We start from the raw sequence: 113,012 nt of genomic DNA, 5'->3' as shown, positions 1-113,012 counted from the left end.
CGATCCGCGTCTTCCAGCGCTTTTCGACGGTGGATGCGCTCTCGAACGGGCGCGCCGAGGTCATTCTGGGTCGCGGCTCCTTCACCGAATCCTTCCCGCTCTTCGGCTTCGACCTGCGCGACTATGAAAAGCTCTTCGAGGAGAAGCTCGATCTCTTCGCCGCGCTGCTGCCGCAGCAGCCGGTGAGCTGGCAGGGCTCGATCCGCCCGCCGCTCAAGGACCAGCTCGTCTACCCGCCGGTCGAGAATGGACCGCTCAAGACCTGGATCGGCGTCGGCGGTAGTCCGGAATCGGTGGTGCGCGCGGCGCGCTACGATCTGCCGATGATGCTTGCCATCATCGGCGGCGATCCGCTGCGCTTCAAACCCTATGTCGATCTCTACCACCGCGCCTATACCCAGATCGGCAAGCCGGTGAAGCCGATCGGCGTGCATTCCCCGGGTTATGTTGCGGCGACCGACGAGCAGGCCAAGGAGGAGTTCTTCCCGGCCTTCAAGGCGAACCGTGACCGCATCGGCGCCGAGCGCGGCTGGCCGCCGATGACCCGCGAGGACTTCGAGCAGGAGGTTGCACGCGGTTCGCTCTATCTCGGCTCGCCCGAGACGGTGGCGCGCAAGATCACTGCCACCGCCAAGGGGCTCGGCATCGCCCGCTTCCAGCTCAAATACAGCGCCGGCCCGCTGGCGCATGAGAAGGCGATGGAGTGCATCCGGCTCTATGGCGAGAAGGTCGTGCCGCTGGTCCGGGAGATGCTGGGGTAGGGTCAACCTCGACCGCGTCGTCATGGTCGGGCTTGTCCCGACCATCCACGTCTTCGCTGGTCTAAGGACGTGTTCGAGACGTGGATGCTCGCCACAAGGGCGAGCATGACGGGGAAGGCCGTCATTCTCGGGCGAAGCGAAGCGCAGACCCGAGAATCTCAGGCAGGATGAGGCTAAAGTAGCTCGTTCCGGCAAGAGATGCTCGGGTCAGGCCCGAGCATGACGGCGCATCACCCGGCCACCTTCAGCGGATCGACCGACAGCGTCCGCTTCAGCGCCCTCAAGCCGAAGGTCGTCCGCGTCTGGCGCACGCCCGGAATGCGATAGATCGTTCCGCGCAGGAAGCGCTCGTAATGGTCGGTACCGCTGACCACGACCTTGGCGAGGTAGTCGTACTCGCCCGTCACGAGATGCGCCTCGACCACCTCCGGCGCCCGGCTCAGCGCCTCGCCGCACTGGTCGAGCACCTGATCGTCATGCTTGTCGAGCGTGATCTCGACGAAGACGATGTTGTTGTAGCCGAGCGCCTTGTGGTCGAGCAGGGCGACATATCTCTCGATCGCGCCCGACTCCTCCAGCCGCTTCACCCGCGTCCAGCAGGGGGAGGGTGACAGTCCCACCTTTTCGGCGAGCGCCTGCGTGGTCAGCCGCCCGTCATCCCGCAGTGCAGCGAGAATCTTGCGATCGATGAGATCGAGAGCAGGACCGTTCTGGCTCTTTTTGTTCATCGGGAGATCATTCCGAGGTTTATCGATTGGGCAGAAGTATCTTCTGTCTGATTTCGCGCGCGCCGGCAAATTCGGAATGAACCTCCGCGGCTGCAACGCTAGCGTTGGTTGCAAGGGGAACGATCGCCTCCCGGCTGTGCGTCCTGCCGCATCACGGAAGAGCGCCACAGGCGCTTGCGGGATGCGTGCGAAGGCGGAATGCTGGAGCGACAGGGATGGAGGCGCTCATGAGCAGCGACAAGGCCGGCAGCGCGCCGGCAGCGACCCAGCCACTGCAGTTTCATGTCCCCAGGCCGGCGAGTCGTCCTGGCGAGAAGCCCGATTTCTCCCATGTCGTGATCCCGAAGGCGGGCTCGGTCGCGCGGCCGCCTGTCGATGTCGACCCGAAGGATATCCGCGACCTCGCCTATTCGATCATCCGCGTGCTCGATCGCGAGGGCGAGGCGGTCGGCCCCTGGGTGCCCGATCTCTCGCATGAGGACCTGATCCGGGGCCTTCGCCACATGATGACGCTGCGCACCTTCGACGGGCGCATGCAGATGGCGCAGCGACAGGGCAAGACCTCGTTCTACATGCAGCACACCGGTGAGGAGGCTGTGAGCTGCGCCTTCCGCATCGCGCTCCAGCCCGGCGACATGAACTTCCCGACCTATCGCCAGGCCGGCCTGCTGATCGCGCACGACTATCCGCTCGTCGACATGATGTGCCAGATCTACTCGAACGAGCGCGACCCGATGAAGGGCCGGCAATTGCCGGTGATGTACTCCTCCAAGGAGCACGGCTTCTTCTCGATCTCGGGCAACCTCGCGACGCAATATGTCCAGGCGGTCGGCTGGGCGATGGCCTCGGCGATCAAGAACGATACCCGCATCGCTGCCGCCTGGATCGGCGATGGCTCGACGGCGGAATCGGATTTCCACGCCGCGCTGGTCTTCGCCTCGACCTACAAGGCCCCCGTCGTCCTCAACGTCGTCAACAACCAGTGGGCGATCTCGACCTTTCAGGGCATCGCCCGTGGCGGCTCCGGGACCTTCGCGGCGAGGGGCCTCGGCTTCGGCATTCCGGCGCTGCGCGTCGACGGCAACGATTACCTTGCGGTCTACGCCGTGGCGCAATGGGCGGTCGAGCGTGCCCGCCGCAATCTCGGGCCGACGCTTGTCGAATACGTCACCTATCGCGCCGGCGCCCATTCCACCTCGGACGACCCCTCCGCCTATCGCCCCAAGCACGAATCCGACGACTGGCCGCTGGGCGATCCGCTGATCCGGCTGAAGCAGCACCTGATCGCGGTCGGCGCCTGGTCGGAGGAGCGCCACAAGCAGGCGGAGGCGGAAATTCTCGCGACGGTCATCGCCGCGCAGAAGGAGGCCGAGAGCTTCGGCACGCTGCATTCCGGCGGCAAGCCCTCGGCGCGCGACATCTTCGAGGATGTCTATGCGGAGCTGCCGCCGCATCTGCGCCGCCAGCGCCAGCAGATCGGAGTCTGACGCGATGGCACGCATGACGATGATCGAGGCGATCCGCTCCGCCATGGACGTCTCCATGGGGCGCGACGACGATGTCGTGGTCTTCGGCGAGGATGTCGGCTTCTTCGGCGGCGTCTTCCGCTGCACCCACGGGCTGCAGCAGAAATACGGCGTCTCGCGCTGCTTCGACGCGCCGATCAGCGAGGCCGGCATCGTTGGCACCGCGATCGGCATGGCGGCCTATGGCCTTCGCCCTTGCGTCGAGATCCAGTTCGCCGACTACATGTATCCGGCCTACGATCAGATCGTCTCGGAAGCCGCGCGCCTGCGCTACCGTTCCGCCGGCGATTTCACCTGCCCGATGGTGATCCGCATGCCGACCGGCGGGGGCATCTTCGGCGGCCAGACCCATAGCCAGAGCCCGGAAGCGCTCTTCACCCATGTCTCCGGCCTGAAGACGATCGTCCCGTCCAACCCCTATGACGCCAAGGGCCTGCTGATCGCGGCGATCGAGGACCCTGACCCGGTGATCTTCCTGGAGCCGAAGCGGCTCTATAACGGCCCCTTCGACGGCCACCACGACCGCCCGGTCACGGCCTGGTCGAAGCATGAGCTCTCCGAGGTGCCGGAAGGCCATTACACCGTGCCGCTCGGCAAGGCGGTGACACGGCGCGAGGGCAGCGCCGTCACGATTATCGCCTACGGGACGATGGTGCATGTCGCGCTGGCGGCAGCCGAGGAGACCGGCATCGATGCTGAGGTCATCGACCTGCGCACGCTGGTCCCGCTCGATCTGGAGGCGATCGTTGCCTCGGTCGGGAAGACCGGCCGCTGCATCGTGCTGCACGAGGCGACGCTGACCTCGGGCTTCGGCGGCGAACTCGTCGCGCTGGTGCAGGAGCATTGCTTCTACCATCTGGAGGCGCCCGTGATGCGCGTCACCGGCTGGGACACGCCTTATCCGCATGCGCAGGAATGGGACTACTTCCCCGGCCCCGCCCGCCTCGGACAGGCGCTGCGCGACATCATGGAGGCACGCTGATGGGCGAGCGCATCATCAAGCTGCCGGATGTCGGCGAAGGCATCGCCGAGGCGGAACTCGTCGAGTGGCACGTCAAGGTCGGCGACATCGTTCGCGAGGACGACCTGCTCGCCGCCGTGATGACCGACAAGGCGACGGTCGAGATTCCCTCGCCGGTCGAGGGCGAGGTGACCTGGGTCGGCGCCGAGGTCGGCGACACCGTCGCGATCGGCTCGGCCATCGTGAAGCTGAAGGTGGCGGGCGCTGAAGGCGCGGTGGCTGAAGAGCCTGCCGAAAACGCGCCTGCCGAGAAGCCGGCCGCCGCGCCGCCGCCCAAGGCCGAAAAGCCTGCGGCGCCTGCCGCTCCCGCCAAGCTGGCTGTGCCGCCCCCGCCGCCACCGAAGCTCGCACATGCCAGCGCCGCTCCCGCTCAGCGCCGGGCACCGGGCGAGAAGCCGCTGGCTTCGCCGGCAGTGCGCCTCAAGGCGCGCGAGGCCGGGGTTGATCTGCGCCAGGTCCAGGGCACCGGCCCGGCCGGCCGCGTCACCCATGAGGACATCGACGCCTTCCTGCTGCGCGGGCCGGAGCCGGTCCGTGGCGGCGGGCTCGTCGAGCAGAATGCCGTCACCGACGTCAAGGTCGTCGGCCTGCGCCGCCGCATCGCCGAGAAGATGGCGCTGTCGAAGTCGCGCATTCCGCACATCACCATCGTCGAGGAGGTCAACGTCTCGCCGCTGGAGGACCTGCGCGCGACCCTGAACAGGAAGCCGACGCCGGAGCGGCCGAAGCTGACGATGCTGCCCTTCCTGATGCGCGCCATGGTCAAGGCGCTGGCCGAGCAGCCCGCGCTGAACGCGCTCTATGACGACGATGCCGGGATCGTGCGCCAGCATGCGGCGATCAATATCGGCATCGCGACGCAGACCCCCACAGGCCTCGTCGTTCCGGTGGTGAAGCATGCCGAGGCGCGCGACCTCTGGGGTTGCGGCATCGAGCTCAACCGCCTGGCCGAGCGCGCCCGCGACGGAACCGCGACGCGCGACGAACTCACCGGCTCGACCATCACCATCACCTCGCTCGGCGCGCTCGGCGGCATCGCCACGACGCCGGTGATCAATTACCCGGAGGTCGCCATCGTGGGCGTCAACAAGATGGTCGTGCGCCCGGTCTGGGACGGCACCACCTTCGTGCCGCGCAAGATGATGAACCTCTCCTCCAGCTTCGACCACCGCGTGATCGACGGCTGGGACGCCGCCGTTTTCGTGCAGCGGCTGAAGGAGCTGCTGGAGAACCCGGCCACGCTCTTCGTGGATCTGTGACGTGATGAGGATCGCCATCGAGCGCGACGCGGTTACCCGTCATTGCGAGGAGCGAAGCGACGAAGCAATCCAGGGGGGCTTGGCGGAACGCTTCAGCCCAATCCCCCTGGATTGCTTCGCTTCGCTCGCAATGACGGGCGCTAGTTGGGACGACCGTGAAAGCCTGGGCCACGGAGGCCGCGCATGACCGAGATCACCTGCAAGCTCCTCGTCATCGGCGCCGGGCCCGGCGGCTATGTCTGCGCCACCCGCGCCGGCCAGCTCGGCATCGACACCGTCATCGTCGAGAGCACCAAGCTCGGCGGCAGCTGCCTCAACGTCGGCTGCATCCCCTCCAAGGCGATGATCCATGTCGCCGAGGAGTTCGAGAAGCTGGCGGAGGCCGCTGCCGGCAAGACGCCCTTCGGCCTGACCGCCGCGGAGCCGAGGCTCGACCTGAAGCAGGCGGTGGCCTGGAAGGACGGCATCGTCCAGCGCCTCAACAACGGCGTCGCTGCCCTGTTGCGCAAGGCCAAGGTCAAGATCGTCCATGGCAAGGCCCGCTTCCGCGACGGCAAGACGGTCGTGGTCGAGACCGAGACCGGCCCGAAGACGATCCAGGCCGAGGCGATCGTCATTGCCACGGGTTCCGCCCCGGTCGAACTGCCGTTTCTGTCCTTCGGCGGCAACGTCATCTCCTCGACCGGCGCGCTGGCGCTGACGGAGGTTCCCAAGCGCCTCGTCGTGGTCGGCGGCGGCTATATCGGGCTGGAGCTCGGCACCGCCTTCGCCCGGATGGGCAGCAGGGTCACTGTGGTGGAGGCTCAGGAGCGCATCCTGCCGCTCTACGACACCGACCTCACCGGCCCGGTCTCGAAGCGCCTGACCGCGCTCGGCGTCGAGGTGCTGACGGGTGCCAAGGCGCTCGGGCTCACGGCGCAAGGCGACGGCCTGCGTATCGAGACCGCCGATGGCACCGAGCGCAGCCTGCCGGCCGACAAGATCCTGGTGACGGTCGGCCGCAAGCCGGTCACCGACGATCTCGGCCTCGAAAACCTCGTCCTCGACATGGACGGCCGCTTCATCCGCATCGGCGAGCGCTGCGAGACGGCGATGCGAGGCATCTACGCCATCGGCGATGTCACCGGCGAACCGATGCTGGCGCATCGCGCGATGGCGCAGGGCGAGATGGTGGCGGAGATCGTCGCCGGCCTGCCGCGCGCCTGGGACAAGCGCTGCATCCCGGCGATCTGCTTCACCGACCCCGAAATCGTCTCGGTAGGCCTTTCGCCCGAGGAGGCGAAGCGCGCCGGCCATGAGCTGAAGATTGGGCAGTTTCCGTTCCAGGCGAACGGTCGGGCGATGACCCGCCATGGCGAGGCCGGCTTCGTGCGCGTCGTCGCGCAGGCCGGCAGCGATCTCGTGCTCGGCATCCAGGCGGTGGGGCAGGGCGTCTCGGAGCTTTCGGCCGCCTTCGGGCTCGCCATAGAGATGGGCGCCACGCTGCAGGACATCGCCGGCACGATCCACGCCCATCCGACGCTTGGCGAGGCCTTCCCGGAGGCCGCGATGAAGGCGCTCGGCCACGCGCTGCATATTTGAGACTGGTTGGCGCAGCGCTCTCCCAATAGGCACAAGTCATCACCGCCGGAGCGCCTCCGCCGTCATGCTCGGGCTTGACCCGAGCATCTCCTGCCGGAGGAGGCTCCTGTGTCTCATTTGCCAGGGATTCTCGGGTCAAGCCCGAGAATGACGCTCTTTATTGGCCTCGGCCTCCGGAACTCTGCATTGACGCGAAGAGCCGGGATGACCCGCATTTGGTTGGACAGGAAGCCCCACTGCTCCCGCGACTGATCCGCGCAGGCAGTCAGCTATGACGCATACAATCTTGACATTGTCTTTGTCTGGAATGATCTGAGGGGCGATGCCGATCGAACGGCGCCGCCCCGAGGAGAACTTTCATGTCCGGCGAGCACTGGCCGCCACTCTCTCCGCTCCAGACCGGCTTGCGCGGCCGCTGCCCGCGCTGCGGGCAGGGCAAGATGTTCGAAAGCTTTCTGAAGCTGAAGCCGAAATGCGAGGTCTGCGGGCTGGATTACTCCTTCGCCGACCCGGCCGACGGCCCGGCCTTCTTCGTGATGATGTTCGTCTGCATCCCGGCCGCGGCTTTTCCGCTCTGGTTGGAGCTGACCTACAACCCGCCGACCTGGGTGCATCTCGTCACGACGCTGCCATTGATCCTGTTGACCTGCATTCCACCGCTTCAGCCATTGAAAGGCTGGCTCGTCGCCTCGCAGTTCTTCCACAAGGCCGAGGAAGGCCGGCTCGCCCGCCCGACGCCGCAGGACAAGCCCGCAGCTTCCAGCTGACGAGGCAGGCATGTTCGGCGCCCCGCTTACGCGTCTCCGCGGATCAGCCCGGCGAGGAGATTGAGCGCCTCGGCCAGTCGCGCCCGCTCGGGGATCGCGCCGAGTGCGATCCGGATCGCATCCGGCGCCGTGCCGCCCGTGCTGAACGCATCGGCAGCCATCACGCCGAGCCCGGCGAGGCGGGCGCGCTCGATCAGGCTGTTGCGTTCCCAGTGCGCGGGCAGGGGTTGCCAGACATGCAGCGCATGCGGATGGCCCTGCATCGTCTCCGGCAGGATCTCTCTCGCCAGCAGTTGCCGCTCGGCCGCCTCGCGCCGCACGCCATCCAGCAGATCCCTTGCCGCGCCGATCCTGATCCAATGGGCGGCGAGCGCCGTCATCAATGGCGCGGGCATCAGTGCCGTCGCGCGCAGGGCGGCGAGGAACGGCGCGCCGTCAGCTCCCTCCGGCATGATGATGAAGGCCGTGCGCAGGCCGGGCGTCAGCACCTTCGACAAGGTCGCGACATGCCAGGTCCGCTCCGGCGCCAGAGCCGCCAGCGGCGGCGGGGCATCTCCGGCGAGCGGGCTGTAGGGGTCGTCCTCGATCAGGATGAGGTCGCGCCGACGGGCGACGGCGACGAGATCAAGCCGGCGTTGCGCGGACAGGGTGATGCAGGTCGGATTCTGCAGCGTCGGCGTGAGGGCGAACAGCCGGGCCCCATGGCGGACAGCAGCCTCGTCGAGCGCGTCCGGCAGCGGGCCATCCGCGTCGCCAGCCACAGGCACCATGGAGAGAGCACGCTGCCGCGCCGCGCCAATCAGGCCGGGATAGGCGAGAGGTTCCGTCAGGATCGTGTCGCCGGGCCGGGCCAGCAGTGAGAGCAGCGCGTTGAGCCCGGCCTGGGCGCCCGGCACCACCGCGATGCGCTGCGGCGGAATTGCACCCATCAGCGGCGAGAGCCAGGCCGCTCCGGCAGCGCGCTCGGCCAGCGAGCCGGCCCCGCCATGATAGTTCATCAGCTGGTCGGCATCGCTGCGCGCCAGGATCTCGGTGATGCCGCGCTGCATCAACTCGCCCAGCCGCAAGCCTTTAGGCGCCGGCGGAATGGTCATGCTGAGGTCGAGCGGTGGCCCTTCCTGCTCCCGCCGCGCCGAGATGAAGGAGCCGCGCCCCGTCACGGCGTCGATCAGGCCGCGCTCGCGAGCCTCGCCGAAGGCACGCGTCACGGTGGTGAGATCGACCGCGAGATGTTCTGCGAGGCGGCGCTGCGGCGGCAGCCGGTCGCCCGGCCTGAGCAGCCCGTCGGCAACCGCCCGTTCGAGCTGCGCGACGATCTGGAGGTAGCGCGGCCCCGCCGCCGGGTCGAGCCGGCCGACCCAGTGGAGCGCTTCGTCACTATCGGCCATCGCCAAGTTGGTTTCCATACATTCGGTGGATTGTAGGCATCGCATAACGCGGTCGGGTCCTTCGCGCCAGTGGTATGCTGCTGGCGCCATCGGTTCTCGCCGAGATGCCAGTGGTGGCGGGTGGGCTCTCCTGTAAAAGGGCGATCTCAGCCGGGACCGGAGACAGGGAATGGCACGCCTGCGCCTCGATGCGCTCGACCGCAAGATCATCGCGGAATTGCAGATCAACTCGCGCCTTTCGGTGCAGGACCTCGCCCAGCGCATCGGGCTGTCGGCCTCGCCCTGCGCGCGCCGCATCCGCATGCTTGAGGAAGCCGGCGTCATCCAGGGCTACGCGGCGATCATCGACCAGACCAAGGTCGGGCTGCCGATCAGCGTCTTCGTCTCGATCAGGCTGGAGCGTCAGCGCGAGGATGAACTCGACCGCTTCTCGCAGGCCGTGGCGCGCTGGCCCGAGGTCGTCGACTGCTACCTGATGACCGGCCAGCGCGACTATCTCCTGCGCATCGTCGTGCGCGACCTGCCGGCCTATGAGCGCTTCCTGAAGGACAAGCTCACCCGCCTCGACGGCGTCGCCTCGATCGAGTCGAGCTTCGCGCTCGGGCAGGTGAAGCGCTCCAGCGCGCTGCCGATCGCGGCGGTGGCGGAGGAGGATTGAACCGTGCCGTCATTCTCGGGCGCCGCGCAGAGGCGACCCGAGAATCTCAGGACGGGAGGGCTCTGGTTGCTGCGAGTGCCGTCTTCGCCGTCATTGCGAGCGCAGCGAAGCAATCCAGGGGACGGGGTGAGGCGTTCGGCCCTGCCGCCCCTGGATTGCTTCGTCGCTTTGCTTCTCGCAACGACGATGGAGGGCGATCTACCGCTCCGCCGAAGCCGCCCAGATGTTGATGCCGCCATCGACGGCGTGGCTGTCGATGGCCGCCAGCTCCTCGGGCGTGAACTCCGGGTTCTTCAGCGCTGCGACGCAGTCCGTCACCTGCTCCGGCCGGCTTGCGCCGATCAGCGCCGAGGTGACGCGCCCGCCGCGCAGCACCCAGGCGATCGCCATCTGCGCGAGGCTCTGGCCGCGCGCTTGGGCGATCTCGTTCAGCGCCGCGATATGCCTGATGTTGTCGTCGCTGAGGAAGCCGTCGCGGAAGGAGGGCGCCTTCTTGTCGGCGCGGCTGCCGGCCGGCACGCCCTTGAGGTACTTGTCGGTCAGCATGCCCTGTGCCAGCGGCGAGAACACGATCGAGCCGATGCCCTCGGCATCGAGCGTGTCGAGCAGCCCGTCCTGCTCGATCCAGCGGTTGAGCATCGAATAGCTGGGCTGATGGATCAGGCAGGGTGTGCCGAGCCGGCGCAGGATCGCGACCGCCTCTTGCGTGCGCTTCGAGTTATAGGAGGAGAGGCCGACATAGAGCGCCTTGCCCTGGCGGACGATGGCGTCGAGCGCGCCCATCGTCTCCTCCAGCGGCGTGTTCGGGTCGAAGCGGTGCGAATAGAAGATATCGACATAGTCGAGCTTCATCCGCTTCAGGCTCTGGTCGAGGCTGGAGATCAGGTATTTGCGGCTGCCCCATTCGCCATAGGGACCGGGCCACATCCGGTAGCCGGCCTTGGTCGAGATCACCAACTCGTCGCGATAGCCCGCGAAGTCCTGGGCGAGGATCTCGCCGAAGGCGGTCTCGGCCGAGCCGGGCGGGGGGCCGTAATTATTGGCGAGGTCGAAATGGGTGATGCCGAGGTCGAAGGCGGTGCGGCAGATCTCGCGCATGTTCGCGTGGCTGCCGGTCTCGCCGAAATTCTGCCAGAGACCGAGCGAGAGCGCCGGCAGCTGCAATCCACTGCGGCCGCAGCGGTTGTAGCGCATCGCGTCATAGCGGTTCGGATTGACCATGGCTGAGGCCTCTCAATCGATTGAAATGGAGCATAAAATGAAGGCCCGGTGGCTTTGCGTCCACCGGGCCTCGTTGTCTATCGTATCGTTAGGCGATCAGGCCGCGGCGTAGCCGACCGTGCCCTTGATCTCGAGGAACTCCTCGAGGCCGAAATCGGCGTATTCGCGGCCGTTGCCGGACTGCTTGTAGCCGCCGAACGGAGCGCCTGCGTCCCAGGCCGGATAGTTGATATAGACATTGCCCGCGCGCATCTGCGAGGCGACCTTGCGGGCGCGATCCTGCGAGCCCGACTGGACATAGGCCGCAAGGCCATAGGGCGTGTCGTTGGCGCGCTCGACCACCTCGTCATCGCTCTTGTAGGGCAGGATCGAGAGCACCGGGCCGAAGATCTCCTCGCGGGCGATCGTCATCTCGTCGGTGACGCCGCCGAACACGGTCGGGCGGACATAGTAGCCGCGGTTCAGCCCCTCGGGCCGGCCAGGGCCGCCGGCGACGAGCGTCGCACCTTCCTTGATGCCGGCCTCGATCAGGCGCTGCACCTTCTCGTACTGCACCTCGCTGACGACGGGGCCGAGGAAGACGCCGTCCGCCGAGGGAGCACCGACCTTGAGCGGCTCGGCGACCTGCTTGGCGATGGCGAGCGCCTCCTCATGCAGCTTCTCCGGCACGAACATCCGGGTCGGCGCATTGCAGGACTGGCCGGAGTTGCGCATCACGCTCTCGACGCCGAGCTTCACCGACTTCTTCAAATCGGCATCGTCGAGGATGATGTTGGCCGACTTGCCGCCGAGCTCCTGATGCACGCGCTTCACCGTATCCGCCGCCGCCTTGGCGACGAGGATGCCGGCGCGGGTCGAGCCGGTGAAGGAGACCATGTCGACGCCCGGATGGCGCGAGATGGCTTCGCCGACCGTCGGGCCGTCGCCGTTGACGAGGTTGAACACGCCCTTCGGCACGCCGGCCTCGTCCATGGCTTCCGCGAAGATCAGCGCGTTGAGCGGTGCGATCTCGGAAGGCTTCAGCACCATGGTGCAGCCGGCCGCGAGCGCAGGCGCGACCTTGCACATGATCTGGTTGAGCGGCCAGTTCCACGGCGTGATCATGCCGACGACGCCGATCGGCTCCTTGGCGATCAGGGTCGAGCCGCGCAGCTCCTCGAACTCGAAGTTCTCGAGCGTCTCGATCATCTTGGCGAGATGCGCGGTGCCCATCGCGGCCTGTGCCCGGTGCGCCAGCTCCTTCGGCGCGCCCATCTCGCGCGACAGGATGTCGGCGATGGCGTCATAGCGCTTCTTGTAGGCCTCGGCGAGGCGGCGCATCAGCGCGAGGCGCTCGGCCTTGGAGGTCTTCGCGAAGGCGGGGAAGGCGGCGCGGGCGGCGGCGACGGCCTTGTCGACATCGGCCTGCTCGCCGAGCGCGATGGTGGCGAAGACTTCCTCGTTCGACGGGTCGACCACGCCCAGCGTGCGGCTGCCGGACGGCTTCACCCACTGGCCGTCGATGTAGAATTCGAGCTCATGCGCCATGTCTGGTCTCCTGCCTCGTCTGGCTCAAAGCAAGGACAACCGGCCGAAAAACGGCCGGCGGTCCATGCCCCGAGCGGGAACTGTCGATGTCCGACGCGAACGGGCGGCCTTGCGCGATCATGCATCGCCGGCCGCCCTCGACGCTGTATCTGACGGGGGATAACGTTAGGGGCGCGGCGCGCGCCTGTCACGGGGCACCGTGTCGCGTTTGCGGATGGCCGCCATGCGGCGGCGCTTCTTGCACGAGGATGCACCGGAGCTTTTTCACCAGAACCACTGCGTCATCCCGGACAAGCCGCGTAAGCGGCGCCGATCCGGGATCCATTCCGGAACATTCATTGGCCGCGTTCCGGAATGGATCCCGGGTCTTCGCTTCGCTGCGCCCGGGATGACGGGGGTGGTTCAGACGGATCGGTTCCTACAGCCGCGCCTTGACGCTGCGCGGCGTCGCCAGCAGCAGGCTGGTCTCGCTGTTGGTGACGCCGGGGATCAGGCGGATGCGTCTGAGAACCTGATCGAAAGCGATCAGGTCGGAGGTGCCGAGCTCGACCACGAGGTCCCAGTTGCCGTTGGTGGTGTGGATGCTGGAGACCTCGCTGAAGCCGCTCAGCGCGGCGATGACCGAATCCGCAGCCTGCCCGGCGATCTCGATCATGGTGATGCCGCGCACCGGCAGATCGATCGCATCCGAGCGCAGGATCACCGTGAAGCCGATGATCTCGCCCGACTGTTCCAGCTTCTCCAGCCGCGAGCGCACCGTCGCCCGCGTCAGTCCGAGATCGGCCGCGAGGTCCGAGATGCTGCGGCGTCCATCGTGACGAAGCAGGGTGATGAGCTTGTGATCGATATCGTCCATCGTCCGAAGTGGATAATGGATCTATTCATTTCGATCAATCTTGGCGTCGATCAGGTCAATCTGGCTTCTATCGCCTGCCGGTGAAGCCGGGCACTATAGGGCTCTCGCGAGAGCAACAGGGGATCCTATGGTTCAGCAACTGAATGTCGTGCCTTTCGTCAGCGTCGACCACATGATGAAATTGGTCCATGCGATCGGCATCGAGCGGATGCTGTCCGACATCGCAGGCTATATCGAGGATGATTTCCGGCGCTGGGAGATTTTCGACAAGACACCGCGCATCGCCTCCCACAGCCTCGAAGGCGTGATCGAGCTGATGCCGACCAGCGACGGCAAGCTCTACGGCTTCAAATACGTCAACGGCCACCCCAAGAACATGAAGGCCGGCCTGCAGACGGTCACCGCCTTCGGACTGCTCTCGGACGTCGCGACCGGCTATCCCGTCCTGCTCTCGGAGATGACTTTCCTGACGGCGCTGCGCACGGCGGCGATGTCGGCGGTGGCGGCGAAGCACCTCGCGCCGAAGCATGCCGCGACCATGGCGCTCATCGGCAACGGCGCCCAGTCCGAGTTCCAGGCATTCGCCTTCCGCGCGCTGCTCGGCATCGAGAACCTCCGGCTATATGACGTCGATCCCGCCGCAACCGAGAAATGCGCCCGTAACCTCGCGCGCCACGGCTTCAGGATCACGCGCTGCGCCACCGCGATGGAAGCGGTCGAGGGCGCCGAGATCGTCACCACTGTCACCGCCGACAAGCAGTACGCGACGATCCTGACCGACAACATGGTCGGCGCCGGCGTCCACATCAACGCGGTCGGTGGCGACTGCCCCGGCAAGACCGAGATCCACCGCGACGTGCTGCTGCGCTCCTCGATCTTCGTCGAGTATCCGCCGCAGACCCGCATCGAAGGCGATATCCAGCAGCTCGACCCCGACCACCCGGTCGAGGAACTCTGGAAGGTCATCGCCGGCACGGCGACGGGCCGCACCGATTCCAGTCAGATCACGCTGTTCGACTCGGTCGGCTTCGCGATCGAGGACTTCTCGGCGCTGCGCTATGTCCATGAGCGCATCCGCGAGGCCGGCACCTATGTCGATCTCGACCTGATCGCGGATCCCGACGATCCGCGCGATCTCTTCGGCATGCTGATGCGAGCAGCGCCGAGCGCCGTCGCGGCGGCCTGAGACGCGGACCCCTTCGTCACCTGCGAAGCCCTCATCCTGAGGAGCCATTCCGATGGAATGGCGTCTCGAAGGATGCCTCAGGAAATGCGCGAGTCTCCCGAGCCCACCGGAGCATCCTTCGAGACGCCGCTTTGCGGCTCCTCAGGATGAGGGCTCGATTGAGATGAGGCTCAAGCCGCGTCGCGGTCCCAGCGCGGGAAGGGGTCTTCCAATCCCAGCAGCGCCTGCGTCAGCCCGGTGGTCACGCTGCCGGTGAGGCAGGCGTCGAGTTCCGCGCGGATCGCAGCTTCGTCCATCTCCGGCCCGCCGATGAACACCATCTCCTGACGTCGGTCGCCCCATGTCGGTGACCAGTGCTTGCGCATCAGCGACTGGAACTCCTCCGAGCCCGGCCAGCGCTCCCTGGGCACTGCCGCCCACCAGCGCCCCATGCCTTCGGTGCGGGTGACGCGTCCGGCCAGCGAATATTCGCCGACCCAGTGCGGCCGGGTCGCCAACCAGAAATGGCCCTTGGCCCGGACGACCCCGGTCAGGTGCTTGCCCATGAAGCCGTGCAGCTTCAGCGGATGGAAAGGGCGCCGCGCCCGGTAGACGAAGGAGCGGATGCCGTATTCCTCGGTCTCCGGCACATGGTCGCGGAAGCCATAGAGCTCCTTGTGCCAGAGCGGATGTTCTTGCGCCTTCTCCTCACTGTAGAGCTTGGTATCGAGCACCTCATCGAGCGGCACGCGGCCGAAATCGGCCTCGACGATGCGCGCATCGGCATTGAGCCCGCGCACCACCTGCCTGACCTTCTCCAGTTCCTGCGGCGCGACTTCGCCCGCCTTGTTGATCACCACGACGTCGGCGAACTCGATCTGCTCGACGAGCAGGTCGACCAGTCTGCGCTCGTCGCCTTCGCCCGCCGTCTCGCCGCGATCGCCGAGGAAGTCGCGGCTGTCGTAGTCCCTCAGCAGGTTGAGCGCGTCGACCACCGTCGCCATCGTGTCGAGCCGGGCGACATCGTCGAGCGAGCGGTCCTCCTCGTCGCGGAAGGAGAAGGTCGCGGCGATCGGCAGGGGCTCGGCGATGCCGGTGCCCTCGATCAGCAGGTAGTCGAACTTCCGTGCCTCGGCGAGGCGGCGCACCTCGCTCAGCAAATCGTCGCGCAGCGTGCAGCAGATGCAGCCATTGCTCATCTCGACCAGGCTCTCCTCGGTCTTGGAGAGATTGGCGCCGCCTTCGCGCACGAGATCGGCGTCGATGTTCACCTCGCTCATGTCGTTGACGATGACGGCGACGCGCCGGCCTTCGCGGTTGTTCAGGATGTGGTTGAGCAGCGTGGTCTTGCCGGCGCCGAGGAAGCCGGAGAGGACCGTGACCGGCAGGCGCCGGTCGACGAGAAGCGGGGATGGAGGCATCGGAAAAAGTCCGGTTCGCTGAAGGATAATTTGTTACATTATAACATATCATCAATGTCAACCGCCTGATGTGGCCGAGACCGAGCCGTCATCAGCAGGGGTTCAGGGCGTGCGGGTCTCTGCCAGCGCCAGAAACGCCGCCGCCGCCTTGGCGAGGTAGCGTTCCTTGTGGCGCAGCGCGAGGAAACGGCGCTTGGGCAGCGGTAGCGCGACCGTGACGAGGCGTCCGGCCGCGATAGCATTGGCGGCGACGAGCCGCGAGATCGCGGTCGTGCCGGCGCCGGCGGCGACTGCGGCGCAGATCGCTTCGTTCGACGGCAGTTCGAGCGCGACGGCCAGATCGGAGGGCGCAAGCCCGAGCCCCGGCAGCGCCGCCTCGAACATGGCCCGCGTCCCCGAGCCCGGCTCGCGCAGCACCCAGGCGCCCTGCTTCAACTCGGCGGAGGACGGAGGCCTCTGCGCCCAGGGATGGCCGGCCGGCGCGACGATGACGAGTTCGTCTTCTGCGACGGCGGTCATGGCGAGGGCGGGGTCGTCGATCTCACCCTCGATGAAGCCGAGATCGGCGTCGCCGTTCTGGATGGCGGCGCTTACCGTCTCGGTGTTGCCGATGGCGAGCGTGACGGCGATGCCGGGGTGGTCGCGGCGAAAGCGCTGGATCAGCGGCGGCAGCCAGTAATTCGCCACCGTCTGGCTCGCCATCAGCACGAGCGAGCCGCGGGCAAGCCCCGAGAGATCGGAGAGCACGGCTTCCGCCGCCGCGGCGCGCGCCAGCACGGCGCGGGCCTCGGTCAGGAAGAGCCGGCCGGCCTCGGTCAGCGCGATGCGCCGGCCGATCCTGTCGAACAGTTTGGTGGCGTAGCGAGCCTCCAGCGTCGCGATCGCCGAACTCACCGCCGATTGGGTGAGATTGAGGGCACGTGCGCCCTGCGTCAGATGTTCCCGCTCCGCGACGGCGACGAAGATGCGGAGTTGTTCGAGCGTCATGCCCTGAGCTTACAGCCCGATCGTAAAAACTCAGCCCTCGGCATGCGCTTCCGCCAGGAAGGAGAGATAGGCCGGGTTATCGCTCTCGCTCCAATAGGGATAGCCGAGCGCATCGAGCCTCTTGGTCAGCTGGCTGCGCTGGGCCTGCGGGATCTGGATGCCGGCGAGGATGCGGCCGTAATCGGCACCATGGTTGCGGTAGTGGAACAGCGAGATGTTCCAGTCCGCCGAGAGGCTGTTGAGGAACTTCAGCAGCGCGCCCGGCCGCTCCGGGAACTGGAAGCGGAAGATCAGCTCGTCGCCGAGGCCCGACGCCTTCCCGCCGACCATGTAGCGGATATGCAGCTTGGCCAGCTCGTTGTCGCTCATGTCGAGAACCGGGTAGCCATGCTCGGCCAGCATCGCGATGATCTGGCGCTTCTCGGCCTCACCCTCGGAGAGCTGCACGCCGACGAAGATGCGCGCGGCCTTGGTGTCGGAATAGCGGTAGTTGAACTCGGTGATGGCGCGTCTGCCGAGCAGCTGGATGAAGGCGCGATAGCTGCCGGGCTTCTCGGGGATGGTCACTGCGAGCAGGGCCTCGCGATGCTCGCCGATCTCGGCCCGCTCGGCGATATGGCGCAGCCGGTCGAAATTCATGTTGGCGCCGCTGTTGATCGCGATCAGCGCGCCGGTCCGCTTGGCCCCGCGCGCCGCATAGGCCTTCAGGCCGGCGAGGCTGACGGCGCCGGACGGCTCGGCGATGGCGCGGGTATCCTCGAAAATGTCCTTCACCGCTGCGCAGATCTCGTCGGTCGAGACGGTGATGACCTCGTCGAGCCATTCGCGGCAGAGCCGGAACGTCTCCTCGCCAGCTTGCCGCACCGCGACACCGTCGGCGAAGAGGCCGACCTGATCGAGCACGATGCGTTTCCCCGCAGCAATCGCGCCGGCCATGGAGGCGGCGTCCTCAGGCTCGACGCCGATCACCTTGATCTCGGGCCGCAGGAATTTCGCGTAGACTGCGACACCGGCCGCAAGCCCGCCGCCGCCGATCGGCACGAAGATCGCCTCGATCGGATCGGAATGCTGGCGCAGGATTTCCATGCCGACCGTGCCCTGGCCGGCGATGACGTCCGGATCGTCATAGGGGTGGACGAAGGTCAGCCCCTTCTCGGCTTCGAGCTTGCGGGCATGGCCATAGGCTTCGTCGAAATTCTCGCCGTGGAGCACGACGCGCCCGCCGAGGCTGCGCACCGCCTGCACCTTGATGTCCGGCGTGGTGCGCGGCATCACGATGGTCGCCTTGATGCCGAGCTTGCGCGCCGCCAGCGCCACGCCCTGCGCGTGATTGCCGGCCGAGGCGCAGATCACGCCGCGCTCGGCCTCGACCGCGGTGAGCCCGGCGATCTTGTTGTAGGCGCCGCGCAGCTTGAACGAGAAGACGGGCTGCAGGTCCTCGCGCTTCAGCAGGGCGCTGCCGCCGAGTCTCGCCGACAGGCGCGGCAGCGGGTCGAGCGGGCTTTCGATCGCGACGTCGTAGACGCGCGCCCCGATGATCTTGCGGATGTACTCTTGCATGTCAGGCCCGTCCTTCCGGGTCGCGATAGCCCGCCATACCGCGATGTCAATCGCAACGGCTGCGCTGGCGCTGGTTCGGAAGGCGCTCCAGCTGTGCGAGCCCTCATCCTGAGGAGCCGCGCACGCGGCGTCTCGAAGGACGCTTCAGATGGTTCCGGAGCCTCCTTGAACATCCTTCGAGACGCGCCCGCGGCGCTCCTCAGGATGAAGGCTGCCCGTCTTTGGCGCGGTTATGTCGGCCATGCGCGATGCGGGATTGCCAGCGCTTCCCCCAGCGGTCAAAGCCTTGTGCGAAACAAGGCGCCGCGAAGCGACGGCGCTGCAGAGGCGGAGACGACGGATGAGCTGGGGCAATCGCGATTTCATGGTGCCGGGCCGGCCGGTGGCGGTGGGTGACCGCGGCATGGCTGCGACCTCGCATCCGGCTTCGACGCTGGCCGCGGTCGAGATCCTGCGGGCCGGTGGCAACGCCATCGATGCCGCCATCGCTGCCGTCGCCGTGCAGGCCGTGGTCGATCCGCACATGACCGGCATCGGCGGCGACTGCTTCGCGATCTATGCCCCGGCCAATGGCAAGATGGTCGCCATCAACGGTTCGGGCCGTTCGGCCGCCAAGGCCGAGCTCGGCTGGTTCCTCAGCCAGGGCATGACGGCGATCGCGGCGGATTCGCCCCATGCCGTCACGGTGCCCGGCGCGATCGACACCTGGTGCCGCCTCGTCGCCGACCATGGCAGCAAGAGCCTGGATGAGATCTTCGCCCCGGCGATCCGCGCCGCCGAGGAAGGCTTCGTGGTGACGCCGCGCGTCGCGCTCGACTGGGCCAAGGCCCGCGGCCGCATCGAGAAGCACGGCCTCGGCAACGCCGTCTATCTGCCGGGCGGCAATCCCCCGGCGGTCGGCGACAAGATGGTCCATCCCGCGCTCGGCAAGACGCTGCGCCGCATCGCGCGCGAGGGCCGCTCGGCCTTCTACGAGGGCGAGGCCGCCGAGGACATGGTCGCGGTGCTCAAGGCCGCCGGCAGCCTGATCGAGCTTGAAGACTTCGCCGCCTCGAAGCCGGATTATGTCGATCCGATCGGCGCCGATTACCGCGGCCATCGCCTCTGGGAATGCCCGCCGAATGGCCAGGGCATCGCGGCGCTCTTGATCGCGCGCATCCTCGAAGGCTTCGACATGAAGGACGGGAAGCTGAGCGAGGCCGATCGCATCCATCTCCTCGCCGAGGCCAGCAAGGCCGCCTATCGCCAGCGCGACGCCCTCGTGGCCGATCCCACTGTGAGCCCCTTCGATACGGAAGCCTTCCTGTCAGATCAGTTCGTCGGTCGCATTCGCAAGGAGATCAGCCTGGAGAAGGCGGCGGCGCCCGAAGCCTTCGACATGCCCTTGCACAAGGACACGATCTATCTCTGCGTCGTCGACGGCCAGGGCAATATGGTCTCCTTCATCAACTCGCTGTTCTCCGCCTTCGGCAGCGGCATCTACGCGCCGAAGGCCGGCGTCATGCTGCAGAACCGCGGCTCGGGCTTCCGCCTGATCGAGGGCCATCCCAACGCGATTGCGCCGCGCAAGCGCCCGTTCCACACGATCATTCCGGGCATGCTGGCCAAGGACGGCAAGCCGATCATGCCGTTCGGCGTGATGGGCGGCCAGTATCAGTCGACCGGCCATGTCCATTTCCTCTCCGGCATCCTCGACCGCGGCCTCGATCCGCAGCAGGCCTCGGACGCGCCGCGGAGCTTCGCCTATGACGGCAAGCTCTCGCTGGAGACGACGATCCCGGCCGCTGTCGCCGCCGATCTGAAGGCGCGCGGCCATGATGTGGTCTGGGCCGAGGAGCCGCTCGGCGGCTGCCAGGCGATCTGGGTCGACCATGCGCGCGGCGTCATGTTCGGCGCCTCCGACCACCGCAAGGACGGCTTCGCGCTGGCCGTGTGAAGCCGGTTCCCCGACCGGCTCGTCATTGCGAGCGTAGCGAAGCAATCCAGCATCGTAGAGCTCTACGTCTCCTGGATTGCTTCGTCGCTGTCGCTCCTCGCAATGACGCGAGGGCGGCTGGCGGATCTTGAAGGATGCTCAGGCCGCGCCGATGGCGTTCGACGGGGTCTGCCGGTCGGTGATCTGCTGGCCGAACAGGCTGCCGGCGAGCTCGACGGCGAGGCGGGCCGTCTGGCCGCGATCGTCGAGGAAGGGGTTGAGCTCGACGATGTCCATCGAGCGCACCAGCCCGGAATCGTGCAGCAGCTCCATCACCAGATGCGCCTCGCGATAGGTCGCGCCGCCCGGCACGGTGGTGCCGACGCCCGGCGCCAGCGGCGGGTCGAGGAAATCGACGTCGAAGCTGACATGCAGCACGCCGTTGGCGGCGCGCACCTTCTCGATGACCTGGCGGATCAGCACGCCGACGCCGTGCTCGTCGATGGCGCGCATGTCGGCGATGTCGATGCCGCGCGCCTTCACTGCAGCCTTCTCGAGCGGGTCGATCGAGCGAATGCCAAACAGGCTGAGCTGCTCCGGGGAGATCGAGGCACGCGGCTCCGAGCCGAGCAGGTCGTCGAGGCCGCCCTCGCCGCAGAGGAAGGCCGAGGACATGCCGTGCATGTTCCCGGAGGGCGAGATCGCCGGCATGTTGAAATCGGCATGGGCGTCGAGCCAGAGCACGAAGAGCTTGCGGCCCTGCTCCTGCCAGTGGCGGGCGACGCCGTTGACCGAGCCCATCGACAGGCTGTGGTCGCCGCCGAGGAAGATCGGCGTGTCGCCGGTGCGGGCGAGCTCGTAGGCGCGGGCGCTCAGCGCGCGCATCCAGGCGGCGATCTCGCTGTAGAAGCGGGCATTGTCGGGCGCCGGGCCGTCGACCGGCTTCAGGTCACGCGCGAGGATGTCGCCATGGTCCGCAACGGCGTAGCCGAGATCTTCGAGCACCCGCACCAGGCCGGCGGTGCGCAGGCCGGCCGGCCCCATGAGCGCGCCGCGGCGCGAGGCGCCGACCTCGATCGGGCAGCCCAGCAGGGCGATGCGACCCTGTACGGCCGGGTTCTTGGCGGAAATGTCGGTCATGAGAGCAGGCTGTCCGTGTCTGCGAAGGGGCGTTCGTCGCCGATGCGCCGTCCATGGCGCATCGGCTTCCGCCTGTCGAGTGCCGCGCTCGCGTGACCGTTCTGTGTCAGGTCGGCTTCCCGAACTGCGGAAGCCGCTTCCCTTGAAGGCCCGATGCCGACTTAGCCGAGCCCGAGCACGCCGCGCAGCTTGGAAAGGTCTTCCGCCAGCGTGGTGATCATCGCGGCGAGCGCCTTGCGGTCGGCCTCGCTCAGCTTGTCATAGGTCTCGAAGCCGCCATCGCCGAGCTTGTACTTCGCCAGCGTCTTGTCGACGGTCTCGAAGTTCGCGTCGATCTTGGCCGCGAGCGCCTTGTCCTCCTTCGCGACCAGCGGCCGCAGCAGGTCGACGATCTTCTTGGCGCCGTCGACATTGGCCTGGAAGTCCCAGAGGTCGGTGTGGCTGTAGCGGTCTTCCTCGCCGGAGATCTTGGTGGCCGCAACCTCCTCGATCAGCACGGCAGCACCGCCGACCATCTTGTCCGGCGGAACCGTCAGACCCTTGATACGGCCCTGCAACTCGGTGACGTCGGCAAGCAGCTTGTCAGCGAAGGGTGCGAGCCCTTCCGTGCTGTTCTTGGCGAAGAGCCCGTATTCGATGCGGTGGAAGCCGGTGAACTCCGGGTCCTCCTCCTTCTTCTCATGGTCGTCGGCGCGCGAGTCGATCTTGCCGTCGAGGTCGCTGAACAGCTCCGCGACCGGCTCGATCCTCTCGTAGGAAACGCGGGTCGGCGCATAGAGCGCCCTGGCCTTGGCGAGATCGCCGGCCTTGACCGCATCGGTGAAGGCCTTGGTGTCCTTCACCAGCTGGTCGACGCCCTGCGAGACGTAGAGCTTGTATTCGGAGACCGGCGCCACGAGGTCGAGCGGTGAGACGGCGAAGGCCGGCCCGGCCGTCACGGTGGCGAACAGGCCGGCCCCGGCCAGCCATGCGAAGCGCAAGCTCATATCAGTCTCCTGTCTTGCGGGGTGAAGTGTTGCTGAATGGGCTATTGGCCGCGGCGGGTGCGATGCCGCGCGCCGCCTTGATCAGCCCGGCGCCGAGATAGCTCCCGGCATCGGGCACGCCGGGCAGGGCGAAGAAATAGCCGCCGCCGACGGGCTTGATGTATTCCTCCAGCGGCTCGCCATCGAGGCGCTTCTGCACGGCGATGAAGCTGCGCTCGAGGTCCTGCTGGAAGCAGATGAAGAGCAGCCCCATGTCGAGCTGTCCGGCGCGGGTGACGCCGTTGGAATAGTTGAACGGCCGGCGCAGCATGCGGCTGCCTTCCGTCTCCGGCCGGCGCGGATTGGCGAGCCGGATATGGGCGTCGAGCCTGGTGCGCTTGCCCTCGGGATCGTCGGCATAGACCGGCTCGTCATATTCGCGCCGGCCGCCGATCGGCGCGCCGCTCGCCTTCTCGCGGCCCATGATCGCCTCCTGCTCGCCGAGCGGCGTGCGGTCCCAGCGTTCCACGAAGTTCCGGATGATCCGGACCACCTGATAGCTGCCATTGGCGGCCCATTCCGGCTCTTCCGAACCGGTCTGGACCCAGACGAGGTTGTCCATCAGCGTCTTGTCCGCGGCGTCGGGGTTCGCGGTGCCGTCGCGGAAGCCGAGCAGATTGCGGGCGCTTTCCGCTGGCTCGCTCGGCTTGGGCTTGAGCACCGGGACCGTGCCCTCCTGCTTCCAGCGCAGCAGGATGAGGTCCGGCGCGTTCTTCAGGATGTCGCGCAGTGCGTGGATGCTGGTGTCGGCCGTGTTGGCGCAGAACTGCAGCAGCAGGTCGCCGTGGCAGAGCGCGCCGTCGAGCGCGTCGTTGCGGAAGCGCTTCATCCGCTGCAGGCGCTTCGGCTTGAGCGGGCCGAGGCCGAAGCGCTCGTCGAAGAGCGAGGCGCCGAGCGCGACGGTGATAGTCAGGTTGTCGGGCGCGATGACGGGGCCGAGGATGCCGCTGTCCGGCGGCGGGAAGCCTGGATCGGCCGTTGGAGCCGGCCCGCCCTGCATCAGGAAGGTGATGCGCTCGCTGAGCAGCCGGAAGAGCCGTTCGAGCTCGTCGAGCGAAGTGGCGGTGACGTCGAAGGCCGCAACGAGGCCGGTCGCCGGGCGCGGCGTGACGATGCCGGATTGGTGAATGCCGTGGAAGGGCTGGCGTTGGGTGGTCGCGTCGCTCTCAGGTGCGGCTGCGGGGTTCCGTGCCGGCTCGCCTGCCGCCTGTGCCAGCGAGGCGCTGCCGAGAGCCGCTGCGCCGCCGATCAGGAGCGATCGCCGCGAGGCTGTGAAGGTCTTGCCCGGTCGGGTCATGATCTGCGCTCCGCTTCAGGCAGGGCGAGCGCCTTGCGCATGGCCGAGAGGTCTTCGGCCAGTGAGCGGAGCGTGCCGCCTGGCTTGGCGTCGTTCGGCAGGGCTACGAGAACGGCCTTGGTCCGCGCGGCCAGATCGGGGTCGATGCGCGCCGTCAGCGGCAGGAGGAGTTGCGCGATATGGCTCGCTGCCGCGACAGCCTCGGGTGAGACCGTCTCTCCGTCCGGGGAGGAGAGAAGCGCGATGGCGCCCGCCAGCATCGTGTCCGGCAGGACGGTGCGCTGGCCGAGCGCCGCACGGAGCTGATCGGCGGTCGGCCTGAGCTCGGCGCGAGGAGCGCTTTCGCTGCCGCCCAGGGCGGCCTCGAGCTTGCCGAACAGGCCTTCGAGTTCGGCATCGCCCGTTACCGCTGGGCGCAGTGCCGGCAGGAGGGTAGCGGCGTCACGGCGGGCCTTGTCCGCGGCCTCAGGATCATGCGCCGCTTGCGCCTGCGCCAAGGCGTCGAGCGCGGCTCCGAACGCAGTCGAGCGCTCGCTGAGGAGGGCGCGGTATTCGGCGGCCGGGCCGACCATATCCATCAGTGTCAGCGCGGGGCGCGGCTGGTTTGTCGAGGCCTGCACGATCAGCCGGCCGCGCGGCGCGCTCAGCAATCCGCAGGTGATGGCGTATTCGCCGGGATGGAGCTGCGTCGTCAGCCGCCGCGACTGGCCCGGCGCGATGTTCTCGCGCTCCTCCAGCACCATCACGCCGTCGAGGATTTCCCATTCCAGCACGCGCTCGCCGCGATTGGTCACGACGAAGCTCGCCTTGCCGGCGGGAATCGTCAGCGTCGCGGGCTCGCATGTCCGGTCGGTGATCGCGATGGCGATGTCGGTCGCGCTCGCCTCGGCGACGCGCCGGCCGCCGCTGCCCGCCGCATAGATGAAGGCGCCGACCCCGCCGCAAATGAGGAGCAGCGTGCCGGCGCCGGCCAGCCTCAGGCGCGGCGAGTGTCGTGCTTCGGAGCGGGGTGCGACTGCCGCCGTCTGTTCCTGCCGGCCACCAGCCAGGAACAGGGCGAGCATCGGGATCAGGAAGGCGAGATAGGCGATGACCTCGCCGAGCGCCGCCCGCTCCTGATAGCCGAAGAAGCCTGAAAGGATCGCGCCGAGAGCGCCATCGGCCGGAAGGGTCGTGCCGAGGTCGTAGACGGTCTGCTGGAGGTGGTTCCAGAGCCCGGCTTCGTGCAGGGACCGCACGGCATTCGCCACGAGTCCGGCCGCGACGAACAGGATCAGGATGCCGGTCCAGCGGAAGAAGACGCGCAGGTTGAGCTTTACGCCGAGCGCATAGATGGCGTAGCCGGCGGCTGCCGCGAGCAGGATGCCGAGCCCCGCGCCGAGCGCGGGAGCCCAGCCGCCATTCTGCTGGAAGATGGCGAGCAGGAAGAAGACCGACTCCAGCCCCTCGCGCACGACGGCGAGGAAGGCGAGGCCGACCAGCGCAAGCCCCTGATGCCCGCCGGCCAGCGCCGCGTCGACGCCGGCATGCAACTCGCCCTTGATCGAGCGTGCTGCCCTGCGCATCCAGAACACCATCGAGGTCAGCATCGCCGCGGCGATGAGGCCAATGACAGCCTCGAACAGTTCCTGCCCGCGCTGGGGCAGCTCTCCGGCAATGATGTCGAGCGCTGCACCCGCGGCGAGGCTCACGGCGCAGGCGAGTCCGACACCGACCCAGAGCGCCGGAAGCCATTCGCGCCGCCCCGTCCTGACCAGATAACTCGCGACGATGCCGACGATCAGCGCGGCCTCGATCCCTTCGCGGAGCATGATGAGAAACGGTACGATCACGGCGAATCTGACTCGATTGCGCGTCGCGATCAGATAATTGCGGCGCAGTCAGCTCGTGACTAGGCAGCCGCTGCAGAAGGGTCAACCAAATCCTGATAGTTTAGAATTGTCGTAAACTGACGATATCGCGTCGGATACTTGCTGAAAGTGTAGCTATCGTCGGTCTTTTTCTTTCGGGTCGCTCCGGATGCTGCCGGATCGGCCGGGCGCGGCGAAGCGTCACGCTCCGCCGCGCCCCGCACTCAACGCCGCTTCAGCAGGATCATCTTCTCCTGCGTCATGTCGCGCATGGTGTAGGGGATGCCGCCGGTGCCGTAGCCCGAGACGCGCCGGCCGGCGAAGGGCATCCAGTCGGTGCGGAAGGTCGTGGGGTCGTTGACCATCACGGCCGAGGCATCGAGCCGGTTCGCGGCGCGCAGCGCGACGTCTATGTCCTGCGCGAAGATGCTGGCCTGGAAGGCGACGGGCAGTGAGTTCGCCCGCGCGATGGCCTCGTCGAGCTTGCTGTAGCGATAGATCGCGACGGCCGGGCCGAACACCTCCTCGCTGGAGATGCGGGCTTCCGGCGCCGGGTCGATCAGCACGGCCGGTTCGAGCGTCGTCTCCGACAGGCGCTTGCCGCCGGTCGCGAGCCTAGCGCCGCCCTTCACCGCCTCGTCGATCCAGGCGGCGACGCGATCGGCCTCCTTGGGGATGATCAGCGGGCCGACTTCGGTGTCCTTCAGCGTCGGGTCGCCGGTGCGCAGCTTCTTGACGCGGGCGACGAGCCGCTCGGTGAAGTCATTGACGATGGCTTCATGGACATAGATGCGCTGCGTCGACACGCAGACCTGACCGGCATGGTAGTAGCCGCCCTTCACGATCGGCTCGATGATCGCATCGAGATCGGCGCTCTTGTCGACGATAGCGGGTGCGACGCCGCCATGCTCCAGCGCCGAGCGGGCGCCATGGGCGAGCTTGGAGTGCAGGTACCAGCCGACCTTGGCCGAGCCGATGAAGCTGAGGAACGCGATGCGCGGATCGGTCGCGAGCTTCTCGGCGAGCGCGGTCTCGGTGGGAACGAAGGTCTGGCACCAGGCCTCCGGCAGCCCGGCCTCATGCACCAGCTTGACGAAGTCGATACAGGAGAGCGGCGTCGTGCCAGCCGGCTTGACGATGACCGGGCAGCCCACGGCGATGGCCGGCGCGACCTGGTGGACGATCAGGTTGAGCGGGTGGTTGAAGGCCGAGATCGCCGCGACGATGCCGATCGGCTCCTTGGTGGTGAAGGCCCAGCGGTCGGCGGCGGCGGCCGACAACCCCATCGGGATCTCGCGCCCGGCGAAATTGCGCAGCTCGTCGGCGGCGTTGTGGACGCCGTCGACCGCCCGGTTCGCCTCGACGATCGCATCCGGCAGCGGCTTGCCGCCCTCGCGGGCGATCTGCATGGCGAAATGGTCGCGCTTCGCTTCGAGCAGGCTTGCGAGCTTGCGCAGGATCGCGATGCGCTGATGCGGCTTCAGCCAGTTGTCGCGGTCCTTGAACACATCCTGCGCCGCCTTGAGCTTGCGCTCGAGCGCGGCTTCGTCGTCGGTTTCGATCTCGGTGATCGGGGCGCGGTCATAGGCTTGAACAACCTGAAGCATGGCTCTCTCTTCCGAAAAAGGCGCGGGTCATCCCGGACGCAGCGGAGCGGAGATCCGGGATCCATGCCGGAACATATATCGGAATAGTTCCGGCATGGATCCCGGGTCTCCCTTCGGTCGCCCCGGATGACCCGGCGATGGGCGACGAAGCGGAAGTTCTCGAAGATCGGAGCATTGCTCAGGCCAGATCGACGTCCGGCACCTTGTTGCGTAACTCCTCGACGAGGACGCGGGTGTTCTCGGAATAGTCGATCGGGCAGTCGACGAGATGGACACCGCCGCCCTTGAAGGCGGCTTCCAGCGTCGGCACCAGCGCCTCGGCCGAGGTCACGCGGGAGCCCTTGGCGCCATAGGACTCGGCATAATGCACGAAGTCGGGGTTGCCGAAGGTCATGCCGTAATCGGGGAATTTGTCGACGGCCTGCTTCCAGCGGATCATGCCGTAGGCGCCGTCGTTCAGCACGAGCACGACAAGGTTGAGGCCGAGCCGAACCGCCGTCTCCATCTCCTGCGAGTTCATCATGAAGCCGCCGTCGCCGCAGACGGCCATGACGCGCCGCCGGGGATGCAGCATTGCCGCCATCATCGCCGAGGGCAGGCCGGCCCCCATCGTCGCCAGCGCATTGTCGAGCAGCAGCGTATTGGCGACGTGGGTGCGGTAATTCCGCGCGAACCAGATCTTGTACATGCCGTTGTCGAGGCAGACGATGCCGTCCTCCGGCATCACCGCCCGCACGTCATGGACGAGCCGCTGCGGCGTCACCGGGAAGCGGTCCTCCTCGGCGCGGGCATTGATCTTGGTCAGGACCTTCTGGCGCAGCTCCAGCATCTGCTTCTGCTCGGGCAGCTTGCCCTCGAGCCTGTCGGCCAGCCCGGTGACCGTGGCGCCGATATCGCCGATCACCTCCGCGTCGGGGTGATAGACCTGCTCCACATTGGCCGACTGGTAGCCGATGTGGATCACCTTCGGCCCGCCGGCATTGCGCATCAGGAAGGGCGGCTTCTCCACCGTGTCGTGGCCGACGGCGACGATCAGGTCTGCGAGCGCCACCGCCTCATGGACATAGTCGCCCTCGGAGAGCGCGGCCGTGCCGATATAGAGGTTCGAGCCGCCGGTGACGGCGCCCTTGCCCATCTGGGTGTTGAAGAAGGGCAGGCCGGTGCGGCGCACGAAGGCCGACAGCGGCTCGACCAGGCGCGGCCGGTTGCCCGCGGCGCCGATCATCACCAGCGGCCGCCTGGCGGCGAGGATCATCTCGGCCGCGCGGTCGAGCGGCGCGTCCGGTGCGATCGGCCGGTCGAGCGGGTGGACCGGGATCAGCGGAATGTCTTCGATCTCCTCGGCCGCGACGTCCTCGGGCAGTTCGAGGTGGACCGGGCCCGGCCGCTCCTCCATCGCGACGCGGAAGGCATCGCGCACCACCGAGGGGATGCTGCCGGGGCTGACGATCTGGCGCGTCATCTTGGTGAGCGGGCGCATCGAGGCGATGACGTCGACGATCTGGAAGCGCGCCTGCTTGGCGGTCATGATCGCCTTCTGCCCGGTGATCAGGATCATCGGCATGGCGCCGAGATGGGCATAGGCCGCGCCGGTCGAGAAATTGAGCGCGCCGGGGCCGAGTGTCGCGATGCAGACGCCGGGCTTGCCGGTGAGCCGGCCATGGGTCGCGGCCATGAAGGCGGCGGCCTGCTCGTGCCGCGTCAGAACCAGCTCGATCTTGGATTTGCGCAGGGACTCGACGACGTCGAGATTTTCCTCGCCCGGAACACCGAAGACGCGGTCGACACCTTCGTTCTCAAGCGCTTCGACCAGAAGATCGGAACCCTTCTTCATCGCCCGTCGCCTTTCAGTGGAAGCGGCCTCGCCAGACCGGCAAGGCTAGGCCTTCGACGTAGGAAGGCAACAGGGTATGCGTCAGGGCGCGTGGCGCATGGCGGCCGCGCCTTTGAGGATATTGCTGCTCCTTGCACGGCGGCGATTACTGAAGGGCGCATGTATCGGCTGCCTTCCCGAAATTCACGCGAAAGTGAGGCCAAGCAGGCAGGCAAGAAGATTGGCAATCGGTGCTTGATGATTAGCTAGACCTGACGGGCGACACAGTTCAGGAGGTTGCCATGCTTTCACGCAAGATCGTTGCCGTCGCTGCTGCGCTGCTTCTCCTGGGAGCCGGATCGATGGCCTACGCCGCCGAGCTCGGCGCCGCGAGCATCGTGCGCGAACAGAGCCAGAGCCAGCGGGCTGCTGCGGAGCAGGCCCAGTACATGGCCTATCACAACCACTTCAGGGCCCCGTCCGACCAATACAACCAGTCGGGCGACAACACCGGCGTGCTGCCGCATCACAACTGAGATCTGGCGGTACGCCCGGAGAGGGGCCGCACACAACGGCCCCTTTTTTGCCGCCGTGCCGGCGCCGCACTGGGGGTCAGGCTGCCTGCCGCAACCCGACCAGGAAGGGCGAAAAGGTGACGTTGCCGGCCTGCACCGTGGCCAGCGTGTTGCAGGGCAGGGCCTGCCAGCATTCGCGGGCGGCGTCGACTGGCTCTGAGGCGACGACGACGCTGTCGGGCCGCGGACAGACATAGAGGCTCGGCGGCCTGGCGTCTGAAGACCAGCGGATCGCATGGATCGTTTCGCCGTCGGCGAGCGCGGCGGCGCAGCGCAGCGGCTCGCGGACACCTGTCCGTTCCATCAGGGAGAGCGCGTCGGAGAGGGCGGCGGCAAGCGCTTCGCCCGGTGCCATGCCTTCGGCCATATGGGCAAGGGCGAGCAGGAAGAGGGCTTCGGAATCGGTGGTGCCGGCGCGGGCGCCGTAGAGCGAATCCGGGATCAACGCCTCCAGCTGCCTGCGGATCAGTCCGTAGCCGCCGATCTGGCCATTATGCATGAAGAGATAGCGGCCGTGGACGAAGGGGTGACAGTTGGCCCGCGTCGTCGCGGTGCCTGTCGCGGCCCGGACATGGGCGAAGAACAGATGCGAGCGCACCTGCCGGGCGATCGAGAGCAGGTTCTCGTCGGACCAGGCCGGGCGCACCTCGCGATAATGTCCCGGCTCGGCCCGCTCGCCATACCAGCCGATGCCGAAGCCGTCGCCGTTCGTGCCGGTCTTGGCCTCCTCGGCGTGAAGCGACTGGTGGATCAGCGAATGGCAGGGCGAGGCGACGAAATCCTCGAGAAAGACGGGGACGCCTGAATAGGCGAGGAAGCGACACATCTCGGCCTCGAATCAGCCGGTGGGGAATGATCACGGGGAATATTGTTCCCCGAAGATGAACGTGGACATAACGAATTTTCTCTGCGGGCGCATCCGGGCGGATGCTGCTCGCAATCTGCTGGCGCGAAATGCGAGGGCCGCGCACATCCATCTTTCGTCTAAGGGATGAGAACGACATAGTCTTGCGTGCGGCGCAACGCTCCTATACCGATCCAGCGCGTAAACGGCGCATAATCAATGCCCGGAAAAGCATATCCGGCGCGTAGCGCCTCGACGGGAGCGGGAATGTGAAGGGCCTCCTCGCCATCAGCCGGGTCATCGACGCGGTCAACGGCTTCATCGGCAGGAAAGTCGCCTGGCTTATCCTCGCGGCCGTCATCGTCGCGACAGTCAATGCGATCGTCCGCAAGATCTTCAACGTCTCGTCGAATGCTTGGCTCGAACTGCAATGGATGCTGTTCGGTGCGGTCTTCCTGATGTGCGCGTCATGGACGATGCAGGTGAAGGAGCACATCCGCATCGACATCGTGAACAGCATGCTGCCGAAGCGCGTCCGCCAGTGGATCGAGCTGCTCGGTCACGTGCTGTTCCTGATGCCGTTCTGCCTGCTGATCGTCTACCACTCCTGGCCGTTCTTCCTGCGTTCCTACGCCATCAACGAGCAGTCGCTCTCGGCCGGCGGCCTGCCGCAATGGCCCGCCAAGGGCCTCGTGGTGGTCGGCTTCGTGATGCTGAGTTTCCAGGGCGTCTCAGAGATCATCAAGCAGATCGCGATCATACGCGGAGACCTTGAGGATCAGGAGGCCGCCGCCGGCCATGCGGCCGCGGCCGAGGCGGAAGCCCAGCGCCTGCTCGACCAAGCCAAGGAACAGGGCCTCGCTTCGTGAGCGGCCCGCAAGAAGTCCGGAACGATCCCATGCACGCTCATCGCCTTCCGCGCGTCGCCGGCCTGCTGCTCGCGCTCACCGTCCTCGCCTTCTTCGGCCTCCACACTGGCGACGCCTTCGCGGCGGGCGGCGGCATCGGCGATTTCCTGCGCGTCAACATGGCGCCGGTGATGTTCGCGACGCTCGTCGTCTTCCTGCTGCTCGGCTATCCCGTCGCCTTCGCGCTCGCCGCCAACGGCCTGCTCTTCGCGCTGATCGGCATCGATCTGGGCATGTTCCAGGAGAACTTTCTCCAGGCCCTGCCGGAACGCATCTACGGCACGATGAACAACGACGTGCTGCTGGCGATCCCCTTCTTCACCTTCATGGGCTTGGTCCTCGAGCGCTCCGGCATGGCGGAGGACCTGCTCGACACCATCGGCCAGCTCTTCGGCCCCGTCCGCGGCGGCCTCGCCTATGCGGTGATCTTCGTCGGCGCGCTGCTGGCGGCAACCACCGGCGTCGTCGCGGCTTCCGTGATCTCGATGGGCCTGATCTCGCTGCCGATCATGCTGCGCTACGGCTATGACCGGCGCCTCGCCTCGGGCGTCATCGCGGCATCGGGCACACTGGCGCAGATCATCCCGCCCTCGCTCGTCCTGATCGTGCTCGCCGACCAGCTCGGCCGCTCGGTCGGCGATATGTATGAGGGCGCCTTCATCCCCGGCCTCGTCCTGGCCGGTCTCTACGCGCTCTATGTCTTCCTCGTCACCATCGTCTACCCGCAGCGCGCGCCGGGGCTGCCGCCGGAGGCACAGACGCTGCGCGATGCCGACGGCAAGACGCGGCGCTTCTCGCTGCTGGTCGTGACGATCATCGCCTTCGCCCTGTCCTATGCCTACATGAAGCTGTTCACGAAGGTGACGGCGGGTTCGGACTTCGTCGTGCTCACCATGTCGCTGATGGTGGGGGTCTCCTTCGTCATCGCGCTGATCAACAAGTTCCTGAAGCTCAACCTGCTGTCGCGGATGACCGAGCAGGTCATCTTCGTGATGGTGCCGCCGCTGGCGCTGATCTTCCTGGTGCTCGGCACGATCTTCATCGGCGTCGCCACGCCGACGGAAGGCGGCGCGATGGGTGCTGCCGGCGCGATCCTGCTCGCGTGGGGCAAGAAGCGGATGACCTTCGAGCTGCTCCGGCAGGCGACGGAATCGACCGCCAAGCTCTCGGCCTTCGTGCTCTTCATCCTGGTCGGCGCGCGGGTGTTCTCGCTGACCTTCTATGGCGTCAACGGCCATCTCTGGGTCGAGCACCTGCTGGTCGGCCTGCCCGGTGGCGCGACGGGCTTCCTGATCGTCGTCAACGTGATGGTCTTCCTGCTCGCCTTCTTCCTCGACTTCTTCGAGCTCGCCTTCATCATCGTGCCGTTGCTCGGACCGGCGGCGGACAAGCTCGGGATCGACCTGATCTGGTTCGGCGTCATCCTCGGCGTGAACATGCAGACCTCGTTCATGCACCCGCCCTTCGGCTTCGCGCTGTTCTTCCTGCGCTCGGTCGCGCCGAAGAACCCCTACAAGGATCGCGTCACCGGCAAGATGATGGCGCCCGTCACCACCGGCCAGATCTATTGGGGCGCGGTGCCCTTCGTGGTGATCCAGTGCATCATGGTCGCGCTCGTCGTGCTCTTCCCGCAGATGGTGATGCACTACAAGGCATCGGCCGTGCAGCTCGACCAGAAGGCGATCGACAAGCAGTTCGACTCGATCCAGATCCCGGGCCTGGGCGGGCCGGGCCTGCCCGGCGGATTCGACCTGAATGCGCCGCCGGTCATCGAGGCGCCGAAGCCCTGACGGCCGGTCTCTGAGATGATGCGGCGCGGGGGAGCATTGATCGCGGCGGTGCCGGCCATTCTGGCCGCTGGCCCGGCGCTGGCCGCCGGCGATATCGGCGGGGCAACGATGGGTGCCGGCTGGGCTTTGCCCTTCGCCGGCATGCTGCTCTCGATCGCGCTGGGTCCGGTGGTGTTCCCGCATCTCTGGGAGCGCCACTACGGCAAGTTCGCCGCCTTCTGGGCCGTGCTCACCTTGGCTCCGCTGGTGCTTCTCCGAGGGCTCGACCCGGCGCTCGCTGCGCTGCTTCACACGGCGCTGCTCGACTACATCCCTTTCATCATCCTGCTCTTCGCGCTCTTCACCATCGCCGGCGGCATCCTGATCAGCGGCAACCTGCGCGGTACGCCTCTGACCAACACCACCCTGCTGGCGATCGGCACGGTGCTCGCAAGCTTCGTCGGCACGACCGGCGCCTCGATCATCATGATCCGCCCGGTCCTGCGGGCGAATGACGACCGGCGCTTCAACGTCCATGTCGTCGTCTTCTTCATCTTCCTGGTCTCGAATATCGGCGGCTCGCTGACGCCGCTTGGCGACCCGCCGCTCTTCCTCGGCTTCCTGCGCGGCGTCGACTTCTTCTGGACCACGACGCATCTGCTGCCCGAGACAGGCTTTGCCGTCATCGCCCTGCTGGCGCTGTTCTATGCATTCGACAGCCTCCTCTTCCGCAAGGAGAAGGGCTACCCGACGCTCAAGGACCCGACGCCGGACCGCGCCATCAAGCTCTGGGGCAAGGTCAACATCCTGCTGCTGGCGGGCGTGATCGGCGCGATCCTGATGTCGGCGAACTGGAAGCCGGGCACCGCCTTCACCGTGCACGGCGTCGCCGTCGAAGGGCAGAACCTGCTGCGCGACCTCATTCTGCTCGCCCTCGCCGGGCTCTCGCTCAAGCTCACGCCTGGCCCCGTCCGTGCCGGCAACGAATTCTCCTGGGGGCCGATCAAGGAGGTCGCCAAACTCTTCGCCGGTATCTTCATCTGCATCATCCCGGTTCTGGCGATGCTGCAGGCGGGGCGGGAGGGCGCCTTCGCGCCGCTGGTCGCGCTGGTCTCCAACACCGACGGCAGCGCCAACACGACCGCCTATTTCTGGCTGACCGGCGCGCTCTCCTCCTTCCTCGACAACGCGCCGACCTATCTCGTCTTCTTCGAGCTCGCGGGCGGTGACCCCAAGGCACTGATGACGAACGGCGCGTCGGCGCTGGCCGCGATCTCGGCGGGCGCGGTCTTCATGGGGGCGAACAGCTATATCGGCAACGCACCGAACTTCATGGTCTATGCCATCGCCAAGGACCGGAAGGTCGCGATGCCCAGCTTCTTCGGCTACATGCTCTGGTCGGGCGCGATCTTGATCCCGCTCTTCGTGGTGCTGACCTTCCTGTTCTTCAGGTAGGAGCGCCGAGCCGATCCGTCATGGTCGGCCCTGTGCCGACCGTCCACGTCTTCGTCGATACAGAGCGGTGTTCAAGACGTGGATGCTCGCCACAAGGGCGAGCATGACGCTGAGAGCTTCAGGGCAGGGGGGAGGCCGGCCCGCGGCCTCGTGCCCGGCGATGACGCGCAGCCTCACGGCCGTCCGGTCGGAACGCCTTCCCTGATCTTTGCGGAGAAATCCGGGTCGTCGAGCGAGAGCGTGCGAGCGCGGTCGCCGATGCGGGCGAGCCGGACCAGTTCGTCCAGCGGGATGTCCTGCCGGATCGCGCCGATCTGCTGCAGATAGCCCGGCAGATAGCCGGAGAGCAGCACGCGCGGATCGAGCGGCAGTGAGAACTTCCAGCCCGGCGCGACGCTGCCGACGAGGTGGTAGACCACCGTGGTGCAGTTGGTCGTCAGCGTGTTGTACCAGCGCGGCCTGGCGGCGAGATCGTTGACGTCGGCGATATAGGCGAGCAGCAGGTCGCGGGCCTGGCTGGCGGAGGCGCTGAGGCGGAAGAGCCTGGCATCCTCGCGCCGCGCATGGGTGCGCAGTCCGACGATGTCGCGCTCGTCGGCGGCGACATAGGCCATTTCGTAGCTGCGGAAGAAGCCGGCCAGGGCCGACCATTCCTCGCCCTTCTCGCGCCGAACCTCGATCGAGAAGGTCAGCGGCACCGAATCCGAGAAGGTGAAGCTGACCAGGAGATGCGCGATCGCCTCCCCCGACCAATAGGTCAGGAAGACGTCGGCGCCACTGATCGCCGCGAGGTTGTATCGGCGCGTTTCCCAGCGCTGGTCGTAATCCTCCTCCGTGCGCCAACGGAAATGGCGCAGGTTGGAGACGGTGAGCACGTCGCCCTCGCGGGCGATCGTCGGCAGCCTAGCGAGCTCGGGAATCCAGTCGCGATCATGCGAGGGCTGGAAGCTGCTCCACCAGGAGAGCAGGCCGACGAAGACCATAGCGAAGCCGAGCGGCAGGCGCGCGTCGCTCGTCCAGACGCCGATGAGGCCCGCCAATGCAGCGATGCCGAAGCCGATCGCGCCGACGATCGCGATCGCGCCCGTGAGCCGGAACAGCAGGAAGCCCGTGCCCCACGTTGCGGCGCCGAGAATGACGAGGGTCAGGAGAAGCTTCAGCACAATCGAAAAGAGGCGGCCCATGGCCGCCTCTCGTAACCGATTTCTCGATCCGTCCCAAACGCAGTCATCACGCATCGGCGCGGCCAAGGCCGCTTGTCGGGGATGACAGGCGATGCAACGCCGGAAATTCTCAGGCCGCGAGCGAGTTCGTCGGGGCCGCCGCCTTCACGGCGTCGTCGACATGGGCCTCGAACTTGGCGAAGTTCTTGGCGAACATGCCGACGAGATCATTCGCGGTCTCGGCGAAGGCGGCTTTGTCGGCCCAGGTCTTCACCGGATAGAGGATGTGCGGCTCGACGCCGGGCACCGAGCTCGGCACCGCGAAGCCGAAATAGGGATCGCGGCGGAAATCGGCGCGGTTGAGCGAACCGTCGAGCGCAGCCGAGAGCAGGCGGCGGGTGACGCGGATCGGCATGCGCCGGCCGGTGCCGTATTTGCCGCCGGTCCAGCCGGTGTTCACCAGCCAGCAGTCGACATGGTGCTTGGCGATGAAGTCGCGCAGCAGGTTGGCGTATTCCGAAGGGTGGCGCGGCAGGAAGGGCGAGCCGAAGCAGGTGGAGAACTCGGGCTCGACGCCGGTCAGGCCGCGCTCCGTGCCAGCGACCTTGGCGGTGTAGCCGGAGAGGAAGTGGTACATCGCCTCTGCCGGGGTCAGCTTGGCGATCGGCGGCATCACGCCGAAGGCGTCCGCCGTCAGCATCACGATGTTCTTCGGGATGCCGGCGCGGCCGGTGCGCGAGGCGTTGGGGATGAAATCGAGCGGATAGGCCGAGCGGGTGTTCTCGGTCTTCGACTGGTCGTCGAAATCGACCTCCCGCGTCAGCGGCTCCATGACGATGTTCTCGAGCACCGTGCCGAAGCGCAGCGATGCCGCGTGGATCATCGGCTCGGCCTCGGCCGAGAGGCGGATCGTCTTGGCGTAGCAGCCGCCCTCGAAGTTGAAGATGCCTTCCTTCGACCAGCCATGCTCGTCGTCGCCGATCAGCGTGCGCTCGGGATCGGCCGAGAGGGTGGTCTTGCCGGTGCCGGAGAGGCCGAAGAAGATCGCGGAATCGTCCTTGGGGCCGACATTGGCCGAGCAGTGCATCGGCACGACGCCCTTGGTCGGCAGAACGTAGTTCAGATAGGTGAAGACCGACTTCTTCATCTCGCCGGCATAGGCCGAGCCGCCGATCAGCACGATCTTGCGGGTGAAGTCGATGGCGACGACGGTCTCGCTGCGGCAGCCATGGCGCGCCGGATCGGCACGGAAGCTCGGCAGGTCTACGATCGTCATCTCAGGCGCATAGCCGTCGATCTCGTCGCGCGGCGGGCGGATCAGCAGGTTGCGGATGAACAGCGAGTGCCAGGCCATCTCGGTGTAGACGCGGGCACGGACGCGGTGAACCGGGTCGGCGCCGCCATAGAGATCCTGCGCGAAGAGCTCCTTGCCTTCGGCATGGGCCAGGAAGTCGCCGAGCAGCGTCTCGAAATGCTCAGGCGACATCGCCTGGTTGTTGTCCCACCAGACCGTATTCTCGGTCAGAGCGTCGCGCACCGTGAACTTGTCCTTGGGCGAGCGGCCGGTGTGGGTGCCGGTATCGGCGCAGAGCGCGCCACCGCGCGCCAGCTGGGATTCGCCGCGGCGCAGCGACTCTTCGTAAAGCTGCGGCGCTTCCAGGTTCCAGCGCACGGCCTTGAGCTTGCGGAAGCTGAAGGCCTCGGCACCATGGGCGGCGTTGAACTGACCGATATTGTCCACTGAATTCCTCCGGAGGCTGGTCCCTGCCAGGGCAGCCTGTTGTCGAAACACATACGCACGGGCCGGTCGAAAGGTCCGGGCGTCGAGGCAAGGCACTTGGGCCACGCCCGGTCTTTACGGCCATGATCGCTCGGGCTCAAGTCATTGGAAATGCCCGGTCTCTTCGCGGCTTTCGCTAAATCGATTGAAATGCGGTTGTGGTGAATCGGAGGACGGTGCCTTCGGAGCCTTGCCGGCCGCGGCTGCTGTCCAACGGGTCAGGCGGACTGCGCGCGCGCCTTTCCGGCGAGCTCGGCGAGGGTTCGGCGCAACGCCGCAGGGCCGTCCACGGAGGCAGGGAAGGGCAGACGCAGCGCGGCGCTGCCGAGCGTCATGTCGAGCCCGTCGGGGTCGAGGCCGATCGCTCTCCAGTCACCCGCCTTGGCGCCGAGAAGCCGTGTCGCATAAAGGCCGAGCGCATCGGCATGGTCGGTGTTCATGTGTTCCACCGCCCCATCCTCGACATCGGCGAGGGCGGCGGCATGGGCCGGGTCGCTCATCAGATCGGCCGGCGTCGGTGCGAAGGCGCGCGCGAAGCCGCCATTGAGGCTGGCCCCCTCGATCGTCAGCGCGAAGAAGCCGAAATCGGGGAAGTCGGCATAGAGCGCGGATTTCGGCTGGCGTGCCAGATAGCGGCGGCGGATGCGCAGGCCTTCCTCCGTCTCGCGCTCGATCTTGCGGGCGCGGACCTTGAGCGTGATGCGCGCATGAGCGAGCGGATCGCCCTTGCCGCCGGGCGAGATCAGGAGCGAAGCGCGAGGATCGGCGATCAGGTTCGCCGTATGAGCGGCCAGGCCCGAGATCAGGATGATCGGCGTGCCGTTGATGTCGGTGGCGAGCCCGACCAGGCTGGCCGAGGGATGGCCATCGGGCCCAAGCGTGGCAAAAGCCGCCGAGCGGGCGCCGCGCAGCAATCCCTTGGCCTCTGTGCGTACGGCATCGTCCATCGGCTGGATCACGTCTTTGGGGTCCTTGGCCATGGAACCTCTCTCCGATTTCAGGCTTGTGATACGGGGACATAGGCAAATCGCCACGGCCCGGCTAGATTGCCGCCACGCTTTGGCCTCTCTCCCGCGAGAGGGGAACCCGTTTATTGCAACGAGACCAAGAGACGAAAGCCTTATGCCAACGATTGCGCTGGTCGATGACGACCGCAACATCCTGACGTCGGTTTCGATTGCTCTCGAAGCAGAGGGCTATCGCATCATGACCTATACGGACGGTGCCTCGGCCCTCGACGGGTTGAAGCAGAACCCGCCCGATCTCGCGATCTTCGACATCAAGATGCCGCGCATGGACGGCATGGAGCTGCTGCGCCGCCTGCGCCAGAAGTCCGATCTGCCGGTCATCTTCCTGACCTCGAAGGACGAAGAGATCGACGAGCTCTTCGGCCTCAAGATGGGCGCGGACGACTTCATCCGGAAGCCGTTCTCGCAGCGGCTGCTGGTCGAGCGCGTCAAGGCGATCCTGCGCCGCGCCGGAACCAAGGACGTCACGGCCACCGCCCGTGCCGAGGACGCCAAGGCCCTGGAGCGGGGCCTGCTGCGCATGGATCCCGAGCGCCATACCTGCACCTGGAAGGGCGAGCCGGTGACGCTCACCGTCACCGAGTTCCTGATCCTGCAGTCGCTGGCCCAGCGGCCGGGTGTGGTGAAAAGCCGCAATGCGCTGATGGACGCCGCCTATGACGACGAGGTCTATGTCGATGACCGCACCATCGACAGCCACATCAAGCGCCTGCGCAAGAAGTTCAATCAGGTCGATCCCGAGTTCGACATGATCGAGACGCTCTACGGCGTGGGCTATCGTTTCAAGGAAGTCTGAGGCAGGAAGGCGGGACGCGCCGCCTCCGGCGCACCCATCGTCTCCTGAGCGGAAAGTCAGCCGCAAGCCATGGCAACCGTCGACAACCAGGCCCGGCCGTCAAAGCCAGCCGCCGGCTGGCGCGGGGCGTTGCGCCGCCGTGTCGGCCTCGTCTGGCGGCGGATGGGTCGCGCCATCTCGGCACGCGCTGCCTCGAGCCTGACGCGGCGCATCCTCGTCCTCAACCTCGGCGGCCTCGTGGCGCTGCTGCTCGGCTTCCTCTACCTCAACCAGTTCCGCGAGGGTCTGATCGAGGCCCGCGTGCAGAGCCTGCTCACTCAAGGCGAGATCATCGCCGGCGCGATCGCCTCTTCCGCCACGGTCGAGATCGATACGATCACCATCGATCCCGACAAGCTGCTGCAGCTCCAGGCCGGAGAGAGCGCGGGCATCGCCGAGGATCCGCTCGACTTCTCGATCAACCCCGAAAAGGTCGCGCCGCTGCTGCGCCGGCTGGTGACGCCGACCAAGACCCGCGCGCGGGTCTACGACAAGGACGGCCTGCTCACCCTCGACTCGCGCAGCCTCTATTCGCGCGGCGACGTGCTGCGCCTCGACCTGCCGCGCGTCGGTGAGCCCGACGAGCCGCCGCTCCTGGAGCGCACCTGGAACATGCTGCGCAATCGGCTCGGCAAGGCCGACGTGCCGACCTATGATGATTTCGAGAACGCCAACGGCAAGTCCTATCCCGAAGTTGCCCGCGCCCTCAGCGGCTCGCCGGCGAGCGTGGTGCGTGTCAACACGCGGGGACAGACCATCGTCTCCGTCGCGGTGCCGGTGCAGCGTTTCCGCACCGTGAAGGGCGCGCTGCTGCTCTCGACGCAGGGCGGCGACATCGATGCCGTCATCGCCGCCGAGCGTTTCGCCATCTTCCAGGTTTTCGCCGTCGCGGCCGGCGTGATGATCGTGCTGTCGGTCCTGCTGGCCGGCACCATCGCCGAGCCGATCCGCAAGCTCGCGGATGCCGCGCAGCGCGTGCGCAAGGGCGTGAAATCGCGCGAGCAGATCCCGGATTTCAGCAGCCGGCACGACGAGATCGGCCATCTCTCCGGCACGCTGCGCGACATGACCAAGGCTCTCTACAGCCGCATCGAGGCGATCGAGAGCTTCGCGGCCGACGTCGCGCATGAGCTCAAGAACCCGCTGACGTCGCTGCGCAGCGCCGTCGAGACCTTGCCTCGCGCCAAGACCGAGGATTCGCGCTCGCGTCTGCTCGCGGTGATCCAGCACGATGTGCGTCGTCTCGACCGTCTGATTTCGGACATCTCGGACGCCTCGCGCCTCGATGCCGAACTCGCGCGCAACGATTCTGCGCCGGTCGATATCGGGCGGGTTCTGGAAGCTGTCGTGACGATCCAGAACGAGACCCGCCGGGAGGGCCAGGCCATGATCGAACTGGTGGCCGACCGTCGCAGCCAGCGCGCCGGCAACGATGCTTTCCTCGTGCTCGGCCACGACTCCCGGCTCGGCCAGGTCATGGTCAACCTCATCGACAACGCCCGCTCCTTCTCGCCGCCGGACAAGCCGGTGCGCGTCATGCTCTCGCGCGTCGCCAACGACGTGCTGGTCACCGTCGAGGACGAGGGGCCGGGCATCGAGCCGCATGCGCTGGAGCGGATCTTCGAGCGCTTCTACACCGACCGTCCCAATGAGGGCTTCGGCCAGAATTCGGGCCTCGGCCTCTCGATCTCGCGCCAGATCGTCGAGGCGCATCGCGGCTCGATCCGGGCCGAGAACCGGCTGGGACCTGTCGGACCGGACGGCGAAGCCTGCCGGATCGGCGCTCGCTTCATCGTCTGTCTGCCGGCGGCGTACTCGCATGCCGCCTGAGCCGAACGCAAAAACGAGCGAGCGCATCCACGCCACCGCGATAGCGATCGGCGAGGCAGGCATCCTGCTGCGCGGCGCCTCCGGCAGCGGCAAGTCATCCCTCGCGCTGGCCCTTGTCGGCCTCGCCGAGCGCTCCGGTCGCTTCGCTCGACTGGTCGCCGACGATCGCGTCGCCTTGACGGCTGCTGGCGGTCGTCTGCTGGCCCGGCCGGTCGCGCCGCTGGAAGGGGTTGTCGAGCGACGTGGCCTAGGCCTCACGCCCCAACCCTTCACCGGGGCCGCCGTCGTCCGTCTGCTCGTCGATCTGATCGGCGAAGAGCCGGCCCGGATGCCTGAGCCCGAGGAATTGGTCGATAATCTTGCGGGGCTGGACCTGCCGCGCCTGCGGATATTCGGCCGCGTCGGCGACGAACGGCTCGTCCTGACCGCCCTCGACTTATTCACAGAGCCCGAGTTGTAACCACGATTTTGACAAGTTTAACGGCTGACACCTTGCGATTGTCTCGCACCTGCCGCATAAACCGCGACCTTGTCCGGGCGCCGATGGGCGCTCTCCGGTGCTGGATTGAATGATCGGACTGGTCCTTGTGACTCATGGGCATCTGGCGACGGAATTCCGCGCCGCCCTCGAACACGTCGTCGGCCCCCAGGCGTATCTGGCGACGATCGCCATCGCTCCCGATGACGACATGGAAAGTCGCCGCCGCGACATCATCGCTGCCGTGGAGCAGGTCGAGAACGGCGATGGCGTCATCATCCTGACCGACATGTTCGGCGGGACCCCCTCCAACCTGGCGATTTCGGTGATGGAGCCCGGCCGCGTCGACGTGGTCGCCGGCATCAACCTGCCGATGCTGATCAAGCTCGCCAGCGTTCGCGAGGAGAAGACCCTCGACGAGGCCGTGACCAGCGCGCAGGATGCAGGCCGCAAGTACATCACCGTCGCCAGCCGCGTGTTGGCCGGCAAGTAAGCGCACGCGACCGGGGAGGGCGGCTTGGACGAGAATTGTGACTGCCCCGAGATCCAGGTTCCCGACGGCGCTCTCTACGGCGAGTTCGAGATCGTCAACAAAAAGGGTCTGCACGCCCGCGCCACGGCGAAATTCGTGCAATGCGCGGCCCGCTATGACGCCGACATCACGGTGAGCCGCTGTGGCGAAACCGTCGGCGCCACCTCGATCATGGGTGTGCTCACGCTCGGCGCCGGCATCGGCTCGACAATCACCATCGTCGCCAAGGGCGCCGAGGCCCAGCCCGCCCTCGACGCGCTGGCCGCCCTGATCGCCGACAGGTTCGGCGAAGGCGAGTAACCCGGCTAGCGGGCGGGGTCCGCATTCCCGTCATTGTGAGCGAAAGCGAAGGTGGCCGCCAAGGCCGCCTGCCATGGTCGTGCTTGTCCCGACCATCCACGTCAGTACCGGCCGAATGCGGTGGTTAGGACGTGGATGCCCGCCACAAGGGCAAGCGTGACGGCAGCACATAAAGACATCTTTATATCTTTGATTGCCTTCCGTCCCGGTCGCTGCTAGAGAGCCGGCACGTTTCAGGTGCCAGGATTGGAGCTCCCCCGTGTCGGATTACATCGTCAAGGACATCAGCCTCGCGGATTACGGCCGCAAGGAAATCAACATGGCCCAGGACGAGATGCCGGGCCTCATGGCCATCCGCGCCGAGCACAAGGGCAAGGCCCCGCTCAAGGACGCGCGCATTGCCGGCTGCCTGCACATGACCATCCAGACGGCGGTGCTGATCGAGACGCTGAAGGAACTCGGCGCCGATGTCCGCTGGTCCTCCTGCAACATCTTCTCGACCCAGGACCATGCCGCCGCCGCGATCGCCGCGACCGGCACCCCGGTCTTCGCCATCAAGGGCGAGACGCTGGAGGAGTACTGGGAGTACGTGCTGAAGACCGCCACCTGGGGCGACGGCGGCACGCCGAACATGATCCTCGACGATGGCGGCGACCTGACCATGCTGATCATCCTCGGTGCCGAGGCCGAGGCCGGCAATGCCGCCTTCCTCGACAAGCCGGGCAATGAGGAAGAGACGATCTTCTTCGCGCTGATCAAGCGCCAGCTCAAGGCCAACCCGGGCTGGTTCACCAAGACCCGCGCCGCGATCAAGGGCGTCTCCGAGGAGACCACCACCGGCGTCCACCGCCTCTATGAACTGGCCAAGGCGAGCCGCCTGCCGTTCCCGGCGATCAACGTCAACGACAGCGTCACCAAGTCGAAGTTCGACAACCTTTATGGCTGCCGCGAGTCGCTGGTCGACGCCATCCGCCGCGGCACCGATGTGATGATGTCGGGCAAGGTCGCGGTCGTCGCCGGCTATGGCGACGTCGGCAAGGGCTCGGCCGCCTCGCTGCGCCAGGCCGGCTGCCGGGTGCTCGTCACCGAGGTCGACCCGATCTGCGCCCTGCAGGCGGCGATGGAAGGTTACGAAGTCGTGACCATGGAAGATGCGGCGCCGCGCGGCGACATCTTCTGCACCGCCACCGGCAATCTCGACGTCATCACGGTCGACCATATGCGCGCGATGAAGCACCGCGCCATCGTCTGCAACATCGGCCACTTCGACTCGGAGATCCAGGTCGCGGGCCTGAAGAACTTCAAGTGGGACAACGTCAAGCCGCAGGTCGACGAGGTCGAGTTCCCCGACGGCAAGCGCATCATCCTGCTGTCGGAAGGCCGCCTCGTGAACCTCGGCAACGCCACGGGCCATCCGTCCTTCGTGATGTCCTGCTCGTTCTCGAACCAGACGCTCGCCCAGATCGAGCTCTGGAACCACCACGCGAAGTACGAGAACAAGGTCTACACCCTGCCGAAGCACCTCGACGAGAAGGTCGCCGCGCTGCATCTCGCCAAGGTCGGCGCCAAGCTGACCAAGCTCAACGACGCCCAGGCGAAATACATCGGCGTGTCGCAGGCCGGCCCGTTCAAGCCGGAGCACTACCGCTACTGACACGCGCCAACGCGCAATCTCTTAAAGGCCCGGCACCTGCCGGGCCTTTTTTTATCCCTGTGCCATTATGGAATCACGCAGTGAGATACTACAAATTGTAGGTCGATCTGAATTCGAAACTACTTCTTGATGTTTGGCTCCCGGTAAATCGAGCCGCCTGAAAATCTCACCATTTACCGGCGATTAAGCACTTCCTGACGGACTCCACGGATGATTACAGTGGGGGTGATTCGGGCTCCCCGCTATGGCGCGGAACGGATCAAAGCTCTGATGTGATTGGCGTGGTGGTGCGCGTGCATCGGCCTTCGAGACGGCGGTTTTCGCCGGCTCTCCAAGCCGATTCCGACGAGTGTGGCGGATATGGCGGCCGCGGCCGCCGCGAGAAGATGGGCGCAGAATGAGACGGTTGAGGCGACAGAGGCGAGCTGGGGACTGGGCTCCGCGCGCATTGCTGCCTGCTTTGACCGCTTCGATTGCTTCGGCCCCCGCCATCGCGCAGGATCAATGGCTGGTGCCGATGCGGCTCGATATCATGAGCACGGGCGCGCTTTCGCTCACTCTTACCGGGCTGACGGTCTTCGCCACGACGACCTCGCTCCTCTATGTGCGCGAACGCGCCCGCTGGCAGAAGCGCGAAGCCAAGCTGGCAGCCGATCTCGAAGCCGCGCGCAGCCATCAGGAGCGCCTTTCGATCCTTCTGGGAGCAGATCCGCAGGTCGTGGTCAGCTGGAACGGCCGCGACGCGCAGCCGGTCTTCGAGGGCGACAGCGGCTTTCTCGGCGCCCCCGGGGCAGCACTCGCACTGGCCTATGGCAGCTGGGCCGCCCCCGCCGACGCCAAGCGGCTGGAGCTCGCGACCGATGCACTGAAGGAGCGCGGCGAGGCTTTCAACGTCACGCTGCGCAGCAAGGCCGGACCTTTCATCGACATCGAGGGCCGGCCCGTTGCCGGCCGGGCTGTGATCCGCTTCCGCGAGGTCACCGGCGAGCGGGCGCAGGTCATGACGCTGCGTGGAGAGCTGGAGCGTGTCACCGCGGATCACGCGGCGCTCGCCCATCTGCTCGCGGGCCTGCCGCACCCGGCCTGGATGCGCGACGCCGATGGTCGCCTGACATGGGTCAACGCCGCCTATGCGCGGGCCGTGGAGGCCAGCGATACGACGACCGCGGTGAAAGGCGGTCTCGAACTGCTCGACCGGGCCGAGCGCGAGGCGGCGACGCGGGCGCGGCGCGAAGGCCGCTCCTTTGCGGCGCGGGCGCCAGCGGTGGTCGCGGGCCAGCGCCGGACCTTGGACATCGTCGAGGTGCCGGCTGCGACGGGCTTTGCCGGGTTCGCCACGGATATGAGCGAGCTGGAAGCGGTGCGGGCCGATCTTCAGCGCCAGATGGATGCCCATGTCCGCACGCTCGACCGGCTGAAGACGGCGGTCGCGGTCTTCGACGGCTCGCAGCGCCTCGTCTATCGCAATTCCGGCTTCGACACGCTCTGGTCGCTGGACGCCGGCTTCCTCGATGGGCTGCCGACCGATGGCGAAATCCTCGACCGGCTCCGGGCCGAGCGGCGCCTGCCTGAGCTCGGCGACTACCGCAGCTGGAAGGCGGCGGCCCAGGCTGCCTACACCGCGACGCGCGCGAGCGAAGACTGGTGGTATCTGCCGGACGGGCGCACCATCCATGTCGTCGCCAGCCCCAATCCGCAGGGCGGCGTCACCTATCTCTACGATGACGTGACCGAGCGCTTCACCCTCGAATCGCGCTTCAACGCGCTCTCCCGCACCCAGCGCGAGACGCTGGATTCGTTGCGCGAGGGCGTTGCCGTGTTCGGCTCCGACGGGCGGCTCAAGCTCTCCAACCCCGCCTTCGCCCAGTCCTGGCGCATTCAGGGCGGCGACCTCGCCGCCAGCGCCCCGCATATCGACGAGGTCATCCGGCTGTGCCGGCCGCTCTTCCCGCAGGACGAGGTCTGGAGCGAGCTTCACAGCGTCGTCACCGGCGTGCGCGATGCGCGCGAGGATTACCGCAGCCGGATGGAGCGGCGCGACGGCACCGTGCTCGACATGGCGGCCGCGCCGCTGCCGGACGGCGCGACGCTGATCTCCTTCGCCGACGTCACCGCCAGCGTGAACGTCGAGCGGGCGCTGACCGAGAAGAACGAGGCGCTGGAGAAGGTCTCGCGGCTGCGCGAGGATTTCGTCCACCATGTCTCCTACGAGCTTCGCTCGCCGCTCACCAACATCATCGGCTTCGCTCAGCTGCTCGGCACCGAGACGGTCGGCCCGCTCAATGAGAAGCAGCGCGACTATGCCTCGCATATCGTGCGCTCCTCCGGCGCCCTGCTCGCGATCATCAACGACATTCTCGACCTCGCCACCATCGACAACGGTGCGCTGACGCTCGACATCCAGGATGTCGATGTCGCCGACACCATCGCCCAGGCCGCGGCGGGGCTGCATGACCGGCTGACCGACAGCAGACTCGAGCTCAAGGTCGATATCGATCCGCGCACCGGGCCGCTGCGGGCGGACGGCAAGCGCCTGCGGCAGGTGCTGTTCAACCTGCTCTCCAACGCGATCGGCTTCTCCTCGCCCGGCCAGACCGTGACCGTGAGCGCGACGCGGCAGGGCAGCGACGTCCGCATCACCGTGGCCGATCACGGCCGCGGCATTCCTGCGGAGGTCATGGAAAAGGTTTTCGAGCGCTTCGAGAGCCATTCCCTCGGCTCAAGCCATCGCGGCGTCGGCCTTGGATTGTCGATCGTCCGCTCTATCGTCGAATTGCACGGCGGCCATGTCGAGCTCGATTCCGCGCCGGGCCGCGGCACGAAGGTCTCCGCCGTGTTCCCCGCGCAGGGCATGCCGCTCTCGGACGCCGCTGAATGACGGAAGAAGCCCGCAAGGCCGGCCTGCACCGGCTCATGCTGGTGGACGAGGCGGCGACGCTGCGCCTCGCCGCCGACATCGCCGCCATCCTGAAACCGGGCGACATCGTCGCGCTTTCCGGCCATCTCGGCTCCGGCAAGTCGCTGCTGGCGCGCGCTATCCTGCGCGAGCTCGCGGACGACCCCGCGCTGGAGGCGCCGAGCCCGACCTTCACCCTGGTCCAGAGCTACGACACCCGGCGCGGCACTGTGCTGCACGCCGATCTCTACCGCGTGCGCTCGCCGGACGAGCTCGACGATATCGGCCTGATCGAGGATGTCGAACGGCTGATCACGCTGGTCGAGTGGCCGGACCGCGCCGGCACGCGCCTGCCGGCGGGGCGCAGGCTCGATATCGTGCTCGATGTCGACCCCGACAGTCCCGAGACCGGACGCATTGCCGATCTCTCCGGCGGCGTGCTCTGGAAGCAGCGGCTCGCCATCGCCGTTGCCTCGCGCCGCTTGCTCGACGCCTCCGGCTGGGGCGGAGCGCGCCGCGACTTCATGCTCGGCGACGCATCGACGCGCGCCTATGAACGGCTGACGCAGCCGACCGGCGAGACGGCGGTCCTGATGATCTCGCCGCCGCGGCCGGACGGTCCGCCGATCCGCCTCGGCAAGCCCTACAGCACGCTGGCTCACCTCGCCGAGAACGTCGAGGCCTTCGTCGCGATGGATCGCGGCCTGCGCTCGCTGGGCTATTCGGCGCCGGAAATCCTCGCCGAGGATCTGACCACCGGCCTGCTCGTCATCGAGGATCTCGGCAACGAGGGCGTGATCGACGCCGAGCGTCGGCCGATCGCCGAACGCTATGAGGCGGCGGCCAGGCTGCTCGCCGACCTCCACCGTCACACCCTGCCGTCGATTCTGCCGGTGGGCGAGGGGCGCGACCATGCGATTCCCGAATACGACCGGCAGGCGCTGGCGATCGAGACAGAGCTGATCCTGGAATGGTATGCGCCGCATATCGCGGGCGTGACCCTGCCGGCGGTGACGCAGGCGGAATTCGCCCGCATCTGGAACAGGCTCCTCGACGAGATCCTCGCCCAGCCCGGCACCTGGACGCTGCGTGATTTCCATTCGCCGAACCTGATCTGGCTGGAGAAGCGGGAGGGCCATGCCAAGCTCGGCCTGATCGACTTCCAGGATGCGGTGCTCGGCCACCCGGCCTATGACCTGGCGTCGCTCGGCCAGGATGCGCGCATCGATGTGCCGGCCTCGCTGGAGCTGAGGCTGCTCGCCGCCTATGGCGCGGCGAGGCGCGCTGATGCGCCCGATTTCGATCTTGCCGATTTCGCCCGTGCCTATGCGATCCTCGGCGCCCAGCGCAATACCAAGATCGCCGGCATCTTCGCCCGGCTCGACAAGCGCGACGGGAAGCCCGACTACCTCAAGCACCTGCCGCGCATCGAGGCCTATCTGCGCCGCAATCTCGAACACCCCGCCCTCGAAGAGCTGAAGGGCTGGTATCAGGCCCATATGCCCAAGCTGTTCGAGACGGACGCCGCGGGCTAGTCTGATCCGATCGATACGGAGATTCGCGTGACCTCAACCGCTTCGCCGCCGATCCGCCGGGCGATGGTGCTGGCGGCCGGGCTCGGGCAGCGCATGCGCCCCATCACCGATACGCTGCCGAAGCCGCTGGTGAAGATCGGGGGCAAGGCGATGCTGGACCATATGCTCGACCGGCTGGCCGATGCCGGCGTCGAGGACGCCGTCGTCAACGTCCACCATCTCGCCGGGCAGGTCGAGGCGCATGTCGCCGGGCGCGCCCGGYCGCGCATCGCCATCTCTGATGAGCGCGCCGAATTGCTGGAAACCGGCGGCGGCGTGAAGAAGGCCCTGCCGCTGCTTGGAGCTGCGCCGTTCTTCCACGTCAATTCCGACGCGCTCTGGCGCGAGACGGGCCGGCCCGCCATGCAGGCGATGTCCGAAGCCTGGGATCCGGCGCGGATGGACATGCTGCTCCTGCTCGCCGAGCGCAAGACCAGCCTCGGCTTCGACGGCGCCGGTGACTTCTTCCTCGGAGAGGATGGCCGCCTGACCCGGCGCGGCGCGGCTGAGCGCGCGCCCTGGGTCTATGCCGGCGTCGCCATCCTGAAACCGGAGCTCTTCGCCGACACGCCGGAAGGGCCATTCTCGCTCAATCTGCTCTTCGACCGCGCCATCGCCCGAGGTCGCCTGTTCGGCGAAGTGCTGGAGGGGCGCTGGCTGCATGTCGGCACGCCCGAGGCGATCGCGCCGGCGGAAGCCGCCTTCGCCGCGCAGCCGGTCGATGCCTGAGCTCAATCTGTTCAGCACACCGGCCGGCGCGCCCTTTCTGGATGTTCTGGCCGAAGCGATGCTGGACGGGCGGCTGGGGGCGATCCACGACCCCGGCGACCCGGCGGCGATGGCGCGCGCCACGCTCTACCTGCCGACGCGCCGCGCCGCGCGCGCCTTCACCGCGATCCTGGCCGAGAAGCTCGGCGGCAAGCCGCTCCTGCTGCCGCGTATCGTCCCGCTTGGCGATGTCGACGAGGCCGAGACGGCGTTGATCGGCTCCGGCGCCTGGACGGGCGAGCGCCTTGTTCCGATCGAGCCATTGCCCCGCCGCATGCTGCTGACCCGGCTCGTCGACGCCTGGGGCCGCACCGCCAACCGCAGCCATCTCAGGCTCGATCCGTCGGAGCCGTCCCTGGTGCCGGCGACGCTGGCGGAGGCCTATGGGCTGGCTGGCGACCTCGCCGACCTGCTCGATCAGATGCAGACCGAAGGTGTGCCGGTCGAGAAGCTCGCCGGCCTCGACGCCGCGCGCTTCGACAGGGTCTGGCAGCTCAATGCGAGCTTTCTCGCCATTCTCGGCGAAGCGTGGCCGCAGATTCTCGCCGATCAAGGGGCCATCGACCCGGCCGAGTTTCGCAATCGGATGCTTGCGGCCGAGCGCGAGAGGTTGCTCGCGGGCGGGGCGAGGGGGCCGATCATCGCCGCAGGCTCGACCGGCACCGTCCCGGCCACGGCGCGGCTGCTCTCCGCCATCGCGCGGCTTCCAAACGGGGCGGTCGTCCTGCCCGGCGTCGATCTCGGGCTGGACGAGCGCGCCTGGAACGCCATCGCCAAGGAACCCGCGCCTTCGCATCCGCAGGCGGCGCTGCGTCAGCTGATGGAGACGCTCGGCGCGGAGCGCGCCGATGTCCGCGAACTGGCTGTGCCCGATGCCGCACGCCATGCGCGGGGAGAGCTGCTGCGCGAGGCGATGCTGCCGGCATCGGTGACGGAGCTCTGGGCGAACCTCGGCCAGCGGTTCGCGCCCGGCGAGGCGGAAGCGGGCTTCGCCGGCCTGCGTATCGTCGAGACGGCCGACGAGCGCGAGGAGGCGCTCACTGTCGCGATCGCGCTGCGCGAGACATTGGAGCGACCGCAGGCGCGGGCGGCGCTGGTGACGCCCGATCGGGGCCTTGCCGAGCGCGTCGCCGTCGAGCTCGCGCGTTGGGGCGTCGAGGTCGATGATTCCGCCGGGCAGCCGCTTGGGCGCTGGCCGGCAGGCTCGCTGCTGCGGCTGATCCTGGAGGCGGCGCTGGCGCAGATGACGCCGGCCTCGCTCGTCCCGCTCTTCGCCCACCCGCTCTGCCGGCTTGGCTTGAGCCGGGAAGCGCTGGCGCGGGGAGCCGCGGCACTGGAAATCGGCTGCTGGCGCGGCAATGCCGTCGGCAGGGGGCTGGCGGGCCTGCATCTGGCGCTCGGCGAATGGAGCGAGCTGCGCGAGGCTGGTCACGTTCCCGGCCCGCGCAGGCGCTTGACGGCGGAGGATGCTGCCGCGGCAGCGGCCGTGCTCCACGCGCTGGAAGCAGCCTGCGCGTCGCTGCTCGAAGCGCTCTTCCTCGGCGAGCCGTCGCTTGGAGCCGTCACTGCAGCCGCGCAGGCTGCCGTTACCGCCGTCAGCGCGACAGAAGCCGGGACGCCGCTCGCTTTCATCGGCCCAGATGGCGAGGCGCTGGCCGGGCTGTTCGACGATCTCGTCGCGGCGAAGGACGTCATGCCGCCCGGCGGCCGGCCGCAGGATTTCGTCGCGATTCTCGACGGCCTGCTCGCCGAGCGCGCGGTCAAGCGGGCGACGCCGGGCCATCCGCGCGTCGCCATATGGGGCCTGCTTGAGGCGCGCCTCCTCGAAGCCGACCATATCGTGCTCGGCGGCCTGAACGAGACGGTCTGGCCGCCGCAGACCACGACCGATTCCTTCATCAACCGGCCGATGCGTGCCGAGCTCGGCCTCTCGCCGCCGGAGCGCCGGATCGGCCAGACCGCGCATGATTTCGCCCAGGCGCTGATGGCGGCGCGCGAGGTCACGCTGACGCGGCCGCGCAAGGTCGGCGAGGCCGAGACCATCGCCTCGCGCTTTTGGCAGCGGCTGCACGCGGTGACGCCGAAGCAGGCATGGAGCAAGGCGCTCGACGAAGGCCGTCGCCTGCGCGGGCTCGCCGCCCTGCTGAGCGCGCCCGCCGATGCGAGGCCGGTTGGGCGGCCGAAACCGCGCCCGCCGCGCGAAATCCAGCCGCTATCCCTCAGCGTCACCGAAGTCGAGACGCTTTATCGCGATCCCTATCAGATCCACGCGCGCAAGATCCTGAAGCTCGACGCCCTCGACGGGCTGATCGAGGATCCGACGGCTCAGGATCGTGGCCGGCTGCTGCACAACATCGTCGAAAGCTTCACCACGACCTATCCCGAGCAATTGCCGGCCGACGCGCTGGGGCAGTTGATCGCCATCGGCGACAGACTCTTTCGCGACTTCGATGACGTGCCTGAGGTCCGCGCTTTCTGGTGGCCGCGCTTCCTGCTGACGGCCGGGCATTTCATCCGCTGGGAGGAGCGCAGGCGGCCCGGCATCGCCCGCATCGGCGTCGAGCTCTTCACCGGCGCGAGCTTCAGGCTGGCCGACGGCAGCGAATTCCGCCTGAGCGGGCGGGCCGACCGCATCGAGCTGACGCGCGAGCCGGCGCTGCGGATCGTCGACTTCAAGACCGGGGCTCCGCCCAGCAAGGCGCAGGTCGAGAAGGGTTTCGCGCCGCAATTGACGCTGGAAGCCGAGCTGGCGGCGCGTTCCGGCTTCAAGGGGCTCGCAGGGCCGACGCCGGTCGAGGCTGTCATCTACATGAAGCTCCACCATGACCCGAAGGGCTGGGCCAAGGACAAGCCGCTCGACTTCGATGGCGAGCCGCTGGCCGATGTCGCAGCCCGCCACCTGGACAATCTGCTGAAACATCTCGATGCGCTGCGCACCGGTCGCGAGGCCTATGTCTCGCGGCGGGCACCTGACTACATCCGTTACGCCAGCCCTTACGACCATCTCGCCCGGGTCAAGGAATGGTCGGCGGCGCCCGGTGGTGACGAAGGAGGCGAGGCGTGAAGCCGGGCTGGATCGTCCCGTCGCTGACCAATCAGCGCCAGGCGCTGGCTGCCGATCCCGGCCTCTCCGCCTGGGTCTCGGCCAATGCCGGCTCTGGCAAGACCCATGTGCTGGTCAACCGCGTGCTGAGGTTGCTGCTGGACGGCGTCCAGCCGAGCAGGATGCTCTGCATCACCTATACCAAGGCGGCCGCCGCCAACATGGCGAACCGCATCTTCAAGGCGCTCGGCGCCTGGGCGACGTTGGATGAGGCCGTCCTTGCCAAGGAGCTGACCAATCTGACCGGCAGCGCGCCCAGCGCCGCCGAGCGGGCCAAGGCGCGCCGCCTCTTCGCCGAGGCGCTGGAGACGCCGGGCGGGCTGCGCATCGAGACGATCCACGCCTTCTGCACCCGCGTGCTGCAGGCCGCGCCCTTCGAGGCCAACGTGCCGCCGCGCTTCGAGGTGGCCGATGATCTCGCCCAGGCCGAGATGCTGCGCGAGGCGCGGCGCGAATTGCTGGCCCTGGTCGCCGCGAACCCGGATGGGGCGGAGGCCAGCGCGCTCGACCTGCTGGCGCAGCTCGCGGCGCAGGATTCCTTTGAGACCATGGTGCAGGAGGCGCTGCGCCAGCGGGCCCTGTTCAGCGACGAGAACGGCCGCGCCCGCGATCCGCAGGAGATGCTGGCCGGCATCGCCGCCTTCCTCGGCATCGACCCCGATCTCGATGCCGACACGGTGAAGCGGGCCTTTCGCGCCGAATTGGCCGCGCTGCCTGGCCTTCAGGCCCTGATCGAGGCACTCCACGCCGGCAGCGCGACGCGCCAGAACCTCGCCGGGACCCTGCGCACGCTGCTCGCCGGTCAGGATGATGGCGATCCGATCGCCTTCTGCCGGCGCGGCTTCATCACCGAAGCCGGAACGATCAACGCCAATATCCGCGGCAAGGGCAAATCCGAGTTCGAGAGTGCCACGCTGGCGACGCTGGAGGCGCTCGCCGCCTGCCTGCTGACGGCGGCCGATGCGATCAACGCCGTCGCCATCCGCGACCGCAGCGCAGCGCTCGCTTTGCTGGTCACGCGCATGCTCGCCTCCTATCAGCGCCAGAAGAGCCTGCGCTCGCTGCTCGACTATGACGACCTGATCGCGCGGACGCGTTCGCTCTTGGAGCGGGTCGAGGCGGCCTGGGTGCTCTACAAGCTCGATGCCGGCATCGACCACATCCTGCTCGACGAGGCGCAGGACACCGGCGAGGCGCAATGGGCGATCCTGCGCAAGCTCGCGGAGGAATTCACCGGCGGTGGCGATTTCAGGCCGAAGCCACGCACCATCTTCGTCGTCGGCGACGAGAAGCAGTCGATCTACGGCTTCCAGGGGGCGGCGCCGGCCGCCTTCGGCGAGGAGCGCCGTGCGCTCGGCCGGCGCATCGCGGAGGCCGAACTCGCCTTCGAGGCGATCAGCCTCAACACCTCCTTCCGCTCGGCGCCGGACATCATGCAGGCAGTCGATGCCGTCTTCGCCTTGCCCGAGCATGCGCGCGGTCTCGTCTTCGACGGCGCGGCGCGTCCCGAGATGCACGACACGGTTCGACGCAGCGCGCCCGGCACGGTCGATCTCTGGCCGCTCGCCGCCAACGATACCGGCGAGCCGCCGGACGCCTGGACCACGCCGGTCGACGCGCCCGAGCGCCGCAGCGGCACGGTAAAGCTCGCCGAACGCATCGCGCGGACCTTGCAGCGCTGGCACCGCGACCGCCGTGACGATCGCGGCAACCCCTTCGCCGCCGGCGACGTGATGATCCTGCTGCGCCAGCGCGGCGCGCTCTTCGAGGCGATCGTCAAGGCGCTGAAGGATGCCGGCGTGCCCGTTACCGGCCGCGACCGGCTGACGCTCGCCGAGCATCCGGCCGTGGAGGATCTCGTCGTGCTCGGCCGCGCGCTGCTGCTGCCGGACGACGACCTGACGCTCGCCACCGCCTTGAAGACGCCGTTGATCGACCTGAACGACGACGATCTCCTGCGCCTCGCGCCCGGCCGCAAGGGCTCGCTCCGAGCCGCCCTGCAGGAAGTTGCGGCGAGCGAGCCGCGCTATGCCGCTGCCGAAGCCAGGCTCGTTGACTGGGCGCGCGAGGCTGGCCGTTCCGGCCCGTTCCGCTTCTTTGCCGGGCTGCTCGGCCCCGGCGGCGGGCGCAACCTCGCCATCGCCCGGCTCGGCGCCGAGGCGGGCGACGCGCTCGATGCCTTCCTCAATGCCGCGCTCGATCATGAACGGCGTTACGGCCCCTCGCTCGCCGGCTTCCTCCAGCATGTCACCGGCAGCGCCGCCGACGTGAAGCGCGATCTCTCGGCCAGCGCCGGCGAGGTTCGCGTCATGACCGTCCACGGCTCGAAAGGTCTGGAGGCGAAGATCGTCATCCTCGCCGATCTCGGCGTCGAGCCCGGCGCCAAGCGTCTGCCGAAGATACTCGCCGTATCGACGCCGCGTGCTGGCCTCGTGCCGATCTGGCCACCGGCGAGCGCCGAGGACACGCAGGCGACGGCCGCAGCCAAGGCGACCGTCGTCGCGCAGATGGTCGAGGAGCATCATCGCCTGCTCTATGTCGCCATGACCCGCGCCGAGGACCGGCTGATCGTCTGCGGCGCGCAGGCCAAAGGCGACCCGCCGGCCGGAAGCTGGTACGCGATGATTGCGCAAGGGCTTGCGCAGTCGGAGGCCGGCCTCGCCACCCTTGGGGAGGGCGAGGATGCGATCCTGCGCTTCTCCGTGACGCCTCCGAGGCCGGCGGAGGAAGAGGCGCAGGTGCAGCCGGCCGAGCCGGTTCTGCCGCCGCCCGCCTGGCTGACGAAGCCCGCCCCGCGCGAGGCCGAGCCCGCACCGCCGCTGAAGCCGTCGAACGCCCTCTCGGCAGCCGATGGCGAGGAGCGGCCGGGCGACGGACCCTTCCTCGCGGAGGCGGCTGCCGCCGGCCGGCTGGCGCATCTGCTGCTCCAGCTCCTGCCCGATCTTCCGGCCGAGCGCCGCACCGGGGCGGCAGACGCCTTGGCGCAGGCACGCGGCGGCGCGTTGCCGCCGCAGCGGCGGGCCCGCATCGTCGCGCAGGCGCTCGCTCTCCTGGCCGAGCCGGGCCTTACCGCGCTCTTTGCCGAAGGGGCGCTGGCGGAGGTGCCCGTCGCAGGCGCCATCCGCCTGCCGGACGGTGCGGTGCGCGCGGTCTCCGGCCGGATCGACCGGCTGGCCGTCACCGCCGAAAGCGTCGTCATTGCCGATTTCAAGACCACAGCCCGGCCGCCGGAGCGGGCCGATGCGATTCCTGTCGGGACTCTGGTGCAGCTCGCGGCCTACGCCGCGCTGATGCAGGAGATCTATCCAGACCGGGCGATCCGGGCGCTGGTCGTCTACACCGCGAACCTCGCCCATTTCGAACTTGCTGCCGCGCAGCTCGACGCGGCGCTCCTCGCCTTGGCAGGCGCCGCGGCGGGCGCTAGCGTCGGCCGCTCCGACGGATCGTCCCGGCCATGAAGCTCCTGCCATCCCTGCTGCTGCGCCCGCGCCTTCTGGCGGCTCTCGGTGCTGGCGTGGGGTTGGCGGCGCTGCTGCCCGGCGACTGGCGGTGGGCGACGCGCTTCCTGGTTGCCTGGGATGCTGGCGCGATCTTCTATCTGGGCCTGCTTGGCGCGACCATGTTCACCGAGTCGGTCGACGAGATCAGGGCGCGGGCCGAGCGGCAGGACGAGGGTGCCTTCGCCATTCTTATCATCGCCTGCCTGGCGGCGAGCGCCAGCCTGGTCGCCATCGTGGTTCAGCTCAGCGGCATTGGGGCGGTTCCGGCCAGCGGACGCGGGATTCACCTCGCGCTGGGTGGCGTCACGATCCTGTGTTCATGGACGCTGCTGCACGCCTTCTTCACGCTGCACTATGCCGGCATCTACTATCGCGGCGGCAAGTCCAAGCCCTGTCTAGATTTCCCGGGCAAGACCGATCCGAACTATGTCGATTTCCTGTATTTCTCCTACACGATCGGCTGCACCTCGCAGACCTCCGATATCGGCGTGACGACGCGGCAGGCGCGCGGCGTCGTGCTGCTGCATTCCATCCTTGCCTTCGTCTTCAACACCTCGATCCTGGCGATGGCGATCAATGTCGGGGCAAGTCTGGTCTCAGCCGGGTCGTGACGCGCCGGCCTCGGCTCTGCCCTGCGATGTACGCGCCTTGACCGGAGGGGCGGGCGTTCATAGCTTCGCTGGCGAAGGGCGGCATTGCCGCCCGTTGAAAACCGAAAGGCGGCCAGTCATGGCAACGAGCAAGGTAACCGATCAGAGCTTCGAGGCCGACGTCCTGAAGTCGTCCGAGCCGGTCGTCGTCGATTTTTGGGCGGAATGGTGCGGCCCCTGCCGCATGATCGGCCCGGCGCTCGAGGAAATCGCGACCGAGCTCAACGGCAAGGTCAAGATCGTCAAGATGAATGTCGACGAGAATCAGCAGATCCCGGCGCAGTTCGGCATCCGCTCGATCCCGACGCTGATGTTGTTCAAGGACGGCAAGCTCGCCTCGCAGAAGGTCGGCGCTGCGCCGAAGAGCGATCTGTCGCGCTGGATCTCGGCGGCAGTCTGAGCCGTTTCGCGTCCCCTATGAAGAAGGCCCGCTTTCGGTGGAAAGCGGGCCTTTTCGATTCGTCGATTTGGACCGGTGGTTTGGCCGGGGCCAAGACCTCGTCCTGAGGGGATCAAAGGCCGTGTCGGAGGGCGCTCCTGATGTCTCGATCGCTTCCTGGAGCATCCTTCGAGACGCCGTTCCTGCCGGGATGGCTCCGTGGGAAGGGGCTCGACGGCTTTTGAATTCAGGTTCTCAGGCGCGGCTTTCCTTGTCGATCGCGAAGGCACCCGCCCCGGCGAAAACGAAGTAGAGGAAGACGAAGCAGTAGAGGATCGCCGCGTCGCCGCCGTTGAGTGCCGGGTAGAGGCTCTTCGGCGCATGCGCCATCCAGTAGGCGAAGGCCATCTGGCCGGAGAGGACGAAGGCGACAATCCGGGTCTGGAAGCCGACGAGCATCAGAAGGCCGCCGGCGAGTTCGAGGGCACCCGCGAACCACATGAGCGTAAAGGCCGGGGGCAGCACGCCGCCGGCCGGCGGGGCCGGGAAGCCGAGGAGCTTCTGCGTGCCGTGCAGGATGAAGATCAGTGCGGTGACGATACGCAGCAGGCCGAGCACATGCGGCGCATAGCGATTGAGCGAGTTCATCTGGGTCCTCTGTCGACGAAAACGAATAAGTGGCGATGTGTTCCTGCGCGTTTCCCGTCCGGGTTTTAGGCAGGGCTTCCGATTTTGCGCAATATCCCGCTCGATGACGATTTCGTTTGCGCATTTGCAAGTTTGATCACGTTCTCGCGACGACTGTGCCTTCGCCGCCGCATCGCACCCTTAACCGTCCCTTAAAAGCGCCATGTTTGAATCCTGTGTGACCTGACCGCATTGCGAAGGCGGTGTGTCGGCCGAAACGGGACAGGATGAACGACCGGATCAAACGGGGAGAGCGGCGCGAGCCGTCCTTCGACGACGAGAGCGGCGCAAGCCGCGATGATTTCGACATGCGCGTTTCTGATGACGATCGCCCGCTTCACCGTCACCGCGCTGCGCCGCGTCCGCAGCCGCGCAGCCAGCCGGTGCGCAACAAGCGCAGCGGCGGAGGAGGTGGCGGCAAGCGCCGCGGCCGCCGGCGGCGCTCGCTGCTCGGCGGGCTGTTCTATTGGACGATGGTGCTCGGCCTGTGGTGCGCCATCGGTCTTGGTGGCTTCATCGCCTATCACGCTTCGCAGCTGCCGCCGATCGATCAGCTCACCGTGCCGAAGCGGCCGCCGAACATCGCGATCCTCGCCGCCGACGGCTCGCTGCTCGCCAATCGCGGCGAGACCGGCGGGCGCACCATCACCATCGGCGAGATCCCGCCCTATCTGCCCAGGGCCTTCGTCGCGATCGAGGATCGGCGCTTCTACGAGCATTTCGGCATCGATCCGATCGGCATCAGCCGCGCTCTCGTCACCAATCTGCGCGGCCGCGGCGGCGTGCAGGGCGGCTCGACGCTGACCCAGCAGCTCGCCAAGAACCTGTTCCTCACGCAGGAGCGCACCGCCGCCCGCAAGATCCAGGAGGCGATCCTGGCGCTCTGGCTGGAGCGCACCTACACCAAGGACCAGATCCTCGAGCTCTATCTCAATCGCGTCTATTTCGGCTCCGGCGCCTATGGCGTCGAGGCCGCGGCGCAGCGCTATTTCAACAAGTCGGCGCGCTCGGTGACGATCGCGGAGGCGGCGATGCTTGCCGGCCTCGTCCAGGCGCCGTCGCGGCTCGCGCCCAACCGCAATCCCGATCTTGCCGAGAAGCGCGCCCAGCTCGTCATTGCCGCGATGGCCGATCAGGGTTTCATCACGCAGGCTGCGGCCAAGACCGCGCTGACCGCGCCTGCCGAGGTGCCGGAGCGTGTCGGCGCCGGCTCGGTCAATTACGCCGCCGACTACGTCATGGACGTGCTCGACGACTTCATCGGCGCGGTCGAGGGCGATGTGACCGTGCTCACCACGCTCGACACCAAGCTGCAGAGCTCGGCAGAGACGATCTTGGTCGATGCGCTCTCGGCACAAGGCGCCAAGCTCAATGCCTCGCAGGGCGCGGTTGTCTCGCTCGCGCCGGACGGCGCGATCCGCGCGCTGATCGGCGGGCGCGACTATACCAAGAGCCAGTTCAACCGCGCCACGGCGGCGCGGCGCCAGCCGGGCTCTTCCTTCAAGCCCTTCGTCTATCTGACGGCGATGGAGAAGGGCATGACGCCCGACACGATCCGCGACGACTCGCCCGTCTCGATCAAGGGTTGGGAACCGGAGAACTATTCGCGCACCTTCCGCGGACCGGTGACGCTCGCGACGGCGATGCAGCATTCGCTCAACACGGTGTCCGCCCGGCTGATCCAGGAGGTGACGCCCAAGGAGGTCGTCCGCACCGCCCAGCGCCTCGGTATCAGCTCGGCTCTGCAGCCGAACCTGTCGCTGGCGCTCGGCACGTCGGAGGTGACCCCGCTGGAGATGACAGCTGCCTACGCGACCTTCGCCAATGGCGGCCAGTCGGTGCTGCCCTATGTCATCCGCGAAGTGCGACAGACCAGCGGCAAGGTCGTTTATGCCCGCAAGGCCGCGGGCCTCGGTCAGGTCATCCAGCCGCAATATCTCGCGATGATGGATACGATGTTCAACGGCGTGATGAACGGCGGCACCGGCAGCAAGTTCAACATCCCGGGCTGGCAGGTCGGCGGCAAGTCGGGCACGACGCAGGATTACGGCGACGCATGGTTCGTCGGCTTCACCGCCAAACTCGTCACGGCCGTCTGGGTCGGCAATGACGACAATTCGAAGATGAAGCGCGTCACCGGTGCCGGGCTGCCTGGCGAGATATGGGGCAAGTACATGAAGGCCGCCCATGCCGGCGCCCAGCCCATTCCGCTGCCCGGCGGCTTCTGGCAGGGCGCGCCGAAGACGATCTTCGGCGACGGTGCGCCGGTGGCCGATGCCGGCACCCCCGCGCCGGCCCAGCCCGCCAGTTCGGATCGCGCCTGGGTGAAGCCGGCGCCGCAGGAGCGCAACTTCTTCGAGCGGCTCTTCGGCGGCTGAAGAACTGCACCGTCATTCCGGCGCGGCCCGCAGGGCCGAGCCCGGAACCCATATCCGCAGGCGGTTCAGGAAAAGCCTGCGAACGAGCCGCGTCATCCTGCTCGAACCGTTGGTTATGGTTCCGGGCTCCTCGCTGATGCGAAGCGCCGGAAAGACGGCGTGGTGCTGTTGCAACGCAGGGCGGTCTAAGCTTTCGCCGCGCGGATGGCCCGCGTCGCCCGGAACAGCACGAGGGCGGCGACGCCGAGCGTAGACATTACCAGGGGCAGCGGCAGCGCCGCGTTCTTGAGCAGATGGCCGACGAGCAGCCCGACGCAGGCCGAGAGCAGCATCTGGCACAGGCCGTTGAAGGACGAGGCCGCACCGGCCCGGTCCGGGAAGGGCATCATTGCCGAGGCCTGAGCCTGCGGCATGGTGAGCCCCACGCCGCAGGCATAGAGCGCCATCGGCACCACGACGCCTGCCGCCCCGCCGAAGCCGGTGAGGACGCCGACCAGCATGGCAAGCCCGCCCCCGGCGAGGCAGGCGACACCGAGCGAGATCACCTCGTCCATGCTGCGCCGACCGACGAGCCGCTGGGCGATGATCGTGCCGGTGATGTAGCCGAGCACGCCGAAACCGAAGGAGAAGCCGTACTCGACCGGGGTGAGCCCGTAGACGCCGATCAGCACGAAGGATGAGCCGGAGATGAAGGCGAAGAGCCCGGCATAAGCGAGCGCGGTGAGCGCGACATAGACGCGGAAGGCGCGGTTGTGCAGCAGCACGCCGAAACCGCGGAAGATCGCGATCGGCGAAAGCGGCTGCGGCGAGCGCACGCGCAGCGTCTCCGGCATGACCGTTACGATGACGATGGCCAGCGCCAGCCCGAAGGCGAGGGAGGCGACAAAGGTCGAGCGCCAGCCGAAGGCGACCTGCAGCACGCCGCCGATCACCGGTGCCACGGCGGGGACGAGGCCCATGATCATGCCCATCCGCGCGAGCTCGCGTCCGGCGCGCGCGCCGTCATAGAGGTCTCGCACCATGGCGCGGCCGAGCACGATCGGACCCGATGCCCCGAGCGCCTGCAGCGCCCGCGCGAATGTCAGCGCTCCGATCGAGGGAGCGAGCGCGCAGGCCAACGTCGCCAGCGTGAAAAGGCCAAGGCCAGCGAGCAGGACGGGCTTGCGGCCGAGCCGGTCCGAAAGCGGCCCCCAGAAGATCTGCCCCGCGGCGAAGCCGAACAGGAAGGACGAGAGCGTCGCCTGGGCGCCGGCCACATCCGTCTCCATCACCCGCGCGATCTCGGGCAGGGACGGCAGGTAGAAATCGGTGGAGAGTGGGCCGAGCGCCGTCAGCATGGCGAGGACGGCGGTCATCGCCAGCGTATCGGGACGAAGCTTCATGGGCGGCCTCCGGCGCGGCCGGAACCGGCCGCGCGCCCCTGCTACGACGTCAGCCGGTCATCCGGCAATGGCGACGGGCGCCGGGCCGTCCTGAGTCTCGCCATGATAGGCGGTCGCCCGCATCGAGGAGCGCTGCGAGAATTCCTCGTACCAGCGCGTCAGACGGGGGCGTTTGGCCCGGAAATCCGGCAGCGCGCGGAACTCCAGCCAGGCCAGCGCCGTGGCCAATCCGATCTGCCCGATATCGGCGGGGCCGTCGAACGGCCCCTGCCGCTCCAGCAGGTCATAGGATTCGAGGAGCTTCGCGGTCTGGCCTTCCTGGAGCGGCGGGTAGCGCAGAGCTTCCGGCCGGCGCAGCATCTCCCAGCGCAGTGCGATGCCGGCATCGCACAGCCCTTGCGCGACGGCATGAAGGCGCAGCCCCTGCCAGCGCTCGGCCCCGGCCGCGGGGATCAGCTTCCGCCCCGCATGCAGCCCGTCGAGATAGTCGCAGATCACCAGCGAATCGAAGACCGCGCCTGCCTCCGGCGTGATCAATACCGGCACCTTGCCGAGCGGATTGACCGCGAACACCGCGGCGTTGCGGTTCGTCGGGCTGGTCTCGTGGTCGATGATGTCGAGACGATCGGCGATGCCAGCCTCATATGCGAAGACGATGGTCTTGCGGGCATAGGGCGAATGGCTCTGCGAATAGAGCGTCAGCCGCTCGGACGGGGCGTGCGCCGATGCGGTCATGCTGCAATCTCGGCCGGTTCGAGGCCCACGAGCTCGGCATAGCGCGCCGGGTCGGTCGCGCCTTCCGTGTTGACGAGGAAGACGCGCGAGGAGGCATCGAGCTTCAGCGCGGCGCGCGTTTCCGGGTTGCGCAGGGCCGCAAGCAAGCCGGCGAGCCCAGCCGCCCCGCTTTCGCCGGCGACGATGGCTGGATCGCCCGCGGCCGGGCGGGCGAGGCGGTTCATCGCCTCGACGGCATCGGAATCCTCCGCCGTCAGGAAGGCGTCGGCGGCGCGGTAGAGCACGCGCAGGGCCAGCGGCGAGGGGTCGTAGCATTCGAGCATCGCCATGACGGTCGGCGCGCCATGGGCGATCTTGACCGGCCGCCCCTGCCGCGCCGCCTCGAAGATGCAGGCTGCCCGCGACGGCTCGACCACGGTGAAGAACGGTCGCTCATCGCCGAAACGGGTCTGCATCTGCGCAGCGAGCGCGGCAGCGATGCCGCCGACGCCGGCCTGCACGAAGACATGGCTCGGCTGCGCCGGCATCTGCGCCAGCGCCTCGCGTGCAATGGCGGTGTAGCCTTGCATGACCAGGCCGGGGATGCGCTCGTAGCCTTCCCACGACGTATCGGAAACGATGGTCCAGCCTCGCTCGGTCGCGACACGGGCGGCCTCGACGACGGAATCGTCATAGGTGCCGGCGACGCGCACCATTTCGGCGCCGAAGCGGGCGATCGCGGCGACGCGCTCGTCGCTGACGCCGCCATGGACGAAGATCACCGCCTTCGCTCCGAGCAGTTGCGCGCCCTGCGCCACCGAGCGGCCGTGATTGCCGTCGGTGGCGCAGGCGAAGGTCATCCCAGCCGCCACGGCGCGGACCGCAGGGTCGTTCATGTCGGCATCGCCAAGGCGGCGGCCGAGCTTCTCGGAGGCCGCCTCCAAGGCGAGCCGGATCACCGCATAGGCGCCGCCGAGCGCCTTGAAGCTGCCGAGGCCGAGGCGCTGGCCCTCGTCCTTGATGAAGAGCGCTCCGATGCCGAGCGCGGCGGCGAGGCCGGGCAGGCTGCGCAGCGGCGTCGGGACATGGTTCTGGCGCTGGGCGAGATGCGCCTCGATCGCATCGGCCCCGGCTGGGCCGAGCGTCTCGACATCGTCGGGATGGAGGGCAGAGCGATAGTCGGGGTGGTGGTTGAGCAGGAACATGGCGACCTCGGTGCTTGCTCACGAATGGATATTGCAAGCGAGGCGAAAAAGGCGCTGGATTTCGGGCAGGCCTATGCAAGTTTGTTTCTCAGGATGCGCCATGCCCGAGGCAGCCGTCTACGATCTCGACGCCTTCGACCGCGCGATCCTCGCTGTCCTGCAGCAGGACAACACCACGCCGCAGCGCGTGATCGGCGAGCGCGTCAACCTTTCCGCGCCGGCCGTGCAGCGCCGTATCCGCCGGATGGAGGCGAGCGGCGTCATCCGCGCCAATGTCGCCGTGGTCGATCCGGCGGCGCTCGGCCATCCGATCACGCTCTTCGTCGAAGTGGAACTGGTCAGCGAGACGGCTGTCGACATCGACGCCGCCAAGACCGCCTTCCTCGCCGCGCCCGAGGTGCAGCAGTGCTACTACGTCACCGGCGAGGTCGATTTCATGCTGGTCGTGCTGGTGCCGAGCATGGCGGCCTATGAGGCGCTGACACGGCGCCTCTTCTTCGCTAACCCCAATATCCGCAAGTTCCGCAGCTTCGTCGCGATGGACCGGGTGAAGACGGGGCTTGCGGTGCCCGTTTCGTAGCGGTCCCGCAGCAGGCGCAGGCGCGGCATCGCCGGCGCGTCTTGTTCTGGCCGCGACGATATGCGACCGCGGACGGATGTGACGAACGAGCCTGACGGGCCTTGCCTTGATCACAGTGAAAGCCACCCCAGCAGCTGCCGGAGCGGGCGATGCGCCGCAGGGCTTGCGCGCGCTCATCCGCTCGAGCGATATCGGCGTCGTCGTGCTGGCCTCCGTGGTTGGCGTCTTCGCCGGGCTGATCGTGCTGGCGATGTCGTTCACGACGCAGCTCCTGCATGAGCTCATCTTCGGATTGGCGCATGGCCAGCGTCTGTCGATCACCACGACGATTCCGACTTGGCGGGCGCTCGTCGGTCCTGTCCTCGGCGGTCTCGGAATTGGCGTGGCGTCCTGGCTGTTCTTCCGCCGACGCAAGCAGCCGGTCGACCCGATCGAGGCCAATGCGCTGCATGGCGGGCGGATGTCGCTGCGCGACAGTGTCTTCGTCGCGCTCCAGACCATCGGCTCCAGCGGTGCGGGCGCCTCCGTCGGCCTCGAAGCCGGCTATACGCAGGCCGCGAGCGGGCTTGCCTCCCATATCGGCCGCCGCCTGCGCCTGCGCCGGGCCGATATGCGCCTGATGGTCGGCTGTGCCGCCGGCGGTGCCATCGGTGCAGCCTTCGATGCGCCGCTGACCGGCGCCTTCTATGCCTTCGAGCTGATCCTCGGCAGCTACTCGATCGCCGCCTTTGCGCCGGTGATGGCCGCGACCTTCATGGCGACCGTGACCCACAGTCTGCTCGCGCCTTCGCTGCTCGCGGTCGAGGTGCCGCCGATCGGGCCGATCATCGTCTCCGACCTGCCTCTCGTCGTCATGCTTGGGGCGGCCTGCGGGCTTGCCGGCATCGTCGTCATGCGCGCCGCCGCCTTCATCGAAGCCGGCTTCCGGCGTTCGCGCATCCCGACCTGGTTGAGGCCGGCCTTCGGCGGTCTCCTCGTCGGTGCGCTGGCGATCTGGAGCCCGTCGGTGTTCTCGGCCGGTCACGGCGCGATCAATCTCTATCTCGGGGTCGACACGAATCTTGCGTTCTTCGCCTTGGTCCTTCTCGCCAAGGCATTGGCATCCTCGATCTCGATCGGCTCAGGCTTCCGTGGCGGCCTGTTCTTCGCCTCGCTGCTGCTCGGCGTGCTGACCGGGCGCCTCTTCATCGGCGTTTTGTCGCTGGCCTTCCCCAACCTCGCCGGTCACGAGACGCTGTTTGCACTGGTCGGCATGAGCTCGCTCGCTGTGTCGGTCGTCGGCGGGCCGATGACCATGGCCCTGCTTGCCCTCGAGATGACCGGCGATCTCAAGCTGACGCTCGCCGTCGTCGGTGCGGCCGGCGCGGCCTCGCTGGTGACACGCCGGCTCTTCGGCTTCTCCTTCGCGACATGGCGCTTCCACCTGCGTGGCGAAAGCATCCGCGGCGCCCATGATATCGGCTGGATGCGCGACCTCACCGCCGGCAGCATGATGCGCATCGAGGTGCCGAAAATCGCGGCCGACGCCACCATCGCCGAGGCGCGGCTGAAATACCCGCCGGGTTCCACCAACTACCTCGTCGCGATCGGCCCCGGCGATGCCTATGCCGGCATGGTGCCGCCCGGCGCGCTCTACGAGCCCGATCCGGGGCTCGACGAAGAGGCGGCGGCCGAGCCGGCCCCGCGCACCGTCCGCCATCTGCTGCGCAATCGCGATCGCATGCTGCTGACCGACATGTCGGTGCGCGACACGCTGAAGCTCTTCGACGAGTCGGAGAGCGAGGCGCTGCCGGTGGTCGCCGACCGCGACAGCCGCCGTCTCGTCGGCATCCTCAGCGAGGCGCATGCGATCAAGCGCTACAGCGACGAGGTCAGCCGCCGCAATCGCGAGCTGACCGGCGAGTAGCGCCGCGCACCGTCATTGCGAGCGGAGCGAAGCAATCCAGGGGACTAGGCAGAACGGTTCAGCCCAGTCCTTCCTGGATTGCTTCGTCGCTTCGCTCCTCGCAATGACGGCGGGCGGCGGTAATCCGTCACTCAGCTCGAACGCAGCCTTGTCTGCGAGACGACCCGCCACTCCGCGATCGGGATATCCTGCCCCGAGGTCACGATGCCGATGCGGTCGAAATGGATCGCGCGGCCGGCGAGTCGCGCGTGCACCTTCGCGATCGCAGCTGCTTTGGCCGCAGCCTCGACAGGTCCATAGAGCAGCGAGACATGCGGCATGAAGCTGTCGAAGCCTTCGGGATCGAGGGCGCGCTTGAGGTTCGCCAGCGGCTGCGAGACCACGAAGCGGGCATAGAAGGAGCGGAAAAAGGCCTCGCTCCCCTCGACGCACGCCACGGGCTCCGAGAAGGCTGAGACCGTTTCCGCCGCAGCTGCAATGGCTTGCGCCAGCGCGGCTGGCGGCATCGCCGTGTCACCTTGCAATGTCAGATGTGGCGCGAAGAGCGGGGTGCCGAAACGCCCCGACAAATCGCCGACGAGACCGCTCAGCATCGCCTCGTCGGAGGGAGACGCCATGAGCCAGAGAGAATGTATCTGCGCTGTCATCCAAGTTTCACAAAGCTCTTGCACATAGTGCGCCCCATACGTAATGTTTATTTCAATCGCTCCAGTGAATGGAAGAAAAATTCCATTCACTGGACACAAAAACGAAGGTGGGGAGTGGGCGCCTTGCAGCCAGAAACGCAAGCCAGAGCGGGTAGTGGCGCGGCCATTGGCGTGCGCGCGCTCAAGGTCTCCTATAGCGGCACGCGCGTGCTGCACGGCATCGACCTGGACTTCGCGCCGGGGAGCTTCACGGCGCTGCTCGGCTCTTCCGGCTGCGGCAAGACGACCCTTCTGCGCTCGCTCTCGGGTTTCGTGCCGGTCGACTCCGGCTCGATCGTCGTCGGCGGCAAGGATGTCGCGGGATTGCCGCCGGAGAAGCGCGGCATGGCGATGGTCTTCCAGTCCTATGCGCTCTGGCCGCATATGACCGTGCTGCAGAACATCGGCTACGGCCTCAAGCTGCGCGGCAAGTCGAAGGCCGAGATCGCCGCCAAGGTCGGCGAGATGCTGAACTTCCTCGGGCTTGCCGGCTACGAGAACCGCAAGGTCACGGCCTTGTCCGGTGGCCAGCGCCAGCGCGTTGCGCTTGGCCGTGCGCTCGCGATCGACCCCGGCATCCTGCTGCTCGACGAGCCTCTCTCGAACCTCGATGCGAAGATCCGCATGACCATGCGCCATGAGATCCGCGCCATCCAGCAGCGGCTCGGTCTCACCGCCGTCCACGTCACCCATGATCGCGAGGAGGCCATGACCATGGCCGACCGGCTCGTCATCATGCAGGCCGGGTGCGTTGCGCAGGTCGGGACGCCGGAAGAGGTGTATGATCGCCCGGCCACCGCCTTCGTCGCCAATTTCATGGGGGCGGAGAACGTGCTGCCGCTGCGCATCGAACGCGGCGAGGGACAGGCTTCCGTCGCTGCCGGCGAAGCCCGCGCGACCCTTGCGGGCGAAGGAGCTGCCGCGCTGCCGGCCGGCGAGACGCTCGCCTATTTCCGCGACGATGTCGCGAGCCTCGACGCGCTCGATGCCCCGGCTGCCGGCGGCCAGCTCGTCGTTCCCGGCACCATCGCCGCGCGCGCCTATCCCGGTGGCGTCTATCGCTACAAGGTCGAAGCCGCCGGCCGCCAGATCACGGTCGACGACGCCGACCGTCACGAACTCGGAACGAAGGTTGGGCTGCGCATTCCGCTGCAGCGCCTTCACATCTTCCCGGCGACCGAGGCCGGGATCGCCGCCTGACAGGGAGTCAGACACATGCGCATTATCACGCTTGCCTGCTCGCTCGCTGCGCTGATCGTGGCTTCGCCGCTATCCGCGCAGACCCTCAACGTCGCCTCCGCCGGCGACCAGAACATGGTCGACTACGTCAAGGACTATCTCGGGCCGATGTTCGAGAAGGCCCATCCGGGCGTGAAGGTCGTCTCGGTCGGCACCGGCCCGGGCGATTCCGGCTCGCAGAAGATCTACGAGAAGCTCGACGCCCAGAAGGGCGCTGCCGCGACCGATTTCGACGTGCTCGTCATTCACCAGAAGGCCGCCGGCCAGATGGTCAAGGAAGGGCTGCTGAACAAGTACACGGCCAATGTCGATACGGCCAAGCTCGCCACCGGCGACGCCGCCAAGAACGCTCTCGGCACCGACGTGACCGGCTACGTCATCCCGATGTTCCAGTCGCAGACCGCGCTCGCCTACAATGCGGACATGGTCAAGACGCCGCCGGCGACCTTCGCCGAGCTCGCCGACTGGGCCAAGAAGAACCCGAAGCAGTTCGGCTATAACGGCATCAAGGGCGGCATGTCCGGCGTCTCCTTCGTCGCCGGCTGGGTCTATGCCTTCGGCGGCGACGCCGACAAGCTGATCCAGGGCCCCTATGACGCCAACACCAAGGCGAGCTGGGACAAGGCCTTCGGGGAGCTGAAGGAGTTCAACAAGAACGCCGTCATCACCCCCGGCAACGCCGGCACGCTCGACATGCTCAACCGTGGCGAGATCGCGATCGGCCCGGTCTGGGTCGACATGTTCTATTCCTGGCAGGCCGACGGCAAGCTGCCGCCGAACATGAAGCTGAAGCTCGTCTCGCCCGGCATGCCCGGCCAGCCGATGTACTACGCCGTTCCCGAGAAGTCGGCCCAGAAGAAGCTGGCCGAGGCGTTCATCGCGCTCGCCACCAGCCCGCAGGTCCAGGCCGACGGCATCGTCAAGAAGTTCAACTGGTATCCGGGCATCGACGCCAAGAACCTCGAAGGGAAGCTCGACAAGGCCGCCTGGGACAAGCTCTTCACCGACGTCACGCCGGCCGAGCTCGCCAAGAACGGCAAGCCCTTCCCGATCGCGCCTTACTTCAACGACATCCTCGAGGGCTACGAGAAGAAGGTCGCGAACTGAGGTTCGTTCTCTCGAAGGGCCGTCATTCGCGGAGTGCCTCCGCCGTCATCCTCGGGCTTGACCCGAGGATCTCGTGACCAGCTCGCTCTGGTTGCTGAGATGGTCGGGTCAAGCCCGGCCATGACGGCCTCTCCGGCCCGGCCATGACCGCCTTTCTCCTTTTCGCGTATAGCCGGCAGGTTCGATGTCTCTTTCCCAACGCCAGCTCGCTCTGCTGCTGATCGCGCCCGGGCTCGCCCTCGTCGCGGCGCTGTTCCTCTACCCGCTCTGCTTTTCGCTGATCTCGGCCTTCACCGGGCCGGACGGCGGCTTCTCGCTCCAGGCCTTCGCCAAGGCCTATGAGCTCTATTCCGGCGACATCCTCTTCACCGTCGTCATCGTGCTCGCCTCCTGCCTGCTGACGGGGCTCGCCGCCATCGTCATCGCCGGCACGCTGACGCTGGGCGAGAACCGCTTCATCGTCGGCACGCTCAAGGCGCTCTATCGCTGGCCTCTCTTCATCCCGTTCATCGTCGCGGCGCAGTGCATGCGCACCTTCCTCGCCAAGAACGGGCTGATGAACAATTCCTTCGTCGCCATGGGACTGATGGAACCGCTGCAGGCGGTGAGCTTCCTCGACTGGCGCGGCATCATCGCCACCTTCGTCTGGAAGCAGACGCCCTTCGTCGCGCTGCTGCTCGCCGGCGCGCTCGCCGCGCTCGACCGCGCCACGCTGGAGGCGGGCCGTAATCTCGGGGCTTCGCGGATGCGCGTCCTCATCGAGCTCGCGCTGCCGCAGGTGATGCCGCAGCTTCTCGTCGCGCTCGTCCTCTCCTTCGTGACGATGCTCTCGGTGCTGTCGGTGCCGATGATGGTGGCGGGCTCGCAGCCGACCATGCTGACCGTCGACATGGCCTTCCGCATCAATGCCTATGGCGACTACGCCACGGCCAATGCGCTCGGCGTCATCACCTATCTGATCTCGGCCGGCGCGGCGATCATCTACCTCAAGCGCGGCATGTCGCAGGAAGGCGCACGATGACCGCGCACGCCATGACCCGCGCCGGCTCCGGCCTGCGCATGCTGTTCGCGGCCTTCGCGCTCGCGGCCTTCGCCTTCTTCCTGATCGGGCCGCTGGTCAATCTGGCGCTGTGGTCCGTCGCCGAGCGCTGGTACACGCCCTACAAGCTGCCGGTCGTCTACGGCACGCGCTACTGGGAACAGGTCTTCCGCCCGACCGGCGACGCCATGGCCTCGCTCGCCACCTCGGTCTGGATCGCGGTGCTCACGGTCATCGTCGCGCTCGTGCTCTCGATCCCGGCCGGCTACGCTCTAGCGCGGCTGAAGCTGCCGGCGCGCGCTCTCTTCATGGTCGTGTTCCTACTGCCGCAGGCCTTTCCCTCGGTCGCGATCTACATCAACGTCGCGCGCATCTTCTATCAGCTCGGCATCAACGGCACGGTCTTCGCGGTCGTGCTCGTCCACGCCGCGCACGGCCTGGTCTATTCGGTCTGGATCGCGGCCGCGGCCTTCGCGGCGGTCGATCGCGATCTCGAGCTGGCGGCCCGCAACATCGGCGCCCCGCCGCTCAAGACCTTCTTTTCCGTGACGCTGCCGCTCGCAGCCCCCGGCATCATCGCCAGCGGCATCTTCGTCTTCCTGGAATCGCTCGACGAGTTCACCGGCACCTTCTTCGTCGGCGTGCCGCAGGTCACCACGCTGCCGCTGCTGCTCTACAATGCGGCGATGGGCGGCAACTATCAGGTCGCCTCGATCACGGCGCTGATCCTGCTGGTGCCCTCGGTGTTGTTCATGCTGTTCATCGAGCGCTTCCTGCGGGCCGATGTGCTCGCCAAGGTCGGAGCCTGAGGCGAGGGCGGGCTTGCGCGCCTGAGGGCGATCCGCAAATCTGCCGCTCCTCGCCATGCCGTCATTGCGAGAAGCGAAGCGACGAAGCAATCCAGGGAGACCGGGTGAGACCTTTGACCCAGTCCACCTGGATTGCTTCGCTTCGCTCGCAATGACGATTCGGCTTGACGGAAACTGGCTACAACCTCTGGCGGATCACTGATGTCGAACGGCGCTGTTTCCACCCCCGGGACCTTGCCGAAAGGCCGCTCCTTCGCAGGTCTCTCACCCAGCCTGATCGGCTTCGGCGGCGCGCCGCTCGGCGATCTCTACGGTCATCTCGACGAGGTGACGGCGCAGGGTACAGTCCGCGCCGCCTTGGCCGCCGGCATCAACCTCGTCGACACCTCGCCGCTCTATGGCCACGGCCTCTCCGAACATCGCATCGGCGCGGCGCTGCGCGGCGTGCCGCGCGAGAGCGTCATCGTCTCCACCAAGGTGGGTCGCTGGATGCAGGCCGGCCAGCCGAAAGGCGACGGCTCGGGCTATGCCGGCGGCCTGCCGCACCCCGCGGTGATCGACTATTCCTATGACGGCGCGATGCGCTCCTTCGAGCAGTCCCTGCTCCGGCTCGGTACCGACCATATCGACATCCTGCTGATCCACGATGTCGATGTCTGGACCCATGGCGACAGGATGGAACAGCGCTTCACGGAGGCCATGGACGGCGCCTACCGCGCTCTGGACAGGCTGCGCGCCTCCGGGGCGGTCAAGGCGATCGGTGTCGGCGTCAACGAGGCCGAGATGTGCGCGCGCTTCGCGCGATCAGGCGATTTCGACGTGATGATGCTCGCCGGCCGCTACTCGCTGCTGGAGCAGGGCGCGCTGACGGAGTTCCTGCCGCTGGCGCTCGAGAAGAAGATCGCGGTGATGTTAGCCGGGGTCTTCAACTCCGGCATCCTCGCGACCGGTGCAAAGCCCGGCGCCTACTACAACTACAAGCCGGCGCCGCCGGAGATCCTGGCCCGCGTCGCCCGGATCGAGGCGGTCTGCGCCGCCCATGGTGTTGCGCTGCCTCAGGCGGCGCTCGCCTTCTGCGCCGCCCATCCGGCGGTGGCGACGATCGTGCTCGGCGCCGTCACGCCGCAGGAGGTCGCTGGTAATCTCGACCTCGTTGCGCGGCCGGTGCCGGCCGCGCTCTGGCGTGATCTCAAGGCGCAGGGCCTGCTCGCCGACGGGGCGCCGGTCCCCGAGGCCTGAGCCTTACGCGGCCGGCGCGCCGGTTGAACCGAGATAGTCGACCGCGCAGGCGACGTGCAGCTTCATCACCGCGATGGCTTCGTCGATGGTGACGTGCTCCTCGTCTGTGCCCATGCTGATCGGGGAGGGGCCGCAGATCAGCGCCGGGACGCCCCGCCAACGCCAGTAGCGGGTGTCAGTGCCCCCCAGGCTCGACACCGGCGGCGCGTCATGGCCGAGCAGCTCGCGGATGTTGCCGCGCAGGATATTGGCCATCTCGCTGAAGGGATCGGTGAGGCTCGCCGGGTAGCTGTGGTCCTCATTGACGACCATCTCGCAATCGGCCTCGCGGGCGAGCGCTTCGAGATCGGCGCGGATCGCATCGCGGTCGGAGCCGATCGGGATGCGCATGTCCAAATGGGCGATGCAATGCGTCGGGATCTGCGTCGCCTTCTGCCCGCCTTGCAGGATGCCGACATTGACGGTGATGCGCCGGGCGACATCGCCCGCGCCCTTGCCGAGATTGAGGTCGGCCGCCGCGATCGTCTCCGCTGAGGTCAGCACCGCGTCGATCTCCGGCGGCAGCGCCGCGAGCTTGAGATGGTAGCGATCATAGATCGCGGTCACGAGCCGGCTCACATCCGCGATCGGGTTGCGTGCGCGATGGGCGTAGCCGCCATGGCCGCCGATGCTCTTGGCCGAGAGCGAGAAGCGCAGCGTGCCCTTTTCGGTGAAGCGCAGATTGGCGAGGCCGCTCGGCTCGCCGTTGAGGCAGCAATCGGCCTCCATCTCGTCGCCGAATTCGTCGAACAGATATTTGGTGCCGTAGCGCCCGCCCGACTGCTCGTCCGAGACCACGGTCAGGGACAGCGCGCCGCTCAGCTTCTCGCGATGGGGATAGAGCTGGCAATAGGCGAGGATCGAGGCGAGCGTCCCGGTCTTCATGTCGGAGGCGCCGCGGCCCATGATCTTGCCGTCAACGATCTCGGCTTCCCAGAGCTTCTCGTTGGTGACCGGGAAGATGTCCATATGGCCGTTGAGGATGAGATGGCGGCCGGGATTGCCGGCCTCCCAGCGGCCGATGATGTTCGGCATCTCCGGCACGAAGGCCTCCGTGCGATGCGGCACGCCGGCCGCGTCGAGAAGTTCGCGGACGAAGGCGGCGGCCTCGCGCGTGTCGCCCGGCGGGTTGACGCTCTTGATGCGCAGGAAGCGGCGCAGCAGTTCGACGATCTCGTCGCGACGCGCATCGATCGCCTGAAGCAACTCGGCCTTCAGGGCGGCGGTATCCTTGGACATGACTCGATCTTCTTGGTCGGCGTTTCGAAAGGGGCTGAGAGGTGCTCAGGCGCGGGCGAGCAGCGACATCGGGCGAGTCAGCTCGGTCTTCTCCAGCCGGGCTGCGACGCAATAGGCGGGGTTGAAGACGTTCGCGATGTCGTAGCGCACCGCCTGCCCGAGCAGATGGCTCGCCTCTACCGGATCGACACCGAGATCCTCGCCGACCCAGCGCAGCAGTTCCGTCGTGGCGAATTGCAGGGGCTGGTCGAGCGGGCGCCCGGCGGCAATCACCAGCAGGTCGGTTTCAGTCTCGCAGCGCGGCCAGCGCAGGCCGAGCTTCTTCACGAGCTTCACCGAGAATTCGACCTCAAACGAGGTCTCGACGCCGGTGCCGGCGATCTCGCCATCGCCCTGGCAGGCATGGCCGTCGCCGAGGAAGAACAGCGCGCCGTCCGCGAAGACCGGGAAGGCGATGGTCGCGCCCGGCCCGAACAGCCGGTAGTCCATGTTGCCGCCATAGGCGCCGCTTGTCGCGGTCGAGATCGCCTGGCCGCGCTCCGGCGCCACGCCGAAGCAGCCGAGCATCGGGGCGAGCGGGAAGCTCCAGTCCTTGATACGGGCGGAGGGCTCCAGCAGCTTCACCGTGCCGGCCTCGGCATCGACAGCCCACTCGTAGCGCTCGCGCTTCGGCAATTCGTGCAGCATCCCGGGGTCGAGCACGCCCGGCGCCAGCGGCGAATAGGTCCAGCCGGTCTTCCGGTTCGGTGTCATCCGCTCGATGGTGACGAGGAGAGCATCGCCCGGCTCGGCGCCGGTGACGAAGAACGGACCGGTCATCGGGTTGCCGCGCGGGGCGTGCTGCTCGCCATCGCTGCCGAAGCCGGCGGCGTCGAGCGTGGTGGTGACGACGCTGTCGCCGCTGGCGATCTCCAGAACCGGCGGCAGGGTGCCGATCACGTTCGAATAGCGGGTCGGGACGAAGTGATGGCGCGCCATGAAAGCCTTCCGGAGCAGGTTCGCGTCGATATCGTGGCCGGGGGCGTCGACCGCCTGGCGCACCGGACCGTAGGGGCTCGCCGGTCGCGTGAGAAGCGCTCGCCGGCGAAGGGGCGCCCTGCGTCAGGCTCGCGTGCCGTTGCCGGCTGTCAGGAGCGCAGGGCTCCGCTTGCGAAGGTCTCAGTCTCTCAAGCCCTGGATGATCGGGCTTCGATAGGAAATCGCCGCCGGCAGCAGCGCGAGCAGGCTTCCCACGACGCAGAGCAGGCCCGCCTGCGTGAGCTCGCCCGCGCCGATCGCAGGCGAGAGCGAAAGCCCGGTGCGGGCCGCGACGAGGCCCGAGATCGCATGGGTCGCGATCACGCCGAGCAGCAGCCCGGCGAGGCAGCCCGCGGCGATCAGGACGATCGTGCCGATCCAGGTCACCAGCAGCACGTAGGAACGCGGGGCGCCGAGCGCTCTGAGCGTGGCATAGCGCCGACGGCGCAACCCGTTCACGGCGATCAGGAGAAGCACGACGCTGGCGAGGATCAGCACCGCGTTGGAAGCGGAGGCGACGACGAGGATGTCCCGCATGTCGCCGAGCGCGCCGTAGAGCGAGACCAGCACCTCGGCAGGGAAGAAGGCCATGGTTCCGCCCTGCCGGTATTGCGCGCGCAGGGCATAGGCGCCGGCTACGCTTTTGGGCTTCACCACGATCGCCGGAACGCCGGGCACGCGCTTGGCGTCGAAGGGCGGGCCGATCCGCGCTTCCTCTGGACGGCGACCGTCGTTGATGTTCGAGCCGGCTTGCCAGAACGGGGAATCGCTCCGGGCTTCCTCAGTGGCATGGCCGTTGCCGAGGCCGTGGATTTCCCAGACGCTCTCGATCGGCACGAGGATAGCGCGGTCCCAGGGAGAGCCGAGCCGCGGCAGCCGGCCGACGGCCGTGTAGCCATGGCCTTCATGCTTATGGCCTAGTTCCTCCTCGTCGACCTGGCCGGGTTTGGGCGCGTGGCCGGCGACGCCGTGGGAGGGCTCGATCGTGTCACCCAGCCGGTAGACGACATCGGCGCCCAGCACGGCCTCGCCCTCCGCAGAGAAGAGCCGGCCTTCGCTCGTCTTGATCCGGCCCCAGCGACCCGCGAAATCGGTCGTCGTGCCGATGACGGGATAGCCGCGGCTGACGTCGCCGAAGGCGACCGGGGCGAAGTTCCCGACGCGCTCGTCCTGCGCGAGCGCCTTGAGAACCTGCCCGTCGACCAGCGGCAGCGCTTCGAGCTGCAGGTAGACGGCCGACATCAGCAACTGCGTCTGGCTGCCGGGCGCGCCGATGATCAGGTCGAAATCGTCGGCAGCCCTGGCCGAACCCTGCCGCAGCGCCCGCTCCTGTGCGCCGATCGCGATCCCGGTGGCGACCGCGAGCGCGACCAGCAGCATGATGGCTGGCGCGGTCCAGCGCAGAGCCCGCAGGTCAGCGAGCACCATCGGCCAGGGGTTCATGCCGCGTGTCCCATCCTGAGATCGAGCCGCTGCGCCAGCCGGGCGAGCAGGCGCGGGTCATGCGAAGCGCAGATCAGGGTGGCGCCGCTCTCCTGCGCAGTCTCTGCGAGCAGGTCCGAGACGCCGTCGGCGTGATCGGCGTCGAGGCTGGCGGTCGGTTCGTCGGCCAGGATCAGGCGCGGAGCGTTGAAAAGCGCGCGGGCGATCGCGACGCGCTGCTGCTCGCCGCGCGAGAGAACCGCTGCCCTCCGGTGAGGGTCCTTCAGCCCGACGCGGGATGCCAGCGCGATCGCGCGTTCGCGGCCGGACGTGCCCAGGCGCCAGGAGGAGAAGCTCGCAGGCAAGGCGATGTTGCCGGCGACATCGAGCTCCGGCACCAGATGGAAATCCTGGAAGACGAAGCCGAGGGTTTGCCTGCGCCAGCGGTCGCGCTGCGCTTCCGGCAAGCCGGAGACCTCGGTGCCGCCCCAGCGTACCGAGCCGGTGCCCGGACGCAGGAGGCCGGCGATCAGGTGAAGCAGCGTTGACTTGCCGCAGCCGGACGGGCCGCTGATGCCGAGCGCGGCGCCGGGCTCGATCACCAGTGCGGGAATATCGAGAACGCGGAAGGGCCGTCCATCGCCGTCGCGATGATCCAGTGCGATATCCGCGAGAACGAGCCGCTGCGCGCTCTCCTCAGGCGAGGGAGAAGCCGGCATCGGCAATCCTGATCTGGCTGACGAAGCCGGTCTCCGCATCGGTCGCCGAGCCGATCTCCAGCCGCCCGCTCACCACGACCTTGCGGCCGGCGCTGACCATCGCCGTCTCGCTCTTCATGAACACGACGACGATATCGACGGGCCAGTCGGCATCGGACTGGCAGAACGGGCAGATGGCGAGCGGCTCGCGCGTCAGCACGAAGAAGTGGCTTTCCGGCTTCAGCGGCGGCGCCATGTAGCCGACCATGCGCACGCCCTTGCCGCGCAGGGCCGTGACCCGGTCGGAGAACTGGAAGCCCAGAACCCCGAAAGACTTGTAGAGCCCGTCGAAGGAGATCGACTGGATCTCGGCGGCGGCGCGGGCCTGCCGGCCAAGGCTCGCCGCTGCGAGGCCGAGCACGGCCCCGCGGCGGGTGATGGTCGCAATGGGGTTTCGCCGGCGCATGGATGCCTCCGTAGCCCCGATCATCGGTTCACTTGCCGCCGAGCGCCAGCGCTTCGGACATGACGCGGAACACGAAGGTGTTGGGCTTGTGGCCGCGGAAGCGCTCCGCGCCGGGGCCCATCGCCGTCAGGATGACGTCGTCGGCCGAGTGGACGCCGCTATTGGCGTCGAGGGGGAGATTGCCGACCTTGCGCGTGGCGAGCGGGCCCGTGCAGTCCTTCTCGTTGGCGATATTGGCCTTGCCGTCGGGGCCCTTCACGGCCGGAACGCGCTCGCCATCCATGGTGGGGCGGCCGGTGTCGCAGGTGTCGGGATAGGAGCCGTAGACCACAGCGAGCCGGCGCGAGGTGTCGACATTGGTGGGATAGCCTTCGGCATCGAGCGGGCCGTAGTTCGGCGGCACGGAGTCGGCGTAGACGCCGAGCTTGTCGCGCAGCTGCTGGCCGGGGCGCTCGTCGTCATAGGTGCCGATGATCGAGATCGGATGGGCGTGGTCGGGTACGACGATGATCAGCGTGTCGTTGCGGTCCCCGGCGAAGTCCTTGGCGACCTTGACCGCGTTGTCGAGCATGATCGTGTCGAAGACCGAGCGCTCCCAGTCGAGGGAGTGGCTGTACTTGTCGATACGGGCGGATTCGACCATCAGCAGGAAGCCGTCGGGATTGCCCTTCAGCATGTCGATGGCGGCCTTGGTCTGCTCGACGACATCCGGCTGGTCCGGGAATTTCGAGACCGTGCCCTTCTTGGTGACGCGCAGGTCGAAGGCGCCGTCGATATTGCCGGTGTTGTAGAGGCCGAGCAGCTTCTTCTGGCCCGCGGCGACGGCCGCGTTCATCTCGGTCTTGGTGGTGGCGAGGGTGTAGCCGGCGTCCTTGAACTTCGCGATGAAGTCCTGCTCGTCGGTGCGCTTGGAGCCCGGCGTCGCCTTCGACAGGAAGTTCGGCGAACCGCCGCCCATGATTACGTCGGGCTTCACATCGAAGAACATCTTGACGATGTCGTTGAAGTCCGAGCGGCGGCGGGTGTGGGCGACCATGGAGGCCGGGGTCGCGTCCTCGATCTCGGAATTGGTGACGACGCCGACGGCCATGCCGGTGCGGCGCTTGGCGAGCTCGGCAATGGTCTCGACCTTCGGATGGTCGAGGGTCAGGGCGTTCTTGGCGCAGTAGACGCCGAGCGCGTTGACGCAGGATTTGTGGCCGGTGGTGTAGGCATGGGCGGCATTGGCGCTGTCGGTGACGATCGAGTCGGTGCCGGAGGTCGAGATCAGCGCCATGTTGGACATGTCATCCATGGCGAGCTCGCCATCGTATTTGCCTTCCTTCCAGCCCTTGGAGAGGATGCGGGCGGCGGTACGGTTGGCGACCGACATGCCGTCGCCGATGAACAGGATGACGTTCCTGGCGCGGCGCGGCTGGGCGGTGGCGAAGACATCCCAGTTCACGGTCGCCTTGTTGCCGCCCTGCGTGGCTTCCACCACATAGCGGCCGGCCGGCAGCGAAGCGCCGCGCAGCCACAGCGCCGAGTGCTTCTGGCCTTCCTCGCTCTGGATGAAGTTGGTCGGACGGCCGAAGATTTCGGCGGCAGGCTTGCCGTTGACGGTGACGTTCACGTCGGCGGAGGTCGGCGCGTTCGGGAATTCGACCTTGAAGTCGAACCGCGAGCCCTCGAGGATCTCGGCACGGTCGATCGGATAGATGGTCTGCGCAACGGCGGACCCTCCCGCTACGCCCGCGGCGATGACCGCCGCCAGCCAGTGATATGCGCGCATTGTGGTTCTCCGCCAAGGCTCGTGCCTGCGGCCCCCCGCCTAAGTCCGGAATGTGACAGTTTAATCAAACTGGCGAACTGGCCGGCGCGATTTGAGGAGCCGTCGATCGCCCGGCCTCAAGGCCCGGCAGCGCCAGGGCGGGGCCTGTGTTCCATTGGCGTTGCAGACAATTTTAAGGAAAAAGCGGCCCCGGTCTTAGGGGAAGCGAGTCATGCTGCCGGTTGTTCACCGAGGAGAAGGCATGGATATCTTCAGCATGTTGGGCCTAATCAGCTTCGCCGCGCTGGCTTACGCATTCAAGCTGGCGACGGAGAGCGTGACCTAAGTATCGGGCAGCCGGGTCTGGCGCGGTCGAGCGGATGCAGGTAAGGAATCATTTACCTTACGTTGCGCCAGGCCGCCAAGATGATCGACATTGCTCTCAACCTCCTCGGCATTGTTGCGTTCAGCCTGCTCGGCTACGCGATGCTCATGGCGGTCAGAGGCCCGAAGGCCGAAGCTTGAAGCGGAATGGCGCGCCAGCCGTTCGCTTTTCTTTTTCTTTCCTTGAATGGCCGGGCGGGAGCCTTTGCGCCGGGAGCGCACGATCGCGATCAGTGCGGGTCGTGATTTGATCGGCCTTTGCCTTCGTCCGCGAGCGCGACGGGGATCGTGACGCCGAGGCGGCGAGCGCGGCTTTTGAGTGCCTCGAGCGTTTCCGCTCCCAGAGCGCAGAAACCGTCGAAACGGCTCCGCGCTTGCGCCGCGCGATCGCCCGGAAGCCGTACGGGGCTTCCCCCGGGAGCTGTCCGCGAGCTCCGGATCCGATCGGAAAATCCGGAAGCCGCCGCCTCGAATTCCGCAATCGGCCGCATTCCTTCGATCTGGATCGCCATGAACAGGTTCGCGCTTGCATAGGGGCGGGCGGCATCGCCGTAGAGCGGCTGCACGGCCTCGCCGATGGCGCCGGCCGACAAGCCGCCAGCCAGAAGATCGATCATGACGGCGAGCCCAAAGCCCTTGGCCCCCGCGGCAGGCAGGAGCGTACCCCGCAGCGCCTCGAATGCGTCCCGTGTCGGCTCGCCTTGCGCCGTTTGCGCCCAGCCTTCCGGAATCGGCTCGCCCTTGCTTGCGGCCAGCCTGATCTTGCCCATCGCGCCGGCGCTCATCGCGAAATCCAGCGCGATGGGCTCGCCGCCGGTCGGGACCGCGATCGCCAGCGGGTTGTTGCCGACGACGGCTTCGACACCGCCGGGCGCGGGCAGCATCGGCCGCGTATTGGCCATGACGATGCCGATCTGTCCGGTCAGCGCGATCTTCCGCGCGAAGCGGCCGGCGGCGCCGAAATGGAAGGCGTTGCGGACGGCCACCACCGCAACGCCATGCGCGGCGGCTCGGGCCGTCGCGATCTCGCAGGCCCGCTCGGCCGTGACCTGCCCCAGCCCGTTCCCGGCATCGATCGTCAGGCGCGAGCCCAGATCCGCGACGATCTCGCCCCTCGCGCGCGGATCGACGGAGCCTCCTGCGATCCGGTCCAGATACATCGGCAGATGCAGCAAGCCGTGCGAGGCCAGTCCCTCGATATCCGCGTCGACGAGAGCTTCGGCCACCACGGCCGCATTGTCGGGCGGCGCCCCGGCCGCTTCGAGCAGCGCGACGGCGAAGCCCTTCAGGATTTCCGCAGGGTAGACATCCGAAACCGACATCGGCTCCCCTCGATGCAGCACGCCCGGCGCGATGACCGGGCGTACGAGGCACTTTTCAAACCCCGGCGGAGCCGGGTCGGGACGATCTCGCTTAGCGCGCCGGGGGAGCGTATTGCAGGCCGCCGGCGGTCCAGAGCTTGTTGAGGCCGCGCCCGATGCCGAGCTTCGAGCCGGCGCCGACATTGCGCTCGTAGACCTCGCCGTAATTGCCGACCTGCTTGACGATCTGCAGGGCCCAATCGGGCTTCAGCCCCATCGATTCACCGAAATTGCCGTTGCCGCCGAGCAGGCGCTGCACCTCGGGAGAGCCGGTGCGCTTCTGCTCGTCTGCATTGGCGGCGGTGACGCCGAGTTCCTCGGCATTGATCATGGCGTAAAGCGACCAGCGGACGATGCTGGTCCAGGTCTCGTCGCCCTGGCGCACGACCGGACCGAGCGGCTCCTTCGAGATCAGCTCCGGCAGGATGACGTATTCGGCCGGGTTGACCAGCTTGAGCCGGTAGGCGGAGAGCGCGGAGACGTCGTTGCTGAACACGTCGCAACGGCCGGATTCGAAGGCCTTGGCGACCTGGTCGCCGGCCTCGAAGGCGACGCCCTCGTATTTCATGCCGTTCGCCCGGAAATAATCGGCGATGTTGAGCTCCGTCGTGGTGCCCGTCGGCACGCAGACCGAGGCGCCGTTCAGGTCCTTGGCCGAGGCGATGTTCTGCGATTTGCGGACCATGAAGCCCTGCCCGTCGTAATAGGCGACGCCGACATAGCGCAGGCCCATCTGGGTATCGCGCGACAGGGTCCAGGTGGCCTGGCGGGACAGCATGTCGATCTCGCCGGTCTGCAGCGCGACAAAGCGGTCCTTCGGGCTGAGCGGGGTGTAGCGCACCTTCCCGGCGTCGCCGAGGACAGCGGCCGCGACCGCGCGGCAGATATCGACATCGAAGCCGCCCCAGCGCCCCTTCTCGTCGGGGACGGAGAAGCCGGCCACCCCCGGGCTGACGCCGCAGACCAGTTCGCCGCGGTTCCTGACGTTTTCGAGCGAACCGGCAGCGGCAGGCAGGGCGGAGGCGGCCAGGAGGCCGGCGATCAGCAGGAGGCGCTTCTTCATTTGGGATGGCCTTTCAGACGGTGGGATCCGCCGCTTCATTGAACCCGGCCCGATCCTGCCGCCTTTCTGACCCAGGGGCAGTTGCGCATTGGTGCATTTCGTCAAGTGAAACGAGACCAATTCCGGCCGCGTGCGGCTGCGGCGATGCCCATCATCGTGGCCATCGAAAACCGGCAGGTCGCATCATGCAGGCTCCCACACCGAACAGCTTCCGCCAGCGCCTTCTCGGCGGCGCCTTCCTGGCGGGGAGCTTCATCAAGACGCCGACCGCCCATGCGACCGAGATTCTCGGCTTCTGCGGCTACGACTTCATCGTCATCGACCAGGAACACGCGCCCTTCGACCGCAACGCCACGGATATCGCCTTGCTGGCCGCCCGTGCCGCCCGTATCGCCGGGGTCGTCCGCGTTCCCACGCTGGCGGCGGACGCCATCCTGTCGGTGCTCGACTGCGGCGCCGTCGGCGTCCTCGCCCCTCATATCGCTGATGTGGCCGATGCCGAGGCGCTCGTTGCCGCCTGCCGCTATCGCGGCGGCCGGCGCGGTTTCTCCGGTGTCACCCGCGCCGGCCGCTATGGCGGGTCGAAGATGTGGGACCTCGTCGATGCGTCCGACGCGGCCGTCGCTACCATCGCCATGATCGAGGACCCGTCGGCGCTGGAGCGGATCGACGCGATCCTCGCCGTCGAGGGGCTCGACGCCGTCTTCATCGGGCGCGGCGATCTCACCGTCGCCTTCGGCGCGCCCAGCCGCGACGCTCCGATCGTCCGCGACGCGGTGGACGCGATCTTCCGGGCGGCGAAGGCCGCCGGCAAACCGGTCTGCGTGATGACCGACAATGGCGAGGAATCGGCCGCCTTCGCCGACCGTGGCGCCAGCGCCTTCATCCTCTCCTCGGACCAGGGCTTCCTGCGCAAGGCCGCGAGCGACGCGCTCTCGCAAATGCAGGCAGCCCGGAGCCGCGTCGAGGCATCCGGCGCGCGATAGGAGAACCATTCGTGTCTAACTACCCTTCCAGCGATCCCCGTTCGCAATTGGCGGCGCAGCCCGCGGCCAAGGCTGCTCCGGTCAAGGCCTATGCCGGCGCCGACTACGCCCGCTTCTATGCGGAGGCACCGCAGCAGGCCGGCGATGGGTTCAGGACCTGGCTCGCGCGCGGCCAGAACTTCATCGTCGCCTATTCAGACGCCGAAACCGGAGCCGTACTGGAACGGGCATCGCAGCCCGACGAATACTGCCTGATCCTGCCCGAGAAGACGCTCAGTGCGACGGTCTCGGCCGGAGGCGAGACGGTCGAGGTAGCGGGCGGCTCGATCGCCTTCATCCCGCCGGGCGCATCGCGCATCACGACGACGGGCACAGGCCGCCTCATCCGCATCTTCTCCAGCGCCGCGCCCGATCTCGCGGCAGCCTGCTCCAACGCGGCCTCCTACGCGCAGCCCCACGCCAACGTCGCATTGCTGACGCCCTGGCCGGAACCATCAGGTGGCTGGAAGATCCGCGCCTACAGCCTGGATGCAGGGGGCGGTGAGGGGCGTTTCGGCCGCATCTTCCGCTGCACGACGCTGATGGTGAACATCCTCGACCCGCGGAGCGGCCTGCGCGACATCACGGCGCTCTCGCCGCATCACCACGATGATTTCGAGCAGGGCTCGCTCGTCATCGACGGCGGTTACATCCACGACATCCGCTGGCCCTGGACGCCCGACATGCGGATCTGGCGCGAGGACGAGCACGAGCTGATGGCGGCGCCCTCGCTCACCGTGATCCCGCCGCCGTCGATCCACACCTCGCGCTCGGTGCTGCCCGGGCTGAACCAGATGATCGACATCTTCTCCCCACCCCGCCTGGATTTCTCGCAGAAGCCCGGCTGGGTCATCAACGCCGCGGATTATCCGATGCCCGGCGAAACCGCGTGAGGGCCACGGACATGAACTCCTCTCCTGCGAATGCCGACGCGCGCAGCCGCCAGATCGCCGATCTCCTGGTCGGCGCCGTCGACCTTCACTGCCATAGTGGCCCGGCCGCCATGCCGCGCATCCTCGACCATCACGAGGCCATGCTGGACGCCGCCGAAGCCGGGTTTCGCGCCGTCGTCTACAAGGACCATTTCTACCTCGGCACGGCCCATGCGATCCTGCTTGAGAAGCTCGTGCCGGATACCGGCGTCAGGCTGTTTTCCGGCATCGCCCTCAACAATGCGTCGGGCGGCTTCAACCCGCATGCGGTCGACCATGCCATCAAGCTCGGCGGCAAGATCGTCTGGATGCCGACGCTCTCGGCCAAGAACCATATCGACGTGCTGGCTTCGGGGGCGGTGAAGACCTTTCCCAAGACCGCGCAGAAGATGCTCGATCCCGTCCCGCTCACGGCCTTCGGCTCCGACGGCAAGCTTCTGGACGAGGTCAAGCAGATCCTCGACCTGATCGCGGCCGGCGACATCATTCTCGCCGGCGGGCACCTTTCGACTGCCGAGCTCTTCGCGGTGTTCGAGGAGGCCAAGGCCCGCGGCGTGAAAAAGCTCCTGGTCAATCACCCGACCTACATGGTCAACAATTGCAGCGACGCGGAAATCCGCCATCTCGTTTCGCTCGGCGCGGTGATGGAGCATTCGATCTGCATGTTCGTCGAGGGCAAGTCGAAGAAGTTCGAGCCGCCGGAGCTGCGCCGCGTGATCGAGGTCGCCGGCGTCGAGAAGACGGTTCTCTGCTCCGATCTCGGGCTCGTCGGCTCGCCGCGTCCCGTCGATGGCTACCGCGAGATCGTCGGCCATCTGCTCGACCTGCAATTCACTGAAGCGGAAATCCGCCGGATGACCGGTGGGCATGCCGCTGAGCTGCTCGCGCTCGACGCCGCGGCATAAGGCGCGCTCGCTCTAGCTCCGAACCACGCCGTCATCCCGGGCTTGACCCGGGATCGATGCCGGAACGATTCAGGCATGGATCCCGGATCTCCGCTTCGCTGCGTCCGGGATGACACCAGTTAGAGTGAAACGAAAATCGGCCCGGGTTTCCCCGGGCCGCTCTGCTTCTTGGAGCAGGCTCTCGACACACCGTTCAATCGAGCGAGATCGCCGCGGCCTTGATCACATCGGCCCATCTGGCGATCTCCTGCGTCTGGGCGGTCCGCAGCGCCGCCGCATCGCCGCTGCGCGCACGCACGCCGATCACGCTGAGCTTCTCGCGCCCCTCCGCGCTTTCGACATAGGCCCGGGCGATCGCGGCGATCCGCGCCACGACCGGCTCGGGCAAACCCTTCGGGCCGACGAGCCCGAACCAGCCTGTCGCATTGACGCCCGGCAGCCCGGCCTCCGACAGCGTCGGCACCTCCGGCAGTTGCGGCGCCCGCTGGTCGCTGGTGACCGCGAGCCCGCGGATCGCGCCGCTTTTGACAAGCGGGATATAGGCCGGGATGAAGTCGATCGCGACATTCACGGTTCCGGCCAGCAGGTCGGTCGCGAGCGGCGCCGAGCCGCGATAGGGCACATGAGTCATCTGGAAACCGGCCTTGCGCTGGATCAGCTCGCCGGTGATGTGCCCCATCAGGCCGAAGCCGGGGCTGCCGAAAGTCAGCTTGCCCGGATTGGCCTTCCCATAGGCGACGAGCTCCGCGAAGGACGAAACCGGCAGCGAGGGATGCACCGCGACGATGCCCTGGACATCGCCCAGCAGCGCGATCGGCGTGAAATCGGCGAGCGGATCGAAGGGCATGGTCTTGTAGAGCAGCTTGTTGGTCGCGAGCGGCCCCGAGGACGAGAACAGCAGCGTGTAGCCGTCGGCGGCGGCCCGGACCACGCTGGTCGCGGCGATGTTGCCGCCGGCGCCGGTCTTGTTCTCGACGACGAAGCCTTGCCCCAATTCGCCGCGCAGCCGCTCCGCCAGAAGCCGGGCGACAACGTCGGTCGAGGCGCCGGCCGGGAAGGGGACGACGATATTGGTCGGACGGCTCGGCCAGGTGTCGGCGAAGGCCTGTCGCGGGCCGGCCAGAAGGCCCGCTCCGGCGACCGAGGCCATGAAATTGCGGCGTGAGAGCTGTCGCACCATCGAGATTTCCTCCGGAAAACGCCTCTTCGGACGTGTTGGCCGGAGACTAGGGGCGAGCGGCAGGCGGCCTGCGGAAAAGGCCGGCTATTTCTCCCCTTGAAACGCAACGCCCATGGATTGCGACAGGGCCTCCAACTGCGCCTCGATGCTGGCCGCCGCCTTCTTCAACGGGTGGATGATCCGCGCCTTGTCCTCGGGAGTGGCCACGGCCGAGCGGAAGAACGTGACGCCGAAGGTCGCGAGCAAGCGCTCGCCGAGCCTGATCGGCACCGCGATCGTCGTCGAATTGCGGGGCTCGGTCGAAGCGTCCCTCTCGGTATAGCCGCGCCAGCGGGCCTGGGCGATCAGCCGCTCGATATCCTCGTCCGTGAGGCTGCTGTTCTCGGGATCGGAGGAGGCGCGCATCGCCGCGAGCAGAACGGCGCGCTCCTCGTCCGGGCAGAAGGCGAGATAGGCGCGCCCGAGCGCCCGGCCACCCAGGCTCAGGCGGTAGCCGAGCGTGGCGTGGAAGGGAGAGATCGGGCTGTCCGGAATTGTGCTGAAGCGCACGATGACCGCGTCATAGTCGAGCAGGCACACGGCGCAGGGCCATTTGATCTGCCGTGTCAGCGCCGTAGCCCACGGGCGTGCCGCCTCGATCACCATCGGCGCGCCATGGAAGCCCGAGCTCAGATGCGCCACCTTCGAGGTGACGAGATAGCCGCGCACGCGCTCATCGCGCGTCACATAGCCGGCGTCGATCAGGGTTTCTAGCAGGCGCACGATGGTCGGCTTCGGCAGGCCGGTGCGGCGGTGCAACTCGCCGACGGTGGCCGCACTGCAGCGATTGACCTCGGTCAGCAGCCTGAGTGCCTTGAGGACGGATTGAACGGGCGCGAACGAGAACACTCTGCGGGTCCGGCGTGACGAAGACGAACGCCGACTCTAGAGTGGTTTTCGGCCCGACAGAACCGTCATTGCGAGCGTAGCGAAGCAATCCAGTGGACTGGGCTGAAGCCTCCCACCCAGTCCCCCTGGATTGCTTCGTCGCTTCGCTCCTCGCAATGACGGGTAGGGTTTCAACCCGATCAAAAGCCGCCATGGAGCCGAATGGGCTGCGCAGGACGCCGTCTTTCACGCACCCTAAAGGTTCAGGCCGGCATGGTCAGAACCACCTTGCCGATCTGCTCGCCCGCATCCATCAGCGCATGCGCATCGCGGACATCGCCCCAGTCGAAGGTCGCGCAGATATGGCTGCGGACCCTGCCGCTGGCGAGCAGCGGCCAGACCTGTTCGACCAGTTCGGCCGCGATCCGGCCTTTGTAGGCGGCATCGCGCGGCCTGAGCGTCGATCCGGTCAGGGTTAGCCGGCGGCGGACGATGTTGCGGACGTTCACCTCCGCCGTCTGGCCGAGATGGCTGGCGATCAGAACGACCCGCCCATCCGGCGCGAGCAACCCGAGCTGCTTTTCCGTATAGGGGCCGGCCTGCGAATCGAGCACCACATCGACCTTCTCCTTGCCGATCGCAGCCTCGATCTCCCCGACCCAGTCTGCCCGATAGTCGATGGCGAAATCGGCGCCGATCTCCAGGCTGACCGCGCGCTTCTCGGCCGAGCCGGCGGTCGCGATCACGCGCGCGCCGCGCAACTGCTTCGCAATCTGGATCGCGGCCATACCGACGCCGCTCGTTCCGCCCTGAACCAGCAGGGTTTCGCCCTCAGCCAGCCGGCCGAGCCAGATGACATTGTTCCAGGCGGTGAAGAACACCTCCGGCAGCGCGGCCGCCTCGGCGAAGGAGAATCCATCAGGCAAGGGCAGGCACTGCAAGGCCGGAACTGCACAGAGCTCGGCATAGCCGCCGCCATTGGCGAGCGCACAGACGGCATCGCCGACCTTGGGCCACGCAACCTCGGCACCAACCGCCTCGACCACGCCGGAAACGTCCAGCCCCGGAAGATCGGTCGCGCCGGGCGGCGGCGGATAGAGGCCGCGCCGCTGCTGGATGTCGGGACGGTTCACCCCGGCCGCGCGCACGCGGATCAGCACATCGGCCGGGCCGAGCTGCGGCAGCGGACGCTCGCCGAAGGCCAGGACCTCAGGGCCGCCCGGCCGGGTGATTTCGATCACTTTCATTGGGGTCTCTCTGTGTCGTCTGGAGAGGGGCGCAGCGACTGCAGGATCTCGGGCATCCGCTCGCGGGCCGAATTCATCAGGCGCTCATAGATCGAGTTGCCGTGAGCATCGATGGCGACGATGACCGGGCCGAAGCCGTCGAGCCGGATGCGGTTCAGCCGGAATTGCATGATGAGGTCGGTCCAGGCGCAATCCGTCACGGCCTGAACGCCCTGGCTCAGCAAAGCGGAAGCGCCGCCGACGAAGGAGAAATAGACGCAGCCCACCTCGCGCATCGCCGCAACACTTTCCGCTCCGAGCCCACCCTTGCCGCCGGTTGCGCTGAGTCCGAGCGTCCGGATCAGGGAGGGCATCAGGTGGTCGAAGCGGCTCGACGTGGTCGGATTGACGTAGTGGAGCGGGCCGGGGCCGGTCGCGGCCTCCTCATAGCTGACGCCCATGTGGAAGAAGGAGCCGCCACGCAGCGGCAGCGGCAGTTCGCGGCCGGCTTCGAGCTCGGAGACCATCCGCTTCTGCGTGGGCATGCCGACGGTCGCGACGGCGTCGCCGTCGAGCAGCACGACATCGCCGAGCTTCAGCGTCCGCGCGGCCTCGGGCGTCAATGGCAAGGTGATGCGCGGCAGGGACGGGCCCATCACTCGATCCGCTCCACCGTGCCGGAGTTGTAGATCCGGGCGCGCGTCCGCCGGTTGATCCAGCAGTTGAACGAAACCGCGACCGGTGTGAAGCCGTGGCCCGAGGCGTATTCGACATGGACGCCGAAGGTGGTCGTCGAACCGCCGACACCCATCGGGCCGAAGCCCATCTGGTTGACGGCGCGGGTCAGGCGCTCCTCCATATCCGCGACCATCGGCTCGGTATTGCGCTCGCCGAAGGGGCGCAAAGTCGCGTCCTTGGAGAGCTTGGCGGCGTGGTCGAAGGTTCCGCCGATGCCGACGCCGACGACGACCGGCGGGCAATGCTGTCCGCCCGCGCGCAGCACGAGTTCGAGGATGCAGCGCTCGATCTCCTCGAGGCTCGGGCTGACCAGTGTCTCGACCGCCGCCCAGCGCCCGCCGCCGAGCGCTTTCGGCGCGCAGGTGATGTCGAGATAGTCGACATCACCGACGAGCTCATAGGAAACCAGCGGCATGTCCTTGCCGTGATAGCTGCGTTCGTTGGTCAGCGGGTTGGTGACGAAGCGCAGGATCGGCGGCTGGATCGTCCGGACGAGATCGGCGAAGCCGTCGACGATGGCCTGGCGGATGTCGCCTTCCATGCGCACGCCGGAGCCGATCTTGATGGTGTAGCTGGGCACGCCGGCATCCGAACACAGGAACTTGCCGGTCTCTTCGGCACGCTCGGCGCTGTCGAGCATGAAGGCCAGCGTCTGCCGCGCCTGCGGCTCGGTTTCCGTCGCGAGGGCTTCGCGGAACGCGGCCTTCGAGGATTCCGGAATCCGGCGCAGCGACCAATCATAGAGATCGGCGGTGACTTCCTTGACCAGATCGTAGGTGATGGCCATGCGCTGCGCCCGTTTCGACGGCGCGAAACTAGCCGATCCCAGGGCGATGGCGGGCTGTGCATGCGGCATTTCAATGCATGAAACAGAGGTCTTTGCCCGCCGCGCCCGCCCGCTTCCCGATAAGCACGGAATCGGTCAGAGGTGCTTGCGCACGCTGAAGAACGAGCCCGGTGAAGGGGGCATCGAACGCCTCGAACACTGGGCAGCCTTGCTGGGGACGGATCTGCCATGAGCCATGTGGATATTACCGGTTTCGACCTTACGATCGACCAGCTCGTCCGCATCGCCAGGGGGAAGGCTCAGGTCTCGGTCACGGCGGATGCGGTTCAGTGGATGAAGGCTGCTCGCGCCGTCGTCGACAATGCGGTGGCGCGCGGCGAAAAGGTCTACGGGGTCACCACCAGCGTCGGCGCCAAGACCGGCGTGCCGCTCGCGCCCGATCGCATCGCCGAGTTCAACCGCCGCCTGCTGCTCACCCACAATGTCGCACACGGGCCTCTCGCCCCGCATGAGGCTGTCCGGGCGATGATGGCGGTGCTGCTCAATTCGATGGCGGGCGGGCGCCTCGGCGTTCGGCCGCTGCTGGCCGAGCGGCTGGCTGCTGCGCTGAACGAGGATCGCACGATCGACGTGCACATCTGGGGCTCGATGGGCCAGAGCGACATGGCCCCGATCACCGATCTGGCACTGGCGCTCTATGGCGACCTCGAATTGCAGGCCGGCGAAGCCCTCGCGTTGCTCAACTCCAGCGCGCTCGCCTTGGGCACCGCGGCGCTGGCCATGGCCGATCTGCGCGATAGCCTCGACCTCTGGAGCCTGATCGCCGCGCTGAGCATGGAGGGCTTCGCCGCCAACCCGTCGATCGTCTCGCAAGCCGCGCTGCAGTCGCGCCCCTTCGCCGGGCTCAATCGACATGGCACGCGGATCCGCCACTACCTCGCAGGAAGCTATCTCTTCGCCAAGGGCGGGCCGCGTCATCTGCAGGACCCGCTGAGCTTCCGCTCATTGCCGCTGCTCCACGGCACGGCGGCGGATAGCCTGGAGTTCGCCTATGGCCAGGTCGAAACCGAGCTGCGGGCGAGCCAGAACAACCCGATCGTCTCGATCGAGGAGCAGGCGCTCATTTCCGTCGCCAATTTCGACACGGTCTCGCTGTCGATGGCGCTCGACGTTGCCCGGTTGGGATTCGCCCCGGTCATGACCAGCTCGGCGGAACGTGTCGCGAAGCTGGTCGATTCCTTCTGGTCGGGCCTCACCGTCGGGCTGATCGAGGAGGATGGCGTGGGCCTTCCCGGCTTCAACGGGCTGGCGCAGTTCCACAAGGCGATCACGTCCGAGGCACGGCTCGCCACCGCGCCGGTCGTGCACGAGCTCGCCAGTTCGAGCCATTCCAACGGCAATCTCGACCGGGCCGGCATGGCCGGGCTGGCGGCCCGCAAGACGGCCGAGGTGGCGGGCCTGTGCCGCTCGATCGCAACGATCGAGCTGCTCGTCGCCGCGCAAGCCGTCGATATCCGGAAGGCCGCCCCGCTCGGCGCCGTGACGGGCAGGCTCCATGCGCTGGTTCGCGAGGCCGCTCCTTTCGCCGCGGCTGGCGACAGGGTGCCCCATATCGATCCGCTGCTGCAGCATATCGGCCAATGCGACGCCGAGATCCGGAGCATGCTCACTCTCGGCTGATGGCTCCAGTGGCCGATCCGAAAGCAGGCGGCGCCGACCTCCAGCGGCTGGCGCGCTGTCAGGCTGCGTCGCTCCATCGGCTTGCTAACGAGCTTCTGGATCCCATCCGGAAACACTCGCGAAGCCGGTCGAGCTCTTGAGGCGGTTGAGCGCTCTCAAAAATCATCTTTTGGGAATTGCTGGCGGACAGGGCGGGATTCGAACCCGCGATACGGTTTCCCGTATACACACTTTCCAGGCGTGCGCCTTCAACCACTCGGCCACCTGTCCGGCGCGCTGCTTATGACTGCCGGGCCAGCATCTTTCAAGGCCCGAGATGAAGGGTTTTGCACAATCCCCTAAAACCTGCGCGTCCGGTTGCGCTGAGCCCCTGGGATGAGCACATCTTGGAGCTGGGGCCGCAGTCAGATACGCGAGTGGCAAACTGAGACGGGGAGCAAGGTGAGGTTTCTTCTGCGACTGTTGGGATATCTGTCCGTTGCGGCCGGATTCGTAGCGCTCGTGATCGACGGCGCCCGTTCCATCGCCAACTCCGCCCTGCGCTTCACGGCGTTGAGCGAAACCCTGACCGCCTTGATCCATGAGCGCTACGCGCAGCTCCAGCCAGCTGTCGAACGCAACATCCATCCCTTGCTCTGGGATCCCGTGCTGCTGTCGGTGATGCGGATGCCGACTGCGCTCGCGGCGCTTCTGCTCGGATTCGCGCTGCTATGGCTGGGGCGGCAGCCGGAGCCGCAGATCGGTATCGTCACGCGTCGGTGAAGCCCGTGTGCGCGAAGCCCCCCTGTGCGAAGGGCCGCCGGAGGCTTACATAGGCGCCGAAGCTCGAACGAACGGAGCGAGGAATGTTCTCTTTGCGCAAGAAGACCGAGATGCCGACGGCGGCCGAGACCCTGCCGGGCCGCCCTGCTGCGATTCCCACCGCTGAAACCCATTTCGTCAACGGGCGCGCTCTGGCTGGCCCTTATCCGGAAGGCACGCGCAAGGCGCTGTTCGGGCTCGGCTGCTTCTGGGGCGCCGAGCGCAAGTTCTGGCAGAGCGGCGAGGGGATCTGGGTGACGGCCGTGGGCTATGCCGGCGGCACCACGCCGAATCCGACCTATGAGGAGGCGTGCAGCGGCCTGACCGGGCACACCGAGGTCGTGCTGGTGGTCTATGATCCCGCCAAGATTTCCTATGAGGATCTGCTCAGGATCTTCTGGGAGAACCATGACCCGACTCAGGGCATGCGCCAGGGCGGCGATATCGGCACGCAGTACCGCTCCGCGATCTACACCTACGATGCAGAGCAGAAGGCCGCCGCCGAGCGATCGCGTGCGGACTACCAGAAGGCGCTGGCCGCCAAGGGCTACGGCCCGATCACGACCGAGATCCGCGAGGCGCCGACGCTTTACTTCGCCGAGGACTATCACCAGCAGTACCTCGCCAAGAACCCGGCGGGTTATTGCGGCCTTGGCGGCACCGGCGTCGCCTGCCAGATCGGCCTGGGCGTCGAAGCCTGAGCGTTGTCCGGGCAGGGAGGCGATCGCCTCCCTGTCTCGCCTTAAGTTCTTGATATGTTCTTGCGCTGCCGCTGAAGCTCCGCTAGCGTTCCTATGGGGAATGGGGCGAGGCCGAGATGGTGACGCGGGTCGCGACGGTGGCGTTCGAGGGGATCGAAGCGCGCGCCGTCGATGTTCAGGTGCAGGTCGCGGCCGGCGGCGTCGCCTTCATTCTGGTCGGGCTGCCTGACAAGGCCGTCGCCGAGAGCCGCGAACGGGTGCGCGCCGCGCTGATCGCCTCGGGGCTTGCCCTGCCGGCCAGGCGCATCACCGTCAATCTGGCGCCAGCCGATCTGCCCAAGGAGGGCAGCCACTACGATCTGCCGATCGCGCTCGCCGTCATGGCGGCAATCGGCGCGATCCCGGCCGATGCGCTTGCCGGCTATGCCGTGCTCGGGGAGCTCGCCCTCGATGGCTCGATCACTCCGGTGGCCGGTGTCCTGCCGGCAGCGATCGCAGCCTATGCAAGAGGGCAGGGTCTGATCTGTCCTGCCGCTTCCGGCCCGGAAGCAGCCTGGGCTGCCGCCGATATCGACATCCTCGCGCCGCGCTCCCTGATCCAGCTCGCCAACCATTTCAAGGGCACGCAGGTGATGGCGCGGCCCGAGCCGGCAGTGGCCCGTCAAGGCGGATTTCTGCCCGATCTGGTCGATATCAAGGGGCAGGAGAGCGCGCGCCGCGCGCTCGAAATAGCTGCGGCCGGCGGGCACAATCTCCTCATGAACGGTCCACCGGGCGCCGGAAAGTCGATGCTGGCGAGCCGCCTGCCGTCGATTCTGCCGCCGCTTTCGCCGCGCGAACTGCTCGAGGTCTCGATGGTGCTCTCGGTCGCGGGCCATCTTGCCGACGGCGCGCTGACCGATCGCCGCCCGTTCCGGGCGCCGCATCATTCGGCTTCGATGGCAGCGCTCGTCGGAGGCGGCCTTCATGCCAGGCCGGGGGAGGTCTCGCTTGCCCATCACGGCGTGCTCTTCCTCGATGAGTTGCCCGAGTTCCAGCCTCAGGTGCTGGATGCCTTGCGGCAGCCGATGGAGACCGGCGATGTCCTGATCTCCCGCGCCAATCACCGGGTCTCCTATCCCGCCAGATTCCAGCTCGTGGCGGCGATGAACCCGTGCCGCTGCGGCAAGGCGACAGAGCCCGGCTTCGCCTGCCGCCGACAGCCGAACGAGCGCTGCATGGCGCAGTATCAGACTCGCTTGTCCGGTCCGCTGCTCGACCGGATCGATATCGCGATCGATCTTCCCGCGGTCACGGCTGCCGACCTGATCCTGCCCTCGACGGGAGAGGATTCGGCCACAGTCGCCGCAAGGGTCGCTGCGGCCCGTCAGATCCAGAGTGCGCGCTTCGAGGCGCTGGAGCTGCCTCAGCGCGGCCTGGGCCACGTCACCACCAACGCAGCCTGCCCCCCGCCGGTGCTGGAAGAGATCGCGCGGCCCGACAATGCCGGGCTCGCCCTTCTGCGCGATGCTGCGGAGGCGATGCGCTTGACCGCCCGCGCCTATCATCGCGTGCTGAAGGTGGCCCGCACGCTCGCCGATCTCGATGGCGAGGCGAAGGTCGGGCGGCTGCATCTGGCGGAGGCGCTGTCCTATCGCGCGCGCGGGGGCGAGCTCGTTCAGGCGGCCTGATCGCATGGCGCGTTTTCGAGCGAAGCGGACGCCGGTTCGGCTGAAGAAAGTGCGATAAAACAACGGGCTGGAAGTCCGCGGGGTTAACCGACCCTTAAGGCCGAGCGGCGAATCCGCGGAGTTCGCAGGCGCCTTTCTCAAGGGACGAGCGCTAGATCGAGGAGCATGGCTTCGTCATTCTGGTCATGGCTCATCGTCGGAAGCGCAGCGCTCGCGCTATGCGTGCTGATCGCTCGGCTCCTGTTCCAGCGCGAACAGCTGCGCCGGCAGGTCGCCGCTTTGCTCCGCGACACCGAGAATCTCAATGACCGGCTTTGGACCCTCGCCGACAGCGAGGAACGCTATCGCAGCCTGATCGAGGCCCAGGGAGATCTGATCGTCAGGCGGGACGGTGCGCGCATCGTCTATGCCAACCGGGCTTATGGGGCGCTGTTCGGCGCGAGCGAGGTCGACCTCGTCGGCAGCAAGATGCAATTGCCGCAACTCGCCAGCCGGCCGGCGCAGCTGCTCGAAGGCGGAGCGCGCAGCTTCGATGAGTGCCTGGCGACCTATGAAGGCGAGCGCTGGATTTCCTGGGTGGAGACGGCGGTTCCGGGAAACGGCGGGAGGGCCCTCATCCAACGCGTCGGGCGCGACATCTCCGCCCGCATCGCCGGCGAGGACGCCCTCGTCGAGGCCCGCGCCCGGGCCGAAGCCGCGAGCGAGGCGAAATCGCGCTTCCTCGCCACCGTCAGCCACGAGTTCCGCACGCCGCTCAACGGCATCCTGGGGATGGCCGACCTGCTGACGGATACCGGCCCCGACGCGGAGCAGGCAACCTACATCGCGGCGCTGCGGACCTCCGGCGAGGCCTTGCTCGCCCTGGTCGACGACATCTTGGATTTCGCCAAGGTCGAGGCCGGCAAGCTTGAGCTGGTCGAGGAGCCCTTCGACGTCGTCCAGCTGGTCGAGACGGTGGCGGAACTGATGGCGCCGCGGGCGCAGGCGAAGGGCATCGAGCTCTCCGCCCATATTGCGCCCGAGCTGCCCACGCGCCTCATCGGCGACCGCGACCGCCTGCGGCAGATTCTGCTCAACCTCGTCGGAAATGCGGTGAAGTTCACCGAAGCCGGCGGTGTCGGTCTTAGCCTGCGTCTGTCGGGTGCAGATGTCGAGATCACCGTCGCCGATACCGGACCCGGCATTCCCGCCGACCGGCTCGACGACATCTTCAGCGAATTCGAACAGGTCGAGCACGGTGCCGGCATACGGCAGTCCGGAGCTGGCCTCGGGCTGGCGATCGTCCGGCGCCTCGTTGGCTTGATGGCCGGCGAAGTGAGGGCCGAAAGCCGGCTAGGCGAAGGAGCAACCTTCCGCGTCACCCTGCCGCTCGCGGCAGCTTCCGATGCTGCGCGTCCGGGCATTCCGCATTGGCCGCATCAGCATATCCTGCTGGTCTCGCCCGTTCCGTTCGCGGCGCGCTTTCTGGCGGAAGCGGTCCGGGTGACCGGGGCGGCGGTCTCTGTCGCGACGACTGTCGAGGCGGCGCGCGTGAAGCTGATCGGCGAAACCCTTCCGACAGCCGTTCTGATCGACCACGCGCTCGGCGATATGCCGGCGAAGGATCTTGCGGCAGCGGTCGCTGCGTCGGGCATCCGAGATTGCCTGATCCTGCTCTCGCCTCTGGAGCGGCGGCAGTTCGGTGCGCCGCAGACGGCGGGCTTCTCCGGCTTTCTCATCAAGCCGGTGCGGACGCGCTCGCTCTATGAACGGCTCGATGCCGACTTCCCGCACATGCTGCCGGCGATGGGCGAAATCGCGAATGTCGCTGCATCCGCGCGCAACGTGCCCGGAACGGGCCTCCATGTGCTCGTGGCCGAGGACAATGAAATCAACGCGCTGCTGGTCGTTCGGACGCTCGAACGCTTCGGCTGCATCGCCTTCTGGGCGCGCGACGGGCGCGAGGCTCTGCAGCGCGTCGAGGCGAGCTTTGCCGGCGCTGCTCCGCCGCTGGCGCTCGCCCTTCTCGATGTGCGCATGCCGGTGATGACGGGGCTCGACTGCGCACGCGCCGTCCGCGCGCTCGAGCGCCGGCTCGGGCGCGCCTCCGGCTTGCCGCTCGTCGCCGTCACGGCGAATGTCGCTGAAGCCGATCAGGAGGCGGCTTTGGCGGCGGGGATGGACGACTGCCTCGCCAAGCCGCTGGAGCGCGCGGCATTGCTGCGCTGGCTCGAGCGCCTGTCGCAACCGCCGGCGGGCAGCCTCTCGGCTTGACGGTAGTCATCCCATCGACGCAGTTCTGTCGCGAAGTTGTAAGATGCTCCGGGCAAGCCTACCTCTAGGCCGAACGCGGCTGAGGGACCGAGATTCGCAATGGCATTGCACGTTTCTGACAGCAAGAACGCGCTGCCCTCCCGATTTTCAGCCGGCAATCCGTTCACCAGGTTCGCGCCGCTGATGCTTATCGCGGGCGCTCCGATGCGCCGTTTCGGCGCCGAGCCCGGCGAGGCTCCCCCGCTTTCGGGAACGCTCGGCCGGCTAGGCTCGCTCGAGGTTCGGCTGGCGCGCGGCCCGCGCGAGATCTGGCGGGCGCAGCGCCTGCGCTACCGTGTGTTCTACCAGGAGATGTCGGCCAAGGCCGATGTCGTGTCGCGGATGTTCCGCCGCGACGCCGACCGCTTCGACAAGGCCTGTGACCATCTCCTCGTCATCGATCATGCGGCGCGCGGCCGCTTCGGCGGTATCAAGCCCAAGGTCGTCGGCACCTACCGGCTGATGCGCCAGAGCGCCGCGGAACGGCTCGGCGGCTTCTACACGCAGAGCGAATTCGATCTGGCGCCGCTGCTCGCGCGCCATCCCGGTCAGCGCTTCCTCGAACTCGGCCGCTCTTGCGTCCTGAAGCCCTACCGCACCAAGCGGACGGTCGAGCTGCTCTGGTCGGGTATCTGGGCTTACCTCCAGCATCACCGCATCGATGCGATGTTCGGCTGCGCTTCCTTCGACGGGACCGATCCCGACTCGCTGGCCCTGCCGTTGAGCTTCCTGCACCATCAGGCTCGCTCGCAGGGCGAATGGGCCGCGACTGCGCATCCCGAGCATTTCGTCGGCATGGATCGCCTGCCGTCGGAGCTGATCGACGCCAAGCTCGCGCTCAAGGAGTTGCCCCCGTTGATCAAGGGCTATCTCCGGATCGGCGCGCGCTTCGGCACCGGCGCCGTGATCGACCGCCAGTTCGGCACGACCGACGTGCTCGTCGTGCTGCCGGTCTCGGCCATCGACAAGCGCTACACGGACTACTATGGCGGCGAGACCCCGCGCCGCGCGGCCTGACGGAAACTATTCGCCGGCTGCCGCCAGCGCGCGCAGCGCCTCGCGATAGGTCGGATAGCGGAAGGCATAGCCTAATTCCCGCTTCACCAGCGCATTCGAGACACGCTTGCTTTCGCCGTAGAAGCTCGCCGCCATCGGTGAGAGCTGCGCTTGTTCGAACGGGGTTTCCGGCGGCGGCTCGAGGCCGGTCAGTTCGGCCGCAAAGGTGATTACGTCCTGCGGCGGCCCCGGCTCGTCGTCGGTGACGTTGTAGATCGCGCCGTTGCGGGGCTGCGCCAGCGAGGCCATCAGCACCCCGGCGATGTCGTCGACATGGATGCGGTTGAAAACCTGGCCCGGTTTGATCAGCCGGTTCGCCTTGCCCTCGCGCAACTTGGTGATGGCGTTGCGGCCGGGGCCGTAGATGCCAGAGAGACGGAAGATCTGCGCCGGCTTGCCGCTGTCGCGTCCAAGCTGCAACCAGGCCTCCTCGATCGCGACGCGCTGGCGGGTGCGGCCGTTGGTCGGAGCGGGCGGCGTGGCCTCGTCGATCCAGGCGCCGCCCTGGTCGCCATAGACGCCGATCGTCGAGAGATAGCCGATCCAGCGCAAGTTAGGCGCCGCAGCGAGCGCGCTGCGCAGCGGGCCGAGCGCCGGGTCACCATCCTCGGACGGCTGCACCGAGACCAGCACTGCGTCGGCTTCCGCCACCGCCTTGCCGAGCGCCGACGATACGGCGAAGCCGTCGAAGACCAGCGTGCGGATGCCTTCGCGGCTGAGATGGACCGCCTTCTCGGCGGAACGGACGGTGCCGGTCACCTCCCATCCCCGCGCCAGTGCGGCGCGCGCGAAGAAGCCGGCCGAATAGCCGAGGCCGAGGATCAGGATGTTCATGCAGCGTCTTCCGTCTGAGGCGTGAGCGCGAGCCATTCGGCGCGCACCTGCAGGTCGCTCTCGCCGCCGAGACCTCCAGCAGCGAGCTTGCTGGCGTGTTCGGGGGCGAGCCGGCCGAGAGCCCAGACCGCCATGGCGCGGACGAGCGGCGAGGGATCGGCGAGATGGGGCAGGGTGCTTTCGGCAAGCTCCGCCCGGCCGCTGTTGCCGATGGCGATCAGGACATTGCGCAGGAAGCGGTCGCGCCCGGTGCGCTTCACCGGCGTGCCGGCGAAGAGTGCACGAAACGCGGTATCGTCCAGGCGGGCGAGTGCGGCGAGGTCCAGCCCGTCGAGCTCGTCCTTGAGGGCGAGCCGGGTTTCCTGTGCGGTCTGCGCGAACTTGTTCCACGGACAGACGGCGAGGCAGTCGTCGCAGCCGAAGACGCGGTTGCCGATGCCCGGCCGCAATTGCGCATCGATATGGCCGGGATGTTCGATGGTGAGATAGGCGATGCAGCGGCGCGCATCGAGCCGGTAGGGCGCCGGAAAGGCGTCTGTCGGGCAGATGTCGAGGCAGCGCCGGCAGGAGCCGCAATGATCGCGCTCGGGCGCGTCGGCGGGCAGCTCCGCGGTGGTGTAGATCGCGCCGAGCAGCAGCCAGGAGCCGTGCTCACGCGAAACCAGTACCGTATGCTTGCCCTGCCAGCCGAGGCCGGCCGCCTGCGCCAGCGGCTTTTCCATCACCGGGGCAGTGTCGACGAAGACCTTGACGTCGGCACCGCCGCGCGCGGCGAGCAACCCGGCCACGCTCTTCAGCTTGCCCTTGATGACGTCGTGATAGTCGCGGCGGCGCGCATAGAGCGAGATCGTAGCCTTGTCGGGCTGAGCCAGCGTGGCGAGGGGATCGCCGTCGCCCGCATAGTTCATGCCGAGCATGATGACGGAGCGAACCTCGCCCCACAGTCGGCGCGGATCGGCGCGCTGGTCGCGGCGCTCCTCCATCCAGCCCATCTCGCCCTGATAGCCGCTGGCGAGCCAGGCTTCGAGCCGCTCCGGCGCCTCCGGGATGGCATCGGCCGCGGCGACGCGCATCACGGCGAAGCCTTCGCCGAGCGCCCGCTCGGTGACGGCGCGCTTCAGCTTCTCGCCGCTCAGAAGTCCAGATTGTCGTAATGGGCGCTCGGAGACATGCCGGGCACGCGGTCGCTCAGCAGCGGCCGGAAGCTCGGTCTCGACTTGATCCTCGCATACCATGAGCGAGCCGCCTCATCCTCTTCCCAGGGCACGTCGCCGAGATAGTCGACGCAGGACAGATGCGCCGCCGCCGCGAGATCGGCATAGCTCAGCTGCGCGCCCGCGAGCCAGTTCCTTTTGGCCAGCAGCCAGGAGATGTAGCGCAAATGATAGCGCACATTCGCGCGGGCGGCGCGGATCGCGCTCATTTCCGGCGGTCCGCCGCCCTCGTCGCGGCTCATGAACCGCTTCATCACCTTTTCCAGCACCAGCGGGCCGGTGATCTCCTCATGGAACTTGACGTTGAACCAGTCGAGCAGGCGGCGCACTTCGACGCGCTCGCCGGGGCCTTCCGGCAGGAGACGGCGATCGCTGAGCGCAAGCCCGCGGGTCTCGTCGAGATATTCCGCGATCGGTCCGGCGCCGGGCACCGGCAACCCGTTCTGCTCCTGGAAGACGGGCGTCGTCCCCGCCGTGTTGAGCTCGAGGAATTCCCGTCGCCGCTCCCAGACGCGTTCCTCGACCAGTTCGGCCTCCATGCCGAACTCGCCAAGTACGAGACGGATGAAACGCGAATGCGGACATAGCGGGTAATGGTACAGGGTCGCCATGGCACTCATGAAGACTTGTGAAGCAGGCAAAATGCGTCGGAAGCAGGGCCGCCGGACTTTCAAGCGATCCGAAGGGGCGACCGGGCTTGCTATAATCATGCCCGAAAAACGTCACAAGCCGCGGCAATGCGGGAGCATACAATTTGTCCCGGCTCCTTCGCGAAGTGGTAACCAATTTGCAAAGGGCTGGGCGTAAGCCGACGAGACGACGACCGACGCCCGGCCAGGTGCGGTCTGATTCGCGCGAGGATCTCCCGCATGCAGAACCTGATCGAAGCCTTCGTCCTCGGCATCGTCGAGGGCCTCACCGAGTTCCTGCCGGTCTCCTCGACGGGACATCTGCTGTTGCTGGGCCATTTCCTCGGCTTCGAATCGAACGGCAAGACCTTCGAGGTGCTGATCCAGCTCGGCGCGATCCTGGCGATTCTGCTGGTTTATTTCCGCCGCCTGCTCGACATCGCGCTGAGACTGCCGAGCGATCCTTCCGCCCGGCGCTTCGTCATCGGCGTGCTGATTGCCTTCCTGCCCGCCGCGATCATCGGCGCCGCCTTGCACGGCTTCATCAAGACCGTGCTGTTCAACCCCTTCATCGTCTGCTGTGCACTGATCGCCGGCGGCTTGATCCTGCTCGTCGTGGACGAGATGGAGCTGCAGGAGAAGCACACCGACGCCACGACTTTCCCGCTGCCGATGTATTTCAAGATCGGCCTGATCCAGTGCCTGGCGATGATCCCCGGCGTCTCACGCTCGGGCTCGACCATCGTCGGCGCCATGCTGCTGGGTGCCAGCAAGCGGGCTGCGGCCGAGTTCTCCTTCTTCCTCGCCATGCCGACCATGGCGGGCGCCTTCGCCTATGACTTGCTGAAGAGCTACAAGGACCTGACTTTCGACGACAGCATCCTGATCGTCGTCGGCTTCATTGCGGCCTTCTTCTCGGCGCTGATCGTGGTGCGCAGCTTCCTCGACTTCGTCTCGAAGCGCGGTTTCGCCCCCTTCGCCTGGTGGCGCATCATCGTCGGCATGGTCGGGCTCGCCGGCCTCTGGATCGTCGGCTGAACGGGCTGATCACGTAAGTTCGTCGAACCCGCGACGTTATGGTCGGGCTTGTCCCGACCATCCACGTCTTCCTTCGCCGAAGCGGTTCAAGGCGTGGATGCTCGCCACAAGGGCGAGCATGACGACAACTGGGATTTGTGCCGCGTCCGGGGAGACTGGGGCACATTGCTCCCCCGATGATGTGGGAGCGCCGTGGGTTCAGGCCGGTCGCGACGTATCGGCCAGGGAGTCCGCGAGCGTCGGAGACCTCGTCGCCGGCATTTGCGGCAGGGAGGTTGTCTGCCGCTCGATCATGCGATGGACCACCGGCGGGTTCGGCCCGCTATGCAGCGCGCGGACGCGCTCGCCGATCTCTGCATCGGCCTGGGTGACGCGCTGGTTCTGCCGGACATATTCGACCCAGGTCGGGCTGTCGTAGCGCTCGATCCAGAGCGTCGGATCGGTCAGGTCGCGCAGCAGGGTCCAGTGCCGGGCGCCGTCGCGGCGCCGGATGCGGCGGCGTTCCGCCATCACGGTCAGGAAGGCGACGACATCCTCCGGCTTGACGATGTATTCGATCGTCACGATCACCGGGCCTGAACGTGGCTCGATGTCGACCGCGACCTTCGGCTCGCGCCAGCGGCTGAGCGGATCGAGATTGAGCTCCTCCAGCGGCGGCAGCCGGTAGCGCAGCCCGAGTGCGGCGCCGGCCAGCAGCGTGACCGCCGAGATCAGCAGGGCCTTCTCGACGCCGAAATGTTGCGCCAGCCGGCCCCAGGCCCAGCTGCCCGTCGCCATGCCGCCGAAGGCCGCCATCTGGTAGGTCGCGAGCGCGCGGCCGACGACCCAGCGCGGGGCCGAGAGCTGCACCGTGGCGTTGAAGGTCGAGAGCGCGAGCACCCAGCAGGCGCCGCAGACGAAAAGCCCGGCCATCGCCAGCGGCATGGTCGCGCTGAGCGCGACGAAAATGACGCCCACGGCGTAGGCGGTGAAGGTGGAGCGAACCAGAGCTTCGGTGCTCATCGCCCGCCGCAGGCGCGCGCTCATGAAGGCGCCGGCCACCGCGCCGGCGCCGAACGCGCCGAGCAGCACGCCATAGGTGAGCGGGCCGCCGCGGACGAGGTCGCGCGCGATCAGCGGCAAAAGCGCCAGCCCCACGATGGCGCCGAAGCCGTAGACGAAGGCGCGCAGGATGACGGAGCGGATGTTCGGCGACATCGCGACATAGCGCACGCCCGCGCCCATCGCGATCAGCATCGTCTCGCGCGGCAGGAGCCGTTCGACCTTGGGCGGCTCCCAGCGCGCCAGCACGACGAGCAGCGGAATATAGCTGAACGCATTGATGGCGAAGGCTGCGACCGCGCCCGCGGCTGCGACGATCGCGCCGCCGATGGCCGGGCCGACGCTGCGGGCGATGTTGAACGCGACGCTGTTCAGCGTCACCGCCGCCGGCACGTCGCGGCGCGGAACCATGTCACCGACCGATGATTGCCAGGCCGGGTTGTTGAGCGCCGTGCCGCAGCCGATCAGGAAGGTGAAGGTCAGGAGCAGCCAGGGCGTGATCAGGCCGAACCAGGCGAAGGCAGCCAGCGCCATCGAGACCAGCAGCATGAAGACCTGCGCGACCAGCAGGATACGGCGGCGATCGTAATTGTCGGCGATGGCGCCGGCGGCCAGCGAGAACAGCATCACCGGCAGGGTGGTCGAGGACTGCACCAGCGCCACCATCTCGGCCGAAGGCGAGATCGAAGCCATCATCCAGGAGGCCCCGACCGCCTGGATCAGACCGCCGAAATTCGAGGCGAGGCTGGCGAACCAGACGGCGCGGAAAATCGGCTGCTGCAGCGGAACGAAGGGCGAGACCCGGACCTGCGCTGGATTGATGCCTTCCGAGGCGAGCTCGGCTTCTACGACATCGGCCGTGGGCTGGGCGTGCGGATCGTCAGGCATGCCATAGGGTTAGAGCATGAGTGCGGGAGGGGAAATCCTTTCCATCTTGAAGATGTCGAAACTTGGAAAGTTTTTCTCCCTACGCCACCGCGGGCTGACGCGCCTGCCGCGGCGGGCGCGGCTTGCGGGCGCGCAACCCATGGCCGAACGCGACCAGAAGCCCGGCCAGGACCACCCAATGCGCCGGCCGCAGCGAGGCATAATCCTGATAGGTCAGGATGTCGGAATTGGCCTGCAGGACCAGCCAGGCCGAGACGCCGGAGGTCGCCGCATACCAGCCGGCTTCCAGGCCGGCTGTGAGCAGGCCGGCGAGAAGCGCGACCCCGGCCAGAACCGGCGCCGAGACCGGCAGCTTCCAGCGATAAAGGCCGCGATAGAGCATCAGCAGCAGGAATAGCCCGCTCGTCAGCACAGGCTCGGTGACATCGATCTTGGACTGCAGCGCGAAGTGCAGCAGCGCCAGCACCGCGATCGGATAGACGAGATTGTGCAGGCGCTGCCATTTCTTGCCGAGCCGGCGGATCATGCCGTCGGTCGAGGTCGCGCCGAGCGCGCAGAGGCCGAGGAGCGCCACGAAGCCGATGGTGAGGTAGAAGCGCTTGACGATCTCGGAGGCGATCAGCCCCCAGTCGAACGCCATGTCGATGCAATAGAGCGAGATATGGCCGAGCGCATAGGCCATCGCGCCGAGCCCGAGCATGCGGCGGATGCCGATCAGCTTGCCCCAGTCGAACAGCCGCCGGAACGGCGAGACGGCGAGCGTCACAACGAGGATTCTCACCGCCCATGTGCCGGTCTGGTGAATCGCTTCGGTCCAGGGCTTGGAACCGAGCTGATGCATCCAGGCAGCGTGGAGCAGCAGCAGCGCCGGCACGAACAGCAATGCGAAAGTCGCGGCCCGCAAGGCCGAGAAGCGGCCCTGTCGGTCGGTCCATGGCAGCCAAGCTTTCACGGGCGGTCTCCGATGCGAACGCTCATGCCACCGGCATAAACGATAGGGTCGGCCACTGTCCTGCACGTCTGGACACAAGCGTGTGAATGGGGTGTCCTGCCGGCCCATTTCAAGCGGGTTTCACGATGGCTACCAGCAATCCCACCGTCGTCTTCGATGTCGGCAACGTCCTGCTGCGCTGGGATGCGCGGCTGATTTATCGTTCGCTGATTCCCGATCCCGAGCGGCTGGACTGGTTCATGCAGAATGTCTGCACCATGGCCTGGAACATCGAGCAGGATCGCGGCCGCTCCTGGGAGGAGGCCGTGGCGTCGCTGGTCGCCCGGCATCCGGAATGGGAGCGCGAAATCCGCGCCTATGACGAGCGCTGGCACGACAGCATCCCGCACGCCATCGCGGACAGCGTCGCGGTGCTGGAGGAGCTGAAAGGGCAGGGCGAGAAGGTCTACGCCATCACCAATTTCTCGCGCGAGAAATGGGCGGAATGCCTGATCCGCTTTCCCTTCCTGCAGAGCTTCGACGGCGTCGTCGTTTCGGCGCATGAGCGCCTGCTGAAGCCGGACCGGGCGATCTACGAGGTGTTGCTCGGCCGCTATGGCCTTGAGGCGGGCGATTGCATCTTCGTGGACGACAGCGAGAAGAACATCGTGGGGGCCCGCGACGTCGGCATGCGGGCCGTCCATTTCGTCGAGCCCATCGACCTGCGCGCTGAGTTGCGCGGCCTGGGCGTCAGGCTCTGACGGGCAGAGCCTGACTTGTCGGGAGGGAGCGCGAGCCCTCAGGCCGCGCTCTTGATCGCGACGGTGGGGACGAGGCCTTCGGCATCGACGCCGCGCGCCTCGCGGACCAGCCGGGTGCCTGCCTTGGTCGCGAGGAAGTCGGCGAGGACGGCATCCTCCTGCCGTACGAAGCCCTTGGCGGGCAGCTTGCCGGCGAGGAAGAGCTCGATCATCGCGACGCAGCCGGCGGCGGTGGTGAGCTGGATCGCGCCGAGCTCGTCATTGCCGTCATAGCGCAGCACGACGCTCTCCTCCTCGAGGCGACCGCGCCGCTCGCCGACGCCGGTGACGAAGATCACGACGACGTCCTTGCGGGTGAAGGGCGCGGAGTGGGTGAGGATGCGGCGCAGGGTCTCGCGGTCGTCGGCGAGGTCGAGATCGCGCAGCAGGAGCTTCATGATCTCGGCATGGCCGGGATAGCGCAACGTCTTGTAGCTCATGTTGCGCACCTTGCCGGCCAGCGTCTCGGTCAGCGTGCCCAGCCCGCCCGAGGTATTGAAGGCCTCGTAGGCAACGCCGTCGATCATGACGCCCTCGATGCCTTCGAGCGCCGGAACCAGCGTCGGCTGCCCGTCGAAGACGATCTCGCAAGGGTTGCAGTACTCGTTGATCAGCCCGTCGACCGACCAGGTCACGTTGTAGCGCAGCGCGTTGGTCGGATAGAGCGGCAGGGCGCCAACGCGCATCTTGATGGTGCGGACGTTCTCGAAGCGCGCCGCCATGTCGGCGCCGAGGATGCAGATGAAGCCGGGGGCGAGGCCGCATTGCGGGACGAGCGCGACATCGGAGGTCTCGCCAAGTTCCTTGATGTAGGAGGTGGTGGCGACGTCCTCGGTCAGGTCGAAATAGTGGGTCTTGGTCTCGGCCGCGACCTTGGCGATGCCCTTGTTCAGGAAGTACGGGCAGGCGCTGACGACGATGTCGCGGTCCTTGAGGAAGGCGCTGAGCGCAGCGAGGTCGGAGGCGTCCACGGTCGCGGTGGCGAAGCGGCCGCCGGCGGCATGCTTGAGCTGCGCTGCGGAAGCGTCGGCCAGCGTCACCTCATGGCCCTGCTCGGCCAGCATGCCGGCGATGATGACGCCGATCTGGCCGGCGCCGAGCACGGCAATGCGCTGCTTCTGGATGGTCATGTCGCGATCTCCTGACGGGTCGGGCAGGCAAGGCACCTCCCTCTCTCGCCAAGCATCGCTTCAGGCGGCGCACGCTTTAACGAGCGGATCGCCGCCGCGCGCAGCGATGTGCCTTCAAGATGAAGGGATATGCGCCAGATCGATGTGAAATGGGCGAGAGGGCCCCCGGCGAGGCCGCCGCGGCAGCGTCAGCGCTCGAACTTCCGGGCCAGAATCACGGAGGATGTCGTGCGCCGGACGCCTTCCATCTCGGCGATCCAGTCGATGATGGTGTCGAGGTCGCTCGCCGTCTCGCACTCGATCTTGACGGACAGGTCGAAATGGCCGCTCAACGTGTGGCATTGCACGATTTCAGGGCGCTTCTTCAGGGCTGCGACGACGCCGCCCTGCTGCTTCACCTCGAGCTCGATCAGGATGAGGGCGGAGATCGTGGTGGCCGGCCGGGTCGCCTTGCCCAGGATCGTGGTGTAGCCGGCGATCACACCGTCGCGTTCCAGCCGGGCCAGCCGCCCCTGCGCGGTCGCCCGCGAAACGCCGAGCTGCTTGGCGATGTCGGACAGGGGAAGCCGGGCATTTTCAGTCAAAATGCGGATGAGCTCGCGGTCCTTCGCGGCGTCGGAGGGCCGTGCCATATCGTCTCCGGGTGTGAGGTGGGCCGTCATATAGCAGGGAAATCGTGCAGCCCGGCAAGGCCGGCGTGAAAGATCCGCCGGGCTTTCCCTCCGCGATCGACGCAAGGGCTTGCCTACAAAGGAACATTTTGCAGGCGAAAGGTAATTCGGCGCGCCGGAAAGGGCTTGCCTCGGGGCGCAAATCGGAGTGGCATGCCGACCGGCGGCAGCACGCTTTGCCATGGAGAAGGTCATGTTCAGGACATTCATTCTCGCATCCGCATCGGCCCTTGCTCTTGCTTCCTTCGCGGCGACGCCGGCCTCGGCGCTGACGATGAAGGAGTGCAGCGTCAAGTATCAGGACGCCAAGAAGGCCAATGCGCTCAAGGGCCAGAAGTGGAACGATTTCCGCAAGGCCCAGTGTGGTGACGACGATGCCGCCGACGACGAGGCCGCGGCTGCGGTGCCGGCCGAGCCGGCGAAGCCTGCCGCAACGGCGGCGACGACGGCCGCTCCGGCCGCCAAGCCTGCTGCGATGCCTGCCGGCAAGGCCAAGGCGGCGGTGTTCCCCAGGGCCGTTTCGCAGAAGTATTCGAACGAGACCGCCGGCAAGGCGCGCCTCAAGACCTGCGTCGACCAGTACAACGCCAACAAGGCGGCCAACGCCAATGGCGACCTGAAATGGATCGAGAAGGGCGGCGGCTACTGGAGCCAGTGCAATACCAAGCTCAAGAGCTGAACCTCTTCCGGGCCTGTTTCGGAACGCCGCGCCGCAGGGCGCGGCGTTCTCCGTTTCAGGGCATGCTGCGTCTGTGCCGGATCGCATCGTCGAACGAAGCTTAGGCCTGGAAACCATCGTCAGGCTTCGCTGCCCTACGATGGATCACGGATCGGCGCCGCTGACGCGGCTTGTTCGGGATGGCGGCGCGGCTGCGCGTGCGAGCGGCGGTAACTAAAGCATCTGCGACGGACGAGAAGCGGGGTCGGACTGCCGCGCCGGCGGCGGATCGGACGGCCTCTGCCCCTTGCCGAGCATCTCGCCGCGGGCGCGGATGATATGCGCCGTCACCACCTCCTGAACCCGTTTTTCCGCGGCCTCGCGGACGACGCCGCGGTTGGCGGGGCGGCCTTCCTCGGTCTCGATCAGCTCGATCGTGGCGTTGGTCAGTGCGTCGACATCGCCCTTGCAGAACAGCATCGCCGCCTTGGCCACGACCTCCGCCTTCTCGTCGGTCAGCAGCATCGGCGCGCCTTCCCGGCTGATGCAGGCCAGCATCTTGCTGCGGATCAGGTCGCGCGTCTTCTCCAGCAGCGCCTTCTTTTCGGTCCGCGCCGCGCGCTCCCTCTCCGTCGCCTCGGGCGTCTGAGCCCGATCGGGCGCGCCGGGTGTCACCGGGCCGCGCGCATTGGCGCTCTGCTTCACGCATTCGACCAGAGCCGGCAGCATCTCGCCGGTCGAGGTGAGCGCGAAGGTATAGCGCGCGTCATTGGCGATCAGTTCGAGGTAGCGGCCCTGGCGGAAGGCGTTGATCAGGTTGGATTGCGCCGGCATCGCGATGGTCAGCAGCGTCGGCGTCTTGATGTTCGCCGTCACGTCGATGGTCGAGCTGCGGTCGAAAACGAGCCGGAGATTGAGCGTCTCGCCGGTCCTGAGCTTCCAGTCCGGCTTGGTGAAGCCGAGCAGCCAGGAATACTGCGCCGTCACCGAGGTCAGCATCGTCACGCCGCTCTTGTAGCGGGCGCTGACGGCGCAATGCGAGAAGGCGCCGGTCTGGTCGTTGGTGAAGGTGCCGCCCGACCAGTTGCCGACGACGATCTTGCCGAACGGGCCGGCAGCCTCCGCGGGAAGCGACAAAAGGCTGATCAAGGCGACGGCCGCGGCCCGCATTGTGGTTCCTCCGATGAGATTGGCGGCAAGCTAAAGGAGGACGGGCAAAAGGGGGAACGTTTTTTGGCGCAGTCCGGGGTCAGGCGGCTTCCTGCCGCAACGGCTTGAGGAGCATGGCGAGCAGGTCGCTCTGCGTCACCAGGCCGAGCAGGCGTTGCGTTTCGTCGACGATCACCACGGCGTGGTGGCGGCCATCCGTCAACGGCCCGATCAGCTCCACGGCGGGCGCATCGGGGCTGGCGGTATGGGCCGGCGTCATGACGTCGCCGACGCGCAGGCCCGGCCGCGTCAGCTCGCGCAGCCCGACGATGCCGAGCAGCCGGTTGTCGTGATCGACGACGGGCAGGGCGCGAACGCCGTGTTCGAGCAGGAGCGCACGTGCGGCTTCGATCTCACCGTGCCGGTCGATCCGGACGATGTCGCGGGACATGATGTCGGCGCAGCGCGGCAGGCCGCGCGAGCGCGAGAGCGCATGCATCTCGACACGCCGCAGCAGCTGGTCGAGATCTCCGCGGTCGATGTCGAAGGCCTCGCCGAGATCGCCGAGCGCCGCATCGATATCGGCCTCGTTGAAGCCGATACGTTGGCTGGCCGGCGGGTCGTTCGTTCCGTGCGGATTGGCAGCGGCCGCAGGACGATGCGGATAGCTGTGGCTGGAAAAGCGGTGGAACAGGATGCCGAGCAAGGTCAGCACCAGCGCATTCAGCCCGACCGGCACAAAGGCGAAGCCGAGGCCATAGGCGGAGACGAGAGGGCCGCCGAGCGCTGCCGTCAGCGCCGCCGCCCCGCCCGGCGGATGCAGGCAGCGCAGCAGCGACATGGCGGCGATGGCGAGCGCGACGGCGCTGCCGGCCGCGATGGCAGGCTCGGGAACATAGCGGCCGACCATGAGCCCGATCAGGGCCGAGACGGTATTGCCGCCGACGATCGACCAGGGCTGCGCGAGCGGGCTCGACGGTATCGCGAAGAGGAGCAGGGCCGAGGCACCCATCGGCGCGGCGAGCAGCGGCAAATGCGGGTCGTTGCCGAGCAGAAGTCCGCAAATCAGCCCGGTCGCGCCGACGCCGATCAGCGCGCCCAGGCAGGCGATGAGCCGGTCGCGCCAGGTCGCGCCGGCCAGGATCGGCGCGAAGAGCTTGCCGCGCCGGCGCTGGCCGGTCTGTGGTTCGAGAACGGGGAGGGGCATTGAACTCGGCTGGCGCTGCTCAAAATTTCGGCAGGCTCAATACGCCCGAGAAGGTGGCCGGACAATGCGATTCTGCTGCCGCGCCCGAGTCCGGAGATGGGAAAAGCAGAAATCGCTCTTCGCGTGACGGGCCTTGGAAATTTGATCTCTGTGAAAAAAGGTCGACCGGCCGGGTTGGCCGGTCGACCTGAGGACGATCAGTCGACCACGCGCACAGCGCCCTTGGCGGCGCTCGTCGTCGTCGCGGCGTAGGCCTTGAGCGCGGTCGAGACCTTGCGCTTGCGCGGGGCGGCCGGCTTCCAGGCGTCCTTGCCCTTGGCCTCCATTGCCGCGCGGCGCCGCGCCAGCTCCTCGTCCGGAACCTTGAGCTCGATCGAGCGGTTCGGGATGTCGATCGCGATGATGTCGCCGCTCTCGACGAGGCCGATCGCGCCGCCCTCGGCCGCTTCCGGCGAGACATGGCCGATCGAGAGGCCGGACGAGCCGCCCGAGAAGCGCCCGTCCGTGATCAGCGCGCAGGCTTTTCCGAGGCCCTTCGACTTCAGATAGCTGGTCGGATAGAGCATCTCCTGCATGCCCGGCCCGCCGCGCGGCCCCTCATAGCGGATCAGCACGATGTCGCCGGGGTTGACCTTGCGGTTGAGGATGCCTTCGACCGCCGCGTCCTGGCTCTCGAAGATCACGGCCGGACCGGAGAATTTCAGGATCGAGGCATCCACGCCCGCCGTCTTCACGATGCAGCCGTCCAGCGCGATGTTGCCGAACAGCACGGCCAATCCGCCATCCTTGGAATAGGCATGCTCGGCGCTGCGGATCACCCCCTTCTCGCGGTCGTCGTCGAGCTCGGCGAAGCGCCGGTCCTGGCTGAAGGCGGTCTGGGTCGGCACGCCGCCGGGCGCAGCGCTGTAGAAGGAGCGCACCGCCTCGCTCTGCGTCAGCGTGATGTCCCAGCGCGAGAGAGCTTCGGCCATCGTCGCGCTGTGGACGGTCGGCAGCGAAGTGTCGATCAGCCCGGCGCGGTCGAGCTCGCCGAGGATCGCCATGATGCCGCCGGCCCGGTGGACGTCTTCCATATGCACGTCGGCGACGGCGGGCGCGACCTTGCACAGCACGGGCACGCGCCGCGACAGCCGGTCGATATCGGCCATGGTGAAGTCGATCTCGGCCTCATGGGCCGCCGCCAGCAGGTGCAGCACCGTGTTGGTCGAGCCGCCCATGGCGATGTCGAGCGTCATCGCGTTCTCGAACGCCTTGAACGAGCCGACATTGCGCGGCAGCACGCTCTCGTCGTCCTGGTCGTAATAGCGGCGCGCGATATCGACGATCAGATGGCCGGCCTCGACGAAGAGGCGCTTGCGGTCTGCGTGGGTGGCGAGCGTCGAGCCGTTGCCGGGCAGCGCGAGGCCGAGCGCCTCGGTCAGGCAGTTCATCGAGTTGGCGGTGAACATGCCCGAGCAGGAGCCGCAGGTCGGGCAGGCCGAGCGCTCGATCACGTCGACCTCGGCATCGGTGTACTTGTCGTCGGCGGCCGCGATCATCGCATCGACGAGGTCGACCTTCTTCAGCACGCCCTCGGCGATGAACTTGCCGGCCTCCATCGGCCCGCCCGAGACGAACACGGTCGGGATGTTCAGGCGCATCGCCGCCATCAGCATGCCCGGCGTGATCTTGTCGCAGTTGGAGATGCAGACCATCGCGTCGGCGCAATGGGCGTTGACCATGTACTCGACGCTGTCGGCGATGAGCTCGCGCGAGGGCAGGCTGTAGAGCATGCCGTCATGGCCCATGGCGATGCCGTCATCGACCGCGATGGTGTTGAATTCCTTGGCGACGCCGCCGGCCTTCTCGATCTCGCGCGCGACGAGCTGGCCGAGATCCTGGAGATGGACGTGGCCCGGCACGAACTGCGTGAAGGAGTTGACCACCGCGATGATCGGCTTGCCGAAGTCGCCGTCCTTCATGCCGGTGGCACGCCACAAGCCGCGGGCGCCGGCCATGTTGCGGCCGTGGGTGGAGGTTGCTGATCTCAGCCTGGGCATCTCATGCGTCTCCGGTCTCGGGCTCCTGGCGTCCCGTTGGGCGGCAAACTATCGTCGCCGCGCCTTGCGACAAAATTGAATTCTTCGATTTCCATGATCGGCGCCGCGCATGGCGGCCATCCACCCCTGCATGCGGGACAGATGGTTTCCGAATTGGCATAACGGCTGCCGCTGGATTGCAATGAGCTGAGGGCGCTGCGCCATGCTGCGCAATATCGACGTCGATCTGCTGCGCAGCTTCGTCACCGTCGCGGAGCTGCGCAGCTTCACGCGCGCGGCGGCCGCGCTGTTCCGCAGCCAGTCGACGGTCAGCACGCAGATCCGTCGCCTCGAGGAACTGGCCGGGCAGACGCTGCTGCAGCGTTCGCCGCAGGAAGTGCTGCTGACGCGCGCGGGCGAACAGTTCCTCGGCTATGCCCGCCGGATCGTCGCCCTGCATGACGAGGCGCTCGACGTCATCAACGCGCAGAGTGTGAGCGGCCGCGTCAGGCTCGCCGTGATGGACGACTACGCCACGATCGTCTTGCCGGAGACGCTCGCCCGCTTTGCCCGCTCCCATCCCGAGGTGGAGCTCGAGGTCACGACGGGCTTCACCCGCGACCTGCTGAACAGCCTCGGCGAAGAGTTCGATCTGGTTCTCGCCACACAGAAGGCCGGTGATGGTCGTGGTCAGGTCCTGCGCCGGGAACACACCGCCTGGGCCTGCTCGGACCGCGCCGCCTTTGCGCTGGAGGAGCCGCTGCAGCTCGCCTTGCTGAAGGCGCCCAACATGTTCCGCGAATGGGCGCTCGAGGCGCTGAACGAGGCGGGGCTGCGCTGGCGCGTCCTGTTCTCGTCATCGAGCATCGGCGCCGTCGAGGCGATGGCGGCATCAGGGGCGGCGCTGACCGTGGTCAAGGCGGGCACCGCTCGCCCCGAGCTGCAATTGCTGGGACCGGAGCAGGGGCTGCCGGCTTTGCCTGCCTCCGAGATCGCGTTGCACCAGGCGCCGGGGCGCGCAACGGCGGCGGTGGCGGCGCTGAGCGACTTCCTGGCCGAAGCCCTGAGCGATGCGCCGGCTGCGTCCTGAAGGCACGGGACCTCGCGCTCTCCTGGCATCTTCCGCCTGGCCTGATGACGGATGGCGCCGGATTGGCCCCGGAGCGGACGAGAATGGCGCTCTCCGGCTTGTGGAAAACTCAGGAGTCCGGATAACTCATTGAATTCACGAAAAAATCTGGCTCTGTCGAAAAACTTTCAAAATCGCCGTTGACAGCGAAAAGGGGCGCGCCCTATAAGCCACCCATCGAGACGGCGCCGCCGCTGAGCGGCGCCTCTTCTGCGCTTCCTGATGAGGCTGGGGCTGACGTCCGGGACACCGGGCGAGTTCCTGTCGGAATTTGTAGAGCGCACGCTGTTTGAAAATTGAAGACAGAAAGA

93 protein-coding genes, 1 tRNA gene and 1 pseudogene (1 of these 95 running past the window's edge) are annotated in these 113,012 nt (G+C 67.4%); 47 read left to right on the top strand and 48 right to left on the bottom strand.

Annotation, left to right across the window (positions count from 1 at the left end; genetic code table 11):
* Positions 1-761, top strand: partial view of an LLM class flavin-dependent oxidoreductase gene (locus AB4Z10_RS24975; RefSeq protein ID WP_441473103.1) — the 3' portion only. 271 nt of this gene lie to the left of the window's left edge; the window shows 761 of its 1,032 coding nt (coding positions 272-1,032); the start codon falls outside the window, past its left edge; the stop codon is at positions 759-761.
* 230 nt (positions 762-991) lie between these two features.
* Here the strand turns inward: AB4Z10_RS24975 and AB4Z10_RS24970 are convergent, their stop codons facing one another.
* Positions 992-1,489 (bottom strand): Lrp/AsnC family transcriptional regulator, encoded by a 498-nt coding sequence (locus AB4Z10_RS24970; RefSeq protein WP_441473102.1) that lies wholly within the window; start codon positions 1,487-1,489, stop codon positions 992-994.
* 227 nt (positions 1,490-1,716) lie between these two features.
* Between AB4Z10_RS24970 and AB4Z10_RS24965 the strand changes: the two genes are divergently transcribed.
* From AB4Z10_RS24965 to AB4Z10_RS24945, 5 genes are all read left to right on the top strand, one after another.
* Positions 1,717-2,976, top strand: a complete 1,260-nt coding sequence (locus AB4Z10_RS24965; protein ID WP_441473101.1) for a thiamine pyrophosphate-dependent enzyme — start codon at positions 1,717-1,719, stop codon at positions 2,974-2,976.
* A 4-nt stretch (positions 2,977-2,980) separates the two neighbouring features.
* Positions 2,981-3,997, top strand: a complete 1,017-nt coding sequence (locus AB4Z10_RS24960; RefSeq protein WP_441473100.1) for an alpha-ketoacid dehydrogenase subunit beta — start codon at positions 2,981-2,983, stop codon at positions 3,995-3,997.
* Entirely contained in the window at positions 3,997-5,295 is a 1,299-nt protein-coding gene (locus AB4Z10_RS24955) for a dihydrolipoamide acetyltransferase family protein (RefSeq protein WP_441473099.1), read from the top strand. The genes AB4Z10_RS24960 and AB4Z10_RS24955 overlap by 1 nt, the downstream gene beginning before the upstream one ends.
* Positions 5,296-5,478: 183 nt before the next feature.
* The gene (gene lpdA / locus AB4Z10_RS24950; protein ID WP_441473098.1) at positions 5,479-6,876 is read left to right on the top strand and encodes a dihydrolipoyl dehydrogenase; all 1,398 of its coding nucleotides are present in this window, start codon (positions 5,479-5,481) and stop codon (positions 6,874-6,876) included.
* A gap of 359 nt (positions 6,877-7,235) precedes the next feature.
* Complete coding sequence (locus AB4Z10_RS24945; protein ID WP_441473097.1) at positions 7,236-7,643, top strand: DUF983 domain-containing protein; 408 nt, start codon at positions 7,236-7,238, stop codon at positions 7,641-7,643.
* A gap of 26 nt (positions 7,644-7,669) precedes the next feature.
* Here AB4Z10_RS24945 and AB4Z10_RS24940 read toward each other — a convergent pair whose 3' ends face one another.
* Positions 7,670-9,031, bottom strand: a complete 1,362-nt coding sequence (locus tag AB4Z10_RS24940) for an aminotransferase-like domain-containing protein (protein ID WP_441473096.1) — start codon at positions 9,029-9,031, stop codon at positions 7,670-7,672.
* Positions 9,032-9,200: 169 nt separating this feature from the next.
* Here AB4Z10_RS24940 and AB4Z10_RS24935 point away from each other — a divergent pair, with 169 nt between their 5' ends.
* Positions 9,201-9,689 carry an Lrp/AsnC family transcriptional regulator gene (locus tag AB4Z10_RS24935; RefSeq protein ID WP_441473095.1) on the top strand — a complete coding sequence of 163 codons (489 nt, stop codon included), beginning with the start codon at positions 9,201-9,203 and terminating at the stop codon, positions 9,687-9,689.
* A gap of 198 nt (positions 9,690-9,887) precedes the next feature.
* On the opposite strand, the gene mgrA is transcribed toward AB4Z10_RS24935, so the two are convergent.
* The 3 genes from mgrA to AB4Z10_RS24920 form a co-directional block, all read right to left on the bottom strand.
* A complete protein-coding gene (mgrA, locus tag AB4Z10_RS24930) occupies positions 9,888-10,910 on the bottom strand; it encodes an L-glyceraldehyde 3-phosphate reductase (RefSeq protein WP_441473094.1) in 1,023 nt (340 codons plus the stop codon).
* A gap of 96 nt (positions 10,911-11,006) precedes the next feature.
* Positions 11,007-12,437 carry an aldehyde dehydrogenase family protein gene (locus tag AB4Z10_RS24925; protein ID WP_441473093.1) on the bottom strand — a complete coding sequence of 477 codons (1,431 nt, stop codon included), beginning with the start codon at positions 12,435-12,437 and terminating at the stop codon, positions 11,007-11,009.
* Positions 12,438-12,855: 418 nt separating this feature from the next.
* On the bottom strand, positions 12,856-13,293 hold the full coding sequence (locus tag AB4Z10_RS24920; RefSeq protein ID WP_149131182.1) for an Lrp/AsnC family transcriptional regulator: 438 nt from the start codon (positions 13,291-13,293) through the stop codon (positions 12,856-12,858).
* A 127-nt stretch (positions 13,294-13,420) separates the two neighbouring features.
* On the opposite strand from AB4Z10_RS24920, the gene AB4Z10_RS24915 reads away from it, so the two are divergent.
* Positions 13,421-14,479 (top strand): ornithine cyclodeaminase, encoded by a 1,059-nt coding sequence (locus tag AB4Z10_RS24915; protein ID WP_441473092.1) that lies wholly within the window; start codon positions 13,421-13,423, stop codon positions 14,477-14,479.
* A 170-nt stretch (positions 14,480-14,649) separates the two neighbouring features.
* On the opposite strand, the gene AB4Z10_RS24910 is transcribed toward AB4Z10_RS24915, so the two are convergent.
* From AB4Z10_RS24910 to ilvA, 3 genes are all read right to left on the bottom strand, one after another.
* Positions 14,650-15,879 (bottom strand): GTP-binding protein, encoded by a 1,230-nt coding sequence (locus tag AB4Z10_RS24910; protein ID WP_441473091.1) that lies wholly within the window; start codon positions 15,877-15,879, stop codon positions 14,650-14,652.
* Between the two features lie 102 nt (positions 15,880-15,981).
* Positions 15,982-16,866 carry a LysR family transcriptional regulator gene (locus AB4Z10_RS24905; RefSeq protein WP_441473090.1) on the bottom strand — a complete coding sequence of 295 codons (885 nt, stop codon included), beginning with the start codon at positions 16,864-16,866 and terminating at the stop codon, positions 15,982-15,984.
* 30 nt (positions 16,867-16,896) lie between these two features.
* Entirely contained in the window at positions 16,897-18,453 is a 1,557-nt protein-coding gene (gene ilvA, locus AB4Z10_RS24900) for a threonine ammonia-lyase, biosynthetic (RefSeq protein WP_441473130.1), read from the bottom strand.
* A 313-nt stretch (positions 18,454-18,766) separates the two neighbouring features.
* On the opposite strand from ilvA, the gene ggt reads away from it, so the two are divergent.
* On the top strand, positions 18,767-20,362 hold the full coding sequence (gene ggt, locus AB4Z10_RS24895) for a gamma-glutamyltransferase (RefSeq protein WP_441473089.1): 1,596 nt from the start codon (positions 18,767-18,769) through the stop codon (positions 20,360-20,362).
* A gap of 138 nt (positions 20,363-20,500) precedes the next feature.
* On the opposite strand, the gene rocF is transcribed toward ggt, so the two are convergent.
* The 7 genes and pseudogenes from rocF to AB4Z10_RS24860 form a co-directional block, all read right to left on the bottom strand.
* Positions 20,501-21,481, bottom strand: coding sequence for an arginase (gene rocF / locus AB4Z10_RS24890; RefSeq protein ID WP_441473088.1), 981 nt, complete (start codon positions 21,479-21,481; stop codon positions 20,501-20,503).
* 161 nt (positions 21,482-21,642) lie between these two features.
* Entirely contained in the window at positions 21,643-22,467 is an 825-nt protein-coding gene (gene efeO, locus AB4Z10_RS24885) for an iron uptake system protein EfeO (protein ID WP_441473087.1), read from the bottom strand.
* Position 22,468: 1 nt separating this feature from the next.
* The gene (gene efeB / locus AB4Z10_RS24880; protein ID WP_441473086.1) at positions 22,469-23,803 is read right to left on the bottom strand and encodes an iron uptake transporter deferrochelatase/peroxidase subunit; all 1,335 of its coding nucleotides are present in this window, start codon (positions 23,801-23,803) and stop codon (positions 22,469-22,471) included.
* Positions 23,800-24,867, bottom strand: coding sequence for a cupredoxin domain-containing protein (locus tag AB4Z10_RS24875; RefSeq protein WP_441473129.1), 1,068 nt, complete (start codon positions 24,865-24,867; stop codon positions 23,800-23,802). The genes efeB and AB4Z10_RS24875 overlap by 4 nt, the downstream gene beginning before the upstream one ends.
* Positions 24,850-25,635: pseudogene (efeU, locus tag AB4Z10_RS24870) on the bottom strand (iron uptake transporter permease EfeU); the annotation flags it as partial. The pseudogene efeU and the gene AB4Z10_RS24875, both read right to left, overlap by 18 nt.
* A 242-nt stretch (positions 25,636-25,877) precedes the next feature.
* Positions 25,878-27,260, bottom strand: a complete 1,383-nt coding sequence (locus tag AB4Z10_RS24865; RefSeq protein WP_441473085.1) for an aldehyde dehydrogenase family protein — start codon at positions 27,258-27,260, stop codon at positions 25,878-25,880.
* Positions 27,261-27,438: 178 nt separating this feature from the next.
* Positions 27,439-29,094 (bottom strand): acetolactate synthase large subunit, encoded by a 1,656-nt coding sequence (locus AB4Z10_RS24860; RefSeq protein WP_441473084.1) that lies wholly within the window; start codon positions 29,092-29,094, stop codon positions 27,439-27,441.
* A gap of 281 nt (positions 29,095-29,375) precedes the next feature.
* On the opposite strand from AB4Z10_RS24860, the gene AB4Z10_RS24855 reads away from it, so the two are divergent.
* Positions 29,376-29,609, top strand: a complete 234-nt coding sequence (locus AB4Z10_RS24855; protein ID WP_441473083.1) for a hypothetical protein — start codon at positions 29,376-29,378, stop codon at positions 29,607-29,609.
* Between the two features lie 76 nt (positions 29,610-29,685).
* On the opposite strand, the gene AB4Z10_RS24850 is transcribed toward AB4Z10_RS24855, so the two are convergent.
* Positions 29,686-30,474, bottom strand: a complete 789-nt coding sequence (locus AB4Z10_RS24850; RefSeq protein ID WP_441473082.1) for a class II glutamine amidotransferase — start codon at positions 30,472-30,474, stop codon at positions 29,686-29,688.
* Between the two features lie 287 nt (positions 30,475-30,761).
* Here AB4Z10_RS24850 and AB4Z10_RS24845 point away from each other — a divergent pair, with 287 nt between their 5' ends.
* The 3 genes from AB4Z10_RS24845 (at position 30,762) to AB4Z10_RS24835 (ending at position 34,624) form a co-directional block, all read left to right on the top strand.
* Positions 30,762-31,361 carry a TRAP transporter small permease subunit gene (locus AB4Z10_RS24845; protein ID WP_441473081.1) on the top strand — a complete coding sequence of 200 codons (600 nt, stop codon included), beginning with the start codon at positions 30,762-30,764 and terminating at the stop codon, positions 31,359-31,361.
* Positions 31,362-31,519: 158 nt separating this feature from the next.
* Positions 31,520-33,190 carry a TRAP transporter large permease gene (locus AB4Z10_RS24840; RefSeq protein ID WP_441473128.1) on the top strand — a complete coding sequence of 557 codons (1,671 nt, stop codon included), beginning with the start codon at positions 31,520-31,522 and terminating at the stop codon, positions 33,188-33,190.
* Positions 33,191-33,205: 15 nt separating this feature from the next.
* Positions 33,206-34,624: a sodium:proton antiporter gene (locus AB4Z10_RS24835; RefSeq protein ID WP_441473080.1), complete on the top strand. Its 1,419-nt coding sequence runs from the start codon at positions 33,206-33,208 to the stop codon at positions 34,622-34,624.
* Between the two features lie 173 nt (positions 34,625-34,797).
* Here AB4Z10_RS24835 and AB4Z10_RS24830 read toward each other — a convergent pair whose 3' ends face one another.
* The 3 genes from AB4Z10_RS24830 to AB4Z10_RS24820 all read right to left on the bottom strand — a co-directional run bounded on the left by AB4Z10_RS24830 (position 34,798) and on the right by AB4Z10_RS24820 (position 38,547).
* A complete protein-coding gene (locus AB4Z10_RS24830) occupies positions 34,798-35,808 on the bottom strand; it encodes an Lnb N-terminal periplasmic domain-containing protein (protein WP_441473079.1) in 1,011 nt (336 codons plus the stop codon).
* 109 nt (positions 35,809-35,917) lie between these two features.
* Entirely contained in the window at positions 35,918-37,528 is a 1,611-nt protein-coding gene (locus AB4Z10_RS24825) for a phosphoenolpyruvate carboxykinase (RefSeq protein ID WP_441473078.1), read from the bottom strand.
* Positions 37,529-37,785: 257 nt separating this feature from the next.
* Positions 37,786-38,547: a HugZ family pyridoxamine 5'-phosphate oxidase gene (locus tag AB4Z10_RS24820; RefSeq protein WP_441473077.1), complete on the bottom strand. Its 762-nt coding sequence runs from the start codon at positions 38,545-38,547 to the stop codon at positions 37,786-37,788.
* Positions 38,548-38,689: 142 nt separating this feature from the next.
* On the opposite strand from AB4Z10_RS24820, the gene AB4Z10_RS24815 reads away from it, so the two are divergent.
* The 13 genes from AB4Z10_RS24815 to trxA all read left to right on the top strand — a co-directional run bounded on the left by AB4Z10_RS24815 (position 38,690) and on the right by trxA (position 57,115).
* On the top strand, positions 38,690-39,391 hold the full coding sequence (locus AB4Z10_RS24815) for a response regulator transcription factor (RefSeq protein WP_441473076.1): 702 nt from the start codon (positions 38,690-38,692) through the stop codon (positions 39,389-39,391).
* 69 nt (positions 39,392-39,460) lie between these two features.
* Positions 39,461-41,260 (top strand): stimulus-sensing domain-containing protein, encoded by a 1,800-nt coding sequence (locus AB4Z10_RS24810; RefSeq protein ID WP_441473075.1) that lies wholly within the window; start codon positions 39,461-39,463, stop codon positions 41,258-41,260.
* Entirely contained in the window at positions 41,250-41,720 is a 471-nt protein-coding gene (locus tag AB4Z10_RS24805) for an HPr kinase/phosphorylase (RefSeq protein WP_441473074.1), read from the top strand. Before AB4Z10_RS24810 ends, AB4Z10_RS24805 begins: the two co-directional genes overlap by 11 nt.
* A 109-nt stretch (positions 41,721-41,829) precedes the next feature.
* The gene (locus tag AB4Z10_RS24800; RefSeq protein WP_149131162.1) at positions 41,830-42,231 is read left to right on the top strand and encodes a PTS sugar transporter subunit IIA; all 402 of its coding nucleotides are present in this window, start codon (positions 41,830-41,832) and stop codon (positions 42,229-42,231) included.
* Between the two features lie 24 nt (positions 42,232-42,255).
* Entirely contained in the window at positions 42,256-42,570 is a 315-nt protein-coding gene (locus tag AB4Z10_RS24795) for an HPr family phosphocarrier protein (RefSeq protein ID WP_441473073.1), read from the top strand.
* A 259-nt stretch (positions 42,571-42,829) separates the two neighbouring features.
* Positions 42,830-44,224, top strand: coding sequence for an adenosylhomocysteinase (gene ahcY / locus AB4Z10_RS24790; protein WP_441473072.1), 1,395 nt, complete (start codon positions 42,830-42,832; stop codon positions 44,222-44,224).
* A 460-nt stretch (positions 44,225-44,684) separates the two neighbouring features.
* A complete protein-coding gene (locus AB4Z10_RS24785; RefSeq protein ID WP_441473071.1) occupies positions 44,685-47,102 on the top strand; it encodes a sensor histidine kinase in 2,418 nt (805 codons plus the stop codon).
* Positions 47,099-48,655 carry a tRNA (adenosine(37)-N6)-threonylcarbamoyltransferase complex ATPase subunit type 1 TsaE gene (gene tsaE, locus AB4Z10_RS24780; protein WP_441473070.1) on the top strand — a complete coding sequence of 519 codons (1,557 nt, stop codon included), beginning with the start codon at positions 47,099-47,101 and terminating at the stop codon, positions 48,653-48,655. Before AB4Z10_RS24785 ends, tsaE begins: the two co-directional genes overlap by 4 nt.
* Positions 48,656-48,718: 63 nt before the next feature.
* On the top strand, positions 48,719-49,423 hold the full coding sequence (locus tag AB4Z10_RS24775; protein ID WP_441473127.1) for a nucleotidyltransferase family protein: 705 nt from the start codon (positions 48,719-48,721) through the stop codon (positions 49,421-49,423).
* Positions 49,416-52,526 carry a double-strand break repair protein AddB gene (gene addB, locus AB4Z10_RS24770; protein WP_441473069.1) on the top strand — a complete coding sequence of 1,037 codons (3,111 nt, stop codon included), beginning with the start codon at positions 49,416-49,418 and terminating at the stop codon, positions 52,524-52,526. The genes AB4Z10_RS24775 and addB overlap by 8 nt, the downstream gene beginning before the upstream one ends.
* Complete coding sequence (addA, locus tag AB4Z10_RS24765) at positions 52,523-56,023, top strand: double-strand break repair helicase AddA (RefSeq protein WP_441473068.1); 3,501 nt, start codon at positions 52,523-52,525, stop codon at positions 56,021-56,023. The genes addB and addA overlap by 4 nt, the downstream gene beginning before the upstream one ends.
* A complete protein-coding gene (locus AB4Z10_RS24760) occupies positions 56,020-56,676 on the top strand; it encodes a DUF1345 domain-containing protein (RefSeq protein ID WP_441473067.1) in 657 nt (218 codons plus the stop codon). The genes addA and AB4Z10_RS24760 overlap by 4 nt, the downstream gene beginning before the upstream one ends.
* A 118-nt stretch (positions 56,677-56,794) precedes the next feature.
* Positions 56,795-57,115 carry a thioredoxin gene (trxA, locus tag AB4Z10_RS24755; protein WP_038366779.1) on the top strand — a complete coding sequence of 107 codons (321 nt, stop codon included), beginning with the start codon at positions 56,795-56,797 and terminating at the stop codon, positions 57,113-57,115.
* Between the two features lie 234 nt (positions 57,116-57,349).
* Here trxA and AB4Z10_RS24750 read toward each other — a convergent pair whose 3' ends face one another.
* The gene (locus AB4Z10_RS24750) at positions 57,350-57,742 is read right to left on the bottom strand and encodes a DoxX family protein (protein WP_441473066.1); all 393 of its coding nucleotides are present in this window, start codon (positions 57,740-57,742) and stop codon (positions 57,350-57,352) included.
* Positions 57,743-58,008: 266 nt separating this feature from the next.
* On the opposite strand from AB4Z10_RS24750, the gene AB4Z10_RS24745 reads away from it, so the two are divergent.
* On the top strand, positions 58,009-60,159 hold the full coding sequence (locus AB4Z10_RS24745) for a transglycosylase domain-containing protein (protein ID WP_441473065.1): 2,151 nt from the start codon (positions 58,009-58,011) through the stop codon (positions 60,157-60,159).
* A gap of 185 nt (positions 60,160-60,344) precedes the next feature.
* Here AB4Z10_RS24745 and AB4Z10_RS24740 read toward each other — a convergent pair whose 3' ends face one another.
* From AB4Z10_RS24740 to AB4Z10_RS24730, 3 genes are read right to left on the bottom strand one after another with little or no spacing between them, the layout of a single operon-like run.
* Positions 60,345-61,541, bottom strand: a complete 1,197-nt coding sequence (locus AB4Z10_RS24740; protein WP_441473064.1) for a multidrug effflux MFS transporter — start codon at positions 61,539-61,541, stop codon at positions 60,345-60,347.
* A gap of 57 nt (positions 61,542-61,598) precedes the next feature.
* Positions 61,599-62,276, bottom strand: a complete 678-nt coding sequence (locus AB4Z10_RS24735) for a glutathione S-transferase family protein (RefSeq protein ID WP_441473063.1) — start codon at positions 62,274-62,276, stop codon at positions 61,599-61,601.
* Positions 62,273-63,460, bottom strand: coding sequence for a diaminopropionate ammonia-lyase (locus AB4Z10_RS24730; protein WP_441473062.1), 1,188 nt, complete (start codon positions 63,458-63,460; stop codon positions 62,273-62,275). Before AB4Z10_RS24730 ends, AB4Z10_RS24735 begins: the two co-directional genes overlap by 4 nt.
* Positions 63,461-63,560: 100 nt before the next feature.
* Here AB4Z10_RS24730 and AB4Z10_RS24725 point away from each other — a divergent pair, with 100 nt between their 5' ends.
* Together AB4Z10_RS24725 and AB4Z10_RS24720 are read left to right on the top strand one after the other, a co-directional pair.
* Entirely contained in the window at positions 63,561-64,040 is a 480-nt protein-coding gene (locus AB4Z10_RS24725; RefSeq protein WP_441473061.1) for an Lrp/AsnC family transcriptional regulator, read from the top strand.
* A gap of 115 nt (positions 64,041-64,155) precedes the next feature.
* Entirely contained in the window at positions 64,156-65,946 is a 1,791-nt protein-coding gene (locus AB4Z10_RS24720) for a chloride channel protein (protein ID WP_441473126.1), read from the top strand.
* A gap of 131 nt (positions 65,947-66,077) precedes the next feature.
* Here the strand turns inward: AB4Z10_RS24720 and AB4Z10_RS24715 are convergent, their stop codons facing one another.
* Positions 66,078-66,593 (bottom strand): hypothetical protein, encoded by a 516-nt coding sequence (locus AB4Z10_RS24715; protein ID WP_441473060.1) that lies wholly within the window; start codon positions 66,591-66,593, stop codon positions 66,078-66,080.
* Positions 66,594-66,764: 171 nt separating this feature from the next.
* On the opposite strand from AB4Z10_RS24715, the gene AB4Z10_RS24710 reads away from it, so the two are divergent.
* The 5 genes from AB4Z10_RS24710 (at position 66,765) to AB4Z10_RS24690 (ending at position 72,065) form a co-directional block, all read left to right on the top strand.
* Positions 66,765-67,832: an ABC transporter ATP-binding protein gene (locus tag AB4Z10_RS24710; protein ID WP_441473059.1), complete on the top strand. Its 1,068-nt coding sequence runs from the start codon at positions 66,765-66,767 to the stop codon at positions 67,830-67,832.
* A gap of 15 nt (positions 67,833-67,847) precedes the next feature.
* Complete coding sequence (locus AB4Z10_RS24705) at positions 67,848-68,978, top strand: ABC transporter substrate-binding protein (protein ID WP_441473058.1); 1,131 nt, start codon at positions 67,848-67,850, stop codon at positions 68,976-68,978.
* A 184-nt stretch (positions 68,979-69,162) separates the two neighbouring features.
* Positions 69,163-69,999: an ABC transporter permease gene (locus tag AB4Z10_RS24700; RefSeq protein ID WP_441473057.1), complete on the top strand. Its 837-nt coding sequence runs from the start codon at positions 69,163-69,165 to the stop codon at positions 69,997-69,999.
* The gene (locus AB4Z10_RS24695) at positions 69,996-70,826 is read left to right on the top strand and encodes an ABC transporter permease (RefSeq protein ID WP_441473056.1); all 831 of its coding nucleotides are present in this window, start codon (positions 69,996-69,998) and stop codon (positions 70,824-70,826) included. The genes AB4Z10_RS24700 and AB4Z10_RS24695 overlap by 4 nt, the downstream gene beginning before the upstream one ends.
* A 201-nt stretch (positions 70,827-71,027) precedes the next feature.
* Complete coding sequence (locus AB4Z10_RS24690) at positions 71,028-72,065, top strand: aldo/keto reductase (protein WP_441473055.1); 1,038 nt, start codon at positions 71,028-71,030, stop codon at positions 72,063-72,065.
* Between the two features lie 3 nt (positions 72,066-72,068).
* Here the strand turns inward: AB4Z10_RS24690 and AB4Z10_RS24685 are convergent, their stop codons facing one another.
* The 8 genes from AB4Z10_RS24685 to AB4Z10_RS24650 form a co-directional block, all read right to left on the bottom strand.
* The gene (locus tag AB4Z10_RS24685) at positions 72,069-73,343 is read right to left on the bottom strand and encodes a M20/M25/M40 family metallo-hydrolase (protein ID WP_441473054.1); all 1,275 of its coding nucleotides are present in this window, start codon (positions 73,341-73,343) and stop codon (positions 72,069-72,071) included.
* A 45-nt stretch (positions 73,344-73,388) separates the two neighbouring features.
* Complete coding sequence (locus AB4Z10_RS24680) at positions 73,389-74,321, bottom strand: acetamidase/formamidase family protein (protein WP_441473053.1); 933 nt, start codon at positions 74,319-74,321, stop codon at positions 73,389-73,391.
* A 180-nt stretch (positions 74,322-74,501) separates the two neighbouring features.
* Positions 74,502-75,803: an FtsX-like permease family protein gene (locus AB4Z10_RS24675; RefSeq protein ID WP_441473052.1), complete on the bottom strand. Its 1,302-nt coding sequence runs from the start codon at positions 75,801-75,803 to the stop codon at positions 74,502-74,504.
* The gene (locus tag AB4Z10_RS24670; protein WP_441473051.1) at positions 75,800-76,501 is read right to left on the bottom strand and encodes an ABC transporter ATP-binding protein; all 702 of its coding nucleotides are present in this window, start codon (positions 76,499-76,501) and stop codon (positions 75,800-75,802) included. The genes AB4Z10_RS24675 and AB4Z10_RS24670 overlap by 4 nt, the downstream gene beginning before the upstream one ends.
* Positions 76,479-76,946, bottom strand: a complete 468-nt coding sequence (locus AB4Z10_RS24665) for a hypothetical protein (protein WP_441473050.1) — start codon at positions 76,944-76,946, stop codon at positions 76,479-76,481. The genes AB4Z10_RS24670 and AB4Z10_RS24665 overlap by 23 nt, the downstream gene beginning before the upstream one ends.
* 28 nt (positions 76,947-76,974) lie before the next feature.
* Positions 76,975-78,717: an alkaline phosphatase gene (locus tag AB4Z10_RS24660; RefSeq protein WP_441473049.1), complete on the bottom strand. Its 1,743-nt coding sequence runs from the start codon at positions 78,715-78,717 to the stop codon at positions 76,975-76,977.
* Positions 78,718-79,310: 593 nt separating this feature from the next.
* Entirely contained in the window at positions 79,311-80,402 is a 1,092-nt protein-coding gene (locus tag AB4Z10_RS24655; RefSeq protein WP_441473048.1) for an Ldh family oxidoreductase, read from the bottom strand.
* 91 nt (positions 80,403-80,493) lie between these two features.
* Entirely contained in the window at positions 80,494-81,504 is a 1,011-nt protein-coding gene (locus AB4Z10_RS24650; protein ID WP_441473047.1) for an amino acid ABC transporter substrate-binding protein, read from the bottom strand.
* Positions 81,505-81,689: 185 nt separating this feature from the next.
* Between AB4Z10_RS24650 and AB4Z10_RS24645 the strand changes: the two genes are divergently transcribed.
* The 3 genes from AB4Z10_RS24645 to AB4Z10_RS24635 are packed head-to-tail and all read left to right on the top strand — an operon-like array spanning position 81,690 to position 84,366.
* Positions 81,690-82,490 carry an HpcH/HpaI aldolase family protein gene (locus AB4Z10_RS24645; protein WP_441473046.1) on the top strand — a complete coding sequence of 267 codons (801 nt, stop codon included), beginning with the start codon at positions 81,690-81,692 and terminating at the stop codon, positions 82,488-82,490.
* An 11-nt stretch (positions 82,491-82,501) separates the two neighbouring features.
* Positions 82,502-83,422, top strand: a complete 921-nt coding sequence (locus tag AB4Z10_RS24640) for a cupin domain-containing protein (RefSeq protein WP_441473045.1) — start codon at positions 82,502-82,504, stop codon at positions 83,420-83,422.
* A gap of 11 nt (positions 83,423-83,433) precedes the next feature.
* A complete protein-coding gene (locus AB4Z10_RS24635; RefSeq protein WP_441473044.1) occupies positions 83,434-84,366 on the top strand; it encodes a DUF6282 family protein in 933 nt (310 codons plus the stop codon).
* Positions 84,367-84,559: 193 nt separating this feature from the next.
* Here AB4Z10_RS24635 and AB4Z10_RS24630 read toward each other — a convergent pair whose 3' ends face one another.
* The 5 genes from AB4Z10_RS24630 to AB4Z10_RS24610 all read right to left on the bottom strand — a co-directional run bounded on the left by AB4Z10_RS24630 (position 84,560) and on the right by AB4Z10_RS24610 (position 89,164).
* Positions 84,560-85,546, bottom strand: a complete 987-nt coding sequence (locus AB4Z10_RS24630; protein ID WP_441473043.1) for a Bug family tripartite tricarboxylate transporter substrate binding protein — start codon at positions 85,544-85,546, stop codon at positions 84,560-84,562.
* 84 nt (positions 85,547-85,630) lie between these two features.
* Positions 85,631-86,434 carry a DNA-binding transcriptional regulator gene (locus AB4Z10_RS24625; RefSeq protein ID WP_441473042.1) on the bottom strand — a complete coding sequence of 268 codons (804 nt, stop codon included), beginning with the start codon at positions 86,432-86,434 and terminating at the stop codon, positions 85,631-85,633.
* Between the two features lie 242 nt (positions 86,435-86,676).
* Positions 86,677-87,660, bottom strand: coding sequence for an NAD(P)H-quinone oxidoreductase (locus tag AB4Z10_RS24620; RefSeq protein ID WP_441473041.1), 984 nt, complete (start codon positions 87,658-87,660; stop codon positions 86,677-86,679).
* On the bottom strand, positions 87,657-88,295 hold the full coding sequence (locus tag AB4Z10_RS24615; RefSeq protein WP_441473040.1) for a fumarate hydratase C-terminal domain-containing protein: 639 nt from the start codon (positions 88,293-88,295) through the stop codon (positions 87,657-87,659). Before AB4Z10_RS24615 ends, AB4Z10_RS24620 begins: the two co-directional genes overlap by 4 nt.
* Positions 88,295-89,164: a fumarate hydratase gene (locus tag AB4Z10_RS24610; RefSeq protein ID WP_441473039.1), complete on the bottom strand. Its 870-nt coding sequence runs from the start codon at positions 89,162-89,164 to the stop codon at positions 88,295-88,297. The genes AB4Z10_RS24615 and AB4Z10_RS24610 overlap by 1 nt, the downstream gene beginning before the upstream one ends.
* 228 nt (positions 89,165-89,392) lie before the next feature.
* Here AB4Z10_RS24610 and AB4Z10_RS24605 point away from each other — a divergent pair, with 228 nt between their 5' ends.
* Complete coding sequence (locus AB4Z10_RS24605; RefSeq protein ID WP_441473038.1) at positions 89,393-90,844, top strand: aromatic amino acid lyase; 1,452 nt, start codon at positions 89,393-89,395, stop codon at positions 90,842-90,844.
* Between the two features lie 180 nt (positions 90,845-91,024).
* Here AB4Z10_RS24605 and AB4Z10_RS24600 read toward each other — a convergent pair.
* Positions 91,025-91,114, bottom strand: a tRNA-Ser gene (locus AB4Z10_RS24600).
* Positions 91,115-91,345: 231 nt separating this feature from the next.
* On the opposite strand from AB4Z10_RS24600, the gene AB4Z10_RS24595 reads away from it, so the two are divergent.
* The 5 genes from AB4Z10_RS24595 to olsB all read left to right on the top strand — a co-directional run bounded on the left by AB4Z10_RS24595 (position 91,346) and on the right by olsB (position 97,325).
* Positions 91,346-91,606, top strand: a complete 261-nt coding sequence (locus tag AB4Z10_RS24595) for a hypothetical protein (protein ID WP_441473037.1) — start codon at positions 91,346-91,348, stop codon at positions 91,604-91,606.
* A gap of 83 nt (positions 91,607-91,689) precedes the next feature.
* On the top strand, positions 91,690-92,346 hold the full coding sequence (gene msrA / locus AB4Z10_RS24590) for a peptide-methionine (S)-S-oxide reductase MsrA (RefSeq protein ID WP_441473036.1): 657 nt from the start codon (positions 91,690-91,692) through the stop codon (positions 92,344-92,346).
* Between the two features lie 116 nt (positions 92,347-92,462).
* On the top strand, positions 92,463-94,016 hold the full coding sequence (locus AB4Z10_RS24585; protein WP_441473035.1) for a YifB family Mg chelatase-like AAA ATPase: 1,554 nt from the start codon (positions 92,463-92,465) through the stop codon (positions 94,014-94,016).
* 165 nt (positions 94,017-94,181) lie between these two features.
* Positions 94,182-96,269, top strand: coding sequence for a hybrid sensor histidine kinase/response regulator (locus tag AB4Z10_RS24580; protein ID WP_441473034.1), 2,088 nt, complete (start codon positions 94,182-94,184; stop codon positions 96,267-96,269).
* 183 nt (positions 96,270-96,452) lie between these two features.
* Positions 96,453-97,325, top strand: a complete 873-nt coding sequence (gene olsB, locus AB4Z10_RS24575) for a l-ornithine N(alpha)-acyltransferase (RefSeq protein WP_441473125.1) — start codon at positions 96,453-96,455, stop codon at positions 97,323-97,325.
* A gap of 6 nt (positions 97,326-97,331) precedes the next feature.
* Here the strand turns inward: olsB and AB4Z10_RS24570 are convergent, their stop codons facing one another.
* The 3 genes from AB4Z10_RS24570 to AB4Z10_RS24560 are packed head-to-tail and all read right to left on the bottom strand — an operon-like array spanning position 97,332 to position 100,023.
* A complete protein-coding gene (locus AB4Z10_RS24570; protein ID WP_441473033.1) occupies positions 97,332-98,198 on the bottom strand; it encodes an SDR family oxidoreductase in 867 nt (288 codons plus the stop codon).
* Positions 98,195-99,433 carry a tRNA epoxyqueuosine(34) reductase QueG gene (queG, locus tag AB4Z10_RS24565; protein WP_441473032.1) on the bottom strand — a complete coding sequence of 413 codons (1,239 nt, stop codon included), beginning with the start codon at positions 99,431-99,433 and terminating at the stop codon, positions 98,195-98,197. Before queG ends, AB4Z10_RS24570 begins: the two co-directional genes overlap by 4 nt.
* Positions 99,331-100,023: a glutathione S-transferase family protein gene (locus tag AB4Z10_RS24560; protein ID WP_441473031.1), complete on the bottom strand. Its 693-nt coding sequence runs from the start codon at positions 100,021-100,023 to the stop codon at positions 99,331-99,333. Before AB4Z10_RS24560 ends, queG begins: the two co-directional genes overlap by 103 nt.
* 258 nt (positions 100,024-100,281) lie before the next feature.
* Here AB4Z10_RS24560 and AB4Z10_RS24555 point away from each other — a divergent pair, with 258 nt between their 5' ends.
* The gene (locus tag AB4Z10_RS24555; RefSeq protein ID WP_441473030.1) at positions 100,282-101,079 is read left to right on the top strand and encodes an undecaprenyl-diphosphate phosphatase; all 798 of its coding nucleotides are present in this window, start codon (positions 100,282-100,284) and stop codon (positions 101,077-101,079) included.
* Positions 101,080-101,277: 198 nt separating this feature from the next.
* Here AB4Z10_RS24555 and AB4Z10_RS24550 read toward each other — a convergent pair whose 3' ends face one another.
* Positions 101,278-103,008 (bottom strand): MFS transporter, encoded by a 1,731-nt coding sequence (locus tag AB4Z10_RS24550; RefSeq protein WP_441473029.1) that lies wholly within the window; start codon positions 103,006-103,008, stop codon positions 101,278-101,280.
* A 79-nt stretch (positions 103,009-103,087) separates the two neighbouring features.
* Positions 103,088-103,960, bottom strand: a complete 873-nt coding sequence (locus tag AB4Z10_RS24545) for a protein-methionine-sulfoxide reductase heme-binding subunit MsrQ (protein ID WP_441473028.1) — start codon at positions 103,958-103,960, stop codon at positions 103,088-103,090.
* 125 nt (positions 103,961-104,085) lie between these two features.
* On the opposite strand from AB4Z10_RS24545, the gene AB4Z10_RS24540 reads away from it, so the two are divergent.
* The gene (locus AB4Z10_RS24540) at positions 104,086-104,700 is read left to right on the top strand and encodes an HAD family hydrolase (RefSeq protein ID WP_441473027.1); all 615 of its coding nucleotides are present in this window, start codon (positions 104,086-104,088) and stop codon (positions 104,698-104,700) included.
* A 38-nt stretch (positions 104,701-104,738) separates the two neighbouring features.
* Here AB4Z10_RS24540 and AB4Z10_RS24535 read toward each other — a convergent pair whose 3' ends face one another.
* Both AB4Z10_RS24535 and AB4Z10_RS24530 read right to left on the bottom strand, forming a co-directional pair.
* Positions 104,739-105,869: a saccharopine dehydrogenase family protein gene (locus AB4Z10_RS24535; RefSeq protein ID WP_441473026.1), complete on the bottom strand. Its 1,131-nt coding sequence runs from the start codon at positions 105,867-105,869 to the stop codon at positions 104,739-104,741.
* A gap of 188 nt (positions 105,870-106,057) precedes the next feature.
* Positions 106,058-106,501 (bottom strand): Lrp/AsnC family transcriptional regulator, encoded by a 444-nt coding sequence (locus AB4Z10_RS24530; protein WP_441473025.1) that lies wholly within the window; start codon positions 106,499-106,501, stop codon positions 106,058-106,060.
* 232 nt (positions 106,502-106,733) lie between these two features.
* Here AB4Z10_RS24530 and AB4Z10_RS24525 point away from each other — a divergent pair, with 232 nt between their 5' ends.
* A complete protein-coding gene (locus AB4Z10_RS24525; protein ID WP_441473024.1) occupies positions 106,734-107,219 on the top strand; it encodes a hypothetical protein in 486 nt (161 codons plus the stop codon).
* A gap of 213 nt (positions 107,220-107,432) precedes the next feature.
* On the opposite strand, the gene AB4Z10_RS24520 is transcribed toward AB4Z10_RS24525, so the two are convergent.
* From AB4Z10_RS24520 to ilvD, 3 genes are all read right to left on the bottom strand, one after another.
* Positions 107,433-108,368 (bottom strand): hypothetical protein, encoded by a 936-nt coding sequence (locus AB4Z10_RS24520; protein WP_441473023.1) that lies wholly within the window; start codon positions 108,366-108,368, stop codon positions 107,433-107,435.
* A 79-nt stretch (positions 108,369-108,447) separates the two neighbouring features.
* The gene (locus AB4Z10_RS24515; protein WP_441473022.1) at positions 108,448-109,554 is read right to left on the bottom strand and encodes an HPP family protein; all 1,107 of its coding nucleotides are present in this window, start codon (positions 109,552-109,554) and stop codon (positions 108,448-108,450) included.
* 197 nt (positions 109,555-109,751) lie between these two features.
* Positions 109,752-111,593: a dihydroxy-acid dehydratase gene (ilvD, locus tag AB4Z10_RS24510; protein WP_441473021.1), complete on the bottom strand. Its 1,842-nt coding sequence runs from the start codon at positions 111,591-111,593 to the stop codon at positions 109,752-109,754.
* A gap of 202 nt (positions 111,594-111,795) precedes the next feature.
* Between ilvD and AB4Z10_RS24505 the strand changes: the two genes are divergently transcribed.
* Entirely contained in the window at positions 111,796-112,662 is an 867-nt protein-coding gene (locus AB4Z10_RS24505) for a LysR substrate-binding domain-containing protein (protein ID WP_441473020.1), read from the top strand.
* Positions 112,663-113,012 lie beyond the last annotated feature (350 nt).

The sequence above is a fragment of the Allobosea sp. RAF48 genome (assembly GCF_052114025.1).
Taxonomy (GTDB): Bacteria; Pseudomonadota; Alphaproteobacteria; order Rhizobiales; family Beijerinckiaceae; genus Allobosea.
This window is presented reverse-complemented; position numbering and strand designations above follow the sequence as displayed.

What these genes read in the sequence shown, in the direction of transcription:
- AB4Z10_RS24635 (WP_441473044.1), top strand. Translation starts at nt 83,434, where the DNA reads ATGAACTCCTCTCCTGCGAATGCCGACGCGCGCAGCCGCCAGATCGCC.
- AB4Z10_RS24905 (WP_441473090.1), bottom strand. Translation starts at nt 16,866, where the DNA reads ATGACGCTCGAACAACTCCGCATCTTCGTCGCCGTCGCGGAGCGGGAA.
- AB4Z10_RS24840 (WP_441473128.1), top strand. Translation starts at nt 31,520, where the DNA reads ATGGCGCCGGTGATGTTCGCGACGCTCGTCGTCTTCCTGCTGCTCGGC.
- ggt (WP_441473089.1), top strand. Translation starts at nt 18,767, where the DNA reads ATGAGCTGGGGCAATCGCGATTTCATGGTGCCGGGCCGGCCGGTGGCG.
- AB4Z10_RS24965 (WP_441473101.1), top strand. Translation starts at nt 1,717, where the DNA reads ATGAGCAGCGACAAGGCCGGCAGCGCGCCGGCAGCGACCCAGCCACTG.
- tsaE (WP_441473070.1), top strand. Translation starts at nt 47,099, where the DNA reads ATGACGGAAGAAGCCCGCAAGGCCGGCCTGCACCGGCTCATGCTGGTG.
- AB4Z10_RS24800 (WP_149131162.1), top strand. Translation starts at nt 41,830, where the DNA reads ATGATCGGACTGGTCCTTGTGACTCATGGGCATCTGGCGACGGAATTC.
- AB4Z10_RS24560 (WP_441473031.1), bottom strand. Translation starts at nt 100,023, where the DNA reads ATGGCGACCCTGTACCATTACCCGCTATGTCCGCATTCGCGTTTCATC.
- msrA (WP_441473036.1), top strand. Translation starts at nt 91,690, where the DNA reads ATGTTCTCTTTGCGCAAGAAGACCGAGATGCCGACGGCGGCCGAGACC.
- queG (WP_441473032.1), bottom strand. Translation starts at nt 99,433, where the DNA reads ATGGTATGCGAGGATCAAGTCGAGACCGAGCTTCCGGCCGCTGCTGAG.
- AB4Z10_RS24530 (WP_441473025.1), bottom strand. Translation starts at nt 106,501, where the DNA reads ATGGCACGGCCCTCCGACGCCGCGAAGGACCGCGAGCTCATCCGCATT.
- AB4Z10_RS24650 (WP_441473047.1), bottom strand. Translation starts at nt 81,504, where the DNA reads ATGAAGAAGCGCCTCCTGCTGATCGCCGGCCTCCTGGCCGCCTCCGCC.
- AB4Z10_RS24570 (WP_441473033.1), bottom strand. Translation starts at nt 98,198, where the DNA reads ATGAACATCCTGATCCTCGGCCTCGGCTATTCGGCCGGCTTCTTCGCG.
- AB4Z10_RS24970 (WP_441473102.1), bottom strand. Translation starts at nt 1,489, where the DNA reads ATGAACAAAAAGAGCCAGAACGGTCCTGCTCTCGATCTCATCGATCGC.
- AB4Z10_RS24660 (WP_441473049.1), bottom strand. Translation starts at nt 78,717, where the DNA reads ATGCGCGCATATCACTGGCTGGCGGCGGTCATCGCCGCGGGCGTAGCG.
- rocF (WP_441473088.1), bottom strand. Translation starts at nt 21,481, where the DNA reads ATGACCGACATTTCCGCCAAGAACCCGGCCGTACAGGGTCGCATCGCC.
- AB4Z10_RS24525 (WP_441473024.1), top strand. Translation starts at nt 106,734, where the DNA reads ATGTTCAGGACATTCATTCTCGCATCCGCATCGGCCCTTGCTCTTGCT.
- AB4Z10_RS24865 (WP_441473085.1), bottom strand. Translation starts at nt 27,260, where the DNA reads ATGCTTCAGGTTGTTCAAGCCTATGACCGCGCCCCGATCACCGAGATC.
- AB4Z10_RS24875 (WP_441473129.1), bottom strand. Translation starts at nt 24,867, where the DNA reads ATGCTCGCCCTGTTCCTGGCTGGTGGCCGGCAGGAACAGACGGCGGCA.
- AB4Z10_RS24860 (WP_441473084.1), bottom strand. Translation starts at nt 29,094, where the DNA reads ATGAAGAAGGGTTCCGATCTTCTGGTCGAAGCGCTTGAGAACGAAGGT.
- AB4Z10_RS24505 (WP_441473020.1), top strand. Translation starts at nt 111,796, where the DNA reads ATGCTGCGCAATATCGACGTCGATCTGCTGCGCAGCTTCGTCACCGTC.
- AB4Z10_RS24835 (WP_441473080.1), top strand. Translation starts at nt 33,206, where the DNA reads ATGATGCGGCGCGGGGGAGCATTGATCGCGGCGGTGCCGGCCATTCTG.
- AB4Z10_RS24940 (WP_441473096.1), bottom strand. Translation starts at nt 9,031, where the DNA reads ATGGCCGATAGTGACGAAGCGCTCCACTGGGTCGGCCGGCTCGACCCG.
- AB4Z10_RS24910 (WP_441473091.1), bottom strand. Translation starts at nt 15,879, where the DNA reads ATGCCTCCATCCCCGCTTCTCGTCGACCGGCGCCTGCCGGTCACGGTC.
- AB4Z10_RS24555 (WP_441473030.1), top strand. Translation starts at nt 100,282, where the DNA reads ATGCAGAACCTGATCGAAGCCTTCGTCCTCGGCATCGTCGAGGGCCTC.
- AB4Z10_RS24705 (WP_441473058.1), top strand. Translation starts at nt 67,848, where the DNA reads ATGCGCATTATCACGCTTGCCTGCTCGCTCGCTGCGCTGATCGTGGCT.
- AB4Z10_RS24585 (WP_441473035.1), top strand. Translation starts at nt 92,463, where the DNA reads ATGGTGACGCGGGTCGCGACGGTGGCGTTCGAGGGGATCGAAGCGCGC.
- AB4Z10_RS24605 (WP_441473038.1), top strand. Translation starts at nt 89,393, where the DNA reads ATGAGCCATGTGGATATTACCGGTTTCGACCTTACGATCGACCAGCTC.
- AB4Z10_RS24850 (WP_441473082.1), bottom strand. Translation starts at nt 30,474, where the DNA reads ATGTGTCGCTTCCTCGCCTATTCAGGCGTCCCCGTCTTTCTCGAGGAT.
- AB4Z10_RS24715 (WP_441473060.1), bottom strand. Translation starts at nt 66,593, where the DNA reads ATGACAGCGCAGATACATTCTCTCTGGCTCATGGCGTCTCCCTCCGAC.
- AB4Z10_RS24735 (WP_441473063.1), bottom strand. Translation starts at nt 62,276, where the DNA reads ATGACCGCATCGGCGCACGCCCCGTCCGAGCGGCTGACGCTCTATTCG.
- AB4Z10_RS24670 (WP_441473051.1), bottom strand. Translation starts at nt 76,501, where the DNA reads ATGCCGGCTTCTCCCTCGCCTGAGGAGAGCGCGCAGCGGCTCGTTCTC.
- AB4Z10_RS24620 (WP_441473041.1), bottom strand. Translation starts at nt 87,660, where the DNA reads ATGAAAGTGATCGAAATCACCCGGCCGGGCGGCCCTGAGGTCCTGGCC.
- AB4Z10_RS24540 (WP_441473027.1), top strand. Translation starts at nt 104,086, where the DNA reads ATGGCTACCAGCAATCCCACCGTCGTCTTCGATGTCGGCAACGTCCTG.
- AB4Z10_RS24645 (WP_441473046.1), top strand. Translation starts at nt 81,690, where the DNA reads ATGCAGGCTCCCACACCGAACAGCTTCCGCCAGCGCCTTCTCGGCGGC.
- AB4Z10_RS24665 (WP_441473050.1), bottom strand. Translation starts at nt 76,946, where the DNA reads ATGCGCCGGCGAAACCCCATTGCGACCATCACCCGCCGCGGGGCCGTG.
- AB4Z10_RS24805 (WP_441473074.1), top strand. Translation starts at nt 41,250, where the DNA reads ATGCCGCCTGAGCCGAACGCAAAAACGAGCGAGCGCATCCACGCCACC.
- mgrA (WP_441473094.1), bottom strand. Translation starts at nt 10,910, where the DNA reads ATGGTCAATCCGAACCGCTATGACGCGATGCGCTACAACCGCTGCGGC.
- AB4Z10_RS24810 (WP_441473075.1), top strand. Translation starts at nt 39,461, where the DNA reads ATGGCAACCGTCGACAACCAGGCCCGGCCGTCAAAGCCAGCCGCCGGC.
- AB4Z10_RS24815 (WP_441473076.1), top strand. Translation starts at nt 38,690, where the DNA reads ATGCCAACGATTGCGCTGGTCGATGACGACCGCAACATCCTGACGTCG.
- AB4Z10_RS24550 (WP_441473029.1), bottom strand. Translation starts at nt 103,008, where the DNA reads ATGCCTGACGATCCGCACGCCCAGCCCACGGCCGATGTCGTAGAAGCC.
- ilvD (WP_441473021.1), bottom strand. Translation starts at nt 111,593, where the DNA reads ATGCCCAGGCTGAGATCAGCAACCTCCACCCACGGCCGCAACATGGCC.
- lpdA (WP_441473098.1), top strand. Translation starts at nt 5,479, where the DNA reads ATGACCGAGATCACCTGCAAGCTCCTCGTCATCGGCGCCGGGCCCGGC.
- AB4Z10_RS24680 (WP_441473053.1), bottom strand. Translation starts at nt 74,321, where the DNA reads ATGGCGCGCCATCACTTCGTCCCGACCCGCTATTCGAACGTGATCGGC.
- AB4Z10_RS24630 (WP_441473043.1), bottom strand. Translation starts at nt 85,546, where the DNA reads ATGGTGCGACAGCTCTCACGCCGCAATTTCATGGCCTCGGTCGCCGGA.
- AB4Z10_RS24615 (WP_441473040.1), bottom strand. Translation starts at nt 88,295, where the DNA reads ATGGGCCCGTCCCTGCCGCGCATCACCTTGCCATTGACGCCCGAGGCC.
- AB4Z10_RS24830 (WP_441473079.1), bottom strand. Translation starts at nt 35,808, where the DNA reads ATGGGCCGCCTCTTTTCGATTGTGCTGAAGCTTCTCCTGACCCTCGTC.
- AB4Z10_RS24610 (WP_441473039.1), bottom strand. Translation starts at nt 89,164, where the DNA reads ATGGCCATCACCTACGATCTGGTCAAGGAAGTCACCGCCGATCTCTAT.
- AB4Z10_RS24925 (WP_441473093.1), bottom strand. Translation starts at nt 12,437, where the DNA reads ATGGCGCATGAGCTCGAATTCTACATCGACGGCCAGTGGGTGAAGCCG.
- AB4Z10_RS24520 (WP_441473023.1), bottom strand. Translation starts at nt 108,368, where the DNA reads ATGCGGGCCGCGGCCGTCGCCTTGATCAGCCTTTTGTCGCTTCCCGCG.
- AB4Z10_RS24685 (WP_441473054.1), bottom strand. Translation starts at nt 73,343, where the DNA reads ATGTCCAAGGATACCGCCGCCCTGAAGGCCGAGTTGCTTCAGGCGATC.
- olsB (WP_441473125.1), top strand. Translation starts at nt 96,453, where the DNA reads ATGCTTATCGCGGGCGCTCCGATGCGCCGTTTCGGCGCCGAGCCCGGC.
- AB4Z10_RS24740 (WP_441473064.1), bottom strand. Translation starts at nt 61,541, where the DNA reads ATGAAGCTTCGTCCCGATACGCTGGCGATGACCGCCGTCCTCGCCATG.
- AB4Z10_RS24675 (WP_441473052.1), bottom strand. Translation starts at nt 75,803, where the DNA reads ATGAACCCCTGGCCGATGGTGCTCGCTGACCTGCGGGCTCTGCGCTGG.
- AB4Z10_RS24945 (WP_441473097.1), top strand. Translation starts at nt 7,236, where the DNA reads ATGTCCGGCGAGCACTGGCCGCCACTCTCTCCGCTCCAGACCGGCTTG.
- trxA (WP_038366779.1), top strand. Translation starts at nt 56,795, where the DNA reads ATGGCAACGAGCAAGGTAACCGATCAGAGCTTCGAGGCCGACGTCCTG.
- AB4Z10_RS24690 (WP_441473055.1), top strand. Translation starts at nt 71,028, where the DNA reads ATGTCGAACGGCGCTGTTTCCACCCCCGGGACCTTGCCGAAAGGCCGC.
- AB4Z10_RS24730 (WP_441473062.1), bottom strand. Translation starts at nt 63,460, where the DNA reads ATGTTCCTGCTCAACCACCACCCCGACTATCGCTCTGCCCTCCATCCC.
- addB (WP_441473069.1), top strand. Translation starts at nt 49,416, where the DNA reads ATGCCTGAGCTCAATCTGTTCAGCACACCGGCCGGCGCGCCCTTTCTG.
- AB4Z10_RS24955 (WP_441473099.1), top strand. Translation starts at nt 3,997, where the DNA reads ATGGGCGAGCGCATCATCAAGCTGCCGGATGTCGGCGAAGGCATCGCC.
- AB4Z10_RS24745 (WP_441473065.1), top strand. Translation starts at nt 58,009, where the DNA reads ATGAACGACCGGATCAAACGGGGAGAGCGGCGCGAGCCGTCCTTCGAC.
- efeB (WP_441473086.1), bottom strand. Translation starts at nt 23,803, where the DNA reads ATGACCCGACCGGGCAAGACCTTCACAGCCTCGCGGCGATCGCTCCTG.
- AB4Z10_RS24535 (WP_441473026.1), bottom strand. Translation starts at nt 105,869, where the DNA reads ATGACCATCCAGAAGCAGCGCATTGCCGTGCTCGGCGCCGGCCAGATC.
- AB4Z10_RS24750 (WP_441473066.1), bottom strand. Translation starts at nt 57,742, where the DNA reads ATGAACTCGCTCAATCGCTATGCGCCGCATGTGCTCGGCCTGCTGCGT.
- AB4Z10_RS24655 (WP_441473048.1), bottom strand. Translation starts at nt 80,402, where the DNA reads ATGTCGGTTTCGGATGTCTACCCTGCGGAAATCCTGAAGGGCTTCGCC.
- efeO (WP_441473087.1), bottom strand. Translation starts at nt 22,467, where the DNA reads ATGAGCTTGCGCTTCGCATGGCTGGCCGGGGCCGGCCTGTTCGCCACC.
- AB4Z10_RS24695 (WP_441473056.1), top strand. Translation starts at nt 69,996, where the DNA reads ATGACCGCGCACGCCATGACCCGCGCCGGCTCCGGCCTGCGCATGCTG.
- AB4Z10_RS24935 (WP_441473095.1), top strand. Translation starts at nt 9,201, where the DNA reads ATGGCACGCCTGCGCCTCGATGCGCTCGACCGCAAGATCATCGCGGAA.
- AB4Z10_RS24760 (WP_441473067.1), top strand. Translation starts at nt 56,020, where the DNA reads ATGAAGCTCCTGCCATCCCTGCTGCTGCGCCCGCGCCTTCTGGCGGCT.
- AB4Z10_RS24820 (WP_441473077.1), bottom strand. Translation starts at nt 38,547, where the DNA reads ATGGCCAAGGACCCCAAAGACGTGATCCAGCCGATGGACGATGCCGTA.
- AB4Z10_RS24725 (WP_441473061.1), top strand. Translation starts at nt 63,561, where the DNA reads ATGCCCGAGGCAGCCGTCTACGATCTCGACGCCTTCGACCGCGCGATC.
- AB4Z10_RS24515 (WP_441473022.1), bottom strand. Translation starts at nt 109,554, where the DNA reads ATGCCCCTCCCCGTTCTCGAACCACAGACCGGCCAGCGCCGGCGCGGC.
- AB4Z10_RS24960 (WP_441473100.1), top strand. Translation starts at nt 2,981, where the DNA reads ATGGCACGCATGACGATGATCGAGGCGATCCGCTCCGCCATGGACGTC.
- AB4Z10_RS24580 (WP_441473034.1), top strand. Translation starts at nt 94,182, where the DNA reads ATGGCTTCGTCATTCTGGTCATGGCTCATCGTCGGAAGCGCAGCGCTC.
- AB4Z10_RS24920 (WP_149131182.1), bottom strand. Translation starts at nt 13,293, where the DNA reads ATGGACGATATCGATCACAAGCTCATCACCCTGCTTCGTCACGATGGA.
- AB4Z10_RS24855 (WP_441473083.1), top strand. Translation starts at nt 29,376, where the DNA reads ATGCTTTCACGCAAGATCGTTGCCGTCGCTGCTGCGCTGCTTCTCCTG.
- AB4Z10_RS24700 (WP_441473057.1), top strand. Translation starts at nt 69,163, where the DNA reads ATGTCTCTTTCCCAACGCCAGCTCGCTCTGCTGCTGATCGCGCCCGGG.
- AB4Z10_RS24915 (WP_441473092.1), top strand. Translation starts at nt 13,421, where the DNA reads ATGGTTCAGCAACTGAATGTCGTGCCTTTCGTCAGCGTCGACCACATG.